General features: G+C 71.0%; 100 protein-coding genes and 1 pseudogene (2 of these 101 only partly in view). 69 read left to right on the top strand and 32 right to left on the bottom strand.

The window, feature by feature from the left end; translation table 11 throughout:
- On the top strand, positions 1-61 hold the end of the coding sequence (locus ACSMXX_RS04885) for a nucleobase:cation symporter-2 family protein (RefSeq protein WP_473184634.1). 1,229 nt of this gene lie to the left of the window's left edge; only the last 61 of its 1,290 coding nucleotides appear in the window; the start codon falls outside the window, past its left edge; it ends in the stop codon at positions 59-61.
- Positions 62-131: 70 nt separating this feature from the next.
- Here the strand turns inward: ACSMXX_RS04885 and ACSMXX_RS04880 are convergent, their stop codons facing one another.
- Positions 132-803 (bottom strand): helix-turn-helix domain-containing protein, encoded by a 672-nt coding sequence (locus ACSMXX_RS04880; protein WP_473182806.1) that lies wholly within the window; start codon positions 801-803, stop codon positions 132-134.
- A gap of 275 nt (positions 804-1,078) precedes the next feature.
- Here ACSMXX_RS04880 and ACSMXX_RS04875 point away from each other — a divergent pair, with 275 nt between their 5' ends.
- Together ACSMXX_RS04875 and ACSMXX_RS04870 are read left to right on the top strand one after the other, a co-directional pair.
- On the top strand, positions 1,079-2,524 hold the full coding sequence (locus tag ACSMXX_RS04875) for an NCS2 family permease (RefSeq protein WP_473182805.1): 1,446 nt from the start codon (positions 1,079-1,081) through the stop codon (positions 2,522-2,524).
- 115 nt (positions 2,525-2,639) lie between these two features.
- Positions 2,640-3,146 (top strand): metallophosphoesterase family protein, encoded by a 507-nt coding sequence (locus ACSMXX_RS04870; protein WP_473182804.1) that lies wholly within the window; start codon positions 2,640-2,642, stop codon positions 3,144-3,146.
- 7 nt (positions 3,147-3,153) lie between these two features.
- On the opposite strand, the gene ACSMXX_RS04865 is transcribed toward ACSMXX_RS04870, so the two are convergent.
- Positions 3,154-3,393, bottom strand: a complete 240-nt coding sequence (locus tag ACSMXX_RS04865) for a hypothetical protein (RefSeq protein WP_473182803.1) — start codon at positions 3,391-3,393, stop codon at positions 3,154-3,156.
- Positions 3,394-3,544: 151 nt separating this feature from the next.
- The gene (locus tag ACSMXX_RS04860; protein ID WP_473182802.1) at positions 3,545-4,630 is read right to left on the bottom strand and encodes an alpha/beta hydrolase; all 1,086 of its coding nucleotides are present in this window, start codon (positions 4,628-4,630) and stop codon (positions 3,545-3,547) included.
- Between the two features lie 905 nt (positions 4,631-5,535).
- Between ACSMXX_RS04860 and ACSMXX_RS04855 the strand changes: the two genes are divergently transcribed.
- The 4 genes from ACSMXX_RS04855 to ACSMXX_RS04840 all read left to right on the top strand — a co-directional run bounded on the left by ACSMXX_RS04855 (position 5,536) and on the right by ACSMXX_RS04840 (position 8,786).
- On the top strand, positions 5,536-6,246 hold the full coding sequence (locus ACSMXX_RS04855; protein ID WP_473182801.1) for a hypothetical protein: 711 nt from the start codon (positions 5,536-5,538) through the stop codon (positions 6,244-6,246).
- A 206-nt stretch (positions 6,247-6,452) separates the two neighbouring features.
- On the top strand, positions 6,453-7,034 hold the full coding sequence (locus tag ACSMXX_RS04850; protein ID WP_473182800.1) for a putative glycolipid-binding domain-containing protein: 582 nt from the start codon (positions 6,453-6,455) through the stop codon (positions 7,032-7,034).
- 61 nt (positions 7,035-7,095) lie between these two features.
- Complete coding sequence (locus ACSMXX_RS04845; RefSeq protein WP_473182799.1) at positions 7,096-7,752, top strand: MOSC domain-containing protein; 657 nt, start codon at positions 7,096-7,098, stop codon at positions 7,750-7,752.
- Between the two features lie 110 nt (positions 7,753-7,862).
- Positions 7,863-8,786: a MerR family transcriptional regulator gene (locus tag ACSMXX_RS04840; RefSeq protein WP_473182798.1), complete on the top strand. Its 924-nt coding sequence runs from the start codon at positions 7,863-7,865 to the stop codon at positions 8,784-8,786.
- Here the strand turns inward: ACSMXX_RS04840 and ACSMXX_RS04835 are convergent, their stop codons facing one another.
- Complete coding sequence (locus ACSMXX_RS04835; RefSeq protein ID WP_473182797.1) at positions 8,787-9,179, bottom strand: hypothetical protein; 393 nt, start codon at positions 9,177-9,179, stop codon at positions 8,787-8,789. It lies immediately after the preceding gene.
- A 210-nt stretch (positions 9,180-9,389) separates the two neighbouring features.
- On the opposite strand from ACSMXX_RS04835, the gene ACSMXX_RS04830 reads away from it, so the two are divergent.
- Positions 9,390-10,124: a class I SAM-dependent DNA methyltransferase gene (locus ACSMXX_RS04830; protein WP_473182796.1), complete on the top strand. Its 735-nt coding sequence runs from the start codon at positions 9,390-9,392 to the stop codon at positions 10,122-10,124.
- 159 nt (positions 10,125-10,283) lie between these two features.
- Here the strand turns inward: ACSMXX_RS04830 and aceB are convergent, their stop codons facing one another.
- On the bottom strand, positions 10,284-11,912 hold the full coding sequence (aceB, locus tag ACSMXX_RS04825; protein WP_473182795.1) for a malate synthase A: 1,629 nt from the start codon (positions 11,910-11,912) through the stop codon (positions 10,284-10,286).
- Between the two features lie 387 nt (positions 11,913-12,299).
- Positions 12,300-12,935 (bottom strand): nucleotidyltransferase family protein, encoded by a 636-nt coding sequence (locus tag ACSMXX_RS04820; RefSeq protein WP_473182794.1) that lies wholly within the window; start codon positions 12,933-12,935, stop codon positions 12,300-12,302.
- 337 nt (positions 12,936-13,272) lie between these two features.
- On the opposite strand from ACSMXX_RS04820, the gene ACSMXX_RS04815 reads away from it, so the two are divergent.
- The 6 genes from ACSMXX_RS04815 (at position 13,273) to ACSMXX_RS04790 (ending at position 22,015) form a co-directional block, all read left to right on the top strand.
- Positions 13,273-13,611: a DUF5955 family protein gene (locus ACSMXX_RS04815; protein WP_473182793.1), complete on the top strand. Its 339-nt coding sequence runs from the start codon at positions 13,273-13,275 to the stop codon at positions 13,609-13,611.
- A gap of 506 nt (positions 13,612-14,117) precedes the next feature.
- Positions 14,118-15,170, top strand: coding sequence for a DUF1996 domain-containing protein (locus ACSMXX_RS04810; RefSeq protein WP_473182792.1), 1,053 nt, complete (start codon positions 14,118-14,120; stop codon positions 15,168-15,170).
- Positions 15,171-15,334: 164 nt separating this feature from the next.
- On the top strand, positions 15,335-16,096 hold the full coding sequence (locus ACSMXX_RS04805) for a cellulose binding domain-containing protein (RefSeq protein WP_473182791.1): 762 nt from the start codon (positions 15,335-15,337) through the stop codon (positions 16,094-16,096).
- A gap of 138 nt (positions 16,097-16,234) precedes the next feature.
- Positions 16,235-17,260, top strand: coding sequence for a protein kinase family protein (locus tag ACSMXX_RS04800; protein WP_473182790.1), 1,026 nt, complete (start codon positions 16,235-16,237; stop codon positions 17,258-17,260).
- 187 nt (positions 17,261-17,447) lie between these two features.
- Positions 17,448-19,823 (top strand): serine/threonine-protein kinase, encoded by a 2,376-nt coding sequence (locus tag ACSMXX_RS04795; RefSeq protein ID WP_473182789.1) that lies wholly within the window; start codon positions 17,448-17,450, stop codon positions 19,821-19,823.
- An 86-nt stretch (positions 19,824-19,909) separates the two neighbouring features.
- Positions 19,910-22,015: a protein kinase domain-containing protein gene (locus ACSMXX_RS04790; RefSeq protein WP_473182788.1), complete on the top strand. Its 2,106-nt coding sequence runs from the start codon at positions 19,910-19,912 to the stop codon at positions 22,013-22,015.
- Between the two features lie 69 nt (positions 22,016-22,084).
- On the opposite strand, the gene ACSMXX_RS04785 is transcribed toward ACSMXX_RS04790, so the two are convergent.
- Positions 22,085-22,951 carry an IclR family transcriptional regulator gene (locus tag ACSMXX_RS04785; protein WP_473182787.1) on the bottom strand — a complete coding sequence of 289 codons (867 nt, stop codon included), beginning with the start codon at positions 22,949-22,951 and terminating at the stop codon, positions 22,085-22,087.
- A 204-nt stretch (positions 22,952-23,155) separates the two neighbouring features.
- Between ACSMXX_RS04785 and allB the strand changes: the two genes are divergently transcribed.
- Positions 23,156-24,508, top strand: a complete 1,353-nt coding sequence (gene allB, locus ACSMXX_RS04780) for an allantoinase AllB (protein ID WP_473182786.1) — start codon at positions 23,156-23,158, stop codon at positions 24,506-24,508.
- Between the two features lie 5 nt (positions 24,509-24,513).
- Complete coding sequence (gene alc, locus ACSMXX_RS04775) at positions 24,514-25,647, top strand: allantoicase (protein ID WP_473182785.1); 1,134 nt, start codon at positions 24,514-24,516, stop codon at positions 25,645-25,647.
- A 19-nt stretch (positions 25,648-25,666) separates the two neighbouring features.
- Here alc and ACSMXX_RS04770 read toward each other — a convergent pair whose 3' ends face one another.
- Both ACSMXX_RS04770 and ACSMXX_RS04765 read right to left on the bottom strand, forming a co-directional pair.
- On the bottom strand, positions 25,667-26,437 hold the full coding sequence (locus tag ACSMXX_RS04770) for a GAF and ANTAR domain-containing protein (protein ID WP_473182784.1): 771 nt from the start codon (positions 26,435-26,437) through the stop codon (positions 25,667-25,669).
- 79 nt (positions 26,438-26,516) lie between these two features.
- On the bottom strand, positions 26,517-27,167 hold the full coding sequence (locus ACSMXX_RS04765; RefSeq protein WP_473182783.1) for an ANTAR domain-containing protein: 651 nt from the start codon (positions 27,165-27,167) through the stop codon (positions 26,517-26,519).
- A gap of 454 nt (positions 27,168-27,621) precedes the next feature.
- On the opposite strand from ACSMXX_RS04765, the gene ACSMXX_RS04760 reads away from it, so the two are divergent.
- On the top strand, positions 27,622-28,050 hold the full coding sequence (locus tag ACSMXX_RS04760) for a guanyl-specific ribonuclease (RefSeq protein WP_473182782.1): 429 nt from the start codon (positions 27,622-27,624) through the stop codon (positions 28,048-28,050).
- Positions 28,051-28,112: 62 nt separating this feature from the next.
- Here ACSMXX_RS04760 and ACSMXX_RS04755 read toward each other — a convergent pair.
- The 5 genes and pseudogenes from ACSMXX_RS04755 to ACSMXX_RS04735 form a co-directional block, all read right to left on the bottom strand.
- Positions 28,113-28,361: pseudogene (locus ACSMXX_RS04755) on the bottom strand (glycoside hydrolase family 30 beta sandwich domain-containing protein); the annotation flags it as partial.
- Positions 28,362-28,402: 41 nt separating this feature from the next.
- Complete coding sequence (locus ACSMXX_RS04750; RefSeq protein ID WP_473182781.1) at positions 28,403-29,791, bottom strand: GH1 family beta-glucosidase; 1,389 nt, start codon at positions 29,789-29,791, stop codon at positions 28,403-28,405.
- A gap of 222 nt (positions 29,792-30,013) precedes the next feature.
- Entirely contained in the window at positions 30,014-31,033 is a 1,020-nt protein-coding gene (locus ACSMXX_RS04745) for a carbohydrate ABC transporter permease (RefSeq protein ID WP_473182780.1), read from the bottom strand.
- Positions 31,026-32,036 (bottom strand): carbohydrate ABC transporter permease, encoded by a 1,011-nt coding sequence (locus ACSMXX_RS04740; protein ID WP_473182779.1) that lies wholly within the window; start codon positions 32,034-32,036, stop codon positions 31,026-31,028. Before ACSMXX_RS04740 ends, ACSMXX_RS04745 begins: the two co-directional genes overlap by 8 nt.
- Positions 32,037-32,044: 8 nt before the next feature.
- A complete protein-coding gene (locus tag ACSMXX_RS04735; RefSeq protein WP_473182778.1) occupies positions 32,045-33,364 on the bottom strand; it encodes an ABC transporter substrate-binding protein in 1,320 nt (439 codons plus the stop codon).
- Positions 33,365-33,504: 140 nt separating this feature from the next.
- Between ACSMXX_RS04735 and ACSMXX_RS04730 the strand changes: the two genes are divergently transcribed.
- The 15 genes from ACSMXX_RS04730 to ACSMXX_RS04660 all read left to right on the top strand — a co-directional run bounded on the left by ACSMXX_RS04730 (position 33,505) and on the right by ACSMXX_RS04660 (position 48,102).
- Positions 33,505-34,779 carry an ROK family transcriptional regulator gene (locus ACSMXX_RS04730; RefSeq protein WP_473182777.1) on the top strand — a complete coding sequence of 425 codons (1,275 nt, stop codon included), beginning with the start codon at positions 33,505-33,507 and terminating at the stop codon, positions 34,777-34,779.
- 68 nt (positions 34,780-34,847) lie between these two features.
- A complete protein-coding gene (locus ACSMXX_RS04725) occupies positions 34,848-35,816 on the top strand; it encodes a sugar kinase (RefSeq protein ID WP_473182776.1) in 969 nt (322 codons plus the stop codon).
- 149 nt (positions 35,817-35,965) lie between these two features.
- On the top strand, positions 35,966-36,616 hold the full coding sequence (locus tag ACSMXX_RS04720; protein WP_473182775.1) for a bifunctional 4-hydroxy-2-oxoglutarate aldolase/2-dehydro-3-deoxy-phosphogluconate aldolase: 651 nt from the start codon (positions 35,966-35,968) through the stop codon (positions 36,614-36,616).
- 218 nt (positions 36,617-36,834) lie between these two features.
- Positions 36,835-37,365 carry a GNAT family N-acetyltransferase gene (locus tag ACSMXX_RS04715; protein WP_473182774.1) on the top strand — a complete coding sequence of 177 codons (531 nt, stop codon included), beginning with the start codon at positions 36,835-36,837 and terminating at the stop codon, positions 37,363-37,365.
- Positions 37,366-37,743: 378 nt separating this feature from the next.
- Positions 37,744-39,042 carry an MFS transporter gene (locus ACSMXX_RS04710; protein WP_473182773.1) on the top strand — a complete coding sequence of 433 codons (1,299 nt, stop codon included), beginning with the start codon at positions 37,744-37,746 and terminating at the stop codon, positions 39,040-39,042.
- Positions 39,043-39,048: 6 nt separating this feature from the next.
- Complete coding sequence (locus tag ACSMXX_RS04705) at positions 39,049-39,801, top strand: GntR family transcriptional regulator (protein WP_473182772.1); 753 nt, start codon at positions 39,049-39,051, stop codon at positions 39,799-39,801.
- A 7-nt stretch (positions 39,802-39,808) separates the two neighbouring features.
- Positions 39,809-40,723 (top strand): isocitrate lyase/PEP mutase family protein, encoded by a 915-nt coding sequence (locus ACSMXX_RS04700; protein WP_473182771.1) that lies wholly within the window; start codon positions 39,809-39,811, stop codon positions 40,721-40,723.
- Positions 40,720-42,126, top strand: coding sequence for a dihydroorotase (locus ACSMXX_RS04695; RefSeq protein WP_473182770.1), 1,407 nt, complete (start codon positions 40,720-40,722; stop codon positions 42,124-42,126). Before ACSMXX_RS04700 ends, ACSMXX_RS04695 begins: the two co-directional genes overlap by 4 nt.
- Positions 42,126-42,845, top strand: coding sequence for an isochorismatase family protein (locus ACSMXX_RS04690; protein WP_473182769.1), 720 nt, complete (start codon positions 42,126-42,128; stop codon positions 42,843-42,845). Before ACSMXX_RS04695 ends, ACSMXX_RS04690 begins: the two co-directional genes overlap by 1 nt.
- On the top strand, positions 42,845-44,224 hold the full coding sequence (locus tag ACSMXX_RS04685; RefSeq protein WP_473182768.1) for an FAD-dependent oxidoreductase: 1,380 nt from the start codon (positions 42,845-42,847) through the stop codon (positions 44,222-44,224). The genes ACSMXX_RS04690 and ACSMXX_RS04685 overlap by 1 nt, the downstream gene beginning before the upstream one ends.
- Before the next feature lie 125 nt (positions 44,225-44,349).
- Positions 44,350-45,153, top strand: a complete 804-nt coding sequence (locus ACSMXX_RS04680) for a class I SAM-dependent methyltransferase (protein ID WP_473182767.1) — start codon at positions 44,350-44,352, stop codon at positions 45,151-45,153.
- 89 nt (positions 45,154-45,242) lie between these two features.
- Positions 45,243-45,560 carry a hypothetical protein gene (locus ACSMXX_RS04675; RefSeq protein ID WP_473182766.1) on the top strand — a complete coding sequence of 106 codons (318 nt, stop codon included), beginning with the start codon at positions 45,243-45,245 and terminating at the stop codon, positions 45,558-45,560.
- Entirely contained in the window at positions 45,557-45,688 is a 132-nt protein-coding gene (locus ACSMXX_RS04670) for a hypothetical protein (protein ID WP_473182765.1), read from the top strand. The genes ACSMXX_RS04675 and ACSMXX_RS04670 overlap by 4 nt, the downstream gene beginning before the upstream one ends.
- 57 nt (positions 45,689-45,745) lie before the next feature.
- Positions 45,746-46,093 (top strand): VOC family protein, encoded by a 348-nt coding sequence (locus tag ACSMXX_RS04665; RefSeq protein WP_473182764.1) that lies wholly within the window; start codon positions 45,746-45,748, stop codon positions 46,091-46,093.
- Between the two features lie 1,394 nt (positions 46,094-47,487).
- The gene (locus ACSMXX_RS04660) at positions 47,488-48,102 is read left to right on the top strand and encodes a helix-turn-helix transcriptional regulator (protein ID WP_473182763.1); all 615 of its coding nucleotides are present in this window, start codon (positions 47,488-47,490) and stop codon (positions 48,100-48,102) included.
- A gap of 292 nt (positions 48,103-48,394) precedes the next feature.
- Here the strand turns inward: ACSMXX_RS04660 and ACSMXX_RS04655 are convergent, their stop codons facing one another.
- Together ACSMXX_RS04655 and ACSMXX_RS04650 are read right to left on the bottom strand one after the other, a co-directional pair.
- Positions 48,395-49,384, bottom strand: a complete 990-nt coding sequence (locus ACSMXX_RS04655; RefSeq protein ID WP_473182762.1) for a methyltransferase — start codon at positions 49,382-49,384, stop codon at positions 48,395-48,397.
- A gap of 128 nt (positions 49,385-49,512) precedes the next feature.
- Positions 49,513-50,415: a phytanoyl-CoA dioxygenase family protein gene (locus tag ACSMXX_RS04650; protein ID WP_473182761.1), complete on the bottom strand. Its 903-nt coding sequence runs from the start codon at positions 50,413-50,415 to the stop codon at positions 49,513-49,515.
- 545 nt (positions 50,416-50,960) lie between these two features.
- On the opposite strand from ACSMXX_RS04650, the gene cmdF reads away from it, so the two are divergent.
- Genes cmdF through ACSMXX_RS04630 form a run of 4 tightly spaced genes read left to right on the top strand, consistent with a single transcriptional unit; the run spans position 50,961 to position 56,202 of the window.
- Positions 50,961-52,568, top strand: coding sequence for a tyrosine 2,3-aminomutase (gene cmdF, locus ACSMXX_RS04645; RefSeq protein ID WP_473182760.1), 1,608 nt, complete (start codon positions 50,961-50,963; stop codon positions 52,566-52,568).
- A gap of 49 nt (positions 52,569-52,617) precedes the next feature.
- Positions 52,618-53,718 carry an AMP-binding protein gene (locus ACSMXX_RS04640; protein ID WP_473182759.1) on the top strand — a complete coding sequence of 367 codons (1,101 nt, stop codon included), beginning with the start codon at positions 52,618-52,620 and terminating at the stop codon, positions 53,716-53,718.
- A gap of 37 nt (positions 53,719-53,755) precedes the next feature.
- Entirely contained in the window at positions 53,756-55,144 is a 1,389-nt protein-coding gene (locus ACSMXX_RS04635) for an aldehyde dehydrogenase family protein (protein WP_473182758.1), read from the top strand.
- Positions 55,145-55,158: 14 nt separating this feature from the next.
- Positions 55,159-56,202 carry an alcohol dehydrogenase catalytic domain-containing protein gene (locus tag ACSMXX_RS04630; RefSeq protein ID WP_473182757.1) on the top strand — a complete coding sequence of 348 codons (1,044 nt, stop codon included), beginning with the start codon at positions 55,159-55,161 and terminating at the stop codon, positions 56,200-56,202.
- 71 nt (positions 56,203-56,273) lie between these two features.
- Here ACSMXX_RS04630 and ACSMXX_RS04625 read toward each other — a convergent pair whose 3' ends face one another.
- A complete protein-coding gene (locus ACSMXX_RS04625; protein ID WP_473182756.1) occupies positions 56,274-57,272 on the bottom strand; it encodes a Gfo/Idh/MocA family protein in 999 nt (332 codons plus the stop codon).
- A 190-nt stretch (positions 57,273-57,462) separates the two neighbouring features.
- On the opposite strand from ACSMXX_RS04625, the gene ACSMXX_RS04620 reads away from it, so the two are divergent.
- The 8 genes from ACSMXX_RS04620 to pcaDC all read left to right on the top strand — a co-directional run bounded on the left by ACSMXX_RS04620 (position 57,463) and on the right by pcaDC (position 65,804).
- Positions 57,463-58,185, top strand: a complete 723-nt coding sequence (locus ACSMXX_RS04620; protein WP_473184633.1) for a GntR family transcriptional regulator — start codon at positions 57,463-57,465, stop codon at positions 58,183-58,185.
- Positions 58,186-58,341: 156 nt separating this feature from the next.
- The gene (locus ACSMXX_RS04615) at positions 58,342-59,352 is read left to right on the top strand and encodes a sugar ABC transporter substrate-binding protein (protein ID WP_473182755.1); all 1,011 of its coding nucleotides are present in this window, start codon (positions 58,342-58,344) and stop codon (positions 59,350-59,352) included.
- A gap of 172 nt (positions 59,353-59,524) precedes the next feature.
- Entirely contained in the window at positions 59,525-60,514 is a 990-nt protein-coding gene (locus ACSMXX_RS04610) for a sugar ABC transporter substrate-binding protein (RefSeq protein WP_473182754.1), read from the top strand.
- Positions 60,511-61,641, top strand: a complete 1,131-nt coding sequence (locus ACSMXX_RS04605) for an ABC transporter permease (protein WP_473182753.1) — start codon at positions 60,511-60,513, stop codon at positions 61,639-61,641. The genes ACSMXX_RS04610 and ACSMXX_RS04605 overlap by 4 nt, the downstream gene beginning before the upstream one ends.
- Entirely contained in the window at positions 61,638-62,561 is a 924-nt protein-coding gene (locus ACSMXX_RS04600) for an ATP-binding cassette domain-containing protein (RefSeq protein ID WP_473182752.1), read from the top strand. The genes ACSMXX_RS04605 and ACSMXX_RS04600 overlap by 4 nt, the downstream gene beginning before the upstream one ends.
- A gap of 199 nt (positions 62,562-62,760) precedes the next feature.
- The gene (locus ACSMXX_RS04595) at positions 62,761-63,915 is read left to right on the top strand and encodes an ROK family glucokinase (RefSeq protein WP_473184632.1); all 1,155 of its coding nucleotides are present in this window, start codon (positions 62,761-62,763) and stop codon (positions 63,913-63,915) included.
- Positions 63,912-64,475, top strand: coding sequence for a hypothetical protein (locus tag ACSMXX_RS04590; protein WP_473182751.1), 564 nt, complete (start codon positions 63,912-63,914; stop codon positions 64,473-64,475). The genes ACSMXX_RS04595 and ACSMXX_RS04590 overlap by 4 nt, the downstream gene beginning before the upstream one ends.
- Positions 64,476-64,556: 81 nt before the next feature.
- Entirely contained in the window at positions 64,557-65,804 is a 1,248-nt protein-coding gene (gene pcaDC / locus ACSMXX_RS04585; protein ID WP_473184631.1) for a bifunctional 3-oxoadipate enol-lactonase/4-carboxymuconolactone decarboxylase PcaDC, read from the top strand.
- A 69-nt stretch (positions 65,805-65,873) separates the two neighbouring features.
- Here the strand turns inward: pcaDC and ACSMXX_RS04580 are convergent, their stop codons facing one another.
- Positions 65,874-66,266 (bottom strand): MerR family transcriptional regulator, encoded by a 393-nt coding sequence (locus ACSMXX_RS04580; RefSeq protein ID WP_473182750.1) that lies wholly within the window; start codon positions 66,264-66,266, stop codon positions 65,874-65,876.
- A 63-nt stretch (positions 66,267-66,329) separates the two neighbouring features.
- Between ACSMXX_RS04580 and ACSMXX_RS04575 the strand changes: the two genes are divergently transcribed.
- From ACSMXX_RS04575 to ACSMXX_RS04565, 3 genes are all read left to right on the top strand, one after another.
- Positions 66,330-67,595 (top strand): MFS transporter, encoded by a 1,266-nt coding sequence (locus ACSMXX_RS04575; RefSeq protein ID WP_473182749.1) that lies wholly within the window; start codon positions 66,330-66,332, stop codon positions 67,593-67,595.
- A gap of 77 nt (positions 67,596-67,672) precedes the next feature.
- Positions 67,673-68,311, top strand: coding sequence for an MBL fold metallo-hydrolase (locus ACSMXX_RS04570; RefSeq protein ID WP_473182748.1), 639 nt, complete (start codon positions 67,673-67,675; stop codon positions 68,309-68,311).
- Between the two features lie 10 nt (positions 68,312-68,321).
- Positions 68,322-69,101 (top strand): exodeoxyribonuclease III, encoded by a 780-nt coding sequence (locus ACSMXX_RS04565; protein ID WP_473182747.1) that lies wholly within the window; start codon positions 68,322-68,324, stop codon positions 69,099-69,101.
- A 58-nt stretch (positions 69,102-69,159) separates the two neighbouring features.
- On the opposite strand, the gene ACSMXX_RS04560 is transcribed toward ACSMXX_RS04565, so the two are convergent.
- Positions 69,160-70,938, bottom strand: coding sequence for an SGNH/GDSL hydrolase family protein (locus ACSMXX_RS04560; protein ID WP_473184630.1), 1,779 nt, complete (start codon positions 70,936-70,938; stop codon positions 69,160-69,162).
- Positions 70,939-71,165: 227 nt separating this feature from the next.
- Here ACSMXX_RS04560 and ACSMXX_RS04555 point away from each other — a divergent pair, with 227 nt between their 5' ends.
- Positions 71,166-71,606, top strand: coding sequence for a DUF6278 family protein (locus tag ACSMXX_RS04555; protein ID WP_473182746.1), 441 nt, complete (start codon positions 71,166-71,168; stop codon positions 71,604-71,606).
- Between the two features lie 34 nt (positions 71,607-71,640).
- Here the strand turns inward: ACSMXX_RS04555 and ACSMXX_RS04550 are convergent, their stop codons facing one another.
- Positions 71,641-72,420, bottom strand: coding sequence for a hypothetical protein (locus ACSMXX_RS04550; protein ID WP_473182745.1), 780 nt, complete (start codon positions 72,418-72,420; stop codon positions 71,641-71,643).
- A 127-nt stretch (positions 72,421-72,547) separates the two neighbouring features.
- On the opposite strand from ACSMXX_RS04550, the gene ggt reads away from it, so the two are divergent.
- From ggt to ACSMXX_RS04515, 7 genes are all read left to right on the top strand, one after another.
- Complete coding sequence (gene ggt, locus ACSMXX_RS04545) at positions 72,548-74,377, top strand: gamma-glutamyltransferase (protein ID WP_473182744.1); 1,830 nt, start codon at positions 72,548-72,550, stop codon at positions 74,375-74,377.
- A 146-nt stretch (positions 74,378-74,523) separates the two neighbouring features.
- Entirely contained in the window at positions 74,524-75,993 is a 1,470-nt protein-coding gene (locus ACSMXX_RS04540; RefSeq protein WP_473182743.1) for a hypothetical protein, read from the top strand.
- Between the two features lie 228 nt (positions 75,994-76,221).
- On the top strand, positions 76,222-77,064 hold the full coding sequence (locus tag ACSMXX_RS04535; protein ID WP_473182742.1) for a nitrilase-related carbon-nitrogen hydrolase: 843 nt from the start codon (positions 76,222-76,224) through the stop codon (positions 77,062-77,064).
- Positions 77,064-78,407: an aspartate aminotransferase family protein gene (locus tag ACSMXX_RS04530; protein ID WP_473182741.1), complete on the top strand. Its 1,344-nt coding sequence runs from the start codon at positions 77,064-77,066 to the stop codon at positions 78,405-78,407. The genes ACSMXX_RS04535 and ACSMXX_RS04530 overlap by 1 nt, the downstream gene beginning before the upstream one ends.
- The gene (hydA, locus tag ACSMXX_RS04525; protein WP_473182740.1) at positions 78,404-79,810 is read left to right on the top strand and encodes a dihydropyrimidinase; all 1,407 of its coding nucleotides are present in this window, start codon (positions 78,404-78,406) and stop codon (positions 79,808-79,810) included. The genes ACSMXX_RS04530 and hydA overlap by 4 nt, the downstream gene beginning before the upstream one ends.
- Before the next feature lie 42 nt (positions 79,811-79,852).
- Positions 79,853-80,854 (top strand): TIGR03842 family LLM class F420-dependent oxidoreductase, encoded by a 1,002-nt coding sequence (locus ACSMXX_RS04520; RefSeq protein ID WP_473182739.1) that lies wholly within the window; start codon positions 79,853-79,855, stop codon positions 80,852-80,854.
- Positions 80,855-80,945: 91 nt separating this feature from the next.
- Positions 80,946-82,514, top strand: a complete 1,569-nt coding sequence (locus ACSMXX_RS04515) for an NCS1 family nucleobase:cation symporter-1 (protein WP_473182738.1) — start codon at positions 80,946-80,948, stop codon at positions 82,512-82,514.
- 22 nt (positions 82,515-82,536) lie between these two features.
- Here the strand turns inward: ACSMXX_RS04515 and ACSMXX_RS04510 are convergent, their stop codons facing one another.
- On the bottom strand, positions 82,537-83,730 hold the full coding sequence (locus ACSMXX_RS04510) for an MFS transporter (protein ID WP_473184629.1): 1,194 nt from the start codon (positions 83,728-83,730) through the stop codon (positions 82,537-82,539).
- Between the two features lie 87 nt (positions 83,731-83,817).
- Here ACSMXX_RS04510 and ACSMXX_RS04505 point away from each other — a divergent pair, with 87 nt between their 5' ends.
- A complete protein-coding gene (locus ACSMXX_RS04505; RefSeq protein ID WP_473182737.1) occupies positions 83,818-84,573 on the top strand; it encodes a helix-turn-helix transcriptional regulator in 756 nt (251 codons plus the stop codon).
- Between the two features lie 50 nt (positions 84,574-84,623).
- Here the strand turns inward: ACSMXX_RS04505 and ACSMXX_RS04500 are convergent, their stop codons facing one another.
- Positions 84,624-85,967 (bottom strand): PP2C family protein-serine/threonine phosphatase, encoded by a 1,344-nt coding sequence (locus ACSMXX_RS04500; RefSeq protein ID WP_473182736.1) that lies wholly within the window; start codon positions 85,965-85,967, stop codon positions 84,624-84,626.
- Between the two features lie 284 nt (positions 85,968-86,251).
- Between ACSMXX_RS04500 and ACSMXX_RS04495 the strand changes: the two genes are divergently transcribed.
- Positions 86,252-87,262 (top strand): methyltransferase domain-containing protein, encoded by a 1,011-nt coding sequence (locus ACSMXX_RS04495; protein WP_473182735.1) that lies wholly within the window; start codon positions 86,252-86,254, stop codon positions 87,260-87,262.
- Positions 87,263-87,326: 64 nt separating this feature from the next.
- Entirely contained in the window at positions 87,327-88,052 is a 726-nt protein-coding gene (locus ACSMXX_RS04490) for a B3/B4 domain-containing protein (protein ID WP_473182734.1), read from the top strand.
- A gap of 15 nt (positions 88,053-88,067) precedes the next feature.
- Here the strand turns inward: ACSMXX_RS04490 and ACSMXX_RS04485 are convergent, their stop codons facing one another.
- Positions 88,068-88,721: a TetR/AcrR family transcriptional regulator gene (locus ACSMXX_RS04485; RefSeq protein WP_473182733.1), complete on the bottom strand. Its 654-nt coding sequence runs from the start codon at positions 88,719-88,721 to the stop codon at positions 88,068-88,070.
- 68 nt (positions 88,722-88,789) lie between these two features.
- Here ACSMXX_RS04485 and ACSMXX_RS04480 point away from each other — a divergent pair, with 68 nt between their 5' ends.
- On the top strand, positions 88,790-90,205 hold the full coding sequence (locus ACSMXX_RS04480; protein ID WP_473182732.1) for an MFS transporter: 1,416 nt from the start codon (positions 88,790-88,792) through the stop codon (positions 90,203-90,205).
- Entirely contained in the window at positions 90,184-91,410 is a 1,227-nt protein-coding gene (locus ACSMXX_RS04475) for an FAD-dependent monooxygenase (protein ID WP_473182731.1), read from the top strand. The genes ACSMXX_RS04480 and ACSMXX_RS04475 overlap by 22 nt, the downstream gene beginning before the upstream one ends.
- A gap of 12 nt (positions 91,411-91,422) precedes the next feature.
- Here ACSMXX_RS04475 and ACSMXX_RS04470 read toward each other — a convergent pair whose 3' ends face one another.
- Complete coding sequence (locus ACSMXX_RS04470) at positions 91,423-92,286, bottom strand: SIR2 family NAD-dependent protein deacylase (protein WP_473182730.1); 864 nt, start codon at positions 92,284-92,286, stop codon at positions 91,423-91,425.
- Positions 92,287-92,628: 342 nt separating this feature from the next.
- Between ACSMXX_RS04470 and ACSMXX_RS04465 the strand changes: the two genes are divergently transcribed.
- The 9 genes from ACSMXX_RS04465 to ACSMXX_RS04425 all read left to right on the top strand — a co-directional run bounded on the left by ACSMXX_RS04465 (position 92,629) and on the right by ACSMXX_RS04425 (position 103,923).
- Positions 92,629-94,152: an ABC transporter substrate-binding protein gene (locus ACSMXX_RS04465; RefSeq protein ID WP_473182729.1), complete on the top strand. Its 1,524-nt coding sequence runs from the start codon at positions 92,629-92,631 to the stop codon at positions 94,150-94,152.
- Complete coding sequence (locus tag ACSMXX_RS04460) at positions 94,149-95,102, top strand: ABC transporter permease (RefSeq protein ID WP_473182728.1); 954 nt, start codon at positions 94,149-94,151, stop codon at positions 95,100-95,102. Before ACSMXX_RS04465 ends, ACSMXX_RS04460 begins: the two co-directional genes overlap by 4 nt.
- Before the next feature lie 125 nt (positions 95,103-95,227).
- Complete coding sequence (locus tag ACSMXX_RS04455) at positions 95,228-96,052, top strand: ABC transporter permease (RefSeq protein WP_473184628.1); 825 nt, start codon at positions 95,228-95,230, stop codon at positions 96,050-96,052.
- A 125-nt stretch (positions 96,053-96,177) separates the two neighbouring features.
- The gene (locus ACSMXX_RS04450; RefSeq protein WP_473184627.1) at positions 96,178-97,209 is read left to right on the top strand and encodes an ABC transporter ATP-binding protein; all 1,032 of its coding nucleotides are present in this window, start codon (positions 96,178-96,180) and stop codon (positions 97,207-97,209) included.
- A gap of 140 nt (positions 97,210-97,349) precedes the next feature.
- Entirely contained in the window at positions 97,350-98,369 is a 1,020-nt protein-coding gene (locus ACSMXX_RS04445; protein WP_473184626.1) for an ABC transporter ATP-binding protein, read from the top strand.
- A gap of 33 nt (positions 98,370-98,402) precedes the next feature.
- On the top strand, positions 98,403-100,265 hold the full coding sequence (locus tag ACSMXX_RS04440) for a gamma-glutamyltransferase family protein (RefSeq protein ID WP_473182727.1): 1,863 nt from the start codon (positions 98,403-98,405) through the stop codon (positions 100,263-100,265).
- A 62-nt stretch (positions 100,266-100,327) separates the two neighbouring features.
- Positions 100,328-101,146, top strand: a complete 819-nt coding sequence (locus tag ACSMXX_RS04435; RefSeq protein WP_473182726.1) for an inositol monophosphatase family protein — start codon at positions 100,328-100,330, stop codon at positions 101,144-101,146.
- A 43-nt stretch (positions 101,147-101,189) separates the two neighbouring features.
- Entirely contained in the window at positions 101,190-102,617 is a 1,428-nt protein-coding gene (locus ACSMXX_RS04430; RefSeq protein ID WP_473182725.1) for a phytoene desaturase family protein, read from the top strand.
- 169 nt (positions 102,618-102,786) lie between these two features.
- Complete coding sequence (locus tag ACSMXX_RS04425) at positions 102,787-103,923, top strand: glycerate kinase (protein WP_473182724.1); 1,137 nt, start codon at positions 102,787-102,789, stop codon at positions 103,921-103,923.
- A 291-nt stretch (positions 103,924-104,214) separates the two neighbouring features.
- Here ACSMXX_RS04425 and pssA read toward each other — a convergent pair whose 3' ends face one another.
- From pssA to ACSMXX_RS04385, 8 genes are all read right to left on the bottom strand, one after another.
- Positions 104,215-105,066: a CDP-diacylglycerol--serine O-phosphatidyltransferase gene (pssA, locus tag ACSMXX_RS04420; RefSeq protein WP_473182723.1), complete on the bottom strand. Its 852-nt coding sequence runs from the start codon at positions 105,064-105,066 to the stop codon at positions 104,215-104,217.
- The gene (locus ACSMXX_RS04415; RefSeq protein WP_473182722.1) at positions 105,053-105,700 is read right to left on the bottom strand and encodes a phosphatidylserine decarboxylase; all 648 of its coding nucleotides are present in this window, start codon (positions 105,698-105,700) and stop codon (positions 105,053-105,055) included. The genes pssA and ACSMXX_RS04415 overlap by 14 nt, the downstream gene beginning before the upstream one ends.
- 169 nt (positions 105,701-105,869) lie before the next feature.
- A complete protein-coding gene (locus ACSMXX_RS04410) occupies positions 105,870-107,084 on the bottom strand; it encodes an acyl-CoA dehydrogenase family protein (protein WP_473182721.1) in 1,215 nt (404 codons plus the stop codon).
- Position 107,085: 1 nt separating this feature from the next.
- Positions 107,086-107,610, bottom strand: coding sequence for a MaoC family dehydratase (locus ACSMXX_RS04405; protein ID WP_473184625.1), 525 nt, complete (start codon positions 107,608-107,610; stop codon positions 107,086-107,088).
- 5 nt (positions 107,611-107,615) lie between these two features.
- Positions 107,616-108,602: an HpcH/HpaI aldolase/citrate lyase family protein gene (locus ACSMXX_RS04400; RefSeq protein ID WP_473182720.1), complete on the bottom strand. Its 987-nt coding sequence runs from the start codon at positions 108,600-108,602 to the stop codon at positions 107,616-107,618.
- A complete protein-coding gene (locus tag ACSMXX_RS04395) occupies positions 108,599-110,620 on the bottom strand; it encodes a protein meaA (RefSeq protein WP_473182719.1) in 2,022 nt (673 codons plus the stop codon). The genes ACSMXX_RS04400 and ACSMXX_RS04395 overlap by 4 nt, the downstream gene beginning before the upstream one ends.
- Positions 110,613-112,019, bottom strand: coding sequence for a crotonyl-CoA carboxylase/reductase (ccrA, locus tag ACSMXX_RS04390; RefSeq protein WP_473182718.1), 1,407 nt, complete (start codon positions 112,017-112,019; stop codon positions 110,613-110,615). The genes ACSMXX_RS04395 and ccrA overlap by 8 nt, the downstream gene beginning before the upstream one ends.
- A 382-nt stretch (positions 112,020-112,401) precedes the next feature.
- On the bottom strand, positions 112,402-113,497 hold the 3' portion of the coding sequence (locus ACSMXX_RS04385) for a class I adenylate-forming enzyme family protein (protein ID WP_473182717.1). It continues 422 nt past the right edge of the window; 1,096 of the gene's 1,518 nt are visible here — the last part of the coding sequence; its start codon lies beyond the right edge, outside the window; it ends in the stop codon at positions 112,402-112,404.

The following is a 113,497-nucleotide window of genomic DNA, read 5'->3' as shown; positions in this document are numbered from 1 at the left end:
CGTTCTCAACCTGCTCTTCCACCACCTGGGCCGGCGTCGCGAGGCCGCCGCTCAGGAGTGAATCCCGCCGCCGGGTCAGGGAGGCGCGAAGAGGTCCGGCGCAGGCCGTCCCGGGAACGGTCGGTGAACAATCACTCCGGGAACTGGGCCCAGAAGTGACCGACGATGTTGTCGATGAAGCGCCGCCCCTCCTCGGCTGTGGCGTTGCTGCTGGCACGGCCGAGGGTGGCGGCCATGAGCGCCTGATACTCGTGCTGCATGGCGGCCAGAGGCTCCTTCAACTCGCTCTTGTCCATGGAGACGAGCTTGGCGATGGCGCGGACGTGGGCCTGCCAGCGGGTGGAGACGGCTTCGGTGAGAAGACGGGCGAGTTCGTCCTCCTGGCCGGTGATGGCGATGAAGTCGCGCGGAGGGAGCTTGAGGAGGCTGCCGAGGTTGGCGGACTGACGTTTGTCACCAGTCCATCTGCCCGTCTCCTCCATGCGACGGTAGGCGTCGAGATCGACCCCGATGAGGCGGGCGATGTCCTCGGGCGACATGCCTTGGGCCAGACGGTGTTCGAGCAAGGAGCGGGGACGGCCCATGAGTTCGCCGGGGTGGCACCACAAGGCGCCGGCCAGGGCGGACAGCTCGCTGGCGTTGGGCAGGGCGTCGCCGCGTTCCCACGCGGTGATGTGGTCGGGGCTGACGTGACTCATGCCGTACGAGGCGCGCATGCCGTAAGCGACGTGGCCAGGGGCCATCCCCAGTCTCTCGCGCAGGGTACGGGCGGCGCGCGCGTTGAATGAGATCGGTGGATGCACGGGGAGAGAGTAGGGGGTTACACACCGCGACTCCATGGGTTGCTGTCCCGGCATTCCGTTTTGGGGGATAGGTCGGGGGCGATTCTGTAGGAACCCACAGGTCTGTTTCGAAGCCGTAAACCTCTGAGACGGCAAGACAATTGTGAAACTCTGCCTGCCGCGTATGATCCGCTCGGCAAGGCCCCCGCTTGCGTGTTTGAACACTGCCTGTCATACGCTCCCCGGCGGCACCGCCCTGCTTGCCCCTCACACCTGTAGGTCCAGGAGACGCAGCTATGCAGACCAGCACCGCACGTCCGGCCGAGGCGCCGCCCAGCAGAGGCGGCGGCCCGATAGACCGGTACTTCCGCATCAGCGAACGCGGGTCGACGCTCAACCGGGAGATACGCGGCGGATTCGCCACGTTCTTCACGATGGCGTACATCCTTGTGCTCAACCCGATCATCCTCGGCAGTGCAGAGGACAAGTTCGGTCAGCAGCTCGACGGTGCCCAACTGGCCACCGCCACGGCCCTGGTGGCCGGGGTGATGACCTTGATCATGGGAGTGGGCGGGAACCTGCCGCTCGCCCTGGCCGCGGGTCTCGGCATCAACGTCATCGTCGCCGTCCAGGTCGCCCCCCTCATGGCCTGGGAAGACGCGATGGGCCTGATCGTGCTCGAAGGCCTGCTGATCAGCATCCTGGTGATGACGGGCCTGCGCGAGGCCGTCATGCACGCCATCCCGCAGCCCCTCAAGCAGGCCATCAGCGTCGGCATCGGCCTGTTCATCGCCTTCATCGGCTTCGTGGACGCCGGGTTCGTCACCCGCATTCCGGATGCGGCGAAGACCACTGTTCCGGTTCAGCTCGGCACCGGCACGCTCACCGGCTGGCCCATGCTCGTCTTCTGCCTCGGCGTGCTCCTGACGATCGTGCTCGTCACCCGCAAGGTGAAGGGCGCCATCCTCATCAGCATCGTCCTGATGACCGGCGCCGCGATCGCCATCAACGAGTTCGCCGACGTCAAGAACTGGGGTGTGACCTCGCCGGCTCTGCCCGGCAACCCGGTCGCCGCTCCCGACTTCGGGCTCGTGGGCGCGTTCGACCTGTTCGGCGCGTTCGGGCAGGCCGGCATCCTGACCGTCGTCCTGCTGATCTTCGCCCTGATCCTGTCCGACTTCTTCGACACCATGGGCACCATCGTCGGCGTCACGGCCGAAGCCGGGCTGCTCGACGAGCGCGGTCAGGTCCCCGGCCTGGGCCGCGTCCTGCTCATCGACGGCGGGGCCGCCGTCGCCGGCGGCGCCTGCTCCTCGTCGTCCGCCACGACCTACATCGAATCCGCGGCCGGTGTCGGGGAAGGCGCCCGTACCGGCTTCTCCAGCCTCATCACCGGCGGTCTGTTCGGTCTCGCCCTCTTCCTCACGCCCGTGCTGACCATCGTGCCTCTCCAGGCCGCTTCCCCGGCGCTCGTCGTGGTCGGATTCCTGATGATGACGCAGGTCAAGCACATCGACTGGGACCGCTACGAGCTGGCCATCCCGGCCTTCCTGACCATCGCCGTCATGCCGTTCACCTACTCCATCACCAACGGCATCGGCGCCGGCTTCATCGCGTACGTGTTCATCAAGGCGTGCGTGGGCAAAGCCCGCGAGGTGCACTGGCTGCTCTGGGGCAGCGCCCTGCTGTTCCTGGTCTACTTCGCCATCGAGCCGGTGAAGATGCTGCTCGGCATCAAGTAGCCGCTCCGGCATCCAACACGGCGACGGCCTCGGCGGCACCCCCGCCGAGGCCGTCGCCGTCGCCGTCAGGGGCCGGGGGCGGCCTCGCGTCGGCTGTTTCGCCTATGGTCGCGGCGTGCGACTACTGCTGACCTCGGACACGCATCTGCCCAAGCGCGCCAAGCGGCTCCCCGATGCGCTGCTCGGCGAACTGACCGCCGCCGACGCCGTGCTGCACGCCGGGGACTGGGTCGACACCGCCACCCTCGACCTGTTCGAGTCACGCGCCCGCCGCCTCGTCGGCGTGTACGGCAACAACGACGGGCCCGAACTGCGCGCCCGCCTGCCCGAGGTGGCGGACGTCGAACTCGGCGGGGTGCGCTTCGCGGTCGTGCACGAGACAGGGGAGGCGCGCGGCCGTGAGCACCGCTGCGCCGAGCGCTTCCCCGAGGCTCGGGTCCTCGTCTTCGGCCACAGCCACATCCCCTGGGACAGCACGGCCGCGGAAGGCCGCCTCCGCCTGCTCAACCCCGGGTCACCCACGGACCGCCGCCGCCAGCCGTACTGCACGTACATGACGGCCGAGGTGACGCCCGAAGGCCTCTCCCAGGTTCAGCTGCACCGCCTGCCGCGCGGCGGCTGAGGCATCCTCAACCAGGCTTACGACGCCTTGCGACGGCGTATGCCGTCGCGTATCCGGTCACCACGCACGCGGCCACGACGGCAGAGCACACGAAGACCAACCCCCAGCCCGCCCCGTAGAAGCGCGCGATGCCGGAGAGGACCAGCAGGGAGAGAACCACGGCGAAGAGGCACGACACGGCGTATTCGCGGCGTGTTGCAGGCCTGCCGGGCAGGAAGTTGCTCACTAACTCCGCGAGCACCATCATGCGGTCAACTCCCTTGCAGCCGGACGCTGTCACGCTTTGCCGTCACCATGCTGACGTGTCGCGCGCACTGCCGGGGACACCGGGCCCCGGGGCAGGGACCCCGGGGTGTCCCCGGGGCGCGGATGCGCCTGTGCCGCCGTCTCCCCAGCGCTCACCGGCGCCGCAGCCGCACCTCGTGCAGCGCGTCCGCCACCCCTGCCGGGTCCAGCGGCCCCATGTGCGGGGCGCGGGGAAAGTCGCGGACGTCGAAGCGGTTGCCCGGGGTGAGTTCGTCGGCCTCGGCGATCATCCGGTCCTGCAGGGCGGGCGGCACCAGACGGTCCCTCCCCATGCGCAGATACGTACGCGGGACGCTGCCCCAGGTGTGCGCCCGGCCGACGGCCCGTGCCCCGTAGGCCCGTACGCACTCGTCGGTCTGCATGAGGTTGAGCACCCGCCGGAAGGCCCCATCCGGATAGTCCGCGCAGATCATCTCCTTGAAGAGGGCGAGGTCTCCGGCCGAGCCCGTACGCCAGTTGAGGCGGATCACGCCCAGCTTCCCCGGGTCGCCGATCACCTGCCCGTCCGGATCCATGGCGTCCGCGGCCTCCGGTGACGACATGCACGCCTCCAGCGACGGCATCGCCCGGCTCGGACAGAACGCCGCGAAGTAGCAGATGTGGTCGAGGAGTTGAGGCACCGCATCGGCGACGCGGCTCACAGAGGTGCCGCCCATGCTGTGGCCCGCGAGCACCACGGGCCCGTGGCGTGCCGCATCGCGCACGTGCTCCTCGACGCGTCGCGCGTAGTCGTCCAGCGTGAGCTTCGCCAGTGGCGACGGCTCGGTGGCCAGGGCCCGCAGATCCTGCTTCTGGTACGCCTCCGGTATGAAGGCCTCGGTGCCGTGCAGCGGCTGGTCGACGGTGACGGCACGGTGCCCGCGGCGCTGCAACTCCCGAGCGATTCCAGCCAGATGGGCGCCGGCACTGTGGGTGCCGTGCACGAGGACGTACGTACGCGGACCGTGCCTGCCCGGGTGCCCGCCCCGCCGTCCGTCCGTGTACCCGCCCTGCCGCTCATCGCGCCCGTTCCCGTACGCGCGCGCCACGCCCGTGCCCGCGCCGCCGGCCAGCGCCGCACCGCCCGCGGTCAGGCCGAAGGAGCGGAGAACTCCCCGCCGTGTCGCACCGGTTGGGCCCGTCGCGCCGGTGGTCGGGCAGGCCGCGTCCGTTCCGTGGTTCTTCTCCCGTTTCGTCATGGCCGCGACGCTACGGACGCCCCGCAGCGCCCGACATGGCCCTGAGCCCCGGAGCGGGGTGTACCTGCCGCCACCGTTTCGTCCCACATCGCCCTCCGCGGAACGTACGGTCCGGATTTCCGCGCGACCGACGCGCCGCCCGGAGCCGAGACGGAATGGGTCGTCGACCTCGCCGGCGACACCCTCGCCTGGAACCGCCCGCACCGGGGCGGCGCATCAGGAGGCCGCCGCCGTAACCGTGCGCGGACCGCTCACGGAACTGCTGCTGGAGATCTACCGCCGCCGTCCCGCCCCAGCGGCAGCATCGAGATCACCGGTGATGAGAAGTTGCTCGACTTCTGGCTGGATCGGGTCGGATTCGGCTGATCCGACCGCCCGTGTCAGGTATCTCCGGCGCCCTCCGGATGCTCTCTTTTGCCTTTGACTCATCCCCGACGTGCGGCCCGCCGCGGGCGAGTACGGTGACGTCTCACCGATGACCCTCCGGTTGGACGTCCCGGGGAAACACGGAGCCGGCACCCCGGCTCCGCGGCTGAGGCAGAGGAACGGTGTTTCGGGTGACTGCGGACCATCAACAGGAAGATGTCATGCCAGAGGCCTCACTTGAACACGACGGAGGCGAGGCTGCCACGGCGCGACGCGAGGGGGCAGGCGCCAAGCGGACCGGGCCGACGGGCGAGCCCTCCGACGCCGGGGCCGGATCCGCTGCACCCGACCGCGCGGCGGCACCCGCGCCCGCACCGGCTCCTGCGTCCGCGCCCGCACCGGCATCGGTTCCTGCGTCCGCACCAGCCCCCGCACCAGCCCCCGCTCCTGCGTCCGCTCACGCGGCCCCGCCACCGCCCGTCCCCGCCGCGGCCCCGACCACGCCTCCCAGACGCGAGCCGTTTTGGGCGCTGGCGGCCATGGCCTCGTACGGGGTCACGCTCTTCGTGGCGAGTGAGGATCTCGTTCTTCTCGCGATACCCGGGATGCTCGGCCTCGCCGTCCTCGAACTCCTCGGGGTGCGCTATGTGCTGCGCAGGCCCGCCCGGGGCAGCGAAGCGCCGTACGCCACCGACGGCAGCGACCACCGCGGAGTAATCAACCATCTGTACACCGCCCTGCTGAAGCGCTACGGCGTGCTCGTGCTCATCTGCCTCGCGCTCATGGCCGTGCCGCTGATCACGAGGGCCACGTACCTCATTCCCCTGATGGGCGTCGGACTTCTCGGCGTCGTACTGGCGACGGTCTGCTGGTTCGACCAGCTGCGCTGGGTACGGCAGTGCGCCCGCGTGCTGAGTGTCTACAGCTTCGAATTCCGCACTCCCGTCTATCAGTTGGACCTCTGGCGGAACGGAGGGCGTGTCCTGGTGCTCGGTTACGAGGGCCTGGAGTCCCCGGACATGTCCGCCCGCGAACCCATGGGACACCCCTGCTGGCCGGAGCGGATCGCCGAAGGCGTCTGGTTCGCGGGAGACGAGGTGTTCGGGGGCGCGCTGCTGGTGCCCGGCACGGGCGAGCTGATGTGCCTGCAGCCGCTGGACTGGGACGCGTTCGACGAGTGGCGGGCCGCGGCGGACGAGGAGCGCCGCGCGAAGGCGAAGCGCGCCGGGCTCGACCGCCACTCCGTCTGAAGCCCCTGCCGCTGCCCATGTCCTTGCACTTGCCCATGCACTTGCACTTGTCCCTGCCCCTGCCCGTGCTCCTGCTCTTGCGTCGTCCTTGACGCCGCCGCCTGCGCGCAAGCCGCCCGCCCCCGGCGGCGACCGGCGAGCCGCCTCGGCATGCCCACGGCCCCGGGTCAGGATGGTGCCTCCCGATCCAGGAGGAGGGCGCCCCCATGGACTTCCGTGACCCGCCGAAGGCCGCCGCGTGGCAGCACATGAAGGCCCGCTCGGGCTTCGAGGTCGTCTACTTCCAGCCGGCCGACGACGGCTGGCGTATCCACGGCTGCACGACCGCCCTTGAAGACGGCACGACCTGGATCGTCGACTACGAGATCGAACTCGGCACCGACTGGGCCACCCGCACCGCGCACATCTCCGGCCGCTCCGCCGCCGGTCACCGCACGACATCGATCCTCACCGACGGCTCCGGTCACTGGCAGATCGACGGCGTCGTCTCGACCCACCTCGACGGGTGCCGCGACATCGACCTCGAATCCTCCGCGATGACCAACGCGTTGCCCGTGCGCCGTCTCCGTCTCACGGACGGCGCCCGCGCCGACGCCCCCGCCGCGTACGTGCGTGCGGCTGACCTCTCCGTCGAGCGGCTCGACCAGACCTACGAACTCGTCCGCGACAAGGCCGGGCAGCAGCGCTACGAATACGCCGCCCCCGCCTTCGACTTCAACTGCCGCCTCGCCTACGACAGTTCCGGCCTCGTCCGCGACTACCCGGGCATCGCCATCCGCGTCAGCTGACGGCGCCGGCGTCCCGAAAAGAGCTGGTCCAGGCTGGCGGCGGACCGTAGCGTCACCGAGCATGAAGCTGCTCTCCGTCAACGTGGGCCGGCCCCGCCCGAATCCCTGGAAGGGACTGAAGTCGACCGGCATCGACAAACGGCCCGTCGAAGGCCCGGTCGCTGTGACCGTTCCCGGGCCCAACGGAGGCGGCGACGTCGGTCTTGCCGGGGACCGTGCGCACGACGTCAAGCATCACGGCGGCTTCGATCAGGCCGTGTACGCGTATGCGCGGGAGGATCTCGACCGCTGGGCGACCGAGTTCGGGGATCCCCTCGCCAACGGCGTGTTCGGGGAGAACCTCACGACGCTGGGCGTGGATGTCAACGGTGCCCTGATCGGGGAGCGTTGGCGGATCGGGGAAGGCGTGGTGCTCGAAGTCTCCGGGCCGCGAATCCCGTGTGCCACGTTCCAGGGCTGGCTCGGCCGTGGCGGCTGGATCAAGATCTTCACCCGGGCGGCACTTCCCGGCGCGTACCTGCGTGTCGTCGAGACCGGCGAGATACGTGCGGAGGACCCGGTCGACGTGGTGCACCGGCCTCAGCACGACGTGACGATCGCCCTCGCGTTCCGGGCGATGACCAGCGAACCGTCCCTGCTGCCGAGGCTCCTGGCCGCCGACGCCCTCCCGGAGGAGGACAAGAAGCTGGTGCACCGTCGTCTCTCTTCATCCCGGTAGCGCGGCGGCGCGCGTGCGTGCAGGCGGGGGCGTGCGGCGCGGGCGGGAAGCGAAAGCGATTTGCCGCCGGGGCTTGAGTCTCCAGCCGGTGGAAGGTCCAGACTTCCGGCATGAGCGATGACGAACAACCTCCGGACTGCCTCACGATCGGCCAGCTCGCCGACCGTGCCGGCGTCCCGGTCCGCACCGTCCGCTACTGGTCGGACGTGGGCGTGCTGACGCCCGAGCGGCGGTCCGGAGGCGGCTACCGGATGTACGGTCCCGAAGCCGTCGCGCGCCTCGAACTCGTCCGCACGCTGCGCGAGTTGGGGCTCGGCCTGGAGGAGGTGAGCCGGGTCGTGCGCAGTGAGGCGCCGGTCGCGGAGATCGCGGCCGCGCATGTCGCCGCTCTGGACGCCCGCATACGCGCGCTGAAGGTGAGCCGGGCCGTCCTTTCCACCGTCGCGGAACGCGGTTCCACCGCAGAGGAGACAGCACTGATGAACAAGCTGGCGCGGCTCTCGGTCGCCCAACGCAGAACCATCATCGAGGACTTCATGCTTGAGGTGTCCGAAGGCGTCGACGGCGCCCCCGACTTGGCGGAGCGGCTGAGGCGCGCCCCGCTCGAACTGCCCGACAGCCCGACGTCCGAACAGGTCGACGCCTGGCTTCAGTTGGCCGAACTCATGCAGGACCCGGACTTCCGCTCCGGGATGCGGAGAATGCTGGAGCTGAACGTGCGGGGGAGCCCGGGAGGTGCGATCTGGTTCACCTTGCATGTGGTGAACGCCGTGAGCGAAGCCCGCGAGGAGGGTGTGGACCCGGACGGGCCGGCCGCCGCAGAGGTGCTGACGGAACTCTTCGGCGACGCGGACAGGGCCGAGGTTCTCGAAAGCCTGGACGCGGGGCTGGTAGCGGGAGCCGAGCGCTACCGGGAACTGCTCCGCGCCGTAAGAGGCCACGAGCCGCAGCCCTCACGCGCCGAGGACTACGCGTGGCTGAGGCAGGCGCTCCGTGCTCAGGCCGAGGGCTCTCCGGTTCGGTCCGGCAAATGATCACAGCTGCCTTCGCGGCGCCTTGTCCCAGTGGGTCCGGCTTGTCAGCCTTCTGGCTGCCTTCCGTGCCAGACGTACCACGAAGCCTGTTCTGAAGGAGTCGAGGAGGACGATGGCGAGAAAGCCGAGGGCGATGCTCGGCCAGGACGAGTCGACCGCGAAGCAGCCCCAGCCGGAGACCACAGCGGCGGTGCCCAGAGCGAACTTGTCCGATCGACCGAGCGGCCGCTTGTCCTGCAGGTCGTTGATCTCAGCGGTACGGCGGTCCACCCACTCCTGGAGGTGGGCACGCCGGTCCCTCTCGGACTCGGGTGTGCCCGCCAACGCCAGCTCGTAGCGCCGGCGTTCGGCCTCCAGCCGCTCGATCTCCTCGTCCGGGGTCTCCCAGGGCACCTTTCCTCTTTCCTCACTGCCGTTCCAGGGGCGTCGGCTGAAGCAGTCGGCCGGCCGCCCGCCCCGCTGCCGATGCCGGGGTCCCCTGAAGGCCCGTGCGCCTGACCGGCTGTGCGGGTGTTGTCCGACCCTACGTCGAGCGGGTGCCCTGCCACCGTGCCCAGCGGAAATCCAGTGGCCGCCGGCACGGGGACGTGGCAGCTTGGCGCCATGCACGACGATGTGTGGAACGAGCAGGCGGCAGAGGAATACGACGAGGCGTCCGCCTTCATGTACGCACCCGAAGTCCTCGGCCCCGCAGTCGACTTCCTCGCCCGACGAGCAGGCCGCGGCGCCGCCCTCGAGTTCGCGATCGGCACCGGCCGCGTCGCGCTCCCGTTGAGCGAACGCGGCATCCGGGTGTCCGGGATCGAGATGTCGGAGCCCATGGCGGCAGAGCTTCGCAAGAAACCCGGAAGTGCCGCCGTCTCCGTGTCGATGGGCGACATGGCGGCCACCAGGGCACCGGGCGAATTCAGCCTCGTCTACCTCGTCTTCAACACCATCACCAACCTGCTCGCCCAGGACGAGCAGGTCGCATGCTTCCGCAACGCGGCACGGCATCTGGAACCGGGCGGATGTTTCGTCATCGAAGTCGGCGTTCCCGACCTTCAGCGCCTGCCCCCGGGAGAGACCGCCCGTCCGTTCCACATCGGTGAACACCACGTCGGCTTCGACACGTTCGACCTGGTCAACCAGCGGATGGTGTCGCACCACTACCGGATCGCGGACGGCAAGGCCGGAACATTCCGCTCGCCGCACCGCTTCGTGTGGCCCTCCGAGCTCGATCTGATGGCCAGGCTCGCGGACTTGGAGCCGAGTGAGCGCTGGGCCGACTGGGACGAGACACCGTTCACGGCTAGCAGCAGGTCACACGTCTCCGTGTGGCGGAAGCCCCTCGACTAGGTCTTTTCTCAAAGTCAGCTTCCCTGCCGCATGGCCAACGGCCTTGCCTGGCTGCCCGGACGGGGGCGGCGGTGGCGGCGTGTGTCGGGCCGTGGTCGGCGCATGCCGTGCCCCGCGCCGCCCGCCTGCTGCGGGGACACGGGGCGTCGACTCGGCGCGTCAGTCCAGCAGTTCGTACGCCGGGAGCGTGAGGAACGCCTCGTACTTCTCATCCAGCGCGACCCGCAGCAGCAGTTCGTGTGCCCGCTGCCACTCGCCCGCCGCAAAGGTCTCGTCGCCCAACTCCTCGCGCAGCCGGGCCAGATCCTCGTCGGCGACGCGGCGCACGAGCTCCGGCGTGACGCGGACCTCGCCCTCCGGGGCGTCCGGCAGCACAACGCCCGCGTTGACCCACTGCCAGATCTGCGAGCGGGAGATCTCCGCGGTGGCTGCGTCCTCCATCAGGCCGAAGATGGCGACGGCTCCCATGCCGCGCAGCCACGCCTCGATGTAGCGGGTGCCGACCTGGACGGCGTTGCGCAGGCCCGCGTACGTCGGCTTCGCGTCGGTGGAGTCGACAGCGAGCAGTTCGGAGGCGGTGACCTCCACGTCCTCGCGCAGCCGTTCCTTCTGGTTCGGACGGTCGCCGAGGACCGCGTCGAAGGACTCCTGCGCGATGGAGACGAGATCGGGGTGCGCGACCCACGAGCCGTCGAAGCCGTCCGAGGCCTCGCGGTCCTTGTCGGCCCGCACCTTGGCCATGGCCTTCTCGTTGGCCTCCGGGTCGCGCCGGTTGGGGATGAAGGCGGCCATGCCGCCGATGGCGTGGGCGCCGCGCTTGTGGCAGGTGCGTACGAGCAGTTCGGTGTACGCGCGCATGAACGGGGCCGTCATGGTCACCGAGTTGCGGTCCGGCAGGACGAACTTCGCCCCGGCGTCGCGGAAGTTCTTCACGATGGAGAAGAGGTAGTCCCAGCGGCCGGCGTTCAACCCCGAGGCGTGGTCGCGCAGTTCGTAGAGGATCTCCTCCATCTCGTACGCGGCGGTGATCGTCTCGATGAGGACGGTGGCCCGGACCGTGCCCTGCGGGATGCCGCAGTGGTCCTGGGCGAAGACGAAGATCTCGTTCCACAGCCGGGCTTCGAGGTGCGATTCGAGCTTGGGCAGGTAGAAGAACGGGCCCTTGCCCATGTCGATGAGGCGCTGGGCGTTGTGGAAGAAGTAGAGCCCGAAGTCGACGAGAGCGCCGGGCACTTGCTCGCCGTCGACGCGCAGGTGGCGCTCGTCGAGGTGCCAGCCGCGGGGGCGCATGACGACGGCGGGCATGTTCTCGGCGGGCCCGAGCGCGTAGGACTTGCCGGAGTTCTCGTCGGTGAAGTCGATGGTGCGCTCGTAGGCGGAGATCAGATTGAGCTGGCCGCCGACGACGTTCTCCCATGTGGGGGCGGAGGCGTCCTCGAAGTCCGCGAGCCACACCTTGGCGCCGGAGTTGCAGGCGTTGATCGTCATCTTGCGGTCGGTGGGGCCGGTGATCTCCACGCGGCGGTCGTTCAGTGCCTCGGGGCAGCTCGCCACCCGCCAGTCGCCGTCGCGGATGTGGGCGGTGTTGGGGAGGAAGTCGAGGGAGGACGTGCGGGCGATCTCCGCCCGCCGCTCCGCGCGCTGGGCCATCAGCTCGTCGCGGCTCGGTGTGAACCGGCGGTGCAGGGCGGCCAGGAAGTCCAGCGCACCGTCGGTCAGCACTTCCTCCTGGCGCTCCACGGGAGTCGCATCGACGATTTCGACGGCGGAGGGCGCTCCTGCGGACATGGTGGGTCACTCCTTATGGCGGCGTGCGGTCACGGCCACCGGATCGCGTGCGTACCGGCACGGAGTGCCGCGAGCCGGGCGGCGCTCGTGGAAGCGGTCCGGTCGTTCACCGTCAGAGACGGAACGCTTCTGAGCAGTGGATACTAGTTTCCTTATGGTGGAATTAGCAAGGGTCTGTTGACGTCGAGACATTCATGGGTTGTCAGCTGCCGCCGTCCGGTGGCCCTGGGTGCCAGTCGACTTCGGGTGTCGCGGACCGTGCGGTAGGACGAGTGCGAGGTGCTGAGTTCCGCGGCTGCGGGCGGCGAAACCCGCGTGGGTGCCGGTGTGGTGGGCCTATGCGGGATGCCGGGCCGTGTGTGTGCGTGTGTGCTGTGCGGGCGGTACTCAGGAACCGGTCCGCTTCAGCCGTTCCAGATCCTGCGGGGTGTCGATGTCGGACGGGTCCGCGATGTCGCCGCACTCCACCAGTACGATCTCGTCTTCCCGCGTACGCAGATAGGGGCGCGCCCCCTGGTCGCCCTCTGCGCTCTTCGCGATCCCCGTCCAGTGCTCCGCCCCGAACAGGACGGGATGCCCCCGCCGTCCCTCGTACGACGCGGATGCGAGCGTGGCGGAGGAGCGGCAGGCCGTGCGGACGCGGGCGACCGCCCCCGCGCCGATCCCCGGCTGGTCGACGAGCAGGACCAGCGCGGCGTCCGTGCCCGTGCCCGTGAGGGAGTCGAGGCCGAGCCGCAGCGAGGAACCCATGCCGGACTCCCAGTACGGGTTGTCGAGCACGGTGCAGCCGGAGAGTTCGGCCCGCGCCCGTACCTGTCCGGCCGCCGCGCCCAGGACCACGTGCACACGCTCACATCCGCCGGCGCGGAGCGTGCGTACGGCGTGCTCGACCAACGGCCGCCCGTGCAGGGGTAGCGGCGCCTTGGGCCGCCCGCCCAGGCGGCGTCCGCCGCCGGCCGCGAGCAGCAGCCCGGCCACCACGGGGGCGGCCGGGCCGTCCGCCTCGTCCGGCTCCGTCGTCATGGTGGCCTCTTCTCGCGTTCCGTTTTGTCGGGGATGTGCGGGCGTGTGCCCTGCTGCGGCTGCGGCTGCGGCTGCGGCGGTGCTGCGGGGCGCGGGCCGCGTCCGTACGTATGCCTTCCTACCGCCTCAATGTCCCGTACGCCCCCGGCAGTGCGGCACATCCATACGGCACGATTCTGTACGAGCGGTGCAAGGCGTTGCGAACTTGGAGTTGTGCGCCCCCAATTTCGCGCTCCGTGTGGCGCGATGTGCGGAGAGTGGCGTTTACTTGGGCGAGCCGGTCGCGCTCGATCCTGTGGGGGACAGGCGCGCGGCACCATCTCTGTGGGGGAGAACTGTGGCGCGAAGCGATGCTGTGGGGCAGCGTGCGATACCTGTCGCCGACTGCGGGGAAGACCCGCGAGTCGCCGGGCTGAGCGTTGCCGTGGCCCGTCTCAGGGCAGAACTGGACGCCTATCCCGTCCAGTTGCACGACAGGCACGCTGCCGAGGACGAACTGGCGGCTCTCGACACCCAGGTCGCCGGTGGTTCCCCGACGGCCGAGGCACTGCGTCATTCGCTGCTGCTGATCGTCGCGGCCGTCGGCTCGGTGAGCGCCCTCGCCGACGCGCTCTCGGGCCTGCGGAACGCGATCGAGCTCTTCGGTGAGCCCTCCGGCTTCCGGCGGGTGAATTGACGGGTGAGCCGGCGGACGTTCATGGACTCCGGCCGGTTCGGGACGGATCCGTAAGACCTTCTCCCGAAGCGAGCCGGAGGACTGCCGCCGGTCCGGTGTGAGCTGTCCCGGGACGACGCCGTCGGCGTGCTGACGCCCTTTCCGCATGCCCGCATGCCCGCACGCCCGCATCCGCGTGCCTGCGCCGATCCGTTCTGCCGCCTGGGAGCGCCTCCGACTGCCCGGTTCCCGGGACGGTGCCAGCCGGGCGCCGGGCCCTGGGCCACCGGGCACGGCAGCGGTGCCGCCCCGCACAGCGCACCGGCGCGGCCGCCGCGGGGTACGGGGGCGCAACCCTGGGCGGAAGGACGTAAGGAATCCGTCCGAGTCCTTACGCACAGCGGACGCCGAGGCCGAACCGCTGGCCCCTGGCGTGCCGTTCACGCCAGCGTGTCGGAGCGATGAGAGCGCGGGGGCAGGCCGTCCGGTTCATCGGAACAGCCATCACGCGGAAGTGAGGATCCAACGTGCGTGCTCACAAACGGAACAAGGCACGGCGCACCGTCGCCATGGCAGCCGTCGCGCTGCTGCTCGGGGGCGGCGGCATCGCCGTCGTCAACGTCAGCGCCAACGCCGGGCAGAACGGCGGCCCTCCGGCTTCGCAGTCCGCCGGCCATGCGCACGGTGACGCCGAGGAAGACGGCCCGGTCAGCAGCGACTTCGTCGACATCACCGAAGTCCCGGACAACGTCGAGAAACCCGGGAACGGCCCGGACGCCTCGACCGGCACCTTCACGTCGGCCTGCGGCACCAACGCAGGTGACCAGCACAACTCGGACAACGTGATCGTGGCTCCGGGTGTGGCCAACGGCGCGCACCACACTCACGACTACGTCGGCAACAAGCAGGTCGACGGCGACTCGACCGACGAGTCGCTCGCCGCGCAGGACACCACGTGCACCAACGGCGACCAGTCCACCTACTACTGGCCGGTCCTCCGCGACCGTACGCGACAGGGCGAGGACGCCGACGAGCCCGGCGGCGGCGCCGAGGGCAACATCGGCTCCATCATCGAACCGGCCACCGTCGACATCACCTTCCGCGGAAGTCCCCGGGGCGATGTCGTCGCGATGCCGCGCTTCCTTCGGATCATCACCGGTGACGCGAAAGCCTCCACGAACGGCGGCGCGAACGCCAACGCCGCCTGGTCCTGCACAGGATTCGAGGACCGGGTCCAGCTCGAGGACAAGTATCCGATCTGCCCCGACGGCAGCAGGGTCGTGCGGACCGCGTTCTTCCAGAGCTGCTGGGACGGCCGGAACACCGACAGCGCCGACCACCGGGCCCACGTGGCGTTCGCCGGGGCCGACGGATCGTGCCCGGCCGGCTTCAAGGCCATCCCGCAGCTGGTCGAGCGCCTGACCTATGACGTGCCCGACGCACCGGACTTCGCCGTGGACACCTTCCCCGAGGAGAAGCACAAGCCGGTCACCGACCACGGCGACTTTATCAACTTCATGAAGGACGCCCTCATGAGCCAAGCCGTGGACTGCATCAACTCCGGCCGGCGGTGCGGCTGACGGCGCAGTCCGGCGACGGCGCGCCCGGCCCGGGCCCCGGCGTCCCCACGGCGTCACGACCCGTCTGTCCGGGGCGGCCACCCCGGACAGACGCGGCGGGCCTGCCGGTGCCCTGCCCACCTCCCGTTGTTCAGCTTCCACAGCCGCCAGAGGGGTTGTTGAGAATGGACGATTCCGGATCGCCCTGGGCGCCGATGCGCCGCCGGCCGGCCAGTCGGGCGGCGGCGTGCGGGCTCCGGGTGGTGCGTGCGGCGCCCGCGGGGGCGGGCGCGGTCGTGGTGCTGCTGCTGGCGATGGCGGTGGTCCTCCAGCAGGCCGGCGCCTGGCCGTTCGCGCGGCATGACATCCCGCCTTCCCGGTCCGTGCCTGACGCCCGGCTGCCCTTGCCGCCGTCCGACGGCGGCTCCGACGGCGGCTCCGGCGGCGGTCCGCCGTCCGACGGGGAGGGGACGGGGACGAGCCCGTCTCCGGGCGGTCCCGGCAAGTCCCAGCCCGGTACACCGGGTGACGGCGGGACCGGACCCGGCACGCGAGGCACCGGCATGACCGGACCCGGCACGCGAGGCACCGGCATGACCGTTCCAGGCTCGCCCGAACCCGGCACGCCCGGTGACGGCGAAGGGAAGGCCGACTGCGGCTGCAGGGCCGTATGGCACGTGGACGGCCAGTGGGAGGACTTCAACGCAACGGTGAGGGTGACGAACACCGAGGGAGTCTCCGTCCGGGACTGGCAGATCACCTGGACGTGGCAGGACCGGCAGCGGCTGGTCAAGGGATGGGACGCAGAGTTCCGGGAGTCGGGCCGTACCGTCACCGTGCGGAACAGCAGCAACGCGGCGATTCCCACGAGGGGCGCGACGACGTTCGGCTTCCATGCAACCGGCAGCGGAACCCCCGCCCCACGCCTCACCTGCCGTGTCCTCTGACACAACACGCATCCGCGCCGGGAACCCGCCAACCAGCGACGATGGCCCGGCAACCCGCGTCGGGGCCGAAAAGGCCGGGCTGTCCGTTCGCTGGATTTCGTTTAGGCTCCCCACATTAATGAATCAAGGGGGAAGCGGATGGAGCAGCTGCGGCTGGACGATCCACGGGATCTGGGCGACTACGTGCCGATCGGGCGGGTGGACGCTCCGGACGGCGAAGTCCCCGTGCCCGTACGCCGGTTCATCGCCCGGGGTGCCGGCGGCGACCGTACCGTCCTGATCAGCGTGCCCCTCGCGGAGCTCGCGGACAACCACGGGTACGGCGAGCGGTTCGCGGCGGAGGCCGAAGCGGCCCGGCAGCTCGGGGCGGAAGCCGGACTGCCGTGGACGGCACAGGTCATGGAGAGCTCCCGACTCCCCGGCCGGCTGCCGTGGTACACGATGCCGTACGTGCCCGCCCTGCCGCTGCCGGGCGTACTGGCGGCACACGGCGGCGGCCTCGCGGAACGCACCCTGCGGGCACTCGGTCTCGGGCTCGCCGAGGCACTCACCGCGCTGCACGAGCGCGGAGCGGTGCATGCCGGGGTCTCCCCGGGGGCCCTGCTGGTGGCCGCGGACGGTCCGTTGCTGACGGCGTACGGAGCGATGCGCGCCCTGTCGACGGAGAGAGGTCGCTTGCCCCACCCCTACTCGCCTCCCGGTCTCCCCGCACGCGGAGGCGTGCCGCCCGAGCAGCTCTCCGGTGGCACGCCCCGCCCACCGGGTGACGTCTACGCGCTGGGGGCTGTGCTCTGCTACGCCGCATCCGGGCGGCTGGACGGGGCGGACTCCTCCCGCGTGCCCGCGAGCATGCGCGCCGTGGTTGCGGCCTGCCTGTCCCAGGACCCCGGTGACCGTCCGCAAGCGGCCGCCGTACGCGAGGAGTTGAGAGCGGGCGTGGCCGAGTCGGCGACGGCCGGGCCCGCGCGCTTCCCCGTGCGGGCACCGGGACCGATGCCGGGCGGGAGACCGGCCCAGGGCCCGGGGCCCGCGGGGAGTCCTGCCGGAGGCACCGTGCTCGACAGCGCGGCGAGCGCCTTCGGGCCGGGCTGGCTGCCGGCACGCGTCATCGCGGCCATCGCCCGGCAGTCCGCGCAGGCGCTCGGGGCGGCCCTCCCGGTCTGACGGCCCGACGGTTCCGATCCGCGGATTTCACCGCCTGTCCCGAACCGAACCGCCTGTTCCGAACCGGCCGTTCGGACCGGCCCGACCGAGCCCGATGGCCCCGACGTCCCGGCCGTACGCCCGTACCACCGGCGCCCTTCGGCCTGCCACCCGCCCTTGCCCTCCCTCATCCGTGGACTGCGATCCGATGGCTTCTCTGCAACTGCCCCTCACCCATGACGACCCCGTGCAGCACGGCCCGTACCGCTTGGTCGCGCGCCTCGGCAGCGGGGGGATGGGCACCGTCTACCTCGCACGCGACTCCGGCGGCAGCGCCGTCGCGCTGAAGACCATGCACGCACGCATCGCGGACGAGCCCGAATTCCGCACCCGCTTCCGGCTGGAGGCGGACGCCGCCCGCGTCATCGGAGGCCGGTACGGCGCAGAGGTCGTGGACGCCGACCCGCTGGCGCAGACCCCCTGGCTGGCGACCGAGTACGTGCTCGGGCCGCCGCTGGACGAAGCGGTCGAGCACTGCGGCCCGCTCCCGGAGGCGTCCGTACGTGCCCTGGGAGCGGCCCTGTGCGAGGCGCTGGGGCAGCTGCACAGCTCAGCCGTCGTGCACCGTGACCTGAAGCCGTCCAACATCCTCATCAGCGCCGCCGGTCCGAAGGTCATCGACTTCGGCATCGCCAGGGCGATCGGGGACGACCGGCTGACCCGTACGGGCACCGCGGCGGGAACCCCGGCATACATGTCGCCGGAGCAGGCCGGCGGGCTCGAACACACCGCGGCCGGCGACGTGTTCGCGCTCGCCGGGGTGCTGGTGCACGCCACGTCCGGGCACGGCCCGTTCGGCGGCGGGCAGGCGGCCGATCTGCTCTACCGCGTCCGCTTCGGCGAGCCCGACCTGGGCGGCGTGCCGGAAGCGCTCGTACCGCTGCTGCACCGCTGTCTCGCCAAGGACCCGGAGGCGCGGCCCGGCATGGCGCAGCTCGCGGCGGAACTGGCGTCCCGACTGCCCGGCGACGGCAGGGAGTTCGCGGAATCCCTGCCGGACGGTGTGCTGGCTCAGATCGCCCGCCGCAGCGCGGAGGTGTGGAGGATCGAGCCGCACAGGCTGCCTCCGCCGCCGGGCGGCACATTCGGCCAGGGCACCGACGCCACAGCCGGTGCCGGCGCGTACATGCCCTCCCAGCAGGCGTACCCGGCCCCGGCGGCCACCGGCAGCGACGGCGGCCGCACCGGCCTCCCGCGCCGCAAGCTCCTTGCGGTGGCGGGCGGTTCGGGCCTCGCGCTGGCCGCGGCCGGAGCGGGAGCATGGGCCTGGGCGGGCCGCGGCGGTGGCGGAGGAACGGCCGGCGCGTCGCCGTCCCGCAGGCCGGGCGGTGCGCCGAATCCCGTATGGCGAGCCGCGACGTCCTTCTTCACCGACGGCGACCTGCCGCCGCTGCTGGTGGGCGGAAAGCTGGTGACGTCGAACAGGGAAGGTCTGCTGGCACTCGACGCGAAGTCCGGCGAGCAGCAGTGGACCAGTGCCGAGGCCGACGACAACCAGGTGATCGTCGACGGCGAACGGCTCTACGAGATCATCGCGGAGACCACGAAGGGCAGAGGCGTCACCGTCCGCTCGCTCGACCTCCGTACGGGCACGCGCGCAGGCGAGGCCGGCACGCTCCCGGACTTCGACGGCCGCGAGCACGGCGACGGCGACCGCACCACCCAGCCGCTCGCCGCTGCCGGCGGAGTGCTCTACCTCGCGGCGCGCACCCGCGAGGCGAACGCGTCGAAGAGGCCTCTCGCGCAGGGCTGGTACGTCGTGGCGTTCGATCTGCGCGCGCACAAGGAGCGCTGGCGCAGGCCGGTGAAGCAGTACGCCACGTCCTACGCTTCCTTCGGCGACGACGTCAGCGCCTACACCGCCAAGTCGCTGCCCGAGCGGCTGCTCCTCGCACGTCCGCGCAACGACTACGACAGCCCGCTGCAGACCGTGGCCGCCTTGAACCCGCGGACCGGCGAGGAGATCTGGAACGCCGAGCCACTGCCGAGGGAGCGGGACGACGACGCGCCGCCGCTGCCCAGGCAGCTGGCCACCGACCCGCGGCACGTCTACTTCGGCTCCGGCCGCGTCACCGCGCTCAGGCTCTCCGACGGCAAGGAGGCATGGCGGTACGAGAGCGCGGGCGTCCGGAGTGAACGCGCGGACAGGAACCCGGACGAGCAGCCGGCCCTGTACGGACCGCCCGCCGTACGCGACGGTGTGGTCTACGCGGCGGAGTGGAACCACGGCCTCGTCGCGGTCGGCGCCCGCAGCGGGAAACTGCTGTGGAAGCAGAAGCCCGGCAGCGATCCCGCCCCCGACCTCGACGTGCCGCCGGTCGTCGGCGAGAAGTACGTCTACGTCTCGGCCGGCGGACACAAGTATCTGAGCGCCGTCAGCCGCCGTACGCACCGCACGGCCTGGAAGTTCAGCCTCACCGGCGACGGCGACGGCGGCACCGGTGAGCGCTTCGTCGTGGCCCGCCCGGCCCGGCGGATCATCGGCAGGGGACGGGGAGGGGCGTACGCCATACCGCTCGAATGACGCGGACACCGATGTCCTCCCAGATCCGGCCCGGGCGAGTCCGATGCCTGTGGCCCCGTCTCAGTCAGCAGCAGGAAGGCTTCGCGTTGAAACCCCTCGGCTACGGCGATCCGCTCCGTCTCGGTCCGTACCGCATCATCGGCACACTCGGCGAAGGCGGCATGGGCAAGGTCTATCTCGGACGTGACGGTTCGGGCGAGGTGGCCGCGGTCAAGGTGCTCCGTCCCGAACTCGCCCACGAGACGCACATGTCGCAGCGGTTCGTGCGGGAGGCGCAGGCCGCGCAGGCCGTACGGAGCAAGGGCGTGGCGCGGGTGCTGACCGCGCAGACGGAGGGCGGAGCGCCCTTCATCGCGACGGAGTTCCTCGCCGGACCCACCCTCGACCGCGCCGTCGAGCGGCACGGGCCCTTCCCCGAGCCCGCGGTGAGAGCGCTCGGTGCGGCGCTCGCCGGAACGCTCGGCGACATCCACGCCGCGGGGCTGGTGCACCGGGACCTGAAGCCCTCCAACATCGTGCTGACTTCGGACGGTCCGCGCATCATCGACTTCGGCATCGCACGTCCGGAACACGGCCTGACGCTGACGACGACCGGCCAGGCGCCGGTGACGCCCGGGTACGGTGCGCCGGAGCAGGTGCTCGGACAGCGGACGGGGCCGCCCGGCGACGTCTTCGCACTCGGTGCGGTGCTCGTCTTCGCAGCGAGCGGCGAACGGGCGTACCAGGGCGACCAGATCGCCGTCGTGCAGTACGAAGTCGTCCACGGCGAGCCCCGGTTGGAGGGTGTGCCGGCAGCGCTCGTGCCGATGATCGCTCCCTGCCTCGCCAAGGACGCGGCGCAGCGGCCGCAGCCCGCCCGGATCACGTCCGAGCTCGCCCTGCCCCGTGACGGCTGGCAGCTGTGGAAGAAGGGCGCGCTGGCGGACGACATCGCCGAGGCGGAGTCCGGCGCGAAGCAGCTCGCCACGTTCCCCCCGGTTCCCGGCACCTCCGGCGGCGAAGCCGCCACCGGGTCCGCCGCCACCGGGTCCGCATCCGCCCCGTCGGCTGCTTCGCCCACGCGGCGCCGCGTCCTGACCGGTCTCGCCGCCGGCGGCACCCTGCTCGCCGCGGGTGGCGGCGGCACGGCGTGGTGGCTGACACGGGAGGAGCCCCCGAAGCGCCCCCATCCCTGGTTTGCGCTGCCGCTCCAGGACGGGGAGTACGAGGAGGGCAGGGCCCCCGAGCCGCTGTGGGGGCCGCGGGACGTCGCGTTCGCGGAGTCGCCTGCGCCGCTGGTGTCCCGGGAGCTCGTGGTGTTCGGGGGCAAGCAGGAGGCACGTGTGACAGCCCTCTCCGTACGGGACGGGAAGCGGAAGTGGGTCTCCCAAGCCTCCTTCTACCAGCCGTTGTTCGCCGCGTCCCCGGGCCTGATCGTCACCGGCGGCTCCGACGGGCAGCTCTTCGGCATCGACGCCCGTAGCGGTGCCGTCGAGCGGCGCCACCCGACCGGAATGAGCCACCTCCTGGCCGTAGATGCGCGCGCCGCGTACTGCGTCGTCAAGGACGAAGTGCGGTGCGTGGAGCTCGTGTCGGGGAAGGTGAGGTGGCGCAGGCCGGCTCCGCTGGACGAGTTCTCCGGGACGCGCGGAATCTCCGCGACCGCCGCGGGCGGACTGCTGGTGCTCGCCACTGCGAAGGACGCGGCGATCGCCCTCGACGGCCGTACGGGCGAGAAGGTGTGGAGCAGGCCCGGCGGAAGCACCGGCGCAGGGGCGCCGCCCGTGGCGGTGGGCGGCGAGGTCTACATCGGCGGGCAGTCGCTGAGCGCCGTACGGCTGCGGGACGGGGTGGAGCAGTGGTCGGTGCCGGCGGACGTCAACGGGGGCTGGAGCGCACCGGCCGTCCAGGGCGAGGCCGTCTACGCCTCCGTCGGGCCCGAAGTCCGGTGCCGCAGGCGGCGCGACGGGCGGGAGGTGTGGCGGCGGGAGATCGACGGCGGGGTGTTCGCGGGCGACAGGCCCGTGGCGGAGGGCAATACCGTCTGGGTGGCTCTGAAGGAGAACAAGGGGGTTGCGGCGCTGGACACGCGGACGGGGCGTGCGGCATGGGTCCACCGGCCGAAGGGCGGCGGTAGCCGGCGCATGACGGGCGCGGGGAACCGCGTGTTCCTGCTGACGGAGGGGAAGTTGACGGCGATGCCCGTCATCTGACGGCCGCCGGCCGGTGCCCGTTCATCCGGCGGCCGGTGCCCGTCATCCGTCGGCCGCCGGCCGGAGGTCTCAGCCGCCGCTGCCCGAGCCCGTGGTGGCCAGCGCCTTCGAAAGCTGCTCGGCGACCTCGTGCATCAGCGGTACGAACTTGTCCGTGGCCGCCTCCGTGACCCGGCCCGCCGGGCCGGAGATCGAAATGGCCGCCGCCGTGGGGGAGTCGGGCACCGAGACCGCGATGCAGCGCACCCCCAGCTCCTGCTCGTTGTCGTCCATCGCATAGCCGACTTCGCGGACGTGCTCCAGCGCCGCGAGGAAGCCCTCCGGCGTGGTGATCGTCCGCTCGGTCGCCGCGGGCATCCCCGTACGTTCGAGCACCGCGCGCACCTCGTCGGGCGAGCTGCCGGCGAGCAGCGCCTTGCCCACCCCGGTGGAGTGCGGCAGCACGCGCCGTCCGACCTCCGTGAACATCCGCATCGAGTGCCGCGAGGGCACCTGCGCCACGTAGACCACCTCGTCGCCGTCCAGCAGCGCCATGTTGGCGGTCTCGCCCGTCTCCTCGACCAGGCGCGCGAGATACGGGCGCGCCCAGGTGCCCAGCAGCCGCGAGGAGCTCTCGCCGAGGCGGATGAGGCGGGGGCCCAGCGCGTAGCGCCGGTTGGGGTGCTGTCGTACGTAGCCGCAGGCCACCAGAGTGCGCATCAGCCGGTGGATGGTGGGCAGGGGCAGCCCGCTGCTGCCGGACAGCTCGCTCAGCCCGACCTCTCCGCCCGCGTCGGCCATCCGCTCCAGCAGGTCGAAGGCGCGCTCCAGGGACTGGACGCCGCCCGACTGGCCCGTGGAGACCGTGGCGGCCGTGGAGGTGTGTGCGGCGGTGGCGGCGGATTCTCGCCGGTCGGACGACGGCACGTCGCGTTCCTTTCCTGCGGGTGGGCGCATGCTACCGGCACGGGATCACCGTCCCCTGTGGCCGCTCACCGTGCGGATCTTCGGGCAGAGCACCGCGGACGACCCGAGTCGGGTTTCTGCATGGCGGAATCATAGTTCCATTTTGCGGAATCCACCATGTGTGTGTCTTGACGGGGCAGTGATCTGCCAAGAAGATCTGGCATCAACAGATTGTTGAAGAGAAGGGGTGGTCCGGTGCCCGGCGTCCAACTCGTGCTGCGCTCGTCGCGCGTCGTCACACCCGAGGGTACGCGTGCCGCGTCGGTGAGCGTCGCGGACGGCCGGATCGTCCAGGTCGGTCCGCGGGACATGCCGGTGCCCGGCGGAGCACGGCTGGTGGACGCGGGCGACGACGTGGTGCTCCCGGGTCTCGTCGACACGCACGTCCACGTCAACGACCCCGGCCGCAGCGAGTGGGAGGGCTTCACGACCGCCACCCGCGCGGCCGCCGCGGGCGGCATCACCACGCTTCTCGACATGCCGCTCAACTCCCTGCCGCCGACCACCACCGTCGCCCACCTGCGTACGAAGCAGGACAGCGCACGCGGACAGGCCCACATCGACACCGGATTCTGGGGCGGCGCGATCCCCGGCAACGTGGCGGACCTGCGCCCGCTCCACGACGCCGGAGTGTTCGGCTTCAAGTGCTTCCTCTCGCCCTCCGGCGTGGAGGAGTTCCCCGAACTCGGCCCGGCCGGGCTGGAGTCGGCGCTCACGGAGATCGCGGGATTCGGCGGGCTGCTCATCGTCCACGCCGAGGACCCCTCGCACTTGACCGCCGCACCGCAGAAGGGCGGCCCCGCCTACGCGGACTTCCTCGCCTCCCGCCCGCGCGCCGCGGAGAACGACGCGATCGACCGTCTCATCGCACTGGCCCGCAAGCTGGACGCACGCGTGCACGTGCTGCATCTCTCCTCGGCCGACGCACTGCCGGCCATCGCACGGGCCCGCCGGGAAGGCGTGGCGCTCACCGTCGAGACCTGCCCCCACTTCCTCACCCTCTCGGCCGAGGAAGTCCCGGACGGCGCAACGGAGTTCAAGTGCTGTCCGCCCATCCGCGAGCGCGCCAACCAGGACGCCCTCTGGCAGGGCCTGGCCGAAGGCACCGTGGACTGCGTGGTCTCCGACCACTCGCCCTGCACCGCCGAACTCAAGGACGGCGACTTCGGCACGGCTTGGGGCGGCATCTCCTCGCTCCAGCTCGGCCTGCCGGCGGTGTGGACCGCAGCCCGGAAGCGGGGCCACTCCCTCGACGACGTCGTGCGCTGGATGTCCTCGGGGCCGGCCGGGCTCGCCGGGCTCGGCGGACGCAAGGGGGCGATCGCACCCGGACACGATGCGGACTTCGCCGTCCTCGCCCCCGAGGAGACGTTCACCGTCGACCCCGCGCGGCTCCATCACCGCAACCCCGTCACCGCATACGCGGGCCGCACGCTGCACGGCGTCGTACGCGCCACCTGGCTGCGCGGGCAGCGGATCACCGAGGCCGGAGACGCCGGCCGCGTCCTCCGGCAGACCGGACGACTGATCGAGAGGCCCACCGAATGACAGGCATGACAGCAGCACAGCACGTCGCGCGCTTCACCGGTGCCGCGAGCCCGTACGCGGGCGGCGACCCGTACGCCGACTACCGCACCGCCGAACTCCCCTTCACCCACCTCGCCGACCTCGCCGACCGCCGCCTCGGTGCCGGCGTGATCGCCGCCAACGACGAGTTCTTCGCCGAGCGCGAGAACCTGCTGAAGACGGGGCGCGCCGAATTCGACCCCGAACGCTTCGGCCACAAGGGCAAGATCATGGACGGCTGGGAGACGCGGCGCCGGCGCGGCACCGGCCCAGGGCACCCGCACCCGTCCGCGGACGACCACGACTGGGCCCTGGTCCGGCTGGGAGCCCCCGGCGTCGTGCACGGCATCGTCGTCGACACCGCGCACTTCCGCGGCAACCACCCGCGGGCGGTCTCCGTGGAGGCGGCCTGCGTGCCCGGTGCGCCCTCGCCCGGGGAACTGCTCGCGGACGGCACCGAGTGGACCGTCCTCGTCCCCGAGACCGCCGTCGGCGGTCACGCCGCCAACGGCTTCACCGTCGACGACGCCCGCCGCTTCACGCATCTGCGCCTCAACCAGCACCCCGACGGCGGCGTCGCACGGCTGCGCGTGTACGGCGAAGTCGTCCCCGATCCCGGGTGGCTCACGGCCCTGGGCACCTTCGACCTCGTCGCACTGGAGAACGGCGGCGCGGTGCAGGACGCCTCCGACCGCTTCTACTCGGCGCCGGGCAACACGATCCTGCCCGACCGTTCACGGCAGATGGACGACGGCTGGGAGACCCGCCGCCGCCGCGACACCGGCAACGACTGGATCCGCTACGCGCTGACGGCCCAGGCGGAGGTCCGCGCCGTCGAGATCGACACCGGCTTCCTGAAGGGCAACGCCGCGGGCTGGGCCGCACTCGTGGCCAAGGACGGCGAGGACGGCGAATGGCGTGAGCTGCTGCCGCGCACCGCAATCCAGCCGGACACCGTGCACCGATTCGTGCTGCCCGCCGGCGCCGCGCCCGTCACCCACGTACGGCTGGACATCTTCCCCGACGGAGGTATCGCCCGGCTCCGGCTGTACGGGTCTCTCACCGCCCAGGGCGCGCGCGACCTCGAAGAACACCACGGGCGCAACTCTTCCGGGGCGTGAACGCCCGTCCCCCGACCGCTCAGCCCGAGCCGGGGGGTGGCGCGTCGATGCCGGTGGTCGACGGCTCTGACGGGCCGTCCCCCGCCAGCGCGGAGAGCAGCGCCGCATCACCCTCGGTGATCCGGCGGGCGACGTCGGACAGTCGCTCGTGGTGAGTCCGTGCGTGATCCCGGATCACCGTGAATGCCTCATCCAACGGCACCCTCAGCCGCACCGACAGCACGCCTTTGGCCTGCTCGATCGTCACTCTGCTGGTCAGGGCGTTCTGCAGCTGGCCGGCGAGGATCTCACCCTCGCGGAGACTGCGCTGGGACAGGATGCTGATGGTGGAGATGTCCGCAAGGGCCTGCCCGACGTGAACGTCCGCGTCGGGCAGCGTGCGGGGCTCACCGTGGAAGAGGTTCAGGACGCCGATGACGTCGCCGCGCAGACGCAGTGGGAGTGCGTGGAGCGAGGCGAAGCCGGCCTCGCGCGCGGCCTCGTTGAGGCGCGGCCAGCGCGGGTTGTCGAGTTCGGCGTTGATCAGTGGTTGGCCACTGCGGAAGCAGTCCACGCTGGGGCCGGCCTCGGTCTGCGACTCGAAGAGATCGAGGAGCCGGGCGTGCTCCGAGGAGGCCGCAGCCGACCGCAGCCGGCCGTGCTGGTCGCCGAGCATGATTCCGGCGGCCTGCACGTCGAGCAGTTCCACACAGCGATGGGCCAGGGTGTGCAGGAAGTCTATGACGTCGAAGTCGTCGACGAGAGTGTCAGCCAACTCCACGAACACCGCGACCAGTTGTTGTTCACGCATCGTGCGTCTTCCTCCAGTCGGGCGCCCGCCGCCGAGCGGCAAGGCTGTCTTTCCAGGTTGGCATGCGCGGGTCGGTTCGTCATAGGCAGTCGGTGAAGTCCAGGCGGTGCGCCACGACGTCAGCGGCGACCTCGTCGATGGGCCGGTTGCTGCCGAAGGCGTGGCCCCGCAAGCGGAGCAGCGCCTCGGCCAGGCTGATGCCCAATTGTGCGGCAATGATCCCGGTGGCCTGGTGCACCGCGGTACGCAGGACGACGAACTCGCCGTGCAGGGACAGCCGCAGCAGACGTGCGGTCAGCGTATCGGCGAGGACGAGCACGTCACCGATCTGGCTGGTGCTCATCACACCCGGCGTATCGCGGTGCAGTTCCAGTACGCCGAGACCGATCGCACCGATCCGCAGCGGGAACGCGAACAGTGCGCGCACCCCGAGTTCGCCGGCAGCGCCGGCGAAGGCCGACCAGCGTGTGATCGGCGAATCGGCCAGGTCCGGTTCGAGCACCAGGACGCCGTGCCGGGCTGCGTCGACGGATGGGCCCTCTCCCAGCGTCAACTGGAGGTTTCCCAAAGCGGTGTTGGTGGCCCCGGTGGACCAGATGCTGTCGGCGGTCCCCGCCGCGGTGGTCAGAACCGCGCCAAGCCCGCTGACGCCCACCAGGTTTGCTGCCTCGCCACCGAGCGCCTCGGTCAGGTCGCCGTTCGAGGCGATCCGCGCCAAGACTGCCGCCATGCGCTCACTGACCACTGTCGCTCGTCTCTTTGCCCACTTCCTGGTGAGCGTCGTCCCGGGCCTCCGATGTCCGGGGCCCGCCGTGGGCGGGCCGGGGAACATCCTGTGCGAGGCGGTTCTCATTCGGTGCGGGCTTGCCGTGCTGTGCGCCGGGCACCGTGACCGTCGGTCGGCGGCAGGACGGTCCGGTGCGCCTGGTCCAGCTTAGACTTCCCGCACTGCCCGGGGCAGTCCGGTACCGGAGATGAAGGCAGATAATGCGGAAAAAGGCAAGAGTGCACGACTCAGGCCGTACCCTGCGGGAGCCCGGCGACCGGCACTTCAGACCGGCCGGACGGCGGCACCCCCGCTGACCTGGCTCCGAGGGGCCGGCAGGAGCGGACGGGACGTGAACACCCGGGAAAAATCCTCCACTTGGCGTTGACATGTCATCTACGCGCGTCAGCATGGATGCATGAGATTCCCCCCACGAATCGCGCGCGTAAGCGCCCTCAGTGCCCTGTCCCTCACCCTCCTCGTCGGCGGTCCGGCCGCCATCGCGCAGGCGACCGCGGACGCCCCGAAGGCCTCGGCCCCGGCGGCGGTCGCACCCGCGGACGTCGGTGAGATCTGCGAGTCGAAGCTGCCGAAGGAGGCACACGAGACCCTCGACCTCATCGACAAGGGCGGCCCCTACCCGTACCCGCAGGACGGAACCGTCTTCCAGAACCGCGAAGGCATCCTCCCTGACCAGAACGAGGGCTACTACCACGAGTACACCGTGGAGACGCCCGGCTCCGACGACCGCGGGGCCAAGCGCATCGTGACCGGTGAGGAGAAGCAGGAGGACTACTTCACCGAGGACCACTACGAGTCGTTCGACAAGGTCGACTTCAGCTGCTGACGCGTGTCGGCAGCACCGGTCTCCGGCTGCCGGCCGACCGGCAGCCGTAGACCGCAGGCCGGTCAGCCTGTGGGCGCCCCGGGCCAGTTGAAGGTCGCGACGGCGCCCGCCGGCAGCTCGTACGCCAGCGAGCGACCGGCCTCGGTGACGGAGAACTTCCGAGCCGAACCCGCGGAGTTGAGGACGACGGCCGCCCGTGAGCCGTCCGGGTTCTCGAAGACCACGTCCTCGACTCCGCCCGGCTGCTGCGTGGTCGAGCCGACGCGGTGGGCGCCGCGCTCCACGAACTCGGAGATGTGGCCGAGCGTGTAGAGCCGGCGGCGGGGCAGCGGTGGCCGTGACGGCCGGCCCGCTACGCCGCGCGCCGTGCGCGGCGCCGGTGCCTGCGGACGAAGTCCGCGTACCGGTGGCCGCTGCCCTTGATCGTCCGCCGCTGTGTCGAGTAGTCGACGTGGACGAGTCCGAAGCGCTTGTCGTAGCCGTAGGCCCACTCGAAGTTGTCCATCAGCGACCAGGCGAAGTAGCCGGCCAGCGGCACGCCCTGTTCGACGGCGTCCACGCACGCCGCGAGATGCTCGTCCAGGTAGCGGACGCGTTCCGGGTCGTCGACCTGGCCGTCCGGGCCCACCACGTCCGGGTAGGCCGAGCCGTTCTCGGTGACGTACAGGCAGCGGGCTCCGTAGTCCTCGGTCATCCGCACCAGCGTCTTGGTCAGGCCCGGCGGGTGCACCTCCCAGTCCATGTGGGTGCGCCGGGCGCCGGCCGGTACGACGGGACGGGCGTGGGGCAGCGGGCCGCCGGGGTTGTCGGCGACGAGGGCGCGGAAGTAGTAGTTCAGGCCGAGCCAGTCCAGCGGTTCGGCGATGGTCGTCAGGTCGCCGGGCTGCTCGGGGAGTTCGACCCCGTACAGCTCCAGCATGTCCTGCGGATAGCCCCGGCCGTGCAACGGGTCCATCCACCAGCGGTTGGCGTGCCCGTCGGCGCGCCGCGCGGCTGCTACGTCGGCCTCCTTGGCGGACGCCGGCTCGCAGTGGGTGAGGTTGTTGACGATGCCCACCTGCGCGCCCGCGGACGCCGCCCGGATCGCCTGCACCGCGAGGCCGTGCCCCAGGTGCAGGTGGTACGAGGCGCGCACCGCGGCCCCGATGTCCCGCAGCCCGGGTGCCATCTGGCCCTCCAGGTGGCCGATCCAGGCCGAGCACAGCGGCTCGTTGAGCGTTGCCCAGTGCGTCACGCGGTCACCGAGCCGTCCGGCCACCACCGAGGCGTACGCGGCGAAGTGCTCCGCCGTCTCCCGCGCGGGCCAGCCGCCGCGGTCCTGGAGCGCCTGCGGCAGGTCCCAGTGGTAGAGCGTGGGGAAGGGCGTGATGCCCTCTTCCAGCAGGGCGTCGGTGAGCCGGTCGTAGAAGGCCAGTCCGGCCTCGTTGGTCTTCCCGCTGCCGTCGGGCACCACGCGGGGCCACGCGATGGAGAACCGGTAGGAGTCCACGCCCAGTTGCTTCATCAGCGCGATGTCCTCGCGCCAGCGGTGGTAGTGGTCGCAGGCCACGTCGCCGTTGTCGCCGTTCGCGACCGCGCCGGGCACCCGGCAGAAGGTGTCCCAGATTGACGGGCCGCGGCCGTCCTCGGCGGCGGCGCCCTCGATCTGGTACGAGGCGGTGGCCACGCCCCAGCGGAAATCGGCGGGCAGCGCCAGCGGTGACGCCGCGGGGGCGGGGGAGGCTTCGGTCACTTCGGACACGGACTTCCTTTCGTACGTAACGAGCCGGAACGGGGCGAACAGGCTTGCTGCGGGCGGGAGTCGGGGCAGGCGGAGCCGGCGGCAGGCGTGACGGCCCGGCGGCACGGCGGAGGGACCGTGCCGTCACGGCGGCCCGGCGGCCGGGCCGGTGGGTCAGGGCCGGTGGGTCGGGGCCGGTGAGCCGGGCGTCCCGGCGGCCGGGCCGGGCCGGTCAGTCGGGGTTCACTTGACCGCCCCCGCGGTGAGACCGGTGACGAGATAGCGCTGCAGCAGCAGGAACCCGGCGACGATCGGCACGCTCGCGACGAGCGAGGCGGCCATGACCTGGTTCCAGTAGACCTGGGTCTGCGTGGCGTAGCCCTGCAGCCCGATGGCGAGGGTGCGGGTGGTCTCGTTCGTCATGACGGACGCGAAGAGCACCTCGCCCCACGCCGTCATGAACGAGTACACGGCGACGGCGACGATGCCCGGCACCGCCGCCGGCACCACGACGCGCACCAGCGCGCCGAGCGGTCCGCAGCCGTCGGTGAGGGCCGCCTCGTCCAGGTCGCGCGGGATGGAGTCGAAGTAGCCGATCAGCATCCAGATGGAGAAGGGCAGCGTGAAGGTGAGGTAGGTGACGATGAGCGCGCCGCGCGAGCCGTACAGCGCGATGCCCGTCGCGTTGCCGAGGTTGACGAAGATGAGGAACAGCGGCAGCAGGAAGAGGATGCCGGGGAACATCTGCGTCGAGAGGATCGTGACCGTGAACAGGCGCTTGCCGCGGAAGCGGTAGCGGCTGACGGCGTAGGCCGCGAAGGTGGCGATGACCACCGAGCAGCCGGTCGCCGCGCCCGCCACGATCAGCGAGTTGAGGAAGTAGTCCGCCAGCGGCACCGTGCTCCAGATGTCCACGTACGGACTGATCGTAAGCCTGCTCGGTATCCACCGGAAGCGGTCCGAGACGTCCTGCAGCGGCTTGAGCGAACTGCTCACCATCACCAGCAGCGGCGTCGCCGCGAAGAGCGTGAGCAGGGTGAGGACGATGCGCCGCGTCCAGATGAACGACCGGGGCGGTGCGGTGGGGGAGACCCGGCGCGGGCCCTTCCGCCCTCCCGCACCCGAAGTCAGCCCCGCCAGGGGCCCGTCGGGCCTCCGTGACGTGCCGCCCGCGGTGCCCTCGCCCGCCGTGGCGCCCGCCGTGCCGCCCGCCGCACGGTCCGCGGTTCCGCCCGCGGCGGCGGTTGCCGTCGCCTCAGACATCACGTTTCCTCCCCGCACCGGTCACCAGCAGATAGCCGCCCGTCACCAGCAGCAGGAAGAGCAGCAGCAGTACGGACATGGCCGAACCGGAGCCGAAGTCCCAGGTGACGAACGACGCTTGGTAGATGTGGATCGAGATCAGGTCAGCCGCCTCGGGTGCCGATTTGCCGAAGAGGATGTACGGCACGTTGAAGTCGTTGAACGTCCACAGGAACAGCACCAGCACCAGCACCTGGTTGACGGGGCGCAGCGAGGGCAGCGTGATGCGGCGGATCTGCTGCCGCATGCCCGCGCCGTCGACGTGCGCGGCCTCGTACAGCTCCTTGGGGATGTTCTGCAGCGCGGCCATCAGGATGAGGAACGCGAACGGCCAGGTCCGCCACACCGCGACCACGACCAGAGCGGCGAAGCTGTTGTCGCCGATGAGCCAGAAGGGTTCGGAGTCGGTGAGCCCCAACTGGTCGTGAATGACGTGGTTGACCATGCCGCCGTCGCGCTGGAGCAGGAAGGACCAGGTGATGACGGCGGTGTAGACGGGCAGCGCGTAGGGCGTCAGGAACAGCGCCCGCAGCACGGCCCGTCCCCGGAAGGACTCCTGCATCAGGATCGCCGCCGTCACTCCCAGCAGCCAGGCCAGTGAGACGGCCAGCACCGTGAATGCGCAGGTGACGAAGAACGAGTGCAACAGGGCCTCGCCGACAGGGGCGTTGACGTCGACGGCGATGCGGAAGTTGTCGGCGCCGGTCCACGGCGCCGCGTTCCAGTCTCGTATGTACTGCTGCGTCAGCTCCTTGAAGCTCATCACCACGCCGACGGCCATCGGGCCGAGGTGGATGAGGATCTCCAGGACGAGCGCGGGCAGCAGCAGGAGATACGGCAGTCCGGCCCGGCGCAGGCGGTCGGGGAGGATACGCCTGCGCCGGGGGAGTGGGGGATCGCTGTCTGCCTGGCCGGCCGTGCGGTCCGGACGGGACGTGCCGGGTGGGGGGCTGGGAGTCTTCATCGCCCGTCTTACTTCCGCATCTGCTGCTGGGCGGCGGACAGTTCCTTCGCGACCGATTCGGTGGTCACCTTCCGTCCTGCCGCGGCGTCCGCGAAGAGGTCCTTGGTGGCGTTGCCGACGAGCGTCTCGAACTTCGACTCGTCCTTCACCTGCGGAAGCGGGGCGGATGAGGTGGTGAGCACCTCACGGAGCACCTTCAAGTCCGGTGTGTCGAAGGCCTTGTCGCCCTGTGCCGCCTTCACCGGAGGAATCGATCCGTAGGCCGCGTTGAGGGTGCGCTGCTCCTCGTCCGACGTCATGAACTTCGCGAACTTCATCGCGCCGTCGATGTTGTCGCTGTTCTTGAAGACGGCCAGGTTGATGCCCGCGACCATCGACCGGGTGCCCTTCTCGCCCGAGCCGGGGTTCTGCACGGGGATCGGTGCGACGCCGTACTCGTCGGGCTTCATGCCGTTGGACTTCAGAGCGGTCCCCGCCGCCTGCCACAGCAGCATGCCCGCCTTGCCCTTCGCGAAGTCCCGTACGGACTCGCGCTTGGCGAACTCGGCGTTGCCGGGCGACGCGATCTTCTCGTTGGCCAGCAGATCGACGTACTGCTTGACGGCGTCGACGGCGCCGGGCGAGTCGAACGTCGGCTTGCCGGAGGCGTCGAAGAAGTCGGCACCGTGCTGCTTGCCGAGGATGAAGGCGTGGTGGGAGTTCTCGACCGGGTCGCCGCCCTCGAGGGCGATGCCGTGCTTGCCGTCGCCGGTGAGCTTCTTGCCGTCCTTGACCAGCTCGTCCCAGGTCTCGGGCGGTCCGTCGATGCCCGCGTCCTTGAACATCTTCTTGTTGTAGTAGAGCCCGTAGGCGAGCGAGTAGATCGGCAGGGCCGCCGGGTCCTTGTCCGGGGCGCCGGCCGCCGCCAGCGCGGAGGGTGTGAAGCGCTTCGCTCCGCCGACCTTCGCCATGTGCTCGTCGTCCCAGGGGAGCAGTGCGCCGGTCGCCTGGAGCGAGGCGGACCAGGTGTTGCCGATGTTCAGCACGTCGGGGCCCTGGCCCGAGGACGTGGCGGCAAGGATGCGGTCCAGCAGGCTGCTCCACGGGATGACTTCGAGCTTGACCTTGATCCCGGTCTTCTTCTCGAACCGCTTCAGCTCCGGGGCGAGCACCCGCTTGTCGTGCGCGACGCTGGTGCCCTGGTTGCTGGCCCAGTAGGTGAGCTCCTTCGGCTTTTCGTTGCTGCCCTCGCCGTCGGTCGTGGTGCCGCCGCCGCAGCCGGCTGTGACGGCTGTGAGTGCGGCGGCGAGTGTGACGGCGGCGGCGTTGCGTGCCCGGCTTCTGCGCATGGCTGACGGCCCCTCCCCGAGGCGGCTGTGTTCGGACCCTGAATGGTCCGAACCATTAATTTCACGCCGTGAGTTAAGTAGTGAGAGAAGGGGGCGTCAAGAGTTCTGACAGAGGTACGTTTGGCAGGGGAGGGCAGCTGATGGGCGGATACGACAGGCGAACTGTGCGCGACCTGCGGCGGAGCAACCGCGCGGCCGTGCTGCGCCGGCTGTATTTCGAAGGCCCGCTCAGCAGACAGGAGTTGGGCCCGGCGACGGGGCTCAGTTCCGGGTCGATAAGCAATGTCGTCACCGAACTCCTCGCCGAGGGCGTCCTGGAGGAGGCCGGTTCCGTCGGCTCCGACGGCGGGCGCCCCCGTACGCTGCTGCGCGTCGCGGCGCACAGCGCCTGCCTCGTCGGCGTCGACGTCGGCGAAACGCGGGTGCGCGTCGAGCTGTTCGACCTGATGCTCACCGAAGTGGCCCGCAGCGAACAGCCGCTGCACGACGGCGGGCACGACGCGGCGCTCGTCGTCCAGCTCATCGAGAAGGGCCTCGCCTCGGTGCTCGCCCAAGTCGGAGCGTCCACCGGTCCGTTGCTGGGCGTGGGCGTCGGCGTCCCCGGCATCGTCGAGCGGCGGGCGCACGGGGGTGCGGTGGTGCACGGCCAGACCATCGGCTGGGACGCCGTCCCCCTGGAGGCCATGCTCCGCGAATCCGGCGGAATCACTCAGGACAGCGTCCTCGCCGAGGGGCGGCGCGCACCGCTCCACATCGACAACGGCGCGAAGACCCTCGGCCAGGCCGAGATGTGGTTCGGCGCCGGCCGCGGAGCCCGGGACGCCGTGATCGCGCTGATCGGTTCCGGGGTCGGCGCCTGCGTGGTCACCGGCGGCGAACCGTACGGCGGTGCCTCCAGCGGCGCGGGCGAGTGGGGCCACACCGTGCTCACCGTCGGGGGCCGCCGCTGCCGGTGCGGCGCCCGGGGCTGCCTGGAGGCGTACGTGGGAGCGGCCGCGGTGATCGACCGCTGGCGGGAGGCGGGCGGCGAGGCAGCCGGCGGCGACGAGGAGACGGCGCTCGCAGAACTGCTGGCCACGGCGCGCGGCGAGGGGGCGCCGGCGCGCCTGGCCGGCGAGGTGCTGGCGGAGACCGCCGAGTATCTCGGGGCGGGCATCGCAGACCTGGTCAACCTCTTCAACCCCGAGCGCATAGTGATCGGCGGCTGGGCCGGACTGTTGCTGGGCCCACAGCTGCTTCCTGCTGTGCGTGAGGCGACGGACGCGTACGCTCTCCGGTACCCGGCGGCCCGTACGGCCGTCGAACTGTGCAGGCTCGGCCCGGACGCGGTGACCGTCGGCGCTGCCACGCTGCCGCTTCGCCGCTTCCTCGACGCGGGAGGAAGTCCGCCCCCGGGGGTGGCATTGTCGGTGTGAACGGGTAACGTCTCCACAGAGAGTGATGCCATGGTGGCAGATGTGAGGAGACGTGTAGGGGGAAATGGGTGGTAAACGGACCGGAGGCCATCACATGCGGTGAGGCGATGCTGCTGATGCTCGCCGAGCCCGGCATGCCGCTGGACCGCGCGGTCTCCTTCCGCCGCTCCGTGGCAGGCGCCGAGTCCAACGTCGCGCAGGGCCTGGCCCGCCTCGGCCACTGGGCACGCTGGATCGGCCGCGTCGGCGACGACCCGGCCGGCGAGGCCGTGCTCCGCGAACTGCGCGCCGACGGAGTCGACGTCTCCGGCGCCGAGATGGACCCGCTGGCACCCACCGGCCTGCTGCTGCGCGACAGCCACGCACAGCGCGTGATCGACGTGCAGTACTACCGCGCGGGCTCCGCTGCCTCGCTTCTCTCTCCGGACCAGATCCGTCTGGAGATGCTGGAAGGCGCCCGGGTCGTGCACGTCTCGGGCATCACGCCCATGCTCTCGGAGTCGGCGGCACAGGCCACGTGGGCCCTGGTCGAGCGCGCACGCCAGGTCGGCGCCGCGGTCTCCTTCGATCCGAACGTACGGCGCAAGCTGGGCTCGGAGCACGAGTGGATCCGCACCGTGGGGCCACTGCTGCGCGAGGCGGACCTCGTCATCGCGGGGGAGGACGAGCTGGAACTGCTGCTGGGCGGCGGCGCCGAGGAGACGTCGAAGGCGTTGCTGACGATGGGCAGGGCCCGCACCGTCGTCGTCAAGCGCCGCGATCACTCCGCGTCGGCCCTCGGCCGCGACGGCGAGTGCACCCAGGAGCCCTTCCCCGTGCCCGTGTGCGACCCGGTGGGCGCGGGGGACGCGTTCGCGGCCGGCTGGCTCTCGGCCTGGCTGCGCGGCCGGAAGCCCGAAGAGGCCCTGGCCGAGGCGGCATGCGTCGCGGCCCTGGTCGTACAGGCGCCTGGCGACACCGACGGGCTGCCCACGGCCCACACCCGGGACCGGGCCCTGGCGGGCTTCCTCGAGGACTCCGACTCCGTACACCGCTGAGGGCGGTGCATCCCGTGGCACAGGCCGGGAACCAGAGGAAGCACCAAGCAGACCGAGCGCATCGCACTGGAGACGGGGAGCGGGAGAGAGGCGGCCCACGACGGGTGCTCGCCGTCCCCGGCCGGACGAGAAGAGAGGCGGCGACTGCCGTGTACCGATGGGAGATCACCCGGACCGCCCTTGAGCAGCGCGTCTTCGCCATCATCCGCAGCGACAGCTACGAGCGCGTCACGGCCGCGGCCGACACCCTGCTCGGCGCCGGCATCACCAGCCTGGAGATCTCGCTGACTTCGCCTCACGCCCTGGACGCGGTGGCCACGCTGCGGCGCGAGACCGACGAGGAGTGCGTCATCGGCGCCGGCACCGTCCTCGACGCGGCCTCCGCGCGCGCCGCGATCGACGCCGGCGCCCGCTTCCTCGTCTCGCCCGCCCTGGACGCCGATGTCATCCGTACCGGCCACCGCTACGGCGTGCCCGTCTTCCCCGGCGTCGCCACGCCCACCGAGATGGTGCAGGCGATGGAGTTGGGCGCCGACGCGCTGAAGCTCTTCCCCGCCTCCGGTCACGACCCGGGCTGGCTCAAGGACGTACGGGCGGCGCTTCCGCAGGCGCCGTTGCTGCCCACCGGAGGTGTCACCGTCAAGAACGCCCCGGAGTGGATCGCCGCCGGCGCCGTCGCGTGCGGCATGGGTTCGGCGCTCACGGAGGGGGACAGGGAGGCGGTCGCCAAGCGCGTCACGGCGCTGCTCCAGCGGCTGGAGGAGGCCGTTCCCTCCCCTTCACGCAGATCCAGACGCTGACCGCCCCGCGGTCCGCCCGCAGTCCGCATCGTCGCTGTCTTTCGTCGCCACCTTCTCGGGCGGCGGTCCGCGCGGTCTCCCGGTGTGGCGGTCCGCTCACCGCCGGCGGCCGCTGCGGCGCCGGCGGAAGCTTCTGCCGTAAGGGAGCCGCATGTTCCGCCTCACATGCCTCCGGAACCCCCACCTCAACGGCACATGATGAATCTAGTCTGTCCGCAATGAAAATCAGGGAGTGCCGGGAAGAGGACGTGGCATTGCTCGACGAGCACATGCCTTCCCCCGGTGCTGCCTGCGACCACGCCTCCCGCTTCGTACGGCACCGCGGGGGCGGCAGCACCCTCCTCGTCGCATGGCGCGGCGAACTGCCCGTCGGCAGCTGCGAGATCCTCTGGGAGGGCTGCCAGGCACCGGAGGTGCGAGCCGTGCACCCCGAGTGCTCCGAGATCAGCGGCCTCGGCCTCTGGCCGGAGACGCTCCGCTCCCAGAGCCTGGGCACCGCCCTCATCCGAGCCGCCGAGCAACTCGTCCTCGCGCGGGGGCGCTTCAGCGTCGGCGTGGGCGTCGAGAAGAACAACCCGCGCACCGAGGACCTCTACAAGCGCCTCGGCTACCGCCCCTCGACTCCGTATCTCGACTGCGGCTCGTACGAGGACGGCGCGGGTCTCATCCATCGCGTCGCGGACGCGTGCACGTTCATGGTGAAGGACCTGGACCCGGCGGACGCGGTGCAGACGGCCCAACTGCGGTAGGCGCAAGGGTGGTTGCCGGGAGGCGGTGCCTCGCGGGGTGACGCGCGCCGGAGCACGGCCGCCGGAATACCCCGGGGGTGGCGGAGAGCGACGAAATTCTTCTGACTGCAAACTGTTGACAGTTGTCAGTCGGCAGGGTCAGTCTGCTGCCAGCGCAGGAGACGACACGGTCGTCCGCAGGGCCGGCACTCGCCGGATTCCGTGCGAACGGTGGCCGCGTCCCAGGTCCGCGACCCGGCAGCGACGCCGGGGTGCAGGTCGCGGCTGTTGCGTCCGAGAAGCCGGCCGCCGGCTTTCCCCGCCCGGGCGCAGACATCGGCTGCCGTCGGCCCGTTGGCCGCGGCAGCACACCAAGTCCGGATCGCCAGGAGGGTGATCATGACCGACACCGCTCAGTCGGCGGGGCCCACGCGGAAGATCTCACCGCGCGTGATCGCGGCCGGCGCCATCGGTTCCGTCGTCGAGTACTTCGATTTCGCGGTCTACGGATACGTCGCCACCATCCTGGCGACGCACTTCTTCGTCAGCGGCGACTCCCAGGCCGCACTGCTCGCGACCCTGGCGACCTTCGCGCTCGCCTTCGTTCTGCGGCCGGTCGGAGGGATCGTCTTCGGGCACTTCGGTGACCGCTTCGGGCGCAAGAACGCCCTCGCCGCCACCGTCGTGCTGATGGCCGCCGCGTCCGGCCTGATCGGCGTGCTGCCCACCTATGCGGCGATGGGCGTGGGGGCCACGGCGCTTCTCGTACTGGCCCGGTGCGCGCAGGGCATCGCCGCGGGAGGCGAACTGGGCGGCGCCGCCTCCTTCGTGGCGGAGCACTCGCCCGACGCCCGGCGCGGTCTGTACTGCTCCACCACACAGACCGGAGCGCTGGCGGGGGCGCTCGCGGCAGCCCTGACCGTCTCCCTCCTGACCACGACCCTGGGCGCGGCCGCGATGTCCGACTGGGGCTGGCGGCTTCCCTTCCTCCTCGCCATCCCGCTCGGCCTCGTGGGTCTGTGGATACGGTCGCGGCTCTCGGACACTCCTCACTTCCAACAGGTCGCCGAGCAGGGGGAGAAGGTCCGGGCTCCCGTCGTGGAGACGTTCCGGGCACACGCGGGCAGCCTGGCCCGCTGCGTGGGTCTGTCCATCCTGCTGTTCTCCGCGTACTACGTCTTCTACGTCTACGTGAGCATCCACCTGCAGAAGGTCGTGGGTCTCTCCGCGGACCTGGCCTTCTGGTCCACGACGGCGACGCTCGCCGTCTCCACGCTGCTCATGCCGTTCTTCGGCGCCCTCACCGACCGCGTGGGCCGCAAGCCGGTGTTCATCGGCGCGTCCCTCGCGGGACTGCTGCTGCCCGTCCCGGGGTTCATGCTCTTCGACGCGGGCAGCGGCTGGGCCGTCGTCTCCCATGTGCTGCTCGGCCTGATCGACGCCGCACTCATGGGCGCGGCGTTCTCCACGTTCGCCGAACTCTTCCCCACCCGGGTCCGCTACACCGGTATCGCCCTGGGGTTCAACATCGGCAGTGCCGTCGCGGGCGGAACCGCGCCGTACATCTGCACCTGGCTGGTCGACGTCACCGGCTCGTCCGTGGCGCCCGCCGGGTTCGTCATGGGGACGGCGCTGATCACGCTGGTGACGGCGTTCACTCTCCGGGAGACTTCCGGGACCCGACTGCGCGATGTCTGAGGAGACATGATGTCCGAACCCGGGAGCCGGGCGCTGCCGAGGAACAACACCTTCTCGCAGGCGACCGAGGCCGTACTGCGCGAGATGGTGCTCGACGGCACGATCGCCCCAGGGGACCGGCTCAACGAGGTGGCGATCGCGGCGCAGCTCGGCATAAGCCGCGGCCCGCTGCGGGAAGCGATCCAACGCCTCAGCAGCGAGGGGCTGTTGACGGTGATCAGCCACCGGGGCGCCTTCGTCAGGACGTTCTCCCGGCAGGACATCGTCGAACTGTACGAACTGCGCGGCGCGCTGGAGCTGCACGCTGTGCGCCTCGCATGCGAGCGCGCCACCGACGAGGATCTGGACGATCTGGACAGCATGCTCTCGGACACCGAGAGCCGCATCCGGGAGTCGGACGGGCACGCCTACCCGCAGGAACTGGACTTCCATCTCCGGCTGGTGCTGCTGGCCGGCAATCAGGCGCTGATGCGGGCCGCCCAGGACGCACAGCGCCAGCTCGCGCTCGCCAGGTCGATGTCGGCGAAGCGGCCGATGCGGGCCAGGGCCGCCGTCGTCGAACACGCCGACCTCGTCGCGGTGTTGCGCAGCCGGGACGCGGGAGAGGCCACCCGGATGATGGAGCGTCACCTGGACCGCTCGATGCACAGCGCGCTGTCCGTACTGGGGCTGCCGCGGAACGGTGACGACGAAGAACCCGGCACAGCACCGGCCACAGCACCCGGCACAGCACCGGGCACGGCACCCGGATCGGAGTGAGGAGCACATGAGGACGACCACGAGACTCCGGGAGCTGATCGGGCGCGAAGGCAGGCCGCTGGTGCTGCCGGGAGCGCCGAACGCCCTCACCGCGAGGGTCGTCGAGGAGTCGGGCTTCGAGGCCGTCTACGTGTCGGGCGCCGGGGTGAGCAACACCTACCTTGGAATGCCCGACCTGGGCCTGCTCGGCATGAGTGAACTCGCCGCCCACGTCGCGGCGATGGCCGACGCCGTCTCGCTCCCGCTCGTCGTGGACGCCGACACCGGTTTCGGCAACTCGCTCAACGTCCAGCGCACGGTACGGGCGCTGGAGCGTGCCGGAGCGGCGGGAATCCAGATCGAGGACCAGGTGAGCCCGAAGAAGTGCGGCCACTTCGCGGACAAGGAGATCATCGGCACCGGTGAGATGGCCGGCAAGATCCGCGCCGCCGTCGACGCCCGTGCCGACGACGACCTCGTGGTGATCGCCCGTACCGACGCCCGTGCGGTGGAGGGCATCGACGCCGCCTGCGAGCGCGCGGCCGCCTTCAGCGAGGCGGGCGCGGACGTCCTGTTCGTCGAAGCACCCACGAGCAGGCAGGAGATGGCCCACATCACCCGCACCGTGCCCGGCCGGCACATCGCCAACATGGTCGAGGGCGGCCTGACTCCGCTGCTGCCGACGGACGAGCTCGGGGAGCTGGGCTTCTCCGTGGCGCTGTACGCCAACGCGGCCATGCGGGGGGCCGTGACCGGAATGCGAGCCGTCCTGGGGCACCTGGCCAAGTACGGCGACACCCGCAACGCGCAGGACCTGATGATCGGTTGGGCGGACAGGCAGAGCCTCGTGAACAAGTCGCACTTCGACGAACTCGACCGGCGCTACGCCGCGGACGGCACCGCCCCGGACGGCACCGCCCCGGGGGAGGTGGACGGCCAGTGAGCGAGTACGACCTGCGGCTGCACGGAGGCAGGGTGTTCCTGCCGGACCTCGGCCCCACCGAGGCGGACCTGCTCGTCCACGACGGTCTGATCGCCGGCGTCGTCGGGCGCGACGCGCCCGCCGCCGCCCGCGAGACCGTGGATCTGCGCGGGTGCACCGTACTGCCCGGGGCCATCGACCCGCATGTGCACCTCGGCAGGGACATCCGTGTCCCGAAGGACCGTGACGACGCGGAGTTGGAGACCGCCTCCGCCGTAGCGGGCGGCGTCACCTCGATGCTCGTCTACCTGATGAGCGCCGACCCGTACGAGAAGGTGCACGAGGACGCGCGGGCCGTGATGGAGTCCGGCGCGCACACGGACTTCGGCTTCCACTTCGTGCTGGGCACGGACGAGCACGTCGCCTCCGTCCCGGCGTACGTACGCGAACTCGGTGTCTCCAGCTTCAAGTTCTTCATGAACTTCCGCGGGGACGAGGGCGCCTACCTCGGCATGCCGGGCAACGACGACGGCTTCATGTACGACCTGCTGGGCACCACCGCCGACGCCGGCGCGATGGTCAACCCCCACCCCGAGAACATCGAGATCGTCCGGCGGCTTCGCAAGGACCCGCCGGACGAGTCCAGGGGACCGCTGCACGCCTGGCACATGACGCGTCCCCCGGTGGTCGAGGCCGAGGCCGAGCAGCGTGTGGCGTATCTCGCGGCGGCCACCGGTGCGTCCGCGTACGCCGTGCACACCTCCAGCGCCGCCGGGCTGGAGGTGATGCGGCTTCAACGCAGCGCGTACCAGAACCTGTTCGTGGAGACCTGCACCCACTATCTGACCCTGACCACGTCCTCGCCGTGCGGGACGTACGGCAAGGTCAACCCGCCGCTGCGGCCGGAAGCCCACCTGGAGGCGCTCTGGCGGGGCGTCGCGGACGGCAGCGTGGACACCGTCGGCTCCGATCACAACGCGCGGCACCGCTCGTTCAAGGAGAAGGACATCTGGTCCGCCTCGGCCGGCTTCCCCGGCACCGGAGTGCTGCTGCCGCTCACCCTCGGGGAGGGGCTGCGGCGCGGCGTACCGCTGGAGCGGCTGGTGGAGGCGACCAGTACGCGCTCGGCGAAGCTGTTCGGCCTCTACCCGCGCAAGGGTGTCATCCGCGTCGGGTCCGACGCGGACCTGGCCGTCGTCGATCTGGACGGTACGACGGACATCTCCGCCGCCGGCCAGCACTCGGCGGCCGGCTATACGCCCTGGGAGGGCATCCGGGCACCGGTCCGCGTCGTACACACCTTGGTGCGCGGCCACTTCGCCGTCCGCGACGGCCGGGTATCCGGCACGCCCGGCGGTCGCTACCTGTCACGCATGCGCAGCGGCGCGAGCGCGCTGGCCGCCACGGAGAGGGAACAGGCCTGATGGGACACGAACACCCCTGGACCGTCGGCGGGGCCGGCGTCATCGACGGGACGACGCGAAGCCGCTACGAGCTGGCCGGGTTCGGCCGGCCCGCTGGTCTCGGCAAGCGTCCGGCCCTGCTGATCATCGACGTCCAGTACCGCACGACGGGCAGCCGCCCGCTCCCCTTCGAGGAGGCGACCGAGGAGTTCACCACGAGTTGCGGCAGCGTCGCCTGGGACGCGGTCCCGCGCATCGCGGAGCTGCTCGGCGAGTTCCGCGGGGCGGGCCTGCCCGTTCTCTACCCGCACGTCGCGCCGAAGCAGAGCTACGACGCAGGACGCCTCGGCGCGAAGGTGCCCGGAATCATGAACGTTCCCGAGCACGGCTACGAGTTCGTCGCGGACGTGGCGCCCGCGGAGGGAGACGTCCTGCTGCCCAAACGCCACCCGAGCGCGTTCTTCGGAACTCCCCTGACCAGCTACCTGGTCGAGGCCGGAGTGGACACCCTCGTGATCACCGGGTGCACCACCTCCGGGTGCGTGCGCTCCAGCGTCACCGACGCCTTCTCGCTCAACTTCCGCGTCGCCGTCCCCAGCGACGCCGTGTACGACCGCAGCCCGGTCGTACACGAGGTGAACCTCTTCGACATGGCGCAGAAGTACGCCGACGTGTCGACGACCGGCGAGCTGCTTCCGCGGCTGCGGGCACTGCGCACCGGGGAAGGCGACGGCGTGTGATGAGCGGGCGGGACGCCGACGTCGTCGTGGTCGGCGCCGGCGGCGGCGGCCTCACCGCGGCGCTCGCCGCGGCCGAACAGGGCGCAAGCGTGGCCCTGTTGGAGAAGTCCGCCCGTCCGGGCGGCAACACGTTCGTCAGCACCGGCTCGATCCCGGCGGCCGGCAGCCGCTACCAGCGGGTCGCCGGGATCGACGACAGCCCTGCACGGATGGTCGCGGACCTCTCCCGGCAGAGCGGCCCGCACGAGGCCGGGCATCTGCTCCGGCTGCTGGCCGGCCGTTCGGCGGACCTGGTGGAGTGGCTGGTCGAGTCCCACTCCGTCGACTTGCGGCTCATCACCGACTACAAGCACGTCGGGCACAGCGTCCCGCGCCTCCACGCACCGCCGGACCGGCGCGGCGCGTCTCTGACGCGGGACCTGCTCGCGGCCGTCCGGCGGCTGGGCGTGGACGTCGTCACGGGCAACCCGGTCGCGGGCCTGCTCACCGGCGAAGGCCGCGTCACCGGCGTCACCGTCGACGGGCCGCGGTCCGGGACGTACGAACTGCGCGCCGCCGCCGTCGTGCTGGCCTCCAACGGCTTCGGCAACAACAAGGAGATGATCGCCCGCTGGATCCCCGGGATCAGCGGTGCCCGCTACTCGGGCGCCGAGGGGTCCACGGGCGAGGCCATCGACTGGGCCGCAGCGCTGGGCGCGAGGCTGGTGAACATGGGCGCCTATCAGGGGTACGCGGCGCTCGCCCACCCCCACGGCTCCCTCGTCAGCTGGACAACCGTCGAGAAGGGCGGGCTCATGCTCTCGCCGGGCGGTGAACGCATGGGGGACGAGAGCGTCGGCTACTCCGGCTTCGCGCCCGTCGTCGCCGCGGCGGCCGGGCCCGACGGGGTCTCGCACGTCGTCTTCGACACCCGCATCCGGGATTACGTACGGGCGCACGAGCCGGAGTTCGCCGAACTCGTGGACGCGGGCGGCGTGCGCGAGGCACCCACCGCCGAGGCGCTCGCCGCCGTCGTCGGCTGCGGCACATCAGCCGTCGAACGGGCACTGCGCGACCAGCGGCATGCAGCCGCCACGGGCACCGCCGACTCCGTGGGACGCACCGGCTTCCCGATGGGAGCGCTCCGTGCCCCGTACTGCGCCGTCCGTTCCGTGCCCGCGATCTTCCACACCCAGGGCGGTGTCGACGTCGACGAGCGCGCCGCGGTCCGCACCACCGGCGGTGCCGTCGTCCCCGGTCTGTATGCGGTGGGCGGCGTCGCCGCGGGAATCTCCGGCGCTTCCGGGGCCCGCGGCTACTCGTCCGGGAACGGGCTGCTGAGCGCCGTCGGCCTCGGCCGCGTCGCGGGCACCGACGCGGCGCGCACGGCGGCGACTTGACCGACGGGTGGCCCGGTCGTACGGCGCCGGGTTCGTACGCCTCCCTGCCCGGGCACCTGCCCGGCGGAGCTACCCTCGACTCCGGTACCGCACCGTCGAGTGCCCCGGCGGGGCGAAGGGACCTCATGGCCACCTCGAAGTCCACCCCTGACGGATTGTTCGACGCCGCCCTCGACTCGTGGCGGGTGTGGCAGGAGAGCCCGTGGGGACGGTTGCGCTACACACTCGCCGAGTTCAACCTTCAGCGGCGGCTGGCGGCGCTCGGCCCCGGGCCGCTGCGGGTGCTGGATCTCGCCGGCGCCGACGGCGGTGACGCGATGCGGCTGCTGCGGCGCGGGCACAGCGTGACCGTCGTCGACTTCTCCCCGGGCATGCTCACCGCGGCGCGCGAACGCGCGAAGGACGAAGGCGCGGGCGACCGCCTGAGCACCGTCGAGGCGGACGTCTTCGACCTCCCCGAATCCGTGACCGGCCGCCGCTACGACGTCGTGCTGTGCCACAACCTCCTGCAGTACCTGGACGATCCGGCGCCCGCCCTGCGCACCGCGGTCCCGCTCGTACGCAGCGGCGGTGTCGTCTCCGTCATGGCGATCAACAGGCACTCCGCTCCCGTGCGCCTCGCCGTCCGCTCACTCGATCCGGCCGCCGCGCTCGACGCCCTGGACCGGCGGAAGTCGCGGGGCGTGACCTTCGAGGCCGAACTGACGCTCTACACGGCGGAGGAAGTCACCGCGCTCCTCGCCGAGTCGGGCTGCACGGACATCGAGCACTGCGGCATCCTCAGCGTGAACGACCAGATCGTCGACGACGCACGCAAGCACGACCCTGACTTCTTCGCGGCGCTGGAGGCCCTGGAGCTGGCGATGACGAACCGCCACCCGTACCCGCACACTGCGAAGATCTTCCAACTCCTCGCGCACGCCGCCTGAGGAGCGCTCCGTACCTCTGGAGAAGCCCGTCCGGTGCACGCCGGTTCGCGATTGAACGCGGCGGACGCGCGGGCAGTATCAACGGGGGTGTGCCGACGGTGGACACGTTGTCGCTGGTCTCCGCGGTCGTCTCGGTGACGGGCGCGGTGCTGACCTCGATGCTCGGCGGGATGTTCGAGTGGCGGCGCCGCCGATCCGACCGTGAGCTGGCGCGCCGCGACCAGATGCGCCGCTACCGGGAGCCGCTTCTTCAGGCCGCGGCGACCATGCAGGCGCGGCTGGGAAACGCCGTGAGGACGCTGAACGGTGAGCCGGTCACCCAGCTGGCGCTGGGCACGCCACGGCAGGAGGAGTACAACCGGTACGAGAGTCTCTACCGGGTCGCCGTGTACCAGGGGTCGACATGAACGAGGGCGACGTCGACGAAGGCGGCGTGGACGGGGACGAAGACGGGGAGGTGGACGGGGACGTGGACGGGGACGTGGACGGAGACGTGGACGAGACAGCGGAGCGGAACGCCCCGCGCGGAGGCTAGCGTTGGTGCCTGCCTGCCCGGAAACCCGGGCAGGCAGGCCGAGCAAGGAGCGCTTCGATGTCCGTTCGCCGCGTCGTACCCGACATCCAGTCGGACGCCATGGAGGAAAGCCGCGACTTCTACGGACTGCTCGGTCTCGAGGAGGTCATGAACCTGGGCTGGGTCGTGACGCTGGCGTCGCCGTCCAACCCGACGGCTCAAGTCATCCTCATGACAGAGGAGAAGACCGCGCCCGTCACACCCGACGTCAGCATCGAGGTGGACGACGTCGACGCGGTGTACGCGGCGCTGCGGGCACGCGGAGCGGAGATCGTGCACCCGCTGCAGGACGAGGAATGGGGCGTGCGCCGCTTCTTCGTCAGAGACCCGAACGGGCGCGTGGTCAACGTCGTGAGCCACAACTGACGCCGCATGGCCGCCCGGGTCAGGAATGGACGCCATCAGCGCTGACTCGTTCTGGGCCGGCAGGAATATCCCCGGGAATCGAAGAAGCCCTGAGGTGCCCTGGTTCATCGTGCTGTCGACGAGCCGGGCAAAGAGCAATTGCGGGTCGAGAGCTGAGCGTACCGATAGCGCCTCGACAGCGGCGGTCCACCGAAATGCGGCGCGAGGGGTGACAAGGAGATTCTGATCGTGCCGGCCGGGCCGAGGTCCCGCTCTCCCTCCCGGAAAACATTTCGCTCCCGCCGTGCCCGTCGGTGCAGATTCCTTTCCGGCGGTCCGGCAGGGCTTCATTACTTCCACCGCGAAGAACGCAGAGAGCCGTCCGTCGCTGCGATTCCGATATTCGGCGACGCCGTGATTCCGGGGTGCTGCGGGGACGGAGAACGTGTCCGGCGTGTGCCGGTCCGGATCGACTCGGGCGCCCGCCGTGCCCGTTCGTGCTGCTGAAGTGCCCGTTTGCTGCCCGATAGGGCGCACCCGTCGATCTGCCCTCTCGAACTGGGCAGTTCCCCCGAAGTGATAGGAGCGGCACTGTGCCGGGTCAACTCCGGACGGGTTCGCCGCCGCAGAAGACCGCCAGTGAGTCATGTGATCGTTTCCCCGAGCCCCGGTAAACTGAGACGTTGAAAAGGGGACTTCGGTGCGGCCTTCCGGGCGTTGATTTCGGCCAGGCTCTTGTCCAGCATCCTGGGATTCCCTGGAACGGCTTGGCGCACTGTGCCGCCGGGGGTAGTCTCCTCATAGGATCAGACCAGGAGGCGCTTTGGTTGCCGTTTCTCGCGCCGCGGTGCCCCCACCGTGGCGGTGTGGCCCAGTGTGGCCGTTTCCAAGAGCACTACCGGAATCTTCGGCCGGTTTCAGCTCCGTCATTCGGCGTCCTGTTGAGCAGGGTTCACCGTGTCTTTCCATTCGTTGAACAGTCGCGGTCGGAGGTCGAAATACTTCGCATACTCCTGCATGTGGCGTCTGCGGTGTCTGCCGGCCGCGCGTCGGTGGTGCCCGAGCGCGGCATTCCCCACAGCAGGGTGGCGCGGTAGCGCCCGTCTGCGGGCCCGGCCGCGGCGGGACCCGGTCGCACGGCGCACCTCACACAGCGCGCTCGGCGCGGACGCGGGCTGCGGTCGCATAGCTGGTCTCGTGATTCCGCCGGTGGCATTCCACGACGGTGCGGGCCATACGTGTCATAGAAGGGGGTTGCTGACATGCCTGTCGCCGATCGCTCGTCGGTGGCGCGTACATCGACCTTTACGCGGAGAGGAGGAACGGACCGTTTGTCCAGCTTGAGCAGCACAGACCCCGCAGGACCGGAAGAACCCGGGCACTCCTCAGCCGCGCGGTCCGGGTTACCGGTTCCCGTGGCCGTGCATGCCCCGGACCCCATCTCACGGGAGGGCGCCCTGAGTCAGCTCAGGCGGCACCCGCACATCGACCTGCGTGAGGAGCCCGGGCCGGGAACCGTGGCGCTGCTGGTCGACGACGTGCTCGACCGGGGCGCGCTCACGCGCCTGCGCCGGGCCGTGCGCGGAGAGGGAGCGCGAGCGGTTCTCGTGGTGGGGACGCTGCGGGAGGAGGAGTTCCGCAATGTCGTGGCGTGCGGGGTCGGCGCCGTCGTCTGGCGCCACGAGGCCACCCAGCACAGCCTGGTTCAGGCCGTGCTGGCGACCGCACGCGGTGACGGACACCTGCCGTCCGACCTCCTCGGCCGCCTGATCCGCCAGATGGGAACGCCGCCGTCCCACACCACCACCACCATCGACGGCCGGTCCGGCATCCCTGCTCCGGTACTCGGGGCCCGTGAGGTCGACGTCCTGCGCCTGATCGCCGAGGGTTTCGGCACCGCCGAGATCGCCGCCGACCTGTCCTATTCCGAACGCACGGTCAAGAACGTCGTCCACCGCCTCACCACCCGCCTCCACCTGCGCAATCGCGCACACGCGGTGGCTTACGCACTGCGCGAGGGATATATCTGAGGGGCGCGCGTGCGTGCCGGCGAACTCCTGTCCGCTGCCGGTGCCGCAACCCGAAGTCGACGACAGAGCAGGTGAGTTCGGGAGCGACGTGACGGCGACACCGGCGGTGCCGAGGGAGAGGCAAGGACCCGGCCACGGCGACGGTTGATGACCGTCGAGGGCGGGCGGTGGCCACACGTGCGCGGTCGGGTCCGGCCAACGACCCCTAGAACTCAAGGACGCGGGGGAGGGGCCGTGAACCTGGGCGCGTCAGCTGCCGGCCTCGACGGTACAGACCCCTACCCCCGTGTTCTCACAACTTCCGGCCGATGACGACGCCGTTGGCGGCCGGGGCGTCGAACGGGCGGATCTCGACGTCCGTGAAGCCCGCCTCCAGCAGCCAGGAGCGGTACTCGGCGCCGGTGTAGTTCCGGCCGAAGGTCTCCACCAGCATGGACAGGCTCATCAGGGTGGCGTCGAGTGGGCCGTCCTTGGTGTCGGCCACCAGGAGTTCGCTGATCAGCAGGCGCCCGCCGGGGGCCAGCGCCTCGTAGCAGCTGCGGAGGATGCTCCGGCACTGGTCGACGTCCCAGTCGTGGAGGATCATCGAGAGCAGCACGACGTCCTGCCCCGTGGGCAGGGGATCGGTGAAGAAGTCGCCACTGGCGAATGAGATGCGGTCGCCGAGGCCGGCCTGCTCGACCTTCTTCCGTGTTAGGTCGCAGACGAAGGGCAGGTCGAAGACCGTCGTGTGCAGGGAGGGGCAGGCGCGGCTGAGTTCGGTCGCGTAGGCGCCCCCGCCGCCTCCCACGTCCAGCAGTGACAGTCCGCCCGACAGGTCGACGGTCTCCGCCAGGGCTCTGGCCGTCGGCCGGGAGATCGCGCTCATGCCCTCCCAGAACGATTCCACGACCACGGGGTTCTCATCGTCGAACAGCGAGTCGCGCTGCTCGCTGTCCCAGGTGGTCGGACGGTTGGTGCGCAGCGCCTCGTCCAGCCGCAGCCATCCCGGGTAGTCGTGGCGGGAGACGATCTCCACCCAGCCGCCGACGTAGTGCTCTCCGCCGCGGAGCAGATACCGGTCGGTCATCGCGGTGTTGCGGTACCCGTCACCGTCGCGCTGCAGCAGGCCGAGTGCGGCGCAGGCGGTGACCAGTTGCTCGACCGGGCGCTCCTTCAGGTCGAGGACATCGGCGAGTTGGGCCGGTGTCATACCCGGCCGTTCGGCGAAGCGCCCGAACACGTCGCGTTCGTGCGCGGTCACGAGGGTCTGGGACACCCACAGGCCGTAGACCATGTTCATGATCGGCATAATGGATACTGGTCGTTCCTGCGAAGAAGTCATCGTCACCTTCTCGGTTCGGCGTGTGCCGCGGCCCGGCCCCGTACGCAACGCCGACCGGCCGCGGGGGCGTTGGGGCGGTCGGTGTGTCAGACGGTGCGATGGACGACGTCCTCGCTCCACTCGCGTGCCGTCTCGTTGGCGGCGTTGCGCGTGGCCTCCGACGGTACGATCGGGGTGGCTGCTTTGCGGCCGAAGAGGACGTCCATCGGCTCCTCGATGTCGCCTGCGTAGCCCATGGCGAAGCAGCCCTGCTGGTAGCCGATGACCTTGAGCAGATCCTCGGGGAGGGTACGGGCCAGCTCCGGCGGGGCTACGAGGTACTGGTTCTCCTCTTGACGGACCCAGCCCGAGCAGTAGCTGAGGATCAGGCCCTGCCGGACGGCGTCGGAGCGGTTGGTGCCGCCGCCGTGCACGACCTTCCCGGAGAAGATGAAGACCGAGCCTTTCGGCATCTCGACGGGTATGGAGTCCTCCGCGCCGACCTCATCGGGAGAGAGCGCGTCGCTGCCGGGCACCACGCGGGTGGCGCCGTTCTGCTCGGTGAAGTCGGTGAGGGCCCAGAAGAACTGGCACATCACGTGGTGGTCGACCGCGAACGGGAAGAAGTCCCAGACCAGTTCGTCCTTGTGCATCTTCTGTGCGACGGAGCCCGGGTAGGCGCTGATGAGCTGCGTCTGGGACAGCTGGAACTCGGTGGAGGACTTCAGCAGCTCCCGCGCGACGCCCGTGCACAGCGGATGGGTGATCAGGTCCCGGCCGGTGGCCGAGCGCGCGACGAGGCTGCCGGTCCGCTTGGTCCGCTGGCCGGCGAACGCGTCCGGGCCGAACGGCGTGGCCTCGATCCAGGACTCCATCTCGGTGAGCAGGACATCCACCGTCTCGTGCGGAAGCACGTTCTCGACGATGGCGTAGCCGTTCTCACGGAGGCTGTGCATCACGTCGCCGAGGTCGGCGTTCTTGTCGAACCGGTCGGTGACTTCGGGTTCCACTGTGGTCCTCCCTGTCGTGGATGAAGTGGGCGTGCTGCGCCGGGAAGTTCCAGGCATACGAAAGAGGTCCGTCAGCTTTTCGCAGTTGCTCCACCGGCGAATTCGGACGGCCACGGGATTCGCCGGCACGGGGGTCATGTCAGCTGAGGTGCGCCCGGCCGCAGGCTAACCCGGTGCCGACTCCGGGAAAAGGCAGGGAAGTTGAATGTTCCACCGGGAGAGACGCGGTCCGCGTCAGAGGGGCACGCTTCTCTTCGCAGGTCAAAGCGGGTAATGGATCCGATCATGTCCCGTGTGTGAATGCCCTTTCGGGCGCCCGGATGTGCCCTGGGGGTCACGTCGATGTACTCGTTCCTCGGTACTGGCGTGGCCGGAAAGTCACTTCGGAGTGTCCCTGCGTCCGTATCGGAAATGCGGCCGCGGTGATGGGATCGAATGGCACACGAGAATTCCGCTCGACCGGTGGTTCGCAACATGCGTCGAAATGACATCGACGCACGGATCAGCGGGTCCTTCGTATTCCGAATCCAGGGAGAAAGCACGCCATGACCATGATCGACACCGCCACGGGGGCCATCGCGTTCGACGGGGAGACCCTCGGCATCGACGACGTCCGCCGCATCGCGGAGGAGTACGCCTCCTGCGCCGTGAACCCCGAGGTGCTGACCAAGGCCGCGGCGAGCCGGAAGCAGTTCGAGGACATCGTCCGCCAGGGCACCTCGGTGTACGGGGTGACCACCGGATACGGCGAGATGATCTACATGCAGGTGGAGCCGTCGAAGGAGGTGGAGCTGCAGACGAACCTGATCCGCAGCCACAGCGCGGGCGTCGGCCCGCTGTTCGCCGAGCACGAGGCCCGCGCCATCCTGGCCGCCCGGCTCAACGCCCTCTCACGCGGCTACTCCGCCGTGCGGCCCGAGGTACTGGAGCGCCTGGCGCTCTACCTCAACGAGGGGATCACCCCCGCGATTCCCGAGATCGGCTCGCTCGGCGCCAGCGGCGACCTCGCGACCCTCTCGCACATCGCCGTCACCGTCATCGGCGAGGGCTGCGTACTGCGCGACGGCGCCCCGGTGCCCACCGGTGAGGTGCTGCGCGAACGGGGCATCCAGCCGCTGGAGATGCGGTTCAAGGAGGGCCTCGCGCTGATCAACGGCACGTCCGGGATGACCGGACTGGGGTCCCTCGTGGTCAGCCGTGCCCTCGACCAGCTCCACCAGGCGGAGATCGTCTCCGCCCTGCTGCTGGAGGCTCTCAGCTGCTCCACGAGCCCGTTCCTGGCCGAGGGCCACGAACTTGCACGCCCGCACGGCGGCCAGATCGACTCGGCCGCCAACCTGCGTGCGCTGCTGGCCGACAGCGGACTGGCCGTCCCGCACGCGGAGATCCGCGGGAAGGTGGAGAGCAAGCGGGCGGGTGACGACGTGACCCGCACCGACGTCTACCTCCAGAAGGCGTACACGCTGCGGGCCATACCGCAGGTGCTCGGAGCAGTCCGGGACACGCTGCGGCACGCAGCCGGCACGCTGCACACCGAACTCAACTCCGCCACCGACAACCCCCTGTTCTTCCCGGGCAAGGAGGTCTTCCACGGCGGCAACTACCACGGCCAGCCGGTCGCGTTCGCGATGGACTTCACCACGATCGCCCTCACCCAGCTCGGCGTCCTCTCCGAGCGGCAGAGCAATCGCCTCTTCAACCGGCACCTCAGCTACGGGCTCCCGGAGTTCCTCGTCGCCGGCGAACCGGGTCTCAACAGTGGCTTCGCCGGGGCCCAGTACCCGGCCACCGCGCTGGTCGCGGAGAACCGGACTGTCGGCCCGGCCAGCACCCAGAGCGTCCCCTCCAACGGCGACAACCAGGACATCGTCAGCATGGGCCTGATCTCCGCGCGCAACGCGCGCCGCGTCCTCGCCAACAACACCAAGATCCTCGCCGTGGAGTTCCTGGCGGCCGCCCAGGCCGTGGACCTGAATCGCTGCTACGACCGGCTCGGCCCCGCGGGCCGGGCCACCTACGACACCGTCCGCGCGCTGGCGCCGACCCTCGAGCGCGACCGGTACATGTCGGATGAACTGGAGGCCGTCGCCGGTGCCGTCGAGAGCGGCGACTTCCTGCGTGCCGTCAACTCGGCCGGGATCACGCTGCGGTGACCGGTCACGCGCACCCGGCAACCGATCCCCACGGCGGACGGGAGGCAGGATGAAGACGGCGGACGCCCTGGCCGTGCTGGACGCACCGCCTGATGCGGACGTGGACCCGGACGAGCTCGTCCGGGCGGCCATGCAGTGGCACTTCACCCCGGAGACGGGCACGCCGTTCTGGCTCGACCGGCTGGAGCGGCTGGACTTCGACCCGCGCACCGACGTGCGCACCACGGACGATCTGCTGCTGTTTCCGCAGGTCGTCGACGACCTGCGGCACGTACCGGTGGAGGATCTGCTGCCCCGGGGCTACGGCGGGACCGCCGAGGTGATCGGCGTCTTCGAGAGCGGCGGCACCACCGGCGCCCCCAAGCGCGTGCTGTACCTCGCGGACTGGATGGAACGCGAGATGGCGAACGCCATGCGCGCCATGGACGCGCGGGGCTATCCACACGGGGTGAACTGGCTGTCCATGGGCCCCAGCGGCCCGCATGACTACGCGGAACTCACCGGGCAGCACGCGCGCCGCCGCCGCGGCGTCCGCTTCGCCGTCGACTTCGACCCCCGCTGGGTGCGCCTGTGCCTGCAGGACGGGAGGGCCGGGGAAGCCGAGCGGTACCAGGACCACGTGCTCGCCCAGACCGCCACCGTGCTGAGTAGCCAGCGGGTCGGGGCGATACAGGCGCCACCGCCCCTGCTGGAACGGCTGGCGCGGGACGGGCGGCTGGTGGACCTGGTGCGCGACCAGGTCGAGGTGATCACCTGGTGCGGCGCGAGCATGGACCGGGACACCCGGGATCTGCTGCGCGACGAGGTCTTCCCCGGCATCCCGCTGTACGGGCTCTACGGCAGCACGATGGCGCTCGGCGCCGCGTTCGAGCGGACCGCCGCCGAGGAGGGCGACTCCGTCTTCGACTCGCCCTCGCCGCACGTCTCGTACACGGTCGTGGACCCGGACACCGGTAAGCCCGTCGCGGTGGGGGAGAACGGGCAGGTGGTCATGCACCACCTGAGCAAGTCGGCCCTGCTGCCCAACAACCGCGAACGCGACGCGGCGCGGCGGGTGGGCGCGCCCGGCGGCTCGGCGGGTCACTCCGTGGCCGACGTGCACCCGCTGGAGACCTTCACCGGCGTTCCCGTGATCACGGGAGCCTACTGATGACGGTGGATGCGCAAGTGCCGCGGGAGGGGCGCAAGTGACGCCCGCGGCACCGTACTTCATCGACGCCCTCGCTCCGGAGGGCACGTATCGCACCGGCAGGCGGGAAACCGTCCGGGATGTGGCGGGCGACCCTGTCGCGGAACTGACGCTTGCCCCCGGCCTGTTCGTCGCCCGCACTCTGGACCGCCTGCGGCACCGGCCGGCTCACGCGGCGGGCCGCCCCCGGGGCGAGCTCGCCGAGCGGCTGCGGGCGGCGGCCACGGTCTTCGCCTCGGGCACTCTCGGTGGGCTCACGCCCGAGGAGCACCACGTGCGGGTGGCCCGTACGACGGGTGTTCCGGTGGCGGTGGTCCGCGACGCGACGGCGACCGTCGCCGGGGTGCTGGCGAACGCGGTCGACGCCACCGAGCGGGCCCGCCCCCGAGCGGCGCTGCCGCCGGGTCCCCGGGACGTGCCGGACGAGGGCGCAGTCGTGTGGCGCCGGCGGGGACGGCTGTTGAGCGTCAACGCCTCCGGCAACCACCCCGCGGTCCACTCGCTGTGGCCGGCGGCCCTGGCGTTGGGATACCGGGTCGCGGTGCGGCCCTCGCGCCGCGACCCGTTCACGCCCCACCGGCTGGTGCTCGCCCTGCGGTCGGCGGGGTTCGACGGCGAGGACGTGCTCCTGCTGCCGTGCGGCCACGCCGCCGCCGACGAACTGGTCCGCGGCGGCGACCTCGCGATCGTCTTCGGCGGGGACGAGACGGTGAACCGGTATGCCGGCGGCTGGTCCCGGACACCAGTGCTGCCCCAAGGGCCCGGCAGGGTCAAGGTGCTGGTCACAGGGCGGTGGGAGCCGCATCTCGACGTCATCGCCGACTCGGTCGGCGGGCTCGGCGGGGTCTCCTGCCTCAACGCCACGGCGGTGCTGGTCGAACATGACGCCCGGGGCTTCGCCGAGGCCCTGGCGCAGCGGCTCGCGAAGCTGCGGCCACTGCCGCCGGAGCAGGAGGACGCCGGACTCCCGTGTCTGCCGCTTGCCGAGGCCCGCTCGGCCGAGGACTTGCTGCGGCACCGCGCGGCAGGTGCGGAACCCGTGCTCGGCGGCGGCGTACACGACCTCGGGGACGGCAGCGCCGCCCTGCGTCCGGCGGTGCACCTGCTGGACGACGCCCTGGCCGAACAGACGGCCGTGGAGCTGCCGTTCCCCTGTGCCTGGGTCGCGCCCTGGTCCCCGGAGCACGGCGCCGCACCGCTGAGCGCTTCGCTCGTCGTAGGCGTCGCCACCGAGGACACGGCCCTGGTGGACGCGCTGCTGGAGGACCCGTCCGTCCGCAATGTCTACGGCCTGGACCGTCCCACCTGGTGGCTGCCGCCGGGGATGCCGCACGACGGGTTCCTGGCCGAGTTCCTCATGCGCAGCACCGCGCTGACCCGTATCTGAAGGGAGGAGACGCTGTGCGTGCTGTGGTCATCCACGCGCCGGGCGACGTACGTATCGATCAGGTGCCCGAACCCCGGGTCGAGGAGCCGACGGACGCGCTGGTGCGGGTGGTGGCGGCCGGCGTCTGCGGCTCGGACCTTTCCGTGCTGCGGGGTCTTTCGCCGCTGCCGCGGCCGGTCCGCAGCGGCCATGAATTCGTCGGTGTCGTCGAGGAGGTGGGCGTCGACGTGGAAGGCCTGCGCCCCGGCCAGTTCGTCCTCGCGCCGTTCAGCACCTCCGACGGCAGCTGCCCGCACTGCCTCCGCGGGGTGCCCATCGCCTGCGAGAAGGGCCGGTTGTTCGGCGAGTTCGGGCCGGACGGCTCAGCACTCGACGGCGGCCAGGCCGAGTTCGTCCGGGTGCCGCTGGCCGGCACCACCCTGCTGGCCGTCCCGGAACCGCCACCCGACGACCTGGTGCCGCCGCTGCTGGCACTGACCGACGTGCTCTCTACGGGGCACGAGGCCGCCCTGCACGCGGGTGTGGGTCCGGGAGCCACGGTCGTAGTTGTCGGGGACGGCGCCGTGGGCCAGTGCGCGGTCCTGGCCGGCCGGAGGCTCGGGGCCGGGCGGATCGTGGTCATGTCGCGCGACCCGCGGCGGCAGGAACTCGCCCGCGCCCACGGGGCCACCGACGTGGTCGCCGGCCGGGGCGAGGAGGGCGCGGCGGAGGTCGCCGATCTGCTCGGCGGCGGCGCCGGACACGTCATCGAGGCAGTCGGGACGCTCCAGTCGGTGCGGCAGGCGATCGGCTGCGCACGGCCGGGAGGCCGGATCGGCTACGTGGGCCTGCCCTGGGATGTGACGCTGCCGCTGTGGGAACTGTTCGCCAAGAACCTCTCCCTCAGTGGCGGCGGTGCGAACGTGCGCGCCATGATGCCCGGACTTCTCGGCGACGTGCTCGACCGTACTCTGCGGCCCGAGCGCGTTTTCGACGCCGTGTTCCCGCTGGCCGACGCGCCGAAAGCGTTCGACGCGATGGACGTCCGGCGCTGTGTCAAAGCGCTCCTGCGCCCCTGACGGGCACGACGCCCGGCGGCCCCGTCGCCGGGCGTCGCGGGCGTCACCGCTCCGGCGCCCCGGCCGAACTCCTACGCCAGTTCGGCCACCGCCACCGGACGGCCCTCGCGCCGCGAGACCTCGCACGCCTCGGCGACGCGCAGCGCGGCCAACGCCTCGTACCCGTCACAGGGATTGGGCGCCTCGCCCCGCACCGCCCGTACGAACGCGGCCAGTTCGGACTCGTACGCGGGCGCGAACCGCTCCAGGAAGCCCGGCCAGGGCGTGCCCTGCGCGGTGCCCGCCGTCGGCTCCACGGAGGTGATGGGGGTACGGGCGTCGAGGCCGACCGAGATCTGGTCCTTCTCGCCCGCGACTTCCATGCGTACGTCGTACCCGGCGCCGTTGACGCGGGTGGCCGTCGCCGTGCACAGGACGCCGTCGTCCAGCGTCAGCAACACCGCGGCGGTGTCGACGTCCCCGGCCTCACGGAACATCGCGGGGCCCGCGTCCGATCCGGCCGCGTACACGGAGACCACCTCCCTGCCCGTCACCCAGCGCAGCGCGTCGAAGTCGTGCACGAGGCAGTCGCGGTAGAGGCCGCCGGAGAGCGGGATGTACTCCGGCGGCGGCGGCGCGGGGTCGGAGGTCGCGGCGCGTACGGTGTGCAGGCGCCCGAGCGAGCCGGACCGCACGGCGGCGCGGGCCGCGGCGTACCCGGCGTCGAAGCGGCGCATGAAGCCGATCTGCAGCAGGATCCCCGCCTCGTCGACCGTGCGCAGGGCCGCCGCCGTGCCGGGAAGATCGAGCGCGATCGGCTTCTCGCAGAAGACGGGCACCCCGTGCGAGGCGGCGGCCTGGATCAGGTCCGCGTGCGAGGAGGTGGCCGAGGCGATCACGACGGCGTCGAGGTCACGGGAGAGGAGTTCGCCGGGGGAGGGGGCGAGCGTCGCGCCGAGGTCGGTGGCCACCTCCGCGGCGCGTGCGGCGTCCACGTCGGTGACGAGCAACTCGCTCACCTCGGGTGAGGCGGTGAGGGTACGGGCGTGGAAGGTGCCGATCCGGCCGGTGCCGATGAGTCCGATGTGCATGGGGGTACGTTCGCCCGTCCGCTCAAGAGCTGTCAATACTTTGTCAGGACAATTGAACGTGCTACGGGGAGGCGCAGGAAAGCCACGGTCCGCTTTGTCCGGACAACCGAACTTACGCCTTCCAGTGGGCCGCCCGGCCCACTACGCTCCCCCCGTGGCCAAGAATGATCCCGTGGACCTCGAGTTCAGCGTGGACCGCAGCAGCCCGGTCCCCCTGTACTTCCAGCTCGCCCAGCAGCTCGAGACCGCCATCGAACGCGGAAAACTCTCCCCCGGCAGCCTCCTCGGCAACGAGATCGAACTCGCGGGGCGGCTGGGGCTGTCCCGTCCCACGGTGCGCCAGGCCATCCAGTCGCTCGTCGACAAGGGCCTGCTGGTGCGGCGGCGCGGCATCGGCACGCAGGTCGTGCACAGCCAGGTGAGGCGGCCGCTGGAGCTGAGCAGCCTCTACGACGACCTGGAAGCGGCCGGTCAGCGCCCCGCCACGCAGCTGCTGCGGTACGAGAAGGAGGAGGCGACGGCCGAGGTGGCCGCCGCCCTCGCCGTCGCCGAGGGCGCCCAGGTGCGGCGCGTGGAGCGGCTCCGGCTGACCCACGGCGAGCCGATGGCCTTCCTCCGCAATCATCTGCCGGGCGACCTGCTGCAGGGCGAGCGCGGCGAGGAGCTGGAGTCCACGGGCCTCTACCGGCTGATGCGCGGGCTCGGCGTCACCCTGCACAGCGCGCGGCAGTCCGTCGGCGCGCGGGCCGCCACCACGGAGGAGGCGAAGCTGCTGGGGGAGGAGCCGGGGGCGCCGCTGCTGACGATGGAGCGGACGACCTTCGACGACACGGGGCGTCCCGTCGAGTACGCCTCGCATCTGTACCGGGCCTCGCGCTACTCCTTCGAGTTCCAGCTCCTCGTACGGTCCTGACCCCGGCCGCGAGGGGTTCCCGGCCGCACGGATGCCGGACCAGGGGCGGCCGTACCCCTGGCCGGGAGCCCTCAGGCTTTGTTCGGACAAACTCTCATGGAGAATGTTCGGACAAAGTATTGACGCCTCGCTCCGGGCCCGGCTAGAACTCCGCTCATGGTCCTTCGGCGTAGAGCACGTAGAGCGACAACGGTGGCGGTAGCCCTGACGAGCGCGGCACTTCTCGCCGCCGGCTGCAGCAGCTCCGGCGGCAAGGGTGACGAGGAGAAAAGCAGCGGCGCGGGCGGCGGCAAGGGCGTCAACACCCCGCGCATGACGATCGCGATGGTCTCGCACTCCGGTGAGGGCGACACCTTCTGGGACATCGTGCAGAGCGGAGCGAAGGACGCGGCCCGCAAGGACAACGTCCAGTTCGACTACTCGCACGACGACGAGGCGGGCCGCCAGGCGCAGCTCGTGCAGTCGGCCATCGACAAGAAGGTCGACGGGCTGATCGTCACGCTCGCCAAGCCCGACGCGATGAAGGGCGCCGTGAAGAAGGCGGTGGACGCCGGGATTCCGGTGATCACCATCAACTCCGGCGGTGAGCACTCGGCCGGGTTCGGTGCGCTCTCGCACATCGGGCAGGACGAGGCGATCGCGGGTGAGGCGGTAGGCGACGAGCTCAACAAGCGGGACCGCAAGAAGGCCCTGTGCGTCATTCACGAGCAGGGCAACGTCTCGCTCGAAGAGCGCTGTGCGGGCGCGAAGAAGACGTTCGACGGCGAGATGAGCACGCTCAACGTCGACGGCACGAACATGCCCGACGTGCAGTCCTCCGTGGAGGCCAAGCTCCAGTCGGACAGCGGCATCGACACCGTCCTCACCCTCGGCGCCCCCTTCGCGGCGACGTCGGCGAAGGCCAAGGAGAAGGCCGGCAGCAAGGCGGAGATCGACACCTTCGACCTCAACGCGCAGGTCGTGAAGGGACTGAAGGACGGCAGCTTCGGCTTCGCCGTCGACCAGCAGCCCTACCTGCAGGGGTACGAGGCGGTCGACGCGCTGTGGCTGCACTCCTACAACGCCAACGAACTGGGCGGCGGCAAGCCCGTGCTGACCGGCCCGGCGGTCGTCACCAAGAAGGACGTGCCCCGGCTGGAGAAGTACACCAAGCGCGGCACCCGGTGAACACCCGCCGCAGGCAGGTCGCCGATACTGGCGCGGGCGTCCGCGCCGGTACCGGTGGCCGCCGCGGGCGCCGGGATGAACAGAAGCACCCGTACCGAGAGGTCAGCAGTACGTGTCGAGGCTGGAAGGGTTCCGCGGGAACCGCAGGGGAAAGCACGCGGGCCGGGCAGTGATGACAGCCGTCGTCCTCGCGTCCGTCGTCCTCGCGTCCGTCGGGCTCGCGGGATGCAGCAGCACCGGCGGAAAGCGGGCGGAGGAGGAGCGCAACGCGGCGGTCGGCGGCGAGGCGGCGGTGGGCACTCCCCGCTGGAAGATCGCGATGGTGAGCCACTCCGGCGAGGGGGACACCTTCTGGGACATCGTGCAGAGCGGCGCCAAGCAGGCCGCCGCGAAGGACAACATCGAGTTCCACTACTCGCACGACAAGGAGGCGGGCCGCCAGGCGCAGCTCGTCAAGGCCGCCGTCGACAACAAGGTGGACGGCCTGATCGTCTCCCTCGCCAAGCCGGACGCGATGAAGGGCGCGGTGAAGAAGGCCGTCAAGGCCGGCATCCCCGTCGTCACCATCAACTCCGGCCAGGACCAGTCCGAGAAGTACGGCGCCCTCGCCCACATCGGCCAGGACGAGGAGATCGCGGGCGAGGCCGTCGGACGTGAGCTCAACGACCGCGGCCGCAAGAAGGCCGTCTGCCTCCTGCACGAGCAGGGCAACGTCGGGCACGAGGAGCGCTGCCGCGGCGTGCGCAAGACCTTCGACGGCGAGGTACGCAACCTGCACGCCGACGGTACGAACATGCCCGCCGTGGAGTCCTCCCTGGAGGCCGAACTCCAGTCGGACCCCGAGACCGACACCGTCGTGACGCTCGGCGCACCCTTCGCCCCCACCGCCGTCAAGGCCGCCGAGGGCGCGGGAAGCAAGGCCGAGACCGTCACCTTCGACCTCAACGACCAGGCGGCCCGGGGGCTCAAGGACGGCTCGATCGGATTCGCCGTGGACCAGCAGCCGTATCTGCAGGGCTACGAGGCGGTCGACCTGCTGTGGCTGGAGCGCTACAACGCCAACATGCTGGGCGGCGGCAAGCCAGTGCTGACCGGCCCGCAGATCCTCACGAAGAAGGACGCATCCACCTTGCAGAAGTACACGAAGCGGGGAACGCGATGACGGCTGCACCCACACCCACACCCTCCGGCGCCCCTGAGGCGGCGGAAGAGAACGCAACCACCCAGGCCGGCGGCACCGGGGGAGCCGGGTCCGCCGGGAAGACCGCGGGGAGCGACGAGCGCCTGGTGCACCGGTCGCTGCTGCAGCGGCTGCTGGGGCGCCCCGAACTCGGAGCCGTCGTCGGCGCGATCGCCGTCTTCGTCGTCTTCTCGGTCGTCGCCGACAGCTTCCTGCGCGCCTCCAGCCTCTCCACGGTGCTCTACGCCTCCTCGACCCTCGGGATCATGGCGGTGCCGGTGGCGCTGCTGATGATCGGCGGGGAGTTCGACCTGTCGACCGGCGTGATGGTCACCTCCTCCTCGCTGGTCTCCTCGATGTTCAGCTACCAGATGACGGCGAACGTCTGGGTCGGCGTCGGGGCCTCGCTGCTGGTCACGCTGGGCATCGGGCTCTTCAACGGCTACATGCTCGTACGTACGAAACTGCCGAGCTTCATCATCACGCTCGGCACGTTCCTGATGCTGACGGGTCTCAATCTCGGCCTGACGAAGCTCATCAGCGGCACCGTCTCCACCAAGACCATCTCCGACATGGAGGGGTTCGCCTCGGCGAAGGCGCTGTTCGCCTCCGAGCTGACGATCGGCCCCGCCGACATCCAGATCACCGTCGTGTGGTGGCTGGGCCTGGTGGTGCTCGCGACGTGGCTGCTGCTGCGTACGAAGGCGGGCAACTGGATCTTCGCGGTCGGCGGGGGCCAGCACACGGCCCGCGCGGTCGGCGTCCCCGTCGCCCGTACGAAGATCGGCCTGTATCTCGGGGTGTCGCTGGGCGCGTGGATATCCGGCCAGCATCTGCTCTTCAACTACGACGTCGTCCAGTCCGGCGAGGGCGTCGGCAACGAACTGATCTACATCGCCGCGGCCGTCATCGGCGGCTGCCTGCTGACCGGTGGTTACGGCTCGGCGGTCGGCGCCGCCGTGGGCGCGTTCATCTTCGGCATGACGAGCAAGGGCATCGTGTACGCGCAGTGGGAGCCGGACTGGTTCAAGTTCTTCCTCGGGGCGATGCTGCTGGTCGCCGTGCTGCTGAACGCGTACATACGCAAGCGGGCGGAGGCGAACCGATGACCGCGGAGAAGGACGGGAACGTGGCGGGCAACGCACCGAAGGACGCCCAGGACAGCCGGGACGTGCAGGACGCCCCCGCCGCCCGGGACGAGGCGCCCGCGTCGGCGCAGGAGCCGGCACAGGAGTCGGCACCGCTCGTGGAGCTGGCGGACGTCAGCAAGTTCTACGGCAACATCCGCGCCCTGGAGGAGGTCTCCCTGCAGGTGCACGCGGGCGAGATCACCTGCGTGCTCGGTGACAACGGGGCCGGCAAGTCGACCCTCATCAAGATCGTCGCGGGGCTGCACCAGCACGACACCGGTACCTTCCGCATCAACGGCGCGGAGACCCGGCTCTCCTCCCCGCGCGAGGCCCTGGACCGCGGCATCGCCACCGTCTACCAGGACCTGGCCGTCGTCCCGCTGATGCCGGTCTGGCGCAACTTCTTCCTCGGCTCCGAACCCACCAAGGGCCGTGGGCCCTTCGCGCGGCTCGACGTCGAGCAGATGCGCCGCACCACCCACACCGAGCTGCTGCGCATGGGCATCGACCTGCGCGACGTCGACCAGCCCATCGGCACGCTCTCCGGCGGTGAGCGGCAGTGCGTGGCGATCGCCCGCGCCGTCTACTTCGGCGCGAAGGTGCTGGTGCTGGACGAGCCGACGGCGGCGCTCGGCGTCAAGCAGTCCGGCGTCGTGCTGAAGTACGTGGCGGCGGCCCGGGACGCCGGACTCGGAGTGGTGCTGATCACCCACAATCCTCACCACGCGTATCTGGTGGGGGACCGCTTCGTACTGCTCAAGCGCGGCGCGATGGCCGGCAGCCACCGCAAGGACGGGCTGGAGCTGGAGGAGCTGACCCGGCAGATGTCCGGCGGCAGCGAGCTGGAACAGCTCAGCCACGAGCTGGAGCGCGCGCCGGTCCCGCAGCATCTGCAGTGAGCGGCAAGAGGCCGCAGGCGCCCGGACAGGACACCTCGCATCGTCCCTGGTGAGGGGCCTGTGGCGCCGCGGCCTCGCGCGGTAGGGCAGAATCGGCCAGTGGGCAGGCGTACGGATTCGCCGTACGGACCGCCCACGACCGACCGACCCGTGGCCCACAGCCAGCAGCCGCGCACAGAGGAAAGGCCGCGCAGTGAGCATGTACCGAGAGCGCGCGGACCGGGACCGTCTCTACCGCCGCTCCGCGCCCAGCGCCAGCGTTCTGCGGACCGTCAGCACCCGGGAGCGGCGTTCGCCCCTGTCCGCGCCCCGGGTCCCCACTGTCGGCATCGACATCGGCGGTACGAAGGTGATGGCGGGCGTCGTCGACGCCGACGGCCAGATCCTGGAGCAGGTACGCGCCGAGACTCCCGAGAAGTCCAAGAGCCCCAGGGTCGTCGAGGACACCATCGCCGAGCTGGTCCTGGACCTCTCGGACCGGCACGACGTGCACGCCGTGGGCATCGGCGCCGCCGGCTGGGTGGACGCCGACCGTTCCCGCGTGCTGTTCGCGCCGCATCTGGCCTGGCGTGACGAACCCCTCAAGGACGCCCTCACCGCGCGTCTCGCGGTGCCGGTGATGGTCGACAACGACGCGAACACCGCCGCGTGGGGCGAGTGGCGCTTCGGCGCCGGACGCGGCGAGGACCACCTCGTGATGATCACGCTCGGTACGGGCATCGGCGGGGCCATCCTGGAGAACGGCCAGGTCAAGCGCGGCAAGTACGGAGTGGCCGGCGAATTCGGGCACATGCAGGTCGTGCCCGGCGGCCACCGCTGCCCATGCGGCAACCGCGGCTGCTGGGAGCAGTACAGCTCGGGCAACGCCCTGGTGCGCGAGGCGCGCGAACTGGCCGTCGCCGATTCGCCCGTCGCGTACGGGCTCGTGGAGCGTGTCGGCGGCCAGACCTCGGAGATCACCGGGCCGCTCATCACCGAACTCGCCCGCGGCGGCGACGCCATGTGCACCGAACTGCTCCAGGACATCGGCCACTGGCTCGGCGTGGGCATCGCCAACCTGGCCGCCGCCCTCGACCCGGGCGGCTTCGTGATCGGCGGCGGGGTCAGCGCCGCCGACGAACTGCTCATCGATCCGGCCCGTGAGGCCTTCAAGCGCCATCTGACGGGCCGCGGATACCGGCCGGAGGCCACCATCGCCAAGGCACAGCTCGGCCCCGAGGCGGGCATGGTCGGCGCCGCCGACCTGGCACGCCTCGTCGCCCGCCGCTTCCGCCGCGCCAACCGGCGCCGCCTGGAGAGATACGAGCGCTACGAACGGGCCGCGGACAACCTGCGACGGGCGGTGGGGCAGTGACGACCACCGCACCGCAGAGTCTGCGCCCCTCCCAGCGGCCGCCGCACCGCCCCCGCCACCGCATACTCACGCTGATCATCGTCGTACTGCTGATCGCGGTCCCCGCGGGATACGTGGTCAAGTCGGCCTTCGAGAGCCGGGACAGCGGCGAGGACAAGGAGCGCAACGCCGCCGCCACCAACCTCACCTACGGCTGGCCGAGCAAGGTCCAGCGCAACGTCTACGACGTCCCCTTGCCGTCCAAGTCCAGCCACTACGCCTTCTACGAGGCCAACTCCTGGCAGACCAGCACGCTCTACGTGCAGTTCCGCCTCCCGGAGAAGCAACTCCGCGATTTCCTCGACGACGTGGGCACCAGCTCTTCCGCTCTGCGGTCCGGGCAGGTCACCATCAGCGGCAAGGAGGCCGAGAAGGTCGGCTGGGACCTGGACAGGGACGGGCACGACTACGAGGGCACCACGTACCGGCAGGGCAAGAGCCGTCCCGATGTGGCGATCACCGTCGACCGCACGTACAAGAGCATGCCCCGTGTGTATGTCGTGTCCACCGTGAAGTTCTGATGTACACAGCAATGCCCCCGAGGCCGCACCCCGGCACGCGCTGGGTAGCGTGGCCGCGTGAGCGAGAAGCAGAGTGACCGGATGTTGCAACACCGCCTCGACGGCCCCGACGACGCCCCCGTGCTCGTGCTCGGTCCGGCCCTCGGCACGACCTGGCACATGTGGGACCGGCAGATACCGGAGCTGACCCGCAACTGGCGCGTTCTCCGCTTCGACCTGCCCGGTCACGGCGGAGCCCCCGCGCACCCCGCCGACTCGGCGACGTCGCTCGCCGAGCGCGTCCTAGCCACCCTCGACTCCCTCGGCGTGCAGCGCTTCGGCTACGCCGGGTGCTCCATAGGCGGCGCCGTCGGCATACAGCTCGGCATGCTGGCGCGCGACCGGCTCTCCTCCCTCGCCCTCATCTCCAGCTCGCCCCGCTTCGGCACCGCCGACGCCTGGCGGCAGCGCGGTGTCGTCGTCCGTACGAACGGACTCGACCCCATCGCCCGCTCCACGCCGGAGCGCTGGTTCACGGAAGGCTTCAGCGAGGCCCAGCCGGCGATCGTGGAATGGGCCGTGCAGATGGTCCGCACCACCGACCCCGGCTGCTACATCGCGGCATGCGAGGTGCTGGCCGCCTTCGACGTACGCAGCGAACTGGGCGGCATCGGAGTTCCCACGCTGGTCGTCGCGGGCGCCGAGGACGAGGCGACGCCGCCCTCCGACGCCCGCGCCCTGGTCGCCGGGATACCGGACGCCAGGCTCGCCATAGTGCCCGGAGCCTCGCATCTGACGCCTGTCGAACAGCCGGGCGCCGTCACCGAGTTGATCATCAGGCACTTCACCACGAGCTGGCAGGAGTCCCCCGCGGGCCCGCCCGCGCCCGCCCCCGTGATCACGCCCGTACCGGCCAGACCCACCGGCGCCATAGCCGAACTGGAGTCCGCCGACGCCGCGGCCGGCCGCGGCGACACCTACGACGCCGGGATGAAGGTGCGCCGCGAGGTCCTCGGCGACGCGCACGTGGACCGGGCGCAGGAGAACGCGGACGACTTCACCCAGGACTTCCAGGACTTCGCCACCCGCTACGCCTGGGGCGAGATCTGGACCCGGCCGGGCCTCGACCGGCGTACCCGCAGCGTGATCACCCTCACCGCGCTCGTCTCCCGCGGCCACTTCGACGAACTGACCTTCCACATCCGCGCCGCCCTGCGCAACGGGCTCACGCCGGAGGAGATCAAGGAAGTCCTCCTGCAGACCGCGGTGTACGCAGGCGTTCCGGCCGCGAACTCCGCGTTCACGGTGGCTCAGGATGTCATCCGCGAGGAGACCACGCCGGAGGACTGACGCCCGGCGTACCCCGCCCGCGCCCGCAGCGCCCGGCTTCGGGGCTGCAGGACCGTGAAGTTGCTGCGGTCAGGGCGCCGCGCCGGCGGTGCCCAGTAGTTCGCACTGGTCGAAATTCATGCAGCCGCACTCCAGACAGTCCGCGACCGCCTGGCGCAGGGCCTGGGTCTGAGCGATGTGCCGGTCGAGTTCGGGCAGCTTGCGCGTGGCCATGTCCCGCCACTGGCGCGTGGCCGACGGCCTGGTGTCGCCGGCGAGCAGCTGCGTGATCTCGGCGAGGGTGAACCCGGCCCGCTGCGCCATCCTGATCAGCGCGACCCGGCGGACGGCAGTCGCAGGCCATACTCGGCGCCCGCCTTCGCGGCGCGCACCGGGCAGCAGACCGCGCTCTTCCCAGTAGCGCAGGGCTGAGGCACGCACACGAGTCCTGTCCGCCAGCTCACCGATGGGCAGATACCGCATGCCTGTCCCCCTTCCAGGCCCGTCATTGACTTCAAGCATGCTTGAAGGACGACCGTGACCGTCATGCTCTCAGCACTGCCGGGACGCCTGCTGCCCGGACCCTACCGCTCGCTGTTCGCCGACCGGACCTTCCGGCGGCTGATGCCGGTCTTCGCCCTGTCCGACCTGGGCGACGGCATGACCGTCGTCGCCGTCGCGTGGCTGGCACTCGCGCTGGGGCCGGAGGGCGGCCAGGGCGCGCTGGCCGGCATCGCCGTCGCCGCGTATGTCCTGCCCGGTGCCCTGGGTGCGGTGGCTCTGGGGCGGTGGATGCGACAACTTCCGGCGCAGCGGCTCCTGGTGACCGACTCCGGGCTACGGGCCTTGCTGCTGGGAGCCATCCCGCTTGCGCAGCTGGCGGGAGTGCTCACCCCGGCCCTGTACGTCGGGCTCCTGGCTGCCTCCTCGCTGCTGCACGCCTGGGGCAAGGCCGGCAAGCACGCCCTGTTCGCGCCTCTGCTCTCCGACGACCGACGTCTGGTTGCCAACAGCGTGCTCAGCGCCAGTGTGTGGAGCGCGACGATCACGGGACCCGCTCTCGCGGGTCTGCTCGTGGCAGCGGCGTCGCCGGCATGGATCATCGGTTTGGACGCCGCCACGTTCGCGGTGCTCGCCTTTCGGACCGCCCGCACTGCCCTGCCGTCGTCACCGGTCGCGGCAGCCGGCGGCACACGCCAGGGTCTCGGCATCCTGCGCCGTCAGCCGGAACTCCTCGGCCTGCTCGCCGTGACCTGGGTGTTCAACTTCGCCTTCGGCCCGGTCGAAGTCGCTCTTCCCGTATTCGTCGCCGGCGACCTGCAAGCCGGCCCGGGGCTGCTCGGCGCCTACTGGGCCGCCTTCGGGACCGGGGCCGTCATCGGCGCTCTCGCGCTGGGCGTGGCCAGACGACTTCCCCTGTGGCCCGCCATGCTCGCGATCATCGCCGGACACGGCGTCGGCATGCTCCCCTTCGCCCTCACCCACACCGCACTCCCCTCCCTGGCCGGCTTCGCCTTCGCCGGGCTCGTGTACGGCCCGTACTCCGCGCTCTCCTTCACCCTGCTCCAGGAACGGGCACCCGCCGGCTCGCTCACCACGGTCCTGGCCGCACGCAGCGCCGTGCTGCTCACCGCCTCTCCTCTGGGGGCGGCGCTCGGCGGCTTCCTCCTCGACAGGACCAGCGGCCCCACCGTCCTCACCGGCTGCGGCGCCCTCATGATCGTCATCCCGGTGGTCAGTGCCGTCGTGCTCAATCTCCACGGGACACGTCGGCAACGGCGTCAGTCCGCACACGCCCCGTACCCGGGGTGACTCCGGCGACGCGGCAGAGGGGAGCCACCCGGCCCGCGTCGGACGAACGGCCGTCGGCGACAGGCAGAATGGGCCCCATGAAGCTGATCAAGAAAGGCCACGCCTGCGTACGGATCGAGCAGGACGGGCGCACGCTCGTCATCGACCCCGGAGGCTTCAGCGAGGACGACGCCGCCGTCGGAGCCGATGCGATCCTCGTCACGCACGAGCACCCGGACCACTTCGACGAGGGCCGGCTGCGCGCCGCCATGGAGGCCAACCCGGCCGCGCAGATCTGGACGCCGCGCAGCGTCGCCGAGAAGATCTCCACCACCTTCCCCGGCCGCGTGCACACCGTCGGCGAGGGCGACACCTTCGACGCCGCCGGATTCGAGGTCGAGGTGCACGGCCAGCTGCACGCCGTCATCCATCCGGACATCCCGCGGATCGTCAACTGCGGCTATGTCGTGGACGGTTCGGTCTTCCACCCGGGCGACGCGCTGACCGTACCGGGCCGGTACGTCGACACGCTGCTGCTGCCGGTGCACGCCCCCTGGAGCAAGGTCTCCGAGGTCATCGACTACGTACGGGAGGTCGCGCCGCGCCGCGCCCTCGACGTGCACGACGGGCTCCTCGCGGACCGGGCACGGCCGGTCTACGACCGGATGATCGGCGACCTCGGAGGCGTGGAGCACGGCCGTCTGGCCCCCGGCGAGAGTGTCGGTGTGGCGCGGTAGATTTCACGGCATGCGTATCGCGACCTGGAACGTGAATTCCGTCGGGGCCCGACTGCCGCGGCTGCTGGAGTGGCTGGAGTCCGCCGGCCCCGATGTGGTCTGTCTCCAGGAGCTGAAGTGCTCCGCCGAGGCGTTCCCCGCCGCCGAAGTCGAGGCGCTGGGTTACGAGTCGCTGGTCAACGGCGACGGACGGTGGAACGGGGTGGCGGTGCTCTCCCGCGTCGGCCTCGCCGACACCGTCCTCGGCCTGACCGAGGGCCCGGCGTACGAGGGCGGCCAGGAGTCCCGCGCCGCTGCCGCCACCTGCGGCGGCGTGCGGGTGTGGTCGGTGTATGTGCCCAACGGCCGCGAGGTCGGCCATCCGCACTACGACTACAAGCTGCGGTGGCTGGAGGCGCTGCGCCTCACCGCCCGGCACGAGGTCTCCGGCGACACCCCCTTCGCGATACTGGGCGACTACAACATCGCCCCGGCCGACGAAGACGTCTACGACCGCGCCGAATTCGAGGGCTCCACGCACGTCACCGAGCTGGAGCGCGCCGCCCTGAAGGCGCTGCGCGAGGAGGGCCTGACGGATGTGATGCCCCGCCCTCTGAAGTACGACCACCCCTACACGTACTGGGACTACCGGCAGCTGTGCTTCCCCAAGAACAGGGGCATGCGCATCGACCTCGTCTACGGCAACGCCCTCTTCGCGGCGGCCGTCAAGGACGCCTACGTCGACCGCGAGGCGCGGAAGGGCAAGGGAGCCTCCGACCACGCCCCGGTCGTCGTCGACCTCGAAGTCTGACCGGGCGGGGGCTCCGGGGCGCCGGACGACGCCCCGGAGCCCCGGCCCGGCCCGAGGGTTACGGCACCAGCTTCTTCAGCTCCACCGAGTCCGCCATCGCCTTCAACCCCGCGTCGCCCGGGTGCAGATGGTCCCCGCTGTCATAGGCGGGGAGCATCCGCTGCGGGCGCGCCGGGTCCCGTACGACGGCGTCGAAGTCGAGCACCGCGTCGAAGGTGCCCTTGCTGTCGCGTACGAAGGCGTTGACGGCGCTGCGCTTGGCGTCCACTTCCGGGAAGCAGTCCTTGTAGCCCTCACAGGGCGTCAGGGTGGCGCCGATGACCCGCAGTCCACGCTCGTGCGCCCGCCGCGCGATCTCCTTCAGGCCCGCGATGACCTCTTCGGGCGTCGCGCCCCACCGCACGTCGTTGATGCCTTCGAAGACGACGACGGTGTCCGCGTTCGTCTGCGCCAGTACGTCGCGCTCCAGCCGGTGCACGGCGCTGACGCCGCCGGTGTCGTCGCTGACCCCGTCGCCGGGATAGCGGTCGGAGACGACGCGGTTCGCGGAGATGCCCTGGTTGAGCACCCCGTAGCGCGGGACCTCCTGCTGTGCGCGCAGCCGCCGCGCCAGCACGTCCGGCCAGCGGCGGTTGGCGCCCGGCGTGGAGCGGACCCCGTCGGTGATGGAGTCGCCGAACGCGACGACGGATCCCGGGCCGCCCCGCACGTCGACGGCCGTGAGGAAGGGCCAGACCTCCAACGACCCGGTGAACGCGCTGCCTTCCGTGTCTCCTGTGCGGTCGCCGCTGCCGTTCGCGCTCACGTAGCTGCGCTGGCTGGTCGCGCTGTGCACCGGGGCCGCCGCGACCGGCCCCGGCAGGTGGATGCTGACCAGCAGATTGGTGCCGGCGGGCACCTGGAAGCCGACGGGGTCGCTGACGGCGCTCGTGCCCGCGGGCATCACCACGCCGTCGCGTCCGCCGAACTGCAGCCGCACCGGCCGGCCCCGCCCTGTGGCGCCCTCGCGCTGTACGACGACCGACGCGTGTCCGATCTCGACGGGGCCGGAGGCGAAGGTGTTCGCCAGCTTGATCCGTGTACGGGAACCGCCGGCCGAGGGGTGCACGACCAGCCGGAGGGTCTGGTTCTCCCAGGGGCCGACGGTGGTGTAGCCGGCGGTGCTCGTCGTCCAGCTCCCCGTCCAGGACGACTCGTCGCGCCGTACGGACGCGGCGAAGACGTGCAGATCGCTCTCGGTGCCGGGGTCGCGGGGCAGCGTGATCGAGCGGATGCGGCGGTCCTCCTCCACCGGCACGGTCACCGCGTACAGCTTGGCCTTCTCGGCGAGCGGGCCGCCGGATCCGGTGTTGACGTGCGGCAGCGCCACGGCCTTCGTGGCGAGGGGGCCGCCGCGCCAGTCGGGGGCGGAGAGCGTGTAGGCCGACGTGGAGCCGTCCCAGTAGCGGACGGTGCCGGTGCCGGTGACGTCCGTGCCGGGACCGCCGCGCGATGTGCCCGCCACCAGGAGCGAGATGGCGTTGCCCGTTCCGCTCAGCCGCACCTGCTGTCCGTCGGCCGTCACGTTGTCGGGGCTGCCGGGCCGGGTGTGCGGCCAGCGCAGCGAGGCGGAGTCGAGTCCGAGAAGCCGGCCGGGATTCCAGCCGGCGGCGCGCAGATCCTGTGCGGACAGGGAGTTGCCCGCCCCGTCGAAGTCGGCCTCACCGGGGCGTGCGTCGTCACTCACCGCCCGGTTGTCGAAGAGCCGCTCCAAAGGGAGCGGCTCAGTGGTGTTCGTCGCTGTGCGGCTTTCCGCGACCGCGACCGCGGGGGTCCCCGCGGCGGTCAGCAGGATCATGAGGGGAACGTTCCACAGACGTCCGCGCACGCCGACAGTCCTCTCTCTCGTCCGGCACCAACACCCGCTCCTCGCACCCCGATTCGAACGAGGCCCGGTGAAGGTAGAGAGACGGCAAAGCGGCGTCAAGGTGTCCGGTCGGGACACTGACCGTTTTTTCCGCACCCCTGCCCGATGCACAGCGTGCCTGTGGTGCGGGCCCATGTGGGGATGCCACCCTGACCCGTATGAACATCCCCTTCCTGGACAACTGGCGTAAGAGGCACGAGGAGGCGCAGAGCGCGTCGCTCGCGGACGCGGTGTCCAGCGACCCCGAGGGCGCCGCCCAACTCCTCTCGGAATGCGAACTGCTGCGTAACCAGGCCGAGGACGCCGGAGTCGAACTCGACGACTCCGCCGAGTCGTTGTCGGCGCTCGACCAGCTCCTGCCGCGCTGGCGCGAGGACCCGGAGGTCGCACCCTGGCTCGGCAGCGACGCGGGCCTGTATCTGGGCACGGTCCTGGTGCGTACGGTGCCGGGCGCCGCGTGGCGGCTGCGGCCCGACGGTCAGCCTGTGGTGCGGCTGGAGTCGGGCCGGGAGCTGGACGTGCTGGAGGAAGGGGCCTCGTGGGCGGAGACCGGCACCCCGGAGCTGTCGCAGCGCTACGCGGAGTTCTCCGAGGGGTGAGGACGGTGCCGCCGGGCCGGCTTCCCGCGGCGGCTCAGCTCTTCGCGCGGTGGTTGCCGCGTCGTCCGCCACCGTCCGCGTCGGCCTGGGACGGCGGCGGCGCGGTCGCCGCACGGGTGACGTCGGCGACGAGTTCGACGACGTCCGCCCCGTACGCCTGGGAGTTGACGACCCTCAGCAGCACGCAGAAGTTCCCGTTCGTGCCGTACTTGCGCATCAGCCGCGCGTGGTGCCGGGCCAGATAGCGGGCCGCGGCCTGGTTCGTGACGGAACGCTGGCCGCAGAAGAGAAAGACGGGACGGGCGCCGTCGCCCTGCCCGGCCGTCAGACGTGCGAGCAGCACGTGCTCCCGCACCCCGGACTCCAGCAGATGCCGTTCGCCGCCGATCGTGAAGGCGCCCCGGTCCGGGCTGTTCCCGGTCTCCGTGTCGATGTGGACGCCGGGCAGCAGCGACTGGAGATGCGCCGCCATGCGGCGGTTCGAGACGGGCCCGCCGAAGCAGAACTCGGTGCGCTCGCCGAAGCCCTGCTGCGCCATGTCGTGGGATATGACGTCCCCGTTCGCACCGCACTCCTTGACGACCGCCGACAGCTCCAGCAGCGCGAAGACGTCGTTGCGGGCGACGGACCACTCGGCGGTCGCCGCGTCGCGGTTGACCACCAGCAGACACTCGGAGTGCTCCGGCAGGCCGAAGAAGCGCTGCTTCCGGCTCAGTCCGCGCTGCCACAGATACGTGCGCGCGAACCAGCCCAGGGCGACGGCCAGGGCCACCGCGAGCACACCCAGCACGAGCCAAGGCAGGTTCTCCGTCATGGTGCGGCAGCGTACATCCGCAGGCGAAGGGGGCGTACGGGAGTCTGCGGGATCGGCGCAGCACCGGTGCTGACGTGCCTGCGGCTGCGGGCTAGTCTTCGCTGACCCGTCACCTCAGGAGGTCTCCATGCGGCGTATGACCAACCGCCGTTCTGCCAGACTGCTCGCCGTGATCACCGCCACCGCCGCGGTGGCGACGGTGGGTGTGGCCGCCGCGCCCGCCTTCACCGGAAGCGGCCAGGGCGCGGACCGCGAGCCGTCGAAGAAGCCGGTCGCGGTCGGTCACGGCGGCGCCGTATCCAGCGTCGACGCCGACGCGTCCGCAGCCGGCATCAAGGTGCTCAAGCAGGGCGGGAACGCCGTCGACGCCGCAGTGGCCACCGCGGCCGCGCTCGGCGTCACCGAGCCCTACTCGGCGGGCGTCGGCGGAGGCGGCTACTTCGTCTCCTACGACGCGGCCAGCGGGAAGATCCGCACCCTCGACGGACGCGAGACCGCCCCGAAGAGCGCCGACGAGAAGCTCTTCCAGGAGGACGGCAAGGCGCTGCCGTTCGACGAGGTCGTCACCAGCGGCCTGAGCGTGGGCACTCCGGGAACGCCCGCCACCTGGGAGAAGGCGCTCGGCAGGTGGGGCACCAAGCCGCTGGGCAAGGTCCTCGCCCCCGCCGAGAAGCTCGCCCGTGACGGCTTCGAGGTCGACAAGACCTTCCGTCAGCAGACCGCAGACAACGAGGAGCGCTTCCGCAAGTTCCCCGACACGGTCGACCTGTTCATGCCCGGCGGCAAGCTGCCCGAGACGGGCAGCACCATGCGCAACCCGGACCTCGCCCGTACGTACGACACGATGGCCCGCGAGGGCACCGGCCCGCTCTACGACGGGGCGATCGCCGACGACATCGTGGAGACGGTACGCAAGCCCCCGGTGGACCCGGACGGCGGCGAGAAGGTGCGCAAGGGCGACCTGACGAACGAGGACCTGAAGGCGTACAAGATCAAGAAGCAGGCGCCCTCGCACACCCGTTACCGCGGTCTCGACGTCTTCGGCATGGCGCCCTCCTCCTCCGGCGGCACGACCGTGGGCGAGGCGCTGAACATCCTGGAACGCAGCGACCTGGGCGAGCTCAGCAAGAAGCAGCTGCTGCACCGCTACATCGAGGCGAGCCGCGTCGCGTTCGCCGACCGCGGCCGGTGGGTCGGCGACCCGGCGGCGGAGGACGTGCCGACGAAGGAGCTGCTGTCACAGCGCTTCGCCGACTCGCGTGCCTGCCTCATCAAGGACGACGAGGTGCTGAAGAGCCCGGTGGCGCCCGGCGATCCGCGTGACCCCGCGGACTGCGGTTCCGGTGACAAGGCCGCGCCCACGACGTACGAGGGCGAGAGCACTACGCACCTGACGACCGCCGACAAGTGGGGCAACGTCGTCTCCTACACCCTCACGATCGAGCAGACCGGTGGCAGCGGCATCACCGTCCCCGGGCGGGGCTTCCTGCTCAACAACGAGCTGACGGACTTCTCCTTCAAGGCCGCCGACCCGGACGTGCACGACCCGAACCTGCCCGGTCCGGGCAAGCGTCCGCGCTCGTCGATGTCGCCGACGATCGTGCTCGACGACGGCAAGCCCGCCTTCGCGCTCGGCTCACCCGGCGGCGCCACGATCATCACCACGGTGCTCCAGAGCATGATCAACCACGTGGACCGCGGCATGCGGCTCGACAAGGCGCTCAACGCACCGCGCGCCAGCCAGCGCAACGCTGCGAAGACCGAGATCGAGCCGAAGCTGTACGACAGCGGCGTACGGCCCGAACTGGAGGATCTCGGCCACTCCTTCACCGAGATCGAGGAGCTGGGTGCGGCCACGGCCGTGCAGCCGCTGCCGGACGGGCGCTGGCTCGCTGCGGCCGAGGAGGAGCGGCGCGGCGGCGGCTCCGCGATGGTGGTGCGTCCCTCGAAGAAGTAGGAGCGGAAGCAGGAGCAGGAGCAGTAGCGGGAGCCGGAGAGCACAGGGAACAGCAGCCGGCCGGACGGCCGCTGGGAGCGGGACGAAAAACGTCCGTAGCGTTCCGGTAACACGCGCCGTAACACGGCGGGTGTGGAATGCGGGGCATGGCTGATATGCCCGCTCCGGCGGCCGTCCGGCAACCTCCCGGCGCGGTGCGTTCGTACGCCGCAGAACTCCTCGCGATGGCCCGGCGGCTGGATCCCGCGTCGGGCTGGTTCGCCGTCTTCGCGGAGCACGATCCGGACGGGCTGCGCGAGTGTCTGTCGGGGCGGGAGATGCCGCCGTGGGACGTAGTGGCCTCACTGCTGGAGGACCTGCGGCGACTGCACGGTCCCGGCGCGGCGGTGCAGGCGGAGGAGCGGCTGCGCCCGCTGCACGGCACGGCCGTCGTCGCGTACGACCGCCATGTCGGCGGCGAACCGGTGCTGCGTCAGCGACTCGCCGCGGCAGCGGGGGAGTTGGACGAGGCGGCGGCGCGTGTCCGCGCGCTGGAGGCAGAGGGCGGCGGCGAGGAGCAGGCGTGGGCGCGTGACTATCTCGTACGCGTCGAGTCGCGCTGCGCGGAACTGCGCGCCCGCCTCGCGGCCGTGGCGGCCACGGGGCACGCGAAGCCGACGGGTCACGCCAAGCCGACGGGTCACGCCAAGCCGACGGGGCCCGGCACAGATGCCGAGGCCACCGCGCCCGATGCGGCCGCCGAGTCCCGTGCGGCCACCGGTGCCGATGCGGTCGCCCCGCCCGATGCGGTCACCGCGCCGCCTCCGCCCAAGAGGCGTGCCCGCACGGGCGGTTCGCGTTTCGCGGGCGCCCCCGGCGAGGAGGCGGAGGCCGCGGAACCGGCGCCGATCGTGCCGCCCGGCGCCCCCTCGCCCGACCTCGCTCCCCGTACCGGCGACGCGGGTGATCCCGGTGGCGTGACGCGGGGCGGTGGTTCCGCGAGCGGTGAATTCGCGCCGCGCGGCGCACGGTTCGCCGGATCGGTGCAGCAGCCCACCGCCGTCGGGACCGTCCCTTCCCGTGCGGAGATCGCCGCGGCCCGCACGCTCGCGGACGAGGCCGCGGCACGGCTCGTACGGCTGCGGCGAGCCGGAAGCGGGGGAGAGGCGCACGCCCTGCTGTGCGAGGCCGCGCACTGGCCGCCGCTCCGATTCGCCGTGCTGGTCGACGAGTTGCAGGGGCGCGGGCTGGCACCGGATGCGGGAACACTGCTGTGGGAGGCGGCGGCTCTGCCCTCCGAGGCCTTCGCCGCCGCGGCCGCGGCCCTGGCCGCCCTCGGCCGCGACGAGGACGGCATCCGGATGCTGCGCCTCGGCGTGTCCCGTCCGCCGCACCAGATCGCGGAGGCGGCACTCGCCCTGCACCGCGCGGGCCGGGAGCGTGAGGCCACGGAGCTGCTGGCGGCGGTGATACGGGCCCGTACGCCCGCCGGGGCCGCGCAGGTGGTGCGCGCCGAGCCGGCGGTGCTCGTACGCCTCGTGCTGGAGGCGGCCAGCGCGATGTCCCAGGAGCAGTGGAGCAGGGTCGCCGCCGCCCTGCGGACGGCGGAGGTTCCCGGCGTGCCCAAGGCGCTGTGACGGCCCGGGGAATACCTGTGCCTGCTGCGCCGCCACCACTCGTCGTGCCTGGTGGGCGGCGTGCGGACGGCCGCGCCGGCAGGCCGCGTACCTGCCTGTGGGAAGGAGATCGTTCGGGCGACGTGGCGCAGATGCCCTTGCCACCGTGCGAGACCCGACCTACGGTCACATTCTCACGTGGATCTACGCGTGTCGAATGGCCTTGACCTCCCGGCAAAGGAGCTGCTCATGCCCGATGTTGTGCGCGCCGCACTCGTGCAGGCGACATGGACCGGCGACACAGACTCGATGATCGAGAAGCATGTGCAGCACGCGCGCGAAGCGGCCCGTCAGGGCGCCCGCATCATCGGCTTCCAAGAGGTCTTCAATGCCCCGTACTTCTGCCAGGTGCAGGACGCCGAGCACTACAAGTGGGCGGAGCCCGTGCCGGACGGACCGACCGTGCGGCGCATGCAGGAGCTTGCGCGGGAGACGGGAATGGTCGTCGTCGTCCCTGTTTTCGAGGTCGAACAGCCCGGTTTCTACTACAACACCGCCGCCGTCATCGACGCCGACGGCACGGTGCTGGGCAGCTATCGCAAGCACCACTTGCCCCAACTGCCGGGATTCTGGGAGAAGTTCTACTTCAAGCCCGGCAACCTGGGCTGGCCCGTCTTCGACACCGCCGTCGGCCGCGTCGGCGTCTACATCTGCTACGACCGCCACTTCCCCGAGGGCTGGCGTGCCCTGGGCCTTGAAGGCGCCCAGCTCGTCTACAACCCCTCGGCCACCTCCCGGGGCCTCTCCAGCCACCTTTGGCAGCTGGAGCAGCCCGCTGCCGCCGTCGCCAACGAGTACTTCGTAGCCGCCATCAACCGCGTCGGCACCGAGGAGTACGGCAGCAACGACTTCTACGGCACGAGCTACTTCGTCGACCCGCGCGGCCAGTTCGTCGGCGACGTCGCCAGCGACAAGGAAGAGGAACTGGTGGTGCGCGACCTCGACTTCGACGTGATCGACGAGGTGCGGCAGCAGTGGGCCTTCTACCGGGACCGCCGCCCCGACGCGTACGAAGGGCTGGTGCGTCCCTGATGAATGCCCAGCACACCGCGGGCTCCGCCGACGCGCTGCTCCGGCGCCACCGCGCCGTCATGCCCGACTGGCTCGCGCTCTACTACGGCGAGCCGATGGAGATCACCCACGGCGAGGGCAGGCACGTCTGGGACGGCGAGGGCAACCGCTACCTCGACTTCTTCGGCGGCATCCTCACCACGATGACGGCGCACGCCCTGCCCGAGGTCACCAAGGCCGTCAGCGAGCAGGCCGGGCGCATCCTGCACACCTCCAGCCTCTATCTCGACCGTCCCATGGTGGAGCTGGCCGAGCGCATCGCCGCGCTGTCCGGTATCCCCGACGCCCGCGTCTTCTTCACCACTTCGGGCACCGAGGCGAACGACACGGCGCTGCTGCTGGCCACGACGTACCGCCGCTCCAACCAGATCCTGGCGCTGCGCAACAGCTACCACGGCCGCTCGTTCTCGGCGATCGGCATCACCGGCAACCGCTCCTGGTCGCCCACGAGCCTCTCGCCGCTGCAGACGCTCTACGTGCACGGCGGCGTCCGTACCCGCGGGCCCTACGCCGCCCTGGACGACGCCGAGTTCACCGAGGCCTGCACCGCGGACCTGGAGGACATGCTCGGCCAGACCGGCGGCGACGTCGCCGCGCTGATCGCCGAACCGGTGCAGGGCGTCGGCGGGTTCACCTCACCGCCGGACGGTCTGCTCGCCTCGTTCCGTGAAGTCCTGCGCGAGCACGGCATCCTGTGGATCAGCGACGAGGTGCAGACGGGCTGGGGCCGCACCGGCGAGCACTTCTGGGGCTGGCAGGCCCACGACCGGGCCGGACCGCCGGACATGCTCACCTTCGCCAAGGGCATCGGCAACGGCATGTCCATCGGCGGTGTCGTCGCGAGCGCCGAGGTCATGAACTGCCTGCCGGCCAACTCCATCTCCACCTTCGGCGGCAGCCCCGTCACCATGGCCGCCGGCAACGCCAACCTCAACTATCTGCTGGAACACGACCTTCAGGGCAACGCGCGCCGCGTCGGCGGCCTGCTGCTGGAGCGGCTGCGGGCCGCCTCGGCCGGCCTCGGCGTCGTACGGGAGGTACGCGGCCGCGGCCTGATGGCCGGCGTGGAGATGGTCGAGCCGCACACCGACACCCCGTCGCCGCGGGCGGCTTCGCTGGTGCTGGAGGCGGCACGCGAGAGGGGCCTGCTCATCGGCAAGGGCGGCGGCCACGCCACCAGCAGCGTGCTGCGCATCGCGCCGCCGCTGAGCCTGACCGTCGCGGAGGCGGAGGAGGGCGCCGAGATCCTGGAGGACGCCCTGCGTGCCGCCGACACCGAGCTCGAAGGGAAGAGCACGCAATGACGCACTCACGTACGGTCGTTCGCGGGGGACTCGTCATCACCGCGGCCGACGAGACGCACGCGGACGTACTCGTCGAGGACGGACGGATCGTCGCCACCGCCGCCACCGGCAGCAGCGTGGCCGAAGGCTGGAACGCCGAGCGGACCATCGACGCCACCGGCAAGTACGTCATCCCGGGCGGGGTCGACGGCCACACCCACATGGACTTCCCCTTCGGAGGCACCTTCTCCTCCGACGACTTCGAGAGCGGCACCAAGGCCGCCGCGTGGGGCGGCACGACCACCATCGTCGACTTCGCCGTGCAGCAGAAGGGGCACGCCCTGCGCGAGGGCCTGGACCGCTGGCACGCCAAGGCCGACGCGCAGTGCTCCATCGACTACGCCTTCCACATGATCCTCTCCGACGTGAACCAGGGGACGCTGAAGGAGATGGACATGCTGGTGGAGGAGGGCATCACCTCCTTCAAGATGTTCATGGCCTACCCCGGCGTCTTCTACAGCGACGACGGGCAGATCCTGCGCGCCATGCAGCGCACCGCCGCCAACGGCGGGCTGACCATGATGCACGCGGAGAACGGCATCGCCATCGACGTCCTCGTCGAACAGGCCCTGGCCGCCGGCCGCACCGACCCCCGCCACCACGGAGAGGTGCGCAAGGCGCTGCTGGAGGCGGAGGCCACGCACCGCGCCATCCAGCTCGCGCGGGTGGCCGGTTCGCCGCTGTACGTCGTGCACGTCTCGGCGGAGGAGGCCGTGGCCGAGCTGGCGACGGCACGGGACAAGGGTCTGCCGGTGTTCGCGGAGACCTGCCCGCAGTACCTCTTCCTCTCGACCGACAACCTCGCCGAGCCGGACTTCGGCGGCGCCAAGTACGTCTGCTCCACGCCGCTCCGTCCCCGCGAGCACCAGGCCGCGCTGTGGCGGGGCCTGCGTACGAACGACCTCCAGGTGGTCTCCACCGACCACTGCCCGTTCTGCTTCGTCGGCCAGAAGGAGCTGGGCCGCGGGGACTTCTCGAAGATCCCCAACGGCATGCCGGGCGTCGAGCACCGCATGGACCTGCTGCACCAGGCCGTGCTCGACGGGCACATCTCGCGCCGCCGCTGGATCGAGCTGGCCTGTGCCACCCCGGCCCGCATGTTCGGGCTCTACCCCAAGAAGGGGACGCTGCAGCCCGGTTCGGACGCCGACATCGTCGTCTACGACCCGGAGGCCCAGCAGACCCTCTCGGTCGAGACGCACCACATGAACGTCGACTACTCGGCGTACGAGGGCAAGCAGATCACCGGGCAGGTCGAGACAGTGCTCTCGCGCGGCGAGACCGTCATCGACAGGCGCACTTACACAGGACGAGCCGGGCACGGGCAGTACACGCCCCGCGGTCTGTGCCAACTCCTCGACTGAGACCAGCGGTTGCTGTGTCTGAACAGAAAGGACGGACAGGGCATGGACTTCGGACTCGTACTGCAGACCGATCCGCCAGGGTCCCGCACGGTCGGCCTCATGCAGCGTGCCGAGCGGCAGGGTTTCCGGTACGGCTGGACGTTCGACTCGGCGGTGCTGTGGCAGGAGCCGTTCGTCATCCACAGCCGCGTGCTGGAGAACACCGACCGGCTGATCGTCGGCCCCATGGTCACCAACCCCGGCACCCGCGCCTGGGAGGTCACCGCCTCCACCTTCGCGACGATGAACGAGATGTACGGCAACCGGACGGTGTGCGGCCTCGGCAGGGGCGACTCGGCGATGCGCGTGGCCGGACGCCGGCCGAACACCCTCGCGCGGGTCAGCGACGCGATGTCCGTCATCCGCGACCTGGCGGAGGGACGCGAAGCGGTCGTCGACGGTACGCCGCTGAAGTTCCCATGGGTGCGTGACGGGAAGCTGCCGGTGTGGATGGCGGCGTACGGGCCGAAGGCGCTGGCCATGGCGGGCCGTGAGGCGGACGGCTTCATCCTCCAGCTCGCCGACCCGTATCTGACGGAGTCGATGGTGAAGGCCGTGCGGGTCGCCGCCGCGCAGGCCGGCCGAGACCCGGACGACGTCACGGTCTGCGTCGCCGCACCCGCCTACGTCGGCGACGACATCCAGCACGCGCGGGAGCAGTGCCGCTGGTTCGGAGGCATGGTCGGCAACCACGTCGCCGACCTCGTCGCCCGCTACGGCGAGGACTCCGACCTCGTACCCGCCGCGCTGACCAGCTACATCAAGGCCCGCCAGGGCTACGACTACGCCCACCACGGGCGTGCGGGCAATCCCGACACCGAGTTCGTCCCCGACGAGGTCGTCGACCGTTTCTGCCTGCTGGGGCCCGCGGAGGCGCACATCGAGAAGCTGCGGACGCTGCGGGACCTGGGTGTCGACCAGTTCGCCGTGTACGCCATGCATGACGCCACGGAGTCCGTGATCGACGCGTACGGACGGGACATCATCCCGGCCCTGAACAACTGACCCACCGGACCACCGGGCGACGGGCGGCGGCCTCGGGCCGCCGCCCGTCCCGACAACCGAATCCCAGCACCGAGCCGAAGAGGTGTGTGCCATGACCGGGACCGCTCCAACCGCCGCACCGGGCCCGCAGGACGTGCCCGGCACCGGCACCGCTGAAGAAGTCACGCACCCCGACGGCCGGGTGGAGCTCGTCAAGGGCGCGATACCCGAAGGCAGCCGGTTCGCCAACGCGGACCTGCATCCGGTCCCCATGGCCAAACGGCACTGGACCACCTACAACTTCGCCGCCATCTGGATCGGCATGGCGCACAACATCCCGTCCTGGATGCTCGCTTCGGGCCTCGTCGCCTTCGGCATGGACTGGAAGCAGGCCGTCTTCACCATCGCCCTGGCCAATGTGATCGTGCTGCTTCCGATGCTGCTGACGGGCCACGCGGGGCCCAAGTACGGCATTCCCTTCCCCGTCTTCGCGCGGGCCTCCTTCGGGCTGCGCGGCGCGAACCTTCCGGCGATGATCCGGGCCGCCGTGGCCTGCTGCTGGTTCGGCATCCAGACGTGGATCGGCGGCGTGGGCATCTTCGTACTCCTCGGCAAGATCTTCGGCGGGTGGGCCGAGGCCGCGAAGATCGGCGGGGAGCCATGGACGATGTGGCTGTGCTTCGTGCTGTTCTGGGCGCTCGAACTCGCCATCATCTACCGGGGGATGGAGACGCTTCGCCGCTTCGAGAACTGGGCCGCCCCGTTCGTCCTCGTCGGCGCATTCGTACTGCTGGCGTGGATCGCGTTCAAGGCCGGCGGCTTCGGGCCGCTGCTGGACGAGCCTTCCAAGCTGGGCTGGGGCCCGGAGTTCTGGCCGGTGTTCTTCCCCGCGCTGATGGGCATGATCGCCTTCTGGTCGACGCTGTCGCTCAACATCCCCGACTTCACCCGCTTCGGCGCGGGACAGCGGGCACAGGTGTGGGGCCAGTCCCTCGGTCTGCCCACGACGATGACCCTCTTCGCCCTGCTGTCGGTGTTCGTCACCTCGGGCTCGCAGGTCGTCTACGGTGCCTCCGTCTGGGACCCGGTGGAGCTCGCGGGCAAGACCGACAACGTCTTCGGGCTGCTCTTCGCCCTGGTCACCGTGCTCATCGCCACGATCTCCGTGAACCTGGCCGCGAACGTCGTCTCACCCGCGTACGACCTGGCGAACCTCGCGCCGCGGTTCATCAACTTCCGCACCGGCGCGCTCATCACGGGTGTCATCGGTGTGGTGATCATGCCGTGGAAGCTGACGGAGACGCCCGAGCTGTACATCTACACCTGGCTCGGCACGGTCGGCGGTCTGCTCGGCACCGTCGCCGGCATCCTCATCGCCGACTACTGGATCGTGCGCCGTACGCGTCTGCAGCTGGCCGAGCTCTACCGCGAGGGCGGGGCGTACTGGTACGGCTCCGGCTGGAACTGGCGTGCCGTGGCGGCGTTCACGGTGGGCGGCCTGCTGGCCGTCGGCGGCTCGTACTCCGCCAAGGGCAAGGGGCCCTTCCCGGCCGACGGCCTGATCCCCTTCCTCCAGCCGCTCGCCGACTACGGCTGGGCGGTCGGCGTCTCCAGTTCGCTCCTGCTGTACGTCCTGCTGATGCGGGTGGCGCCGCCGAAGGCGCCGGGCGCGGCGGGCTGACGCGTTCGCCGTTCCAGGGGGCTCAGGGCCGGGCGCCGGGGTCGGCGACGGATTCCGGCTGTTCCCCGTCCGGCTTGCCGGCGGCCGCCTCCGCCATCTCGGGTTCCTCCAGAGTGCGCAGGAGCAGCCAGCCGACGGCAGGCAGCGCGATGAGCGGCGCCAGCGCGGTCTGCAGAGAGGCGGCGTCGGCGACGGCGCCGATGAGCGGGCTCGCGATGCCGCCGATGCTGACGGTCAGGCCCAACGTGACGCCGGCGGCGGTGCCGACGCGTTGCGGCAGATAGTCCTGGCCGAGGGTGATGTGCAGCGAGAAGGGCACGTAGAGGCCGGCCGAGGTGAGGGCGACGAAGACGTAGAGCAGCGGACCGGGTACGAGGACCACCCCGGCGACGGCGAGCACGGTCAGGGCGTAGGACCACTGCACGACGCGGATGCGTCCGTGCCGTTCGGCGAGCCTCCCGCCGGTCACGGTGCCCACGGCGCCGCCGAGGTAGAGCACGAACAGCGCGGCCGTACCGGAGAGTTCACCCCCGCCGATGCGCTGGCGCACATAGAGCGAGATGAACGCGCTGAGGCCCACGAAGACGATCGAGCGGCACACGACGGCCCCCGACAGCCTGATGAACGACTCCCAGTCGTCCGCGCCGACGGCCGCCTTCGCACGGGCGGCCGCTGCCGCCGATGCGGGGGCTTCGACGCCGCGCAGGGCGGCCAGGCACAGCGCCGCTCCGGCAAGCGCGGGGACGACCAGCAGCGGCGAGGCACGCAGGCCGCCCGTGGCGATGACGGCGGAGACCAGCAGAGGCGCGGCGGCGAAACCGAGGTTGCCGCCGAGGGAGAACCAGCCCATCGCCGTATGGCTGCCGCGGCTCGCGCGCCGCGCCACCCGGGCGGCCTCCGGATGGTAGGCGGCTACGCCGATGCCGGACGCCGCGACGGCCGCCAGCGTGACGGCGTACGAGCCGCCCACACCGGCCAGAGCGACACCGGCACCGCCCACCAGGGTGCTCACCGGCAGCAGCCACGGCATCGCCCGTCTGTCGGTGAGCGCTCCGAACAGCGGCTGCATCACCGACGACAGCAGGGACGCGGCCAGGACGATGCCGGAGGCGGCGGCGTAGGTGTAGGAGCGCTCGGAGACGAAGAACGGCACGAGGGCTGCCACCGCGCCCTGGTAGACGTCCACGCAGGCATGCCCGAACGACAGCAGCGTGATGGGCCTGGTACGCGGGGACTTGTTCGTCTGCACCCCGGCATCATCGCCACCGCCCAGCTTGGCGCGCTTCCGATAAGATGCCAATCCATGCCGGTTATCCGCCACACCCCCGAAGCGCCCACCCGCACCCAGGTGATGGCGCCCGGAGAGCGCATCGACGCCCACCGTCACGACGACCACCAGATCATCTACGCGGGTTCCGGCGTCCTGGCCGTCACCACCGGGGCGGGCACCTGGTTCGCCCCCGGCACCCGTGCCATCTGGGTCCCCGCGGGATGCGTCCACGCCCACCGCGCCCACGGCCACCTCGCCCTGCACCTGCTGGGCCTGCCTGCCGGCACCAACCCGCTCGGGCTCGACGCCCCCACGGTCCTCGCCGTCAGTCCTCTGCTGCGCGAACTGATCCTCGCCTGCACCCGGGACCCGCACGACGAGACCCCCGAGCGGCGGCGCCTGCTCGCGGTGCTCCTGGACTGCCTCCGCGTCTCACCGCAGGACCCCGTACGGCTGCCGGCGCCGGCCGACCCCCGCCTCGCGGCCGTCTGCGACCTCCTGCACCGCGATCCCGCTGATCCGCGGAGCCTGGCCGAACTGGCGAGCGCGGCGGGAGCCGGCCAGCGCACCCTCAGCCGGCTCTTCCACCGCGAACTGGGCATGACGTTCCCCCAGTGGCGCACCCGGCTGCGCCTCTACCACGCACTGTGTCTGCTGGCCGACGACGTGCCGGTGACCACGGTCGCCCACCGCTGCGGCTGGTCCTCCGCCAGCGCCTTCATCGACGTCTTCCGCCGCGCCTTCGGCCACACCCCGGGCAGCCACAAGGCCGTGCCGGAATCCGGCTGAGCGGCGGCGGCCCGGTTCCACGTGGCCGGCTCCCGGCCCCCCCGGATCGTTCAGGCCCGGGACGAACTCCCCGCCGGATGCATGTAGTTGTGCCAGTCGAGGCAGAGCACGGTCGCGTCGTCGCGCGGATCGTGGTCCGTGGCCGTGAGGACGGACCTCGTGAACGTCTGCACGGCCTCGCGTGGATGCTCCGCGGCGGTGGCTTCGACCAGCCGGCGCAGGCCCTCGTCGTCCTGGTCGGGTTCGAGCATGCCGTCGGTGAACAGGACGAGGCGGTCGCCCGGGCGGAGAGCGATGTTCTGCACGCGGTATTGCGGGTGGGGTTCGATCCCGAAGGGGAGGTCGATGAGCGGGGTGAGCTCCCGGGCCTCTCCGTCCCGCAGCAGCAGGGGCCACTGGTGCCCGGCGTTGACGAAGGCGGTCTCCCCGGTCTCGAAGGCGATCCACATCAGCTGCCCGGTGACCATGGCCTGTGCGCTGTGCGCGGCGAGGGCATGCTGCACCTGAACCGACTGCTCGGAGACCGCCCGGTGCTCGTGTATGGCGTGTTCGATGACCGCCTGGTTGGCGGCGTGCGCCTGGGCGAGCAGGTCCTGGCCGGCGCGGCGTGCGTTGCGCAGGGCCGCGACCACGACGGTGGCCAGCTGCGCCGCCCGTACGTCGTGCCCCATGGCGTCGGTGAGAGACAGATGCAGACCGTCCTCGCCCAGGGTGTAGTCGAAGGTGTCGCCGCCGACGTTGGCGGCCGGTTCCAGCGACCCGGCGACGGTGAAAGGGCCCGCGTCACATGTGAAGGACTCGGGCAGCAGCCGGTGCTGGATCTCGGAGGCCAGCGACATGCGCGTGGTGCGCCGCCCCCACTCGTACAGGTCGGTGAAGCGTCTGTTGACGATCACGACGTAGGCGAGGGCGTGGGCGGCCTCGCTGATGCGTTCCAGTCTGTCCCGGTCCGGCCGGGAGGGCAGGGTCAGCTCCAGCAGCCCGATCGCGTCCCCCCGGTCGGTGACCGGCGCGATGACCTTTGTCGGCTCCTCCGCGCGCGCCGCCGCCGGTCCCTCCGCAGGTACCGACGCGGGCTCGCCTTCGTGCACCAGGCTGTCCGCGGCGTCCACCGCCGTGTGCTCGACGGGGCCCACCCAGAGCTGCTGGTAGCGGATGACATGCCCGTACACGGTTCCGGCGAGGGGCAGCTGCTCCGGGCCGGAAGCGGCACCGACGGAGTGCCCGGGCAGCCGGACCACGGCCCTTCCGCCGAGGTCGGTGATCAGGAACGACACGTGGACGGCGGCGAATTCCTTCTCGAGTATCCGCGCAAGCACGGCGACGGACCGCACCGGAGGTTCGCGTTCCACCGAGGCAAGCAGATCGTCCGTCCAACTACGCCGGTCACTCACGTCCCGCGTCCTTCGCTTCGGCACTTCGCTTCGGCACAAGCACAACCCGACACTGCGGGAGAGGCAGTGGCCTCTCCTTCCCGAAAGCCTGCGTGCCGCCCCTGCCCGCCGCCCGGCAGGCGCCCCCGATCGCGTGAAGCGGGTGGGGCGGGGTGCGTGGCGGTGCCGGGGCTCGTGCCGTCCCCGGTGCCTCACACCTGTCTCACCCGTGCCTCACCGGCGGGATGGACGCCCGGGCCGGGCGTGCCTTGCCCGCCTGCCGTTCCGGCCGGGAGGATCGCCCGGTGCCCGACACCTCCCGGACGACCGCATTCGACGCCGCCCTCGCCGCCGTACCGGCCGAGCGGTTCCACGGCGCGGACGGCCGTGCCGTACGCCCGCTCACGCCGGCTGCCGTCACCCACCGGCACCTGCGGATGCTGGACGTGCGCCCCGGCGCGAGCGTCCTCGACATCGGCCTCGGCTCGGGTCTGTCCGCCGCCCTCATCGCCAGGCTGGCCGGTCCGGACGGGAAGGTGACGGCCGTCGAGATCGACCCCGGCCTCGCCGGGCGCGCCGAAGGGCTCTATGCGCAGCACGGACACCCGGTCGGCGTCGTCGTCGGCGACGGCCTCCGCGGACACCCGCCCCACGCCCCGTACGACCGCATCCTCGCCGGCACCACACCGCCGGCGGTGCCGGACGCCTGGCTGCGCCAACTCAAGCCCGGCGGCGTGCTGTTGTGCGGCGTACGCACCTCCGGCCTGCCCAGCGGCTACGCGATCGCCCGCATCACCGTCGACGAACGGCACAGACCGCACGAAGTCTCGGCCCATCAGGGCGGCTACATGCCGATGGTCGCGCCCGAGCGGCCGGAAGACGTCACCAGCGCGGCCGACCCCGGACAGCGGGAGCGTTCCGTCACACTGCTCGGCGCGCACGAAGCCGGCACGGCGGCCTCCTGCCTCACCGCGCTCACCGGCGCTCGCCACATCGAGCCGAGCCCGGCCAAGTACGGCGACTGGTTCCACCTGAAGGACTGGCTGATCGCCGCCGAACCGGACGGTCTGCTCGAAGCGACGGTCGAGCGTGGCAACGGAATCGGCATCGGCTGCCTGTCCCCGGACGGCACCGGCCATGCCGCTCTCGTCACCGGCCTCCACCTCATCGCCGACCGGCCGGAGTCACCGGCCCTCGTGACCCTCGCCGGGCTGATCCGCCGCTGGCGTGCCGACGGCTCTCCCCGTACGGACCAACTGCGCGCGGAGCTCTGCCCGGTGGGCGATTCGTGGCGGGCGCGGATCACGACCGGCTGACCTGGTCGCAGATGCTGTACTGTCCAGTGCATTGAAGTGTCCTGCGCTCCGAGGAGAGATCACCGTGACGGTCGGCATCGGCACCACAGACGTGGCCGCGCTGCGGCGATGGCTCGACGAGGCGTTCATCGATCCCGCGGTCGGTGAACTCCGCCCCGACTACCGGGCGTTGCTCGTCGCCGCCGAGGGCCTGCGGCCCGGCCCCTCCGACGAGTTCAGCGAGAGCATGCTCGCCCCCGCCGAGGCGGAAGCCTGCGGCGACCCCGGCGCGCACCCCCATGTCTCCGCCTGGCACGAGGCGTTCCGCGCCTTCGGTGCCAAGCCCAAGCGCGTACGGCCGAGTGTGGACGCGCTGCTGCGCCGCGCACCGGGCGGCGGGCTGCCCCGCGTGGACCGGCTCACGGACGTCTACAACGCCGTCTCCGTCGCCCACGTACTGCCCGTCGGCGGCGAGGACTTGGACCGCTACGCCGGCCCCGCCAGGCTCGTGCGGGCCGAGGGCACCGAGCCCTTCGCAGCCGCGTCGGGCGGCGAAGAGACGGTGGAGCACCCCCGCTCCGGGGAGGTCGTGTGGCGTGACGACGGCGGAGTCACCTGCCGACGCTGGAACTGGCGCCAGTGCGTCCGCACACGCCTGACCACCCGCACCACCCGTGCCGTCTTCATCCTCGACGCCCTGGCCCCGATGAGCGACGACGCGCTGACAGCCGCGGGCGGGGCGCTGACTCAGGCGCTGTCCGCGGGGAGCCCCGGCGCCCGTACCGCGGCACGGCTGCTGCGGGCGGGGTAGGCAGCCCCGCACCGTTCAGTTCGCGCTGCTCCGGCCCTGCTTGGTCCCGTACGCGCGAAGAAAGGTCCGCACTCCCTCGACGACGAGTGGCCGGACGCGGGTGTCCTCCGCGGCGTTCGCGGAACCGAGCCTGTCCAGCGCGACGCCGAAGGTCAGCGCGATGAACTGGTCGGCCGCGAGGCGCGGGTCGGGGACATCGAGCAGTCCGGCCGCGGCGCATGCGGCGAACCGCTCGGCAATCGCCTCGTCGGGGGTGTCGGCCATGGCGTTGTAGCTCCGGTGCGGCAGGTGGCCGGATTCCGCCCGGACCAGTCGCTGCAGCGTTGCGTACTCCGCCGAGCCGAGCATGTCGGTCGCGATGCGCATCGAGAACGTGACCAGAGCGTCCTCGAGGTCGGCACCCTCGGTGCGGTCGGTGAGGGTGTCGTCCAGGGTGCGCCGGATCGTGGTGATCAGTGACTGGCCGACGTCGTCGACGACTGCTCGCAGCAGCGTCTGCTTGTCGCCGAAGTAGTCGTAGACCGTCCGCTTGGACACCTCGGCCCGGGCGGCGACCGCGTCGACGCTGGACCGGTCGAAGCCGTCTGCGAGGAACAGTTCCCGGGCCGCCGAGAGGATGGCGGCCCGCTTCCGCGTGGACCCCTCGCGCAGTGTCTTCGTGGTCGGCATGGGCACATCCTAACGTTCTACACTGCACGGTGTAGTGTAGGACGCCGGCAATGACGGAAAGGACGTCCATGACTGCAACTCTGGCTCCCCCGGCTCGCATCGGTAAGGCCGCTGTCGGGGCTCTCGGCATGCTGGCCGTCGCCACCGGTGCCCTGGAGTCGGTGATGGCGCCGACGCTCCCGCTCCTGCAGCGCGAACTGGAAATGAGTCCGGCCGAGGGGGCGTTACTCAGCATCCTGATCCCCATCACCGGCGCGCTCGTCACACCGATCGCAGGCAAGTTCGGTGACCGCTACGGGGGAAAACGAGTCCTGATCCGGCTGATGGCGGTGGTTTCGGCCGGCGGCCTGGTGTCCGCACTGGCGCCGAATCTGCCGGTGCTGCTGCTCGGTCAGGTACTGCAGGGAGCGATGGTGGGCGCGCTGCCCCTGTCGTTCATCGTGGTGCGCAAACACCTCCCCGCGGGAGAGTCGAAGGTGGCCATCGGGCTGGTCAGCGGGCTGTTCGTCGGAGGCGGGATGGTGGGAATGCTGTCCGCCGGGCCGGTGGCGGAAGGGCTGTCCCGGCACTGGATGTTCGCGCTGCCGACGATCGTGGTCATCGTGGCCGTCGTCCTCGTGAACCGGCAGGTGCCGCAAGATCCGGCGGACCGGTCGGACGACGCCGGGGTCGACTGGCTCGGCCTGGTTCTCCTGAGCGGGACGCTGGTCACGCTCCTGCTCGTGCTCTCGCTGGCGGCCGACATCGCCTCACAGCCACACGTGCTCGGCGCCCTCGTCGTGCTTCTGGCCGCCTTCGTGGCCGGATGGATAGCCGTCGAGCGTCGTGCGGCCTCGCCGATGATCGATCTGCGCATGCTGGCACGGCCTGCGATGTGGAAGTCGTGTGTGCTGACGTTCGTGATCTGCGTCGGTGCCTCGATGGCGGTCTTTCTCGTTCCGCAGCTGTGGGGCGTCTCCGGCGACGGGTACGGTTTCGGGGCCAGTGCCACTGAGATCGGCTTCTTCCTGCTGCCCGGCACTGTGGCCGCGATGCTGGCCGGGCCAGTCGGTGGCATCTGGGAGCGGCGTTTCGGCTCGCGTGCCGTGGCCACCGCCGGGATCGTCGTCATGGCCGCCGGTCTGATCGCCATGGCGGCCGTGCACTCCGAGGCCTGGCACCTCGTCGTCGGCAAAGCACTGGTCGCGCTTGCCAATGGCCTGTGTGTCACGGCGATGACGACGAGCATCGCCACATCCGCCGCTTCGAATGAGACCGGCGTCGCCACCAGTCTGATCCTGGTGACCCGCGTGCTCGGGATGGCTGTGGGCGGGCAGCTCGGTGGTGCGCTCCTCGCCGCCGGCACCCCTTCCGGGTCGGATGTCCCTGCCGAATCGGCCTTTGTCATCGGCTTCGTCATAGCCGGTGCCGTCACGGCGCTGGCCCTGCTCGTCACCCGCACCTTGCGTAAGGGAGTCAAGGAATGCCCCGCACCGATCAGCTGACGGATGTCCGTACGACGCCGAGGCGCAAGGTCCTGATATCCGGGGGCGGCATCGCGGGGCCCGCCCTTGCGTTCTGGCTGAACCGCCACGGATTCGCGGTGACGGTGGTCGAGAAGGCGGGCACGCTTCGCGGCGGTGGATATCCGGTCGACGTGCGGGGCACCGCGCTCGAGGTCGTCCGGAGGATGGGAATCCTGCCGCGCCTGCAGGACGCGCACATCGACCTGCGCCGGCTGACCTTCCTCGACGGGGACGGCAGCGAGGTGGCGTCGGTCGACCCGTACACCGTCACCGGCGGTGTCGCGGGACGGGACCTGGAGGTGCGGCGCGGGGAACTGACCGGCGCTCTGTACTCGGCGGTCCGTGACGACGTGGAGTTCTTGTTCGACGACTCCATCGACACCCTCCACCAGTCCCGCCACGGGGTCGACGTCACCTTCCGCGGGGGCAGCAGGCGTACGTTCGACATGGTGTTCGGCGCGGACGGACTGCACTCACGTACCCGCGAGTTCCTGTTCGGCCCCGAAGAGCAGTTCCACCGGTACCTCGGTTACTGCTTCGCCGGGTTCACCATGCGCAACACCTTCGGGCTCTTCCGCGAGACCGTCATGTGGAACGCCCCGGGCAGGGCCGCGGCACTCTACGCCGTGGGGGACGACGACCAAGTGCACGCCCTCCTGAACTTCGCCCACCCGGAACCGCCGTTCGACGCGGTCCGGAATCCGGAGGCCCAACGGGACCTGGTCGCCGCGGTCTTCGCCGACGCGGGATGGGAGGTCCCGGGCATGCTTGCCGCCATGCGCGACGCGGATGATCTGTTCTTCGACGCGGTCAGCCAGATCCGCATGCCTCGCTGGTCCAGCGGCAGGGTCGCGCTGGTGGGCGACGCCGCGTACGCGCCCTCGTTCCTTACCGGACAGGGGTCCAGCCTCGCGCTCGTCGGCGCGTACATGCTCGCCGGTTCCCTGGCCGGCCGGGACCACGCCGCGGGCTTCGCTGCCTACGAACACAGCACCCGTGAGTTCGTAACCGTGAACCAGGAGCAGGCCGGCGAGGGCGATGCCGCACTCTTCCCGACCACCGCCCGGGCCCTGGAGCAGCGCAACGACATGCTGCGCAATCTCAGTGCCATGCCCTCCGCGGAGGGAAGACCGGCCCATTCGGCCCTCACCCTGCCCGGATTCGGTCCCACCGCCGGGGGTTGAGCGCGAAGGCACTCAACCCCCGTGCAGTCCCTCCAGCAGCGCCGGAAGCGCCTCGCCGATCGGCTCGCGCACGACCTCGTCCGCCAGGCCGTCGTATGGCGTCGGCTCGGCGTTGACGATGACGAGGCGGGCCCCGTGGTCGACGGCGATCTCGGCTAGCGACGCCGCGGGCTGCACCTGAAGCGACGTGCCGACGGCCACGAAGACGTCGCAGGCCTTCGCCACGCCGACCGCCTGGCCCAGCACATCGGGATCGAGGGCCTGCCCGAACATCACCGTGCCCGACTTGAGGATGCCGCCGCAGCCGAGGCACGCGGGGTCGTCCTCGCCCGCCTCGACCCTCTCCAGGGCCTGGGCCATGGTGCTGCCGGCCTCGCACTGCGTGCACACCACGGTCCGTGAACTGCCGTGCAGCTCAAGCACCTTGCGGCCGGGGAGCCCCGCGAGCTGGTGCAGCCCGTCCACGTTCTGCGTGATGACCCGCACCGGCTTGCCGGACCTCTCCAGCTTCGCCACCGCCTCGTGCGCCGCGTTCGGACGGGCGTCCCAGGTGGGGCTGGTGCGGCGCATCTGCCATGACTTGCGCCGGACTTCGGGATCGGTCATGTAGTAGTCGTACGTGACGAGCTTCTCCGCCTCGGGATCGCGCCGCCAAAGTCCTTGCGGACCGCGGTAGTCGGGGATGCCGGAGTCCGTGGAGATCCCCGCGCCGCTGAGGATCGCCACGAGGGGGCCGCGGGGGGAGCCGTTGGAGCCCGTGGAGTCCGCGGGGTGCCCCGCGTGCGTGGTGTGCGGTCCGTCCGGTGCGGGGGCGGGTCCGGAGCCGGGTGCGGGGCCGGCGCCGGGGGAGTCGGGGGAGTCGGGGGAAGCAGCCATGCCCGCCAAGGGTAGTCATCCGCGGACGGAACGACGGATCACACTGCGTGGACTCAGTGGTCACGCAGCCGCAACGACCGCTGGTCGGGCCGGTGCGGAAGGCCGCTGCGAACCCTTGTCAGTTGGCTGTATACGGCATACTGTCGCCCGCATCCTGTCGATCCGCTTCAGAGGTGGACAGCCTTGCTCCCCCAAGCTTCCTCCCGCGGGCCCCGTCAGGGGGAGTGCCCCCGGCGCGTACGAGCCCTCCAGCGCGCCGTGGCCCTGACAGCCGCTCTCGCTCTCGGCGCGACAGGCTGCGCTTCCCTGACGACGTCGGCGACCGAGGTCGGCGGAGTACGGATGACCGACGACAGGCCCGTGCGGGACGGCGCCACGCTCACCGTCGCGTTCAAGTCCGATCCGGACAAGCTGGATCCGAGCCTCGGCAGCACCCTCGTCGGCCGCAGCGTCTTCGCCTCGATGTGCCAGAAGCTCTACGACACCGACGCGCGCAACCGCATCCGGCCCCAACTGGCCGCCGGAATGCCCAAGGTGAGCGACGGCGGCCGCAAGGTCGTGATCGAGGTGCGCCGCGGTGCCCGCTTCAGCGACGGAACGCCGCTGAACGCAGAAGCCGTCGAGACGTCGCTGCGCCGCCACCGCGACCTGCCCGAGTCGGCCCGTGCCAGCGAGCTCGAACCCGTGAAGAGCATCGAGGCCACCGGCGGCGACAAGGTCGAACTGCGCCTGAAGGAGCCCTACGAGCCGCTGCTCGGCGCGCTCGCCGACCGCTCCGGCATGGTGATGTCGCCGCGGGCGCTGAAGAAGTACGGGAAGGACTTCGCCACGCATCCCTCGTGCGTCGGGCCCTTCCGGTTCAAGGAGCGGGTGACGGGCGACCGGATCGTGCTGGAGAAGGACCCGAACTACTACGCCGCCTCGGGCGTACATCTGCGGAAGGTCGTCTACCGCACGATCATCGACGGCAATGTGCGGCTGGCCAACCTCCGTTCCGGCGACGCCCAGATCAGCGACCAGACCGCACCACTCGAAGTGCAGAGCGCGCTGACCGACGACACCCTCCAGGTCTTCAACTCACCGACGCTCGGCTACCAGGGCCTCACCGTCAACATCGGCAACTCCCGCGGCCTGGGCAAGAAACCGGGCAAGGTGAACAGCTCCCTCGCACGCGACGGACGAATACGGGAGGCGTTCGCGCTCTCCCTCGACCGAGCACTCATCAACAAGATCGTCTTCCAGGGCATGTACGACACCGCCTGCGGGCCCGTCGCCCCCTCCAGCGAACTCGGCACGAAGACGCGCTGCCCCGGCCGGGACCTGGGGCGGGCACGCCAACTCCTGCGCGAGGCGGGGCAGAAGGGCCGTGTACCCGTCGAACTGACCATCTCCAACACCGTGGAGGACATGCGGCTCGGGCAGGTCGTCCAGGCGATGGCTAAGGACGCCGGGTTCCAGGTGAAGCTGCGGCCCACGGAGTTCACCACCCTCCTCGAACACGCCGACAAGGGCGACTTCGAGGCCGTGTCGGTCGGCTGGTCCGGCAGGCTCGACCCGGCGGGCAACATCGACGCCTTCGCCGCGACGCTCGGCTCGGAGAACCGCTCCGGGATCTCCGACGAACGTATCGACTCCCTCATCGAGGACGGACGCCGCACGTCCGACCCGGACGAGCGCAGGGAGATCTACCGCGACGTGACCGCCGCCATCAACGACGAGCACGCCCTCGTCTACCTCTACCGGCAGCGCAACTACGTCGTCACCACCAAAGAGATCGCGGGCCTGCGCGTGTACGGGGACGGGCTGATACGCGTCGAGAACGCCGGCTACGCCCCGGGCGGAGACACGGAGGCGAGGAGCCGATGACCCGCTACGTCCTGCGCCGCCTGGGCCAGTCGGCGGTGACGCTGGTCCTGGTCAGCATCGTCGTCTTCCTCGGCGTGCGCGCCATGCCCGGTGACACGGCACGCGCACTCGCCGGGGAGGAGACCAACCCGGAGGCGCTGGAGGCGATACGCCACCAGTACGGGCTCGACCAGAACATCGCCGTGCAGTACGGCCGTTACGTGGAGCAGGCCGTCACCGGCGACCTCGGCACCTCGGCCCGCACCGGCCTGCCCGTCGTCGACGGCATCTTCGAGGCGCTGCCCGTCACCCTCGAACTCGCCCTGCTCTCCCTCCTCCTGGCCGTCGTCGTGGGCATCGGCGCGGGAGTCGTAGCCGCCGTTCGGCGCGGCAGGCCCGCCGAATGGTTCGCCAACACCATTGCCCTGCTGGGGCTTTCGGTGCCGAACTTCTGGCTCGGCATCGTCCTCATCCTCGGATTCGCCATCGCCGTACCGCTGTTCGCCGCATCCGGGTTCGTGCCCTTCGGCACCGACCCGCTGGAGAACCTGCGGCGGATGGTGCTGCCCGTCGTCGTCCTCGGCAGCGGCCTCGCCGCCATCGTGATGCGGCAGACCAGAGCGGCGATGCTGGAATCGCTGTCCGCCGACTACGTGCGCACCGCCCGCGCGAAGGGCCTCGCGCCGCACCAGGTCGTCGGCGGGCACGCGCTGCGCAACTCCCTCGTCACGGTCGTCACCGTGCTCGGCCTCCAGCTGGGCCATCTCATCTCGGGCGCGGTCGTCACGGAGCAGATCTTCGTCCTGCCCGGCTTCGGGAAGCTGATGATCGACGCCGTCTTCACCCGCGACTACGCGATGGTTCAGGGCGTCGTGCTCTTCACCGCGGCCGGCTACATCCTCGTCAATCTCGCGGTGGACCTGCTCTACTCCGTCATCGACCCGCGCATCCGGCTGGGAGGCGCACCGTGAGCACACAGAGCCCGCAGCGACCGGAACAGCCGGGAAGCCCGGAGCGTCCTGTCGCCGCACCCGCTGCCGGCACGGAAGCGCAAGACGCGGGTACCGTCGGCGCCGCACCGGCACATCCGGCCGGTCTGCTGCGTCAACTGCGCCGCAACAGGCTCGCGTTCAGCGGCGCCGTCATCGCCGCCGTCTTCGTCCTCGTCGCGCTGGCGGCCCCGCTGATCGCGCCGTACGACCCGGCGCGCGCCGACTTCGGCTCCGCGCTCGCCGCACCGGGCCTGGACCACTGGCTGGGCACCGACGACCTCGGCCGCGACCAGCTCTCCCGGGTGATCCACGGCGCCCGCGCCTCGATGCAGGTGGGGGTGCTGGCCGTCGCTCTGGCGTTCGCGGCCGGCGTGCCGCTCGGGCTGCTCGCCGGGTACTACGGGCGGTTCGCGGACTCCCTCGTCTCACGCGTGACCGACACCATGCTCGCCTTTCCCTTCCTGGTGCTGGCCGTCGGCCTCGCCGCCGTGCTGGGGCCGTCGCTGCTGAACGCGACGATCGCGATCGGCGTCTCCCTCGTCCCGCAGGTCATACGCGTCACGCGTGCCGAGACGCTGCGCCTGAAACACCTCGACTACATCGGCGCGACGATCGCCGGCGGCGGAGGTGACGGCACCGTTCTGGCCCGGCACATCCTCCCCAACGCGGCCTCCGCGCTGCTCGTGCAGGCCACGGTCGGCGTCCCCACCGCCATCATCGGGGAGGCCCTGCTCAGCTTCCTCGGCCTCGGCGTGCAGCCGCCAGAACCCTCGCTCGGCGTGATGCTCTCCAGCGCCCAGCCCTACATCGCGGCGGCGCCCTGGATGGCGGTCTTCCCCGGGCTCGCCATCGTCGCGGCGACGCTCGCCTTCAACCTTTTCGGTGACGGCCTGCGCGACGTACTCGACCCGAGGGGGGTGACCCGGTGAACGGACCGACGCCCGCGGCCCCGGACCCGGCAACCGCGGCGACCGCCGCCACTGCCGCAACCGCCGACACCGCCGCAACCGCCGACACCGCCGACACCCCCGACGAGGCTGGCGCCCGGGAGCCGGTGCTGCGCGTACGCGACCTGTCGGTGACCTTCCACGCCGAGGAGGGCGACGTACACGCGGTCGACGGCATCGGATTCGACGTCGAACCGGGCGAAGTGCTCGCCGTGGTGGGCGAGTCGGGGTGCGGCAAGTCCGTCGCGTCGCTGGCCGTGATGGGGCTGCTGCCCGGAACGGCCCGCGTCAGCGGCTCCGTGCTGCTCCGCGGACGCGAACTCGCGGGCGCGGAGGAGAAGTCGCTGCGTCGTGTGCGCGGCAGCGAACTGTCCATGATCTTCCAGGAGCCGATGACGTCGCTCAACCCGGTGCTGAGCGTGGGACGCCAGATCGGCGAGGTGCTCCGCCGCCATCAGGGCCTGGACCGGCGGGAGGCGAAGGAACGCGCCGTCGAACTGCTGGATTCGGTGGGCATTCCCGCCCCGCGCCGCCGCATCCACGAGTATCCGCACCAGCTCTCCGGAGGCATGCGCCAGCGCGTCATGATCGCCATCGCGGTCGCCTGCGACCCGGCGGTGCTCATCGCGGACGAGCCGACCACCGCACTCGATGTCACGGTCCAGGCGGGCATCCTCGACCTGCTGACGTCGCTGCGCGAGCGGCTGGGCACCGCGATCGTGCTGATCACGCACGACCTCGGCGTCGTCGCCCACACCGCCGACCGCGTGCTCGTGATGTACGCGGGACGTGCCGTCGAACACGCCGGCGCCGACGACCTGTTCGCCCGGCCCCGGCACCCCTACACGCGTGGACTGCTCGACGCCGTGCCCCGCCCCGGCGCGCGGGCCGCCGACCCCGCGGGCGAGCGCGCACGGCTGCGGGAGATCCCCGGCATCGTCCCCGGACTGTCCCGGCAGCCGGACGAGTGCACCTTCGCACCGCGCTGCTCCCGCGCCGACGAGGAGTGCACCGCCGGGCGGCCGACGCTCACCGGCACCGCCGAAACGGACGGTGACGGGGTGGGCCACGGGCACACCGCGGCCTGCTTCCACCCTCTGGGCGGTACAGGGAAGCCGGGCGAGGAGGCAGCACCGTGACCACCACCCCGGACGGAACCACCGAAGCCGGAACCACCGAAACCGGAACCACCGAAGTCGGGTCCGCCGGCGCCGCGGACGCGCCCGCCGCCGCGGAGGCTCCGGCCCCCGCTCCCGCTCCCGCCCTCGAAGTACGCGGCCTGGTACGCCACTTCGCCGCCCCACGCGGAAAGGGCTCCGTACGCGCCGTCGACGGCGTGTCGTTGACCGTCGGACGCGGCGAAGTCGTGGGCCTCGTCGGGGAGTCGGGCTCCGGAAAGTCGACCGTCGGGCGGTGCGTCGTACGCCTCGACACACCCACCGCCGGCACCGTCCGCATCGGCGGTACCGACATCACGCGGCTCTCCCGCCGCCGGCTGCGCCCCCTGCGCAAGGACTTCAACATCGTCTACCAGGACCCGTCCGCGTCCCTCGACCCGCGAATGCGCGTCGCCCGCATCGTCGGCGAGCCTCTCGCCCTGCACCGGGCGGCGAGCGGCGCGGCCCTCCGCGACCGGGTGGAGGAGCTGCTGGGACAGGTGGGCCTGCCGCCCGGGACGGCCGGGCGCCGCCCGCACGAGCTGTCCGGCGGGCAGCGGCAGCGCGTCTCCATCGCGCGTGCGCTCGCCGTCGACCCGATGCTGCTCGTCGCGGACGAGCCGACCTCGGCCCTGGACGTATCCGTACAGGCGTCCGTGCTGAACCTGCTGGCCGATCTGCAGCGCGACCGCGGCTTCGGCTGCCTGTTCATCACGCACGACCTGGCCGCCGTGGAGTTCCTCGCCGACCGCATCGCCGTGATGTACCTCGGCGAGATCATCGAGACGGCACCGGCCGGTGAGCTGTTCGCCGCGCCCAAGCACCCGTACACGCAGGCGCTGCTCTCCGCCGTGCCCGTCCCCGATCCGCCGGTGCAGCGGGCGCGGGAGCGGATCGTGCTCCTGGGCGACCTGTCCGGCTCGGTCCTCGGACCGGGACTCCCCAAGTCCGGCGGCGCGGCGCACACTGTGGACCACTGCCGTTTCCACACCCGCTGTCCCCTCGCAGTCGACCGCTGCCGTACGGAGGCGCCCGAGCACCGCACACTGCCGGGCCCGGGCGGCACCCGCACGGTGGCCTGCCACCTCGTGGCGGACGACGGAACCGCGCCCGACGCGGCAGCCGCACACGTCCGCTCCTGACCAGCACACCTACAGCAGGGAGCAGCACCACCCGTGTTCACGACCCGTCCCACCCTCCAAGGCACCTTCGGCATGGCCTCCTCCACCCACTGGCTCGCTTCCCAGACGGCGATGGCAGTGCTGGAGGACGGCGGCAACGCCTACGACGCCGCCGTCGCGGCGGGCTTCGTGCTGCACGTCGTCGAACCGCATCTGAACGGCCCCGCCGGCGAGGTGCCCGCTGTCGTCGCGCCCGCCGGCGGCCCCGTGCGCGTGCTGTGCGGGCAGGGCGTCGCACCGCGCGGCGCGAGTGTGGAGCACTACACGTCACTCGGCCTCGGACTCGTCCCCGGCACCGGCCCGTTGGCGGCCGCCGTACCGGGCGCCTTCGACGCGTGGATGACGCTGCTGCGCGACCACGGCACGCTGTCGCTGGAGCGGGTACTCGGCTACGCCATCGGCTACGCCGAGCGCGGCCACCCGGCTGTCGAGCGCGTCGGCGAGACGGTGGAGACCGTCCGTGAGCTCTTCGAGACGGAATGGACCACCTCCGCCGCTCTCTACCTGCCCGGGGGACGCGCGCCCGTTCCCGGCGCGCTGCTGAAGAACCCGGCCCTGGCCGCGACCTGGCAGCGGCTGCTGACCGAATCCGCGGCCGCCGGCCCCGGCCGCGAGCAGCGCATCGACGCCGCGCGGCGCGTGTGGCGTGAGGGCTTCATCGCCGACGCCCTCCTCGCCGCCTCCGCCCGCCCCACCATGGACACCTCGGGCGAGCGCCACACCGGCACCCTCACGGGCGACGACCTCGCCGGCTGGGAGGCCACGTACGAGGACCCCGTCACCTACGACTGGAACGGCTGGACGGTATGCAAGGCCGGACCCTGGTCGCAGGGCCCCGCCCTGCTCCAGCAACTGGCGCTCCTGCCGGACGACGTGACGCCCGCCGACGTGGGATCCGCCGATGTGACGTCCGCCGACGCGGCCACCGGCTCCGCCTTCGCGGATGCGGCCTTCGTCCACCGCCTCATCGAGGGCACCAAGCTCGCCATGGCCGACCGCGAGGCCTGGTACGGCGACGCCGGCGGCCCCGCCCAGGTCCCCGTCGAGGCGCTGCTCTCCGCGGAGTACAACCGCGCCCGGCGCGCGCTCATAGGCGAGAGTGCGTCCCGCGAACTGCGCCCCGGCAGCCCGCAGGGCCGTGAGCCCCGCCTGTCCGCGCACGCCGCCGCCGTCGCCTCCGGCGAGGCCGGCGTCGACGGCCTCGCCGTCTCCGCCGGCGCCGGCGAGCCCACCGTCGCGCGCAACGGCGCCACCAGCGGCGACACCTGCCACATCGATGTCGTCGACCGCTGGGGCAACATGATCAGCGCCACTCCCAGCGGCGGCTGGCTGCACTCCAACCCCGTCGTCCCCGAGCTCGGCTTCCCGCTCGGCACCCGTCTGCAGATGACCTGGCTGGAGCCCGGCCTGCCCAACTCCCTCACCCCGGGCCGCCGTCCGCGCACCACTCTCACCCCGTCCCTGGCGATGCGCGACGGCCAGCCGGTCCTCGCCTTCGGCACACCCGGCGGCGATCAGCAGGACCAGTGGCAGCTGCACTTCTTCCTGTCCGTGGCGCTGCGTCCGTACGTACGCGGCGGGCTCGACCTCCAGGGCGCCATCGACGCCCCGAACTGGCACACCGACAGCTTCCCCGGCTCCTTCTATCCGCGGGCCATGCGTCCCGGCAGCGTCACCGTCGAGTCCCGGGCCTCGCAGGAGCTCACCGACGGGCTGCGGCGGCGCGGCCACGACGTCGAGGTGGGTCCCGCATGGTCGGAAGGACGGCTGTGCGCAGTCGCACGCGACCCGGAGACCGGCGTGCTCAGCGCCGCCGCCAACCCGCGCGGCATGCAGGGCTATGCGGTGGGCCGGTGACCGCCGCCGGGGGCAGGGGGACGCGGGCGGCGTCGGCCGGCGCCCCGTGCTTTCATGGGCGCATGATCGACGATGAGCTGATCGCAGCGGTCGAAGGGGTCGTACGCAGGGCAGTCGAGCAGGAGGTGACTCCGCGGTGGCGGCAGCTCGGCGACGACGAAGTGGTGCAGAAGAGCGGGCCGCACGACCTCGTCACCGTCGCCGACCAGCGCGCTGAGGAGCAGCTGAGCAGAGAGCTGGCGAACCTGCTGCCCGGCTCCGTCGTCGTCGGCGAGGAAGCGGTGCACGCCAAGCCCGCCACGTACGAGGCGCTGCACGGCGACGCGCCCGTGTGGATCGTCGACCCGATCGACGGCACACGGCAGTTCGTCCGCGGCCACGAGGGGTTCTGCACCCTCGTCGCCCTCGCCCGCTATGGCGAACTCCTCGCGTCCTGGACGTACGCGCCGGTCCCCGACGAGATGGCCGTCGCCCGGCACCGCGGCGGCGCGCTGCTCAACGGGGAGGCGCTGCGCGCGGGATCGCCCGAGGAGGGCAAGGTTCTCGAAGTGGCTACCTCCCACCCGGACTTCACGACGGACGCGCAGAAGCGGTCGCTGCTCGGTCTGCGCACCGAGGGCGTCGCCCCGCGCCCCTGCGGCTCCGCGGGGCTCGAGTACCTGTCAGTGGCGCGCGGGCGCGTCGACGCCGTCGCCTTCAGCTGGGAGGCCGCGTGGGATCACGCCGCGGGGCTGCTCCTGGTGGCCGAAGCGGGCGGTGAGAGCCGCACCGTCGACGGGGAGCCCTTCCGCCTCGCCGGCGGCAACGCGCTGCCCTTCACCGCGGCGCGGGACGCCGGCACGGCCCGGCGTATGGTGGGGCTGCTGCGCGCCGGACGTTGACCAGGTACGGCACGCGACCTCACAGGCGAGGGGAGAGCCGACAGTGCCATCGATCCGTGACGCGGTCGTCGTCGGAGCGGGACCGAACGGTCTGACCGCGGCAGTCGAACTGGCCCGCCGGGGCTGGTCCGTGGAGCTGTTCGAGGCCAAGGAGACCGTCGGGGGCGGTGCGCGCACCGAGGAGCTGACACTGCCGGGCTTCCGGCACGACCCTTGTTCCGCCGTGCATCCTACGGGCGCGGTCTCACCCGCCTTCAACGCCATGCCTCTGGAGAAGTACGGCCTGGAGTGGCTGCACCCCGAACTGTGCATGGCCAACCCATTCCTTGACGGCACGGCAGCCGTGCTCTCCCGCTCCGTCAGCGAGACGGCGATCTCGCTCGGCGCGCGCGACGCGGGCACCTACCGCCGCATGGTCGAGCCGTTCCTCGCCAAGTGGGATGCCCTGGCAGAGGACTTCCTCGGCATGGGCTCCTGGTTCAACGGCCGTTTCCCGCAGAACCCGTTGCTGCTCGCCCGGTTCGGCCTGACGGCGCTTCAGCCCGTCAGTCTGCTCAACGTCCGTTTCCGCGACGAGAAGGCCCGTGCCCTGATGGCCGGCATGGGCGGTCACGTCATCGCGCCGCTGTCCACGCCCGCCATGAGCGGAGCCGCCCTGACCTTCGCACTGGCCGCGCACAAGGCCGGCTGGCCGGTCCCGCGCGGCGGATCGCAGTCCATCTCCGACGCCCTCGCCGCGTATCTACGCGCGAAGGGCGGCCGGATCCACACGGGTTACGAGGTCAAACGGCTCGACGACCTGCCCCCGGCCCGTGCCTACATCTTCGACACCTCACCCCGGGCGCTCGCCCGCATCGCCGGGCTGGGCAACGCCTACGACGGATTCCGCTACGGCGCGGGCGTCTTCAAGATCGACTACGCGCTGGACGGGCCCGTGCCCTGGACGTCCGAGGCGGCACGCCGCGCCGGCACCGTTCACGTCGGTCCCACCGCCGGCGCGATCGGCACGGCTCTCAAGGACGCCGTCTCCGGCCGCGCACCCGAGCGTCCCTTCCTGATCACCGCACAGCCGAGCCTCGTGGACGAGAGCCGCGCCCCCGAGGGCAAGCACGTCTTCTGGGTGTACGGGCATGTCCCGAACGGCTGGGAAGGCGACGCCACAGAGGCCGTCGAGGCCCAACTGGAGCGCTTCGCACCGGGGTTCCGCGACCGCGTACTGGCCCGTGCGACCGCCGGTCCGCCCCAACTGGCCGCGCGCAACGCCAACTACGTCGGCGGAGACTTCTGCGCGGGCGCCGCCGACGGGCTCCAGCTGCTCATCCGTCCGAAGCTGACGCCTCTTCCGTACAGCACCGCTCACCCCGCCGTCTTCCTCTGCTCCTCCTCGACGCCTCCCGGCCCAGGAGTGCACGGAATGTCCGGACATCATGCGGCACGTGCGGTCTGGCGGGAGCTGCGGCGGCGCTCCTGAGAGGCCGGCGGGCCGCCGGCCCCGCTTCGGCCCTTGACCTGGGATGCGAAATGGATGACCGAGCGGTGCCCTCTCGTTGCATAGCCCATGGTGGCGGGGCGCCCGTGGCGGATAAGGTCGCACCGGCGCGACTGCCTGTTCGAACATAAACAGACCCAGGGGCAGAACCATGACGACGACGGCGCGCGTACTGATCGCCGCGGACAAGTTCAAGGGATCGCTGACGGCCGTCGAGGTCGCCGAGCGGATCACAGCCGGGATCAGGCGGGCGCGGCCCGGCGCGAGCGTGGAATCGCTGCCTGTCGCGGACGGCGGCGAGGGCACGGTGGCGGCAGCCGTCGCCGGGGGCTTCGAGCGCCACGAGAGGGAGGTCACCGGGCCGCTGGGCGCACCCGTCACCGCGGCGTTCGCGCTCCGTGACGGCACGGCCGTGGTGGAGATGGCCGAGGCCTCCGGCCTCGAACTGATGCCCCCCGGCGTCTTCGCCCCGCTGACCGCCACCACGCGGGGCACCGGCGAACTGATCCTCGCCGCCGTCGAGGCCGGCGCCCGCACCGTAGTGCTCGGCGTCGGCGGCTCCGCGACGACGGACGGCGGCACCGGCATGCTCGAAGCGCTCGGCGCGCGCTTCCTCGACGAGGACGGCGACCCGGTGCCGCACGGCGGTGGCCCGCTGGTGGAGATGGTGTCCGCGGACCTCTCGGGGCTCGACGAACGGCTGGCGGACATCGAGGTCGTACTCGCCAGCGACGTCGACAACCCGCTCACCGGCCCGAAGGGCGCCGCGTACGTCTACGGCCCGCAGAAGGGCGCGGGGGAGCAGGACGTGAAGGTCCTCGACTCCGCGCTCACCCACTTCGTGCAGGTGATGGGCGAGTCCGTCGGGCCCCGCGCGGCCGAGAGCGCCGAGGCGCCCGGCGCCGGTGCGGCCGGCGGCATCGGCTACGGCGCGCTCGTCGGCCTGAACGCGACCTTCCGCCCCGGCATCGACGTACTCCTGGAGGTCCTGGGCTTCGCCGGTGCACTCGCGCGCGCCGACCTGGTCATCACGGGTGAGGGCTCGCTGGACGAGCAGACCCTGCACGGCAAGGCCCCGGCCGGCGTCGCCGCGGCGGCCCGCAAGGCGGGCAAGCCCGTCGTCGCGGTGTGCGGCCGCCTGGGCCTGGACAACAAGGCTCTCAAGGGCGCCGGCATCGAACGCGCCTATGCGCTCAGCGACTTGGAGAAGAACAAGGACCGCTGCATGTCGCAGGCGGGCCCCCTCCTGGAACAGCTCGGGGAACGCCTCGCGGAGGACCGCCTCTGAGGCGGGTACAACCGGGACGACCAGCGCCTCGCTCCGGCCGTCCGTCGACAGCGGCACGGTGATCAACGCCGGGCCGCTGTTGCTGTGTCCGCGTCAGAAGCCTCGACCGCCGTGACGGGGCGATGGCTTGCCGGTTCAGGCGGTGCCGGGCCAGGGCCCGGTGGACGCTCGAGGGCGGCAGGCCCAGCGGCCCTGCGGCCCCGCGTGCCGGACACGTCGCGCGTCGGACACCGCACAGCACTGTGGCCCGGGCGTGTACCCGGGCCACAGTGGCGCACGTTCGCGATCGGCTCAGCCCTGTGCGGCAGTACGCGCCTCGCGGCGGTTGTCGCGGAAGGTGTGCACGCGGCGGGCCGTCGCGAAGAGCGGGATGACCGCTCCCAGCACGACCTGCAGGGCACAGCCGGTCTGCAGCAGAACCTCGCCGCCCGGCGCGTCGAACGCCCATGCCGCAAGCAGCCCCATGCTCGCGACGATCCAGCCCAGCATCGCCACCGCGAGACGGCCCGTCGGCTTCGGGTATTCGACGCGGCTCACCATCAGCCACGCGACGCCCATGATCGCCAGCAGTGTCGGCACGAACGGCAGCTCCAGCAGCACGATCGAGACGACGGTCAGCGCTCCGAACGGCCCGGGCATGCCCTGGAACATCCCGTCGCGCATCGGTACGCAGGAGAATCTGGCAAGCCGCAGCACCACCGCCAGCAGCACCACGATGGCGGCCACCACGGACACATGCTGATTCGCGTCGTTGGCGACCATGCCCCATGTGGCGACGAAGTAGGCGGGGGCCAGTCCGAAGCTGATGAGGTCGGAGAGGTTGTCCAGCTCCGCGCCCATCGCCGAGCTGCGCAGCTTCCGCGCGACCAGCCCGTCGAACAGGTCGAAGACGGACGCAAGGAGCATCAGCATCACGGCGGTGGCGGCGCTGTGCCGCGCCATTCCGCCGTCCTCGCTGCCCGTCAGATGCGGGATGAGGACACCGGTGGTCGTGAAGTAGACCGCCATGAAGCCGCAGGTGGCGTTGCCCAGTGTGAGAGTGTCCGCTATCGACAGCCGCGTGGAGAGCGGCATTTCGTCGTCGTCCGCCTCGGCCTCGGCGACCCAGGCGGCGGCCTGCGTATCGGGATCAATCACGGTCAAGACGAGTCACCCCCGCGGTGGTGGCCTGGCCGACCTCGACACCGGCCTCGACTCCCTCGGGGAGGTAGACGTCGACGCGGGAGCCGAAGCGGATCAGCCCCACGCGGTCGCCCTGTTCGACCTTGCAGCCCTGCGGCACGTACGGGACGATCCGCCGCGCCACCGCACCGGCGATCTGGATCATCTCCACGTCGCCGATCTCGGTGTCGAAGTGCCAGACGACCCGCTCGTTGTTCTCGCTCTCCTTGTTGAACGCCGGTACGTAGCCGCCGGGGATGTGCTCCACGGAGGCCACCGTGCCCGCGAGGGGAGCGCGGTTGACGTGGACGTTGAGCGGGCTCATGAAGATCGCGACGCGGGTGCGTCCGTCGTGCCACGGCATGATGCTCTGCACCACGCCGTCGGCCGGGGAGATGACGCGCCCCTGCGTGATCTCACGCTCCGGGTCGCGGAAGAACCAGAGCATGCCCGCTGCGAGCGCCGTCGCCGGTACGGCGACCGCGGCCGCTCTCTTCGACCGGCGGGCGCGCAGGAGGCCGACGGCTGCGGTTGCCACGGTCGGCAGAAGCCACGGCGACGCTCCGCGCGCGATACGGACTCGTCCGCGGGGTGCAGAGGATGGGCTGTGGGGCATGTATGACCTTCGTAGCGGAGGGAGCCGCGGCTGTGATTGGGGGACGACGGCTTTCCGGGATGTTAGCGGTAACGGATGGCAACTGGCCAAGCCAGTGCGGCAGTCCGTGCCCTCAATCCCGGTCCGGGATGTCGTCCTGACTCTCAGGAAAACATCCCGAAAAGGGACATCACCCCTGGAAGCGATACTCCTCCAACAGGCGGCGGCCTACGATCATTTTCTGGATCTCGGCGGTTCCTTCACCGATCAAGAGCATCGGCGCCTCACGGTAGAGGCGCTCGATCTCGTACTCCTTGGAGAAACCGTACCCGCCGTGGATGCGAAACGCGTCCTCCACGACCTCCTTGCAGTACTCGGAGGCGAGGTATTTGGCCATTCCGGCTTCAAGGTCGTTGCGCTGACCGGCGTCTTTCTTGCGTGCCGCGCCGACCATCAGTGCGTGGGCGGCTTCGACCTTCGTGCCCATCTCGGCCAGCTTGAATTGAATGGCCTGGTGCTGGGCGATCGGCTTTCCGAAAGTGTGCCGTTGCTGTGCGTAGTCGATGCCAAGCTCGAAGGCACGTTGTGCGACTCCGCAACCACGGGCCGCCACATTGACGCGGCCGACTTCGACTCCGTCCATCATCTGGTAGAAACCGCGTCCGGTCTCGCCTCCGAGCACGCGGTCCGCGGGGACGCGCAGATCCTGCATGATGAGCTCGGTCGTGTCGACGCCCTTGTAGCCCATCTTGTCGATCTTGCCGGGGATCGTGAGCCCGGGGCGCACCTCGCCGAAGCCGGGCTCCTTCTCCACCAGGAACGTCGTCATCGACTTGTGCGGAGCTGCGTCCTCGGGGTGCCCCTCGTCCGTACGGCACAGAACGGCGACCAGCGTCGACGAGCCGCCGTTCGTCAGCCACATCTTCTGGCCGTTCAGCACGAAGCCGCCGCCGTCCCCGCCCTCGCGTACGCCCTTGGACGAGATGGCCGAGACGTCCGAGCCGAGGCCCGGCTCCGACATGGAGAACGCGCCGCGCACCTCGCCCGTGGCCATCCGCGGAAGGAAGTGGTCCCTCTGCTCCTGCGTGCCGTGCTGCTTGAGCATGTACGCCACGATGAAGTGGGTGTTGATGATGCCCGAGACGCTCATCCAGCCGCGGGCGATCTCCTCGACGCACAGCGCATAGGTGAGCAGGGACTCACCGAGACCGCCGTACTCCTCGGGAATCATCAGGCCGAACAGCCCGAGTTCCTTGAGGCCTTCGACTATCTCCGTCGGGTACTCGTCGCGGTGCTCCAGCTCCGTGGCGACCGGGAGGATCTCCTTGTCGACGAAGCTGCGGACGGTGGAGAGGATCTCCTGCTGGATCTCGGTGAGACCTTCGGTCTGTGCGAGCCGTCCCATCTCACTTCCCTCCCTTGTCCGGCGCTTCACGCAGCTCGGGGCGGCCCGGCTGCTCTCCGCCGCGCTCCTTGATGTACGCCTCCGTGGGGACCATCACCTTGCGGCGGAAGACGCACACGAGCGTGCCGTCCTGCTTGTACCCCTTGGTCTCGACATGCACGATCCCGCGGTCGCTCTTCGACTTCGAGGGGATCTTGCCGAGGACGGTCGTCTCGCCGTAGACCGTGTCGCCGTGGAAGGTCGGCGCGACGTGCTTGAGCGACTCGATCTCCAGGTTGGCGATGGCCTTCCCGGAGACGTCCGGCACGGACATGCCCAGCAGCAGCGAGTAGATGTAGTTGCCGACGACGACGTTCTTGCCGAAGTCGGTCGTCTGCTCCGCGTAGTTGGTGTCCATGTGGAGCGGGTGGTGGTTCATCGTGAGCAGACAGAACAGGTGGTCGTCGTACTCGGTCACGGTCTTGCCGGGCCAGTGCTTGTAGACGTCCCCGACGGTGAACTCTTCGTAGGTGCGGCCGAATTGCATGTCGCTCACGCCTCCGGTGCTTCGAAGGACTTCGTACGCTTCATGCCGGCTGCCCGGCCCTTGCCCGAGATGACCAGCGCCATCTTGCGGCTGGCCTCGTCGATCATCTCGTCGCCGAGCATCGCCGAGCCCTTCTTGCCGCCTTGCTCGGACGTGAAGTACTCGTAGGCGTCCAGGATCATCTCCGCGTGGTCGTAGTCCTCCTGCGAGGGCGAGAAGATCTCGTTGGCGGCCTCGACCTGGCCCGGGTGCAGCACCCACTTGCCGTCGTAGCCGAGAGCTGCGGCACGGCCCGCCACCTCGCGGAAGCCGTCGACATTCTTGATCATCAGGTAGGGGCCGTCGATCGCCTGGAGGTCGTGCGTGCGGGCGGCCATCAGGATCCGCATCAGGATGTAGTGGTAGGCGTCCGCCGGGTATCCGGGCGGCTGTTCGCCCACGACGAGGGACTTCATGTTGATGGACGCCATGAAGTCAGCGGGGCCGAAGACGATGGTCTCCATCCGCGGTGAGGCGGCGGCGATCTCGTCGACGTTCACCAGGCCCTTGGCGTTCTCGATCTGCGCCTCGATGCCGATGCGGCCCACCTCGAAGCCCATCGTCGTCTCGATCTGCGTGAGCAGCATGTCCAGGGCGTGGACCTGCTGGGCTTCCTGCACCTTCGGCAGCATGATGCAGTCGAGGTTCTGCCCGGCGCCCTCGACGACGGTGATGACGTCCCGGTAGGTCCAGTGCGTCGTCCAGTCGTTGACGCGTACGACCCGTGTCTTGCCGCTCCAGTCGCCCTCGTTGAGGAACTTCACGATGGTGTGCCGGGCGTCCGGCTTGGCCAGCGGCGCACACGCGTCCTCCAGGTCGAGGAAGACCTGGTCCGCGGGGAGGCCCTGCGCCTTCTCCAGGAAGCGCGGATTGCTTCCGGGCACGGCCATGCAGGAGCGCCGAGGGCGCAGACGGCGGGATGCCTGGCCGGTGTCCGGCGACGGGGCTGTCATGCGGGGACCTCCAGGGGGTCGAGCTTGTTCGCTGTGCGGATTTCGTTGACGATACGGCCGATGATCTCCGTGATGCCGAAGTCCTTCGGCGTGAAGACCGCCGCGACTCCGGCCTCGCGCAGCGCGGCGGCGTCGGCCGAGGGGATGATGCCGCCGACGATGACCGGCACGTCGTCGGCGCCCGTGCGCCGCAGCCGCTCCAGCACGTCCGGCACCAGCTCCGCGTGCGAGCCGGAGAGGATGGACAGGCCGACGCAGTGCACGTCCTCGGCGACGGCGGCCGAGGAGATCTGTTCGGGCGTGAGCCGGATGCCCTGGTAGATCACCTCGAAGCCCGCGTCACGGGCCCGTACGGCGATCTGTTCCGCTCCGTTGCTGTGCCCGTCGAGGCCGGGCTTGCCCACCAGCAGGCGGAGCTTGCCGACGCCGAGTTCGTTGGCGGTCAGCTCCACCCGGCGCCGTACGTCGGCGAGCGTGGAGCCCTGCTCGGCGGGCACCGCCACCGGCGCGCTGCTGACGCCGGTGGGTGCGCGGAACTCGCCGAACACCTCACGCAGGGCGCCGGCCCACTCCCCGGTGGTGACGCCCGCACGGGCGCACTCCAGCGTCGCCTCCATGAGGTTGGCGTCGGTGGCGGCGGCGTCCTTGAGCCGCTGGAGGGCCGTGCGGGCTGCCGCGTCCGGCGACTCGTCCCGGGTGGCGCGCCAGCGCCCGACGGCCTCGGCGACCTGGGCCTCGGTCGCAGGGTCGACGGTGTGGATCGCCGTCTCCAGATCGGCGGTGAGCGGGTTCGGCTCGGTCGACTCGTAGCAGTTGACGCCGACGATCTGCTCCTCGCCCGACTCGATGCGGCCGCGCCGCTCCGCGTGCGAGGAGACCAACTGCGACTTCAGATAGCCCGATTCGACGGCCGCCATCGCGCCGCCCAGCTTCTCGATGTGCTCCATCTCGGCGAAGGACGCCTCGACGAGCTCGCTCACCTTCGCTTCGACGACGTGTGAGCCGGCGAAGAGATCGTCGTACTCCAGCAGGTCGCTCTCCAGGGCGAGGACCTGCTGGATGCGCAGCGACCACTGCTGGTCCCAGGGCCGCGGCAGGCCCAACGCCTCGTTCCAGGCGGGCAGTTGGACGGCGCGGGCGCGCGCGTCCTTGGAGAGGGTGACGGCAAGCATCTCCAGCACGATCCGCTGGATGTTGTTCTCCGGCTGAGCCTCGGTCAGGCCCAGGGAGTTGACCTGCACGCCGTAGCGGAAGCGGCGCTGCTTGGGGTTCTCGATGCCGTACCGCTCGCGTGTGACGCGGTCCCAGATGCGCGTGAAGGCCCGCATCTTGCACATCTCCTCGACGAAGCGGACGCCGGCGTTGACGAAGAAGGAGATCCGCGCCACCACGTCGCCCATCCGCTCCTGCGGCACCTGCCCCGAGTCGCGTACGGCGTCGAGCACGGCGATCGCCGTGCTCATCGCGTACGCGATCTCCTGGACCGGCGTGGCGCCGGCCTCCTGCAGGTGGTAGCTGCAGATGTTGATCGGGTTCCACTTGGGGATGTGGCTGACCGTGTAGGCGATCATGTCCGTCGTCAGACGGAGCGACGGTACCGGCGGGAAGACGTGCGTACCCCGCGAGAGGTACTCCTTCACGATGTCGTTCTGCGTCGTCCCCTGGAGCTTGGAGATGTCGGCGCCGTGCTCCTCGGCGACGACCTGGTACAGCGCCAGCAGCCACATGGCGGTGGCGTTGATCGTCATCGAGGTGTTCATCTGCTCGAGCGGGATGTCCTCGAACAGCCGCCGCATGTCCGCGACATGGGAGACCGGCACGCCGACCCGGCCGACCTCGCCACGTGCGAGGACGTGGTCGGGGTCGTAACCGGTCTGCGTCGGCAGGTCGAAGGCGACCGAGAGCCCGGTCTGGCCCTTGGCGAGGTTGCGCCGGTAGAGCTCGTTGGAGGCCTCGGCCGTGGAGTGGCCCGCGTACGTGCGCATCAGCCACGGCCGGTCCTTGGCTCGCTCAGGCATGCTTGCCGTTCCGCGCGCCGCCGGCGTCCGCGTCCCTGCTGTGCTTGTCGGTCCGCTCGCCTTCGGCATCACGGAACAGGTTGATCGAGCCGACGTGCTTGGCCCGCTTCTCCTCGTCGCGCACGCCCAGGCCCTCCTCGGGGGCCAGCGCCAGAACGCCGACCTTGCCCTGGTGGAGGTTGCGCTGCACGTCGTGGGCTGCCTGGCCCGTCTCCTCCAGGTTGTATGTACGGGAGAGAGTCGGGTGGATCTTGCCCTTGGCGATGAGCCGGTTGGCCTCCCACGCCTCGCGGTAGTTGGCGAAGTGGGAGCCGACGATGCGCTTGAGCGACATCCACAGGTAGCGGTTGTCGTAGCTGTGCTCGTAACCGGAGGTGGAGGCGCAGGTGACGATCGTGCCGCCCTTGCGGGTGACGTAGACGCTGGCGCCGAAGGTCTCCCGCCCCGGGTGCTCGAAGACGATGTCGACGTCCTCGCCGCCCGTCAGTTCGCGGATCCGCTTGCCGAAGCGCTTCCACTCCCTGGGGTCCTGGTTGTGCTCGTCCTTCCAGAACTTGTAGCCCTCGGCGTTCCGGTCGATGATCGCCTCGGCGCCCATGCGGCGGCAGATCTCCGCCTTCTGGTCGCTGGAGACCACGCAGATCGGGTTGGCGCCGCCGGCGAGCGCGAACTGCGTGGCGTACGAGCCCAGTCCACCGCTCGCGCCCCAGATGAGGACGTTGTCGCCCTGCTTCATCCCGGCCCCGTTGCGGGAGACGAGCTGCCGGTAGGCGGTGGAGTTGACCAGGCCGGGGGCCGCGGCCTCCTCCCAGCTGAGGTGGTCCGGCTTGGGCATCAGCTGGTTCGATTTGACCAGTGCGATCTCGGCGAGGCCGCCGAAGTTGGTCTCGAAGCCCCAGATGCGCTGCTCGGGGTCGAGCATCGTGTCGTTGTGGCCGTCGGCCGACTCCAGCTCTACGGAGAGGCAGTGCGCGACGACCTCGTCGCCCGGATTCCACTTGTTCACGCCCGCGCCCGTACGCAGCACGACGCCGGCCAGGTCGGAGCCGATGACGTGGTACGGCAGGTCGTGGCGCTTGGCCAGCGGGGAGAGGCGCCCGTAGCGCTCCAGGAACCCGAACGTGGACATGGGTTCGAAGAGCGAGGTCCACACGGAGTTGTAGTTGACGGAGGAGGCCATCACGGCCACCAGCGCCTCACCGGGCCCCAGTTCGGGCACCGGCACCTCGTCGAGGTGCAGGGACTTGCGGGGGTCCTTCTCCCGGGACGGGAGGCCGTCGAACATCTCGGCCTCGTCCTTGTGGACTGTCACCGCGCGGTAGGACTCCGGGAGAGAGAGGTTCGCGAAGTCTTCGGCGGTCGTGTCGGACGCGAGGATCGCGTCGAGGATCTTGTTCACGGTAATGCCTCCGGCGAAGCGCTGAGGAAGGAGACGCTTTGAGGGTCGTCGGGTATGAGGCAGAGCCGTCGGTTCGGCGGGTGATGCTGTTGGGGCGCTGGTGAGCGCGGTCGCCTGGTGACGCAGGCGTCCGGGCACGGACGTGTGTGGTGCCGTTGGGACAGCGCCCGGACACCGACCAAGGTATGACACCCAGTGCCAGGACACAAGACACTGCGTGCCAAGGATTTCTCAAATGTTTCCGGGGCGTGCACGCATGAGCACTCGCCCGGCTATGCGCTGTGTGTCCGGCCGGCGGCTCGCCCCGTGCTCCGGACCTCGGGGCCTCCGGGCTCCGGCTTCTGCACGGCTCAGGCGCGCGCAGCGTCTGCCGGGTGGGGAGCTACGTCCCCTGCGCCGCCGACTCCTGCAGGTCGTGGTGGGAGGTCTTGCCGCTCGCGGTGAGCGGCAGCGAGTCGAGGAAGTGGATGCGGCTGGGCAGCTTGTACTCGGCGATCCGCCCGCGCAGGAACGCCGTCAGGCCGTCGGCCGTGAGTTCGCATCCCTGCCGCAAGACGACGAAGGCCACCGGAACCTGGCCCTCCTCGGAGTCGGCGGCGGCGACGACCGCCGAGTCGGCCACGTCCGGGTGTTCGTCGATCGCTGCCTCGACCTCTCCGGGAGTGATCTTGGACGTGCGCCGCACGATCAAGTCCTTGATGCGGTCCCGGAACCACCAGACCCCGTCGGCGTCCTGCGAGCCCATGTCACCGGTGTGCAGCCATCCGTCCGTCAGAGTCCGCCGAGTGAGCTCCTCGTCGTCCCAGTAACCGCTCATCAGCATCGGGCCACGTACGAGCAGTTCGCCGCTCTCCTCGTCCGTGCGCAGCTGTGCGCCGCCGACGGGCGCGCCGATACAGCCGCCCCGGCCGGTTCCGGGATCGCGCTCGACGGTGAGCCAGATCGCCTCCGTCAGGCCGTAGCCCACGCCGACGGGCAGCCCTGTGAGGGCCGTGACGTCGCGCTGCAACGCGCCGGGCACGGTCTCGCCGCCCGCGTAGACGCCGCGCAGCGAGGAGAACCATGCGCGCTCCGCCCGCGGCTCGCGTGCGAGCTGGGCCAGGACGTCGACGTGGGTGCAGATCAGGGTGGGCCGGTGGGCGAGCAGTCCCGAGACGTAGTCGTCCAGTTCGAACCCGTCGTGGAGGACGGCCCTTCCGCCGGCCATGAGGGTGCTCAGCGTCTCGATGAACCCGCTTACGTGGACCAGCGGATCGCACACCTGCACAACGTCGTCGGCCCCGATGCCGCCCATCGCCTCGGAGGTGCTGGTGAGCATGGCCAGGGCCGAGCGGTGGCTGTGCACGACGGCCTTCGGTTCGCCGCCCGAGCCGGAGGTGAAGAAGAGCGCGGCGGGCCGGTCAGGACCGGGCGGCGGCGGAGCGCCTCCGGGGCGGGAGGTCAGCGGAGCGAACGGTTCGTAGCGCTCGCCGTGCCCG

The organism is Streptomyces sp. DSM 116795 (genome assembly GCF_055792905.1).
This window is presented reverse-complemented; position numbering and strand designations above follow the sequence as displayed.

What these genes read in the sequence shown, in the direction of transcription:
- ACSMXX_RS04875 (WP_473182805.1), top strand. Translation starts at nt 1,079, where the DNA reads ATGCAGACCAGCACCGCACGTCCGGCCGAGGCGCCGCCCAGCAGAGGC.
- ACSMXX_RS04865 (WP_473182803.1), bottom strand. Translation starts at nt 3,393, where the DNA reads ATGATGGTGCTCGCGGAGTTAGTGAGCAACTTCCTGCCCGGCAGGCCT.
- ACSMXX_RS04860 (WP_473182802.1), bottom strand. Translation starts at nt 4,630, where the DNA reads ATGACGAAACGGGAGAAGAACCACGGAACGGACGCGGCCTGCCCGACC.
- ACSMXX_RS04855 (WP_473182801.1), top strand. Translation starts at nt 5,536, where the DNA reads ATGGCCTCGTACGGGGTCACGCTCTTCGTGGCGAGTGAGGATCTCGTT.
- ACSMXX_RS04850 (WP_473182800.1), top strand. Translation starts at nt 6,453, where the DNA reads ATGGACTTCCGTGACCCGCCGAAGGCCGCCGCGTGGCAGCACATGAAG.
- ACSMXX_RS04845 (WP_473182799.1), top strand. Translation starts at nt 7,096, where the DNA reads ATGAAGCTGCTCTCCGTCAACGTGGGCCGGCCCCGCCCGAATCCCTGG.
- ACSMXX_RS04840 (WP_473182798.1), top strand. Translation starts at nt 7,863, where the DNA reads ATGAGCGATGACGAACAACCTCCGGACTGCCTCACGATCGGCCAGCTC.
- ACSMXX_RS04830 (WP_473182796.1), top strand. Translation starts at nt 9,390, where the DNA reads ATGCACGACGATGTGTGGAACGAGCAGGCGGCAGAGGAATACGACGAG.
- aceB (WP_473182795.1), bottom strand. Translation starts at nt 11,912, where the DNA reads ATGTCCGCAGGAGCGCCCTCCGCCGTCGAAATCGTCGATGCGACTCCC.
- ACSMXX_RS04820 (WP_473182794.1), bottom strand. Translation starts at nt 12,935, where the DNA reads ATGACGACGGAGCCGGACGAGGCGGACGGCCCGGCCGCCCCCGTGGTG.
- ACSMXX_RS04805 (WP_473182791.1), top strand. Translation starts at nt 15,335, where the DNA reads ATGGACGATTCCGGATCGCCCTGGGCGCCGATGCGCCGCCGGCCGGCC.
- ACSMXX_RS04800 (WP_473182790.1), top strand. Translation starts at nt 16,235, where the DNA reads ATGGAGCAGCTGCGGCTGGACGATCCACGGGATCTGGGCGACTACGTG.
- ACSMXX_RS04795 (WP_473182789.1), top strand. Translation starts at nt 17,448, where the DNA reads ATGGCTTCTCTGCAACTGCCCCTCACCCATGACGACCCCGTGCAGCAC.
- ACSMXX_RS04785 (WP_473182787.1), bottom strand. Translation starts at nt 22,951, where the DNA reads ATGCGCCCACCCGCAGGAAAGGAACGCGACGTGCCGTCGTCCGACCGG.
- alc (WP_473182785.1), top strand. Translation starts at nt 24,514, where the DNA reads ATGACAGCAGCACAGCACGTCGCGCGCTTCACCGGTGCCGCGAGCCCG.
- ACSMXX_RS04770 (WP_473182784.1), bottom strand. Translation starts at nt 26,437, where the DNA reads ATGCGTGAACAACAACTGGTCGCGGTGTTCGTGGAGTTGGCTGACACT.
- ACSMXX_RS04765 (WP_473182783.1), bottom strand. Translation starts at nt 27,167, where the DNA reads ATGGCGGCAGTCTTGGCGCGGATCGCCTCGAACGGCGACCTGACCGAG.
- ACSMXX_RS04760 (WP_473182782.1), top strand. Translation starts at nt 27,622, where the DNA reads ATGAGATTCCCCCCACGAATCGCGCGCGTAAGCGCCCTCAGTGCCCTG.
- ACSMXX_RS04745 (WP_473182780.1), bottom strand. Translation starts at nt 31,033, where the DNA reads ATGTCTGAGGCGACGGCAACCGCCGCCGCGGGCGGAACCGCGGACCGT.
- ACSMXX_RS04740 (WP_473182779.1), bottom strand. Translation starts at nt 32,036, where the DNA reads ATGAAGACTCCCAGCCCCCCACCCGGCACGTCCCGTCCGGACCGCACG.
- ACSMXX_RS04735 (WP_473182778.1), bottom strand. Translation starts at nt 33,364, where the DNA reads ATGCGCAGAAGCCGGGCACGCAACGCCGCCGCCGTCACACTCGCCGCC.
- ACSMXX_RS04730 (WP_473182777.1), top strand. Translation starts at nt 33,505, where the DNA reads ATGGGCGGATACGACAGGCGAACTGTGCGCGACCTGCGGCGGAGCAAC.
- ACSMXX_RS04715 (WP_473182774.1), top strand. Translation starts at nt 36,835, where the DNA reads ATGAAAATCAGGGAGTGCCGGGAAGAGGACGTGGCATTGCTCGACGAG.
- ACSMXX_RS04710 (WP_473182773.1), top strand. Translation starts at nt 37,744, where the DNA reads ATGACCGACACCGCTCAGTCGGCGGGGCCCACGCGGAAGATCTCACCG.
- ACSMXX_RS04705 (WP_473182772.1), top strand. Translation starts at nt 39,049, where the DNA reads ATGATGTCCGAACCCGGGAGCCGGGCGCTGCCGAGGAACAACACCTTC.
- ACSMXX_RS04700 (WP_473182771.1), top strand. Translation starts at nt 39,809, where the DNA reads ATGAGGACGACCACGAGACTCCGGGAGCTGATCGGGCGCGAAGGCAGG.
- ACSMXX_RS04690 (WP_473182769.1), top strand. Translation starts at nt 42,126, where the DNA reads ATGGGACACGAACACCCCTGGACCGTCGGCGGGGCCGGCGTCATCGAC.
- ACSMXX_RS04685 (WP_473182768.1), top strand. Translation starts at nt 42,845, where the DNA reads ATGAGCGGGCGGGACGCCGACGTCGTCGTGGTCGGCGCCGGCGGCGGC.
- ACSMXX_RS04680 (WP_473182767.1), top strand. Translation starts at nt 44,350, where the DNA reads ATGGCCACCTCGAAGTCCACCCCTGACGGATTGTTCGACGCCGCCCTC.
- ACSMXX_RS04670 (WP_473182765.1), top strand. Translation starts at nt 45,557, where the DNA reads ATGAACGAGGGCGACGTCGACGAAGGCGGCGTGGACGGGGACGAAGAC.
- ACSMXX_RS04665 (WP_473182764.1), top strand. Translation starts at nt 45,746, where the DNA reads ATGTCCGTTCGCCGCGTCGTACCCGACATCCAGTCGGACGCCATGGAG.
- ACSMXX_RS04655 (WP_473182762.1), bottom strand. Translation starts at nt 49,384, where the DNA reads ATGAACATGGTCTACGGCCTGTGGGTGTCCCAGACCCTCGTGACCGCG.
- cmdF (WP_473182760.1), top strand. Translation starts at nt 50,961, where the DNA reads ATGACCATGATCGACACCGCCACGGGGGCCATCGCGTTCGACGGGGAG.
- ACSMXX_RS04640 (WP_473182759.1), top strand. Translation starts at nt 52,618, where the DNA reads ATGAAGACGGCGGACGCCCTGGCCGTGCTGGACGCACCGCCTGATGCG.
- ACSMXX_RS04625 (WP_473182756.1), bottom strand. Translation starts at nt 57,272, where the DNA reads ATGCACATCGGACTCATCGGCACCGGCCGGATCGGCACCTTCCACGCC.
- ACSMXX_RS04615 (WP_473182755.1), top strand. Translation starts at nt 58,342, where the DNA reads ATGGTCCTTCGGCGTAGAGCACGTAGAGCGACAACGGTGGCGGTAGCC.
- ACSMXX_RS04610 (WP_473182754.1), top strand. Translation starts at nt 59,525, where the DNA reads ATGACAGCCGTCGTCCTCGCGTCCGTCGTCCTCGCGTCCGTCGGGCTC.
- ACSMXX_RS04605 (WP_473182753.1), top strand. Translation starts at nt 60,511, where the DNA reads ATGACGGCTGCACCCACACCCACACCCTCCGGCGCCCCTGAGGCGGCG.
- ACSMXX_RS04600 (WP_473182752.1), top strand. Translation starts at nt 61,638, where the DNA reads ATGACCGCGGAGAAGGACGGGAACGTGGCGGGCAACGCACCGAAGGAC.
- ACSMXX_RS04595 (WP_473184632.1), top strand. Translation starts at nt 62,761, where the DNA reads ATGTACCGAGAGCGCGCGGACCGGGACCGTCTCTACCGCCGCTCCGCG.
- pcaDC (WP_473184631.1), top strand. Translation starts at nt 64,557, where the DNA reads ATGTTGCAACACCGCCTCGACGGCCCCGACGACGCCCCCGTGCTCGTG.
- ACSMXX_RS04580 (WP_473182750.1), bottom strand. Translation starts at nt 66,266, where the DNA reads ATGCGGTATCTGCCCATCGGTGAGCTGGCGGACAGGACTCGTGTGCGT.
- ACSMXX_RS04575 (WP_473182749.1), top strand. Translation starts at nt 66,330, where the DNA reads ATGCTCTCAGCACTGCCGGGACGCCTGCTGCCCGGACCCTACCGCTCG.
- ACSMXX_RS04570 (WP_473182748.1), top strand. Translation starts at nt 67,673, where the DNA reads ATGAAGCTGATCAAGAAAGGCCACGCCTGCGTACGGATCGAGCAGGAC.
- ACSMXX_RS04565 (WP_473182747.1), top strand. Translation starts at nt 68,322, where the DNA reads ATGCGTATCGCGACCTGGAACGTGAATTCCGTCGGGGCCCGACTGCCG.
- ACSMXX_RS04560 (WP_473184630.1), bottom strand. Translation starts at nt 70,938, where the DNA reads ATGATCCTGCTGACCGCCGCGGGGACCCCCGCGGTCGCGGTCGCGGAA.
- ACSMXX_RS04555 (WP_473182746.1), top strand. Translation starts at nt 71,166, where the DNA reads ATGAACATCCCCTTCCTGGACAACTGGCGTAAGAGGCACGAGGAGGCG.
- ACSMXX_RS04550 (WP_473182745.1), bottom strand. Translation starts at nt 72,420, where the DNA reads ATGACGGAGAACCTGCCTTGGCTCGTGCTGGGTGTGCTCGCGGTGGCC.
- ggt (WP_473182744.1), top strand. Translation starts at nt 72,548, where the DNA reads ATGCGGCGTATGACCAACCGCCGTTCTGCCAGACTGCTCGCCGTGATC.
- ACSMXX_RS04540 (WP_473182743.1), top strand. Translation starts at nt 74,524, where the DNA reads ATGGCTGATATGCCCGCTCCGGCGGCCGTCCGGCAACCTCCCGGCGCG.
- ACSMXX_RS04535 (WP_473182742.1), top strand. Translation starts at nt 76,222, where the DNA reads ATGCCCGATGTTGTGCGCGCCGCACTCGTGCAGGCGACATGGACCGGC.
- ACSMXX_RS04530 (WP_473182741.1), top strand. Translation starts at nt 77,064, where the DNA reads ATGAATGCCCAGCACACCGCGGGCTCCGCCGACGCGCTGCTCCGGCGC.
- hydA (WP_473182740.1), top strand. Translation starts at nt 78,404, where the DNA reads ATGACGCACTCACGTACGGTCGTTCGCGGGGGACTCGTCATCACCGCG.
- ACSMXX_RS04520 (WP_473182739.1), top strand. Translation starts at nt 79,853, where the DNA reads ATGGACTTCGGACTCGTACTGCAGACCGATCCGCCAGGGTCCCGCACG.
- ACSMXX_RS04515 (WP_473182738.1), top strand. Translation starts at nt 80,946, where the DNA reads ATGACCGGGACCGCTCCAACCGCCGCACCGGGCCCGCAGGACGTGCCC.
- ACSMXX_RS04505 (WP_473182737.1), top strand. Translation starts at nt 83,818, where the DNA reads ATGCCGGTTATCCGCCACACCCCCGAAGCGCCCACCCGCACCCAGGTG.
- ACSMXX_RS04485 (WP_473182733.1), bottom strand. Translation starts at nt 88,721, where the DNA reads ATGCCGACCACGAAGACACTGCGCGAGGGGTCCACGCGGAAGCGGGCC.
- ACSMXX_RS04480 (WP_473182732.1), top strand. Translation starts at nt 88,790, where the DNA reads ATGACTGCAACTCTGGCTCCCCCGGCTCGCATCGGTAAGGCCGCTGTC.
- ACSMXX_RS04475 (WP_473182731.1), top strand. Translation starts at nt 90,184, where the DNA reads ATGCCCCGCACCGATCAGCTGACGGATGTCCGTACGACGCCGAGGCGC.
- ACSMXX_RS04470 (WP_473182730.1), bottom strand. Translation starts at nt 92,286, where the DNA reads ATGGCTGCTTCCCCCGACTCCCCCGACTCCCCCGGCGCCGGCCCCGCA.
- ACSMXX_RS04465 (WP_473182729.1), top strand. Translation starts at nt 92,629, where the DNA reads ATGACCGACGACAGGCCCGTGCGGGACGGCGCCACGCTCACCGTCGCG.
- ACSMXX_RS04460 (WP_473182728.1), top strand. Translation starts at nt 94,149, where the DNA reads ATGACCCGCTACGTCCTGCGCCGCCTGGGCCAGTCGGCGGTGACGCTG.
- ACSMXX_RS04435 (WP_473182726.1), top strand. Translation starts at nt 100,328, where the DNA reads ATGATCGACGATGAGCTGATCGCAGCGGTCGAAGGGGTCGTACGCAGG.
- ACSMXX_RS04425 (WP_473182724.1), top strand. Translation starts at nt 102,787, where the DNA reads ATGACGACGACGGCGCGCGTACTGATCGCCGCGGACAAGTTCAAGGGA.
- ACSMXX_RS04415 (WP_473182722.1), bottom strand. Translation starts at nt 105,700, where the DNA reads ATGCCCCACAGCCCATCCTCTGCACCCCGCGGACGAGTCCGTATCGCG.
- ACSMXX_RS04410 (WP_473182721.1), bottom strand. Translation starts at nt 107,084, where the DNA reads ATGGGACGGCTCGCACAGACCGAAGGTCTCACCGAGATCCAGCAGGAG.
- ACSMXX_RS04405 (WP_473184625.1), bottom strand. Translation starts at nt 107,610, where the DNA reads ATGCAATTCGGCCGCACCTACGAAGAGTTCACCGTCGGGGACGTCTAC.
- ACSMXX_RS04400 (WP_473182720.1), bottom strand. Translation starts at nt 108,602, where the DNA reads ATGACAGCCCCGTCGCCGGACACCGGCCAGGCATCCCGCCGTCTGCGC.
- ACSMXX_RS04395 (WP_473182719.1), bottom strand. Translation starts at nt 110,620, where the DNA reads ATGCCTGAGCGAGCCAAGGACCGGCCGTGGCTGATGCGCACGTACGCG.